Annotated in this window: 99 protein-coding genes and 1 pseudogene (1 of these 100 only partly in view); 55 read left to right on the forward strand and 45 right to left on the reverse strand. The window is 73.7% G+C overall.

Going from position 1 to position 112,243, the window contains the following annotated elements; translation table 11 throughout:
• The first annotated feature begins 748 nt into the window (after positions 1-748).
• On the forward strand, positions 749-1,342 hold the full coding sequence (gene idi, locus AB0G32_RS11955) for an isopentenyl-diphosphate Delta-isomerase (protein ID WP_361161690.1): 594 nt from the start codon (positions 749-751) through the stop codon (positions 1,340-1,342).
• Between the two features lie 24 nt (positions 1,343-1,366).
• Here idi and AB0G32_RS11960 read toward each other — a convergent pair whose 3' ends face one another.
• Together AB0G32_RS11960 and AB0G32_RS11965 are read right to left on the reverse strand one after the other, a co-directional pair.
• Positions 1,367-1,921, reverse strand: coding sequence for an ATP-binding protein (locus AB0G32_RS11960; protein WP_361161692.1), 555 nt, complete (start codon positions 1,919-1,921; stop codon positions 1,367-1,369).
• A gap of 165 nt (positions 1,922-2,086) precedes the next feature.
• Positions 2,087-2,659, reverse strand: coding sequence for a DUF308 domain-containing protein (locus AB0G32_RS11965; protein WP_361161694.1), 573 nt, complete (start codon positions 2,657-2,659; stop codon positions 2,087-2,089).
• Between the two features lie 98 nt (positions 2,660-2,757).
• On the opposite strand from AB0G32_RS11965, the gene AB0G32_RS11970 reads away from it, so the two are divergent.
• Entirely contained in the window at positions 2,758-3,513 is a 756-nt protein-coding gene (locus AB0G32_RS11970) for an enoyl-CoA hydratase/isomerase family protein (RefSeq protein WP_361161696.1), read from the forward strand.
• Here the strand turns inward: AB0G32_RS11970 and AB0G32_RS11975 are convergent.
• Together AB0G32_RS11975 and AB0G32_RS11980 are read right to left on the reverse strand one after the other, a co-directional pair.
• Positions 3,485-4,135 (reverse strand): DJ-1/PfpI family protein, encoded by a 651-nt coding sequence (locus AB0G32_RS11975; protein ID WP_361161698.1) that lies wholly within the window; start codon positions 4,133-4,135, stop codon positions 3,485-3,487. The genes AB0G32_RS11970 and AB0G32_RS11975 overlap by 29 nt on opposite strands.
• 22 nt (positions 4,136-4,157) lie before the next feature.
• Complete coding sequence (locus AB0G32_RS11980; RefSeq protein WP_361161699.1) at positions 4,158-5,117, reverse strand: GlxA family transcriptional regulator; 960 nt, start codon at positions 5,115-5,117, stop codon at positions 4,158-4,160.
• 113 nt (positions 5,118-5,230) lie between these two features.
• Here AB0G32_RS11980 and AB0G32_RS11985 point away from each other — a divergent pair, with 113 nt between their 5' ends.
• From AB0G32_RS11985 to AB0G32_RS11995, 3 genes are all read left to right on the forward strand, one after another.
• A complete protein-coding gene (locus tag AB0G32_RS11985; protein ID WP_361161701.1) occupies positions 5,231-6,100 on the forward strand; it encodes a hypothetical protein in 870 nt (289 codons plus the stop codon).
• Positions 6,101-6,176: 76 nt separating this feature from the next.
• Complete coding sequence (locus AB0G32_RS11990; protein WP_257027966.1) at positions 6,177-6,308, forward strand: LPFR motif small protein; 132 nt, start codon at positions 6,177-6,179, stop codon at positions 6,306-6,308.
• Positions 6,309-6,411: 103 nt separating this feature from the next.
• Positions 6,412-8,772 (forward strand): Tex family protein, encoded by a 2,361-nt coding sequence (locus tag AB0G32_RS11995; RefSeq protein WP_361161704.1) that lies wholly within the window; start codon positions 6,412-6,414, stop codon positions 8,770-8,772.
• A gap of 27 nt (positions 8,773-8,799) precedes the next feature.
• On the opposite strand, the gene AB0G32_RS12000 is transcribed toward AB0G32_RS11995, so the two are convergent.
• Together AB0G32_RS12000 and AB0G32_RS12005 are read right to left on the reverse strand one after the other, a co-directional pair.
• A complete protein-coding gene (locus tag AB0G32_RS12000; RefSeq protein WP_361161706.1) occupies positions 8,800-10,440 on the reverse strand; it encodes an ABC-F family ATP-binding cassette domain-containing protein in 1,641 nt (546 codons plus the stop codon).
• 36 nt (positions 10,441-10,476) lie between these two features.
• A complete protein-coding gene (locus AB0G32_RS12005; RefSeq protein WP_361161708.1) occupies positions 10,477-11,505 on the reverse strand; it encodes an oxidoreductase in 1,029 nt (342 codons plus the stop codon).
• A gap of 66 nt (positions 11,506-11,571) precedes the next feature.
• Between AB0G32_RS12005 and AB0G32_RS12010 the strand changes: the two genes are divergently transcribed.
• Positions 11,572-12,525, forward strand: coding sequence for an FAD-dependent oxidoreductase (locus tag AB0G32_RS12010; RefSeq protein ID WP_361161710.1), 954 nt, complete (start codon positions 11,572-11,574; stop codon positions 12,523-12,525).
• Between the two features lie 105 nt (positions 12,526-12,630).
• Here AB0G32_RS12010 and AB0G32_RS12015 read toward each other — a convergent pair whose 3' ends face one another.
• The 3 genes from AB0G32_RS12015 to AB0G32_RS12025 all read right to left on the reverse strand — a co-directional run bounded on the left by AB0G32_RS12015 (position 12,631) and on the right by AB0G32_RS12025 (position 16,233).
• Positions 12,631-14,310 (reverse strand): BCCT family transporter, encoded by a 1,680-nt coding sequence (locus AB0G32_RS12015; protein WP_361161984.1) that lies wholly within the window; start codon positions 14,308-14,310, stop codon positions 12,631-12,633.
• 158 nt (positions 14,311-14,468) lie between these two features.
• A complete protein-coding gene (locus tag AB0G32_RS12020) occupies positions 14,469-15,713 on the reverse strand; it encodes a M14 family metallocarboxypeptidase (protein WP_361161986.1) in 1,245 nt (414 codons plus the stop codon).
• Positions 15,714-15,834: 121 nt separating this feature from the next.
• Positions 15,835-16,233, reverse strand: a complete 399-nt coding sequence (locus tag AB0G32_RS12025; protein ID WP_361161988.1) for a VOC family protein — start codon at positions 16,231-16,233, stop codon at positions 15,835-15,837.
• Positions 16,234-16,391: 158 nt separating this feature from the next.
• Here AB0G32_RS12025 and AB0G32_RS12030 point away from each other — a divergent pair, with 158 nt between their 5' ends.
• A complete protein-coding gene (locus AB0G32_RS12030; RefSeq protein ID WP_361161712.1) occupies positions 16,392-17,393 on the forward strand; it encodes a WYL domain-containing protein in 1,002 nt (333 codons plus the stop codon).
• A 16-nt stretch (positions 17,394-17,409) separates the two neighbouring features.
• Here AB0G32_RS12030 and AB0G32_RS12035 read toward each other — a convergent pair whose 3' ends face one another.
• Positions 17,410-18,864, reverse strand: a complete 1,455-nt coding sequence (locus AB0G32_RS12035) for an amino acid permease (protein ID WP_361161714.1) — start codon at positions 18,862-18,864, stop codon at positions 17,410-17,412.
• 255 nt (positions 18,865-19,119) lie between these two features.
• Here AB0G32_RS12035 and AB0G32_RS12040 point away from each other — a divergent pair, with 255 nt between their 5' ends.
• Complete coding sequence (locus tag AB0G32_RS12040; RefSeq protein ID WP_361161715.1) at positions 19,120-19,878, forward strand: MerR family transcriptional regulator; 759 nt, start codon at positions 19,120-19,122, stop codon at positions 19,876-19,878.
• A gap of 78 nt (positions 19,879-19,956) precedes the next feature.
• Here the strand turns inward: AB0G32_RS12040 and AB0G32_RS12045 are convergent, their stop codons facing one another.
• Genes AB0G32_RS12045 through AB0G32_RS12055 form a run of 3 tightly spaced genes read right to left on the reverse strand, consistent with a single transcriptional unit; the run spans position 19,957 to position 24,691 of the window.
• Positions 19,957-22,155 (reverse strand): 3-hydroxyacyl-CoA dehydrogenase NAD-binding domain-containing protein, encoded by a 2,199-nt coding sequence (locus tag AB0G32_RS12045; RefSeq protein WP_361161717.1) that lies wholly within the window; start codon positions 22,153-22,155, stop codon positions 19,957-19,959.
• A gap of 35 nt (positions 22,156-22,190) precedes the next feature.
• Positions 22,191-23,405, reverse strand: a complete 1,215-nt coding sequence (locus tag AB0G32_RS12050) for an acetyl-CoA C-acetyltransferase (protein WP_361161719.1) — start codon at positions 23,403-23,405, stop codon at positions 22,191-22,193.
• Complete coding sequence (locus tag AB0G32_RS12055; protein WP_361161721.1) at positions 23,402-24,691, reverse strand: CaiB/BaiF CoA-transferase family protein; 1,290 nt, start codon at positions 24,689-24,691, stop codon at positions 23,402-23,404. The genes AB0G32_RS12050 and AB0G32_RS12055 overlap by 4 nt, the downstream gene beginning before the upstream one ends.
• Positions 24,692-24,886: 195 nt before the next feature.
• Here AB0G32_RS12055 and AB0G32_RS12060 point away from each other — a divergent pair, with 195 nt between their 5' ends.
• Positions 24,887-26,095, forward strand: coding sequence for a saccharopine dehydrogenase NADP-binding domain-containing protein (locus AB0G32_RS12060; protein ID WP_361161723.1), 1,209 nt, complete (start codon positions 24,887-24,889; stop codon positions 26,093-26,095).
• A 129-nt stretch (positions 26,096-26,224) separates the two neighbouring features.
• Here AB0G32_RS12060 and AB0G32_RS12065 read toward each other — a convergent pair whose 3' ends face one another.
• Together AB0G32_RS12065 and AB0G32_RS12070 are read right to left on the reverse strand one after the other, a co-directional pair.
• Complete coding sequence (locus tag AB0G32_RS12065) at positions 26,225-26,431, reverse strand: hypothetical protein (protein ID WP_361161724.1); 207 nt, start codon at positions 26,429-26,431, stop codon at positions 26,225-26,227.
• A gap of 84 nt (positions 26,432-26,515) precedes the next feature.
• Positions 26,516-27,202 carry an endonuclease V gene (locus tag AB0G32_RS12070; protein ID WP_361161990.1) on the reverse strand — a complete coding sequence of 229 codons (687 nt, stop codon included), beginning with the start codon at positions 27,200-27,202 and terminating at the stop codon, positions 26,516-26,518.
• A 340-nt stretch (positions 27,203-27,542) separates the two neighbouring features.
• Between AB0G32_RS12070 and AB0G32_RS12075 the strand changes: the two genes are divergently transcribed.
• Complete coding sequence (locus AB0G32_RS12075; RefSeq protein WP_361161726.1) at positions 27,543-27,959, forward strand: SsgA family sporulation/cell division regulator; 417 nt, start codon at positions 27,543-27,545, stop codon at positions 27,957-27,959.
• A 69-nt stretch (positions 27,960-28,028) separates the two neighbouring features.
• On the opposite strand, the gene AB0G32_RS12080 is transcribed toward AB0G32_RS12075, so the two are convergent.
• Positions 28,029-28,661: a GPP34 family phosphoprotein gene (locus AB0G32_RS12080; protein WP_361161728.1), complete on the reverse strand. Its 633-nt coding sequence runs from the start codon at positions 28,659-28,661 to the stop codon at positions 28,029-28,031.
• A 330-nt stretch (positions 28,662-28,991) separates the two neighbouring features.
• On the opposite strand from AB0G32_RS12080, the gene AB0G32_RS12085 reads away from it, so the two are divergent.
• Both AB0G32_RS12085 and AB0G32_RS12090 read left to right on the forward strand, forming a co-directional pair.
• Positions 28,992-30,644, forward strand: coding sequence for an ATP-binding cassette domain-containing protein (locus AB0G32_RS12085; RefSeq protein ID WP_361161730.1), 1,653 nt, complete (start codon positions 28,992-28,994; stop codon positions 30,642-30,644).
• 222 nt (positions 30,645-30,866) lie between these two features.
• Positions 30,867-31,841 (forward strand): acyl-ACP desaturase, encoded by a 975-nt coding sequence (locus AB0G32_RS12090; RefSeq protein WP_361161732.1) that lies wholly within the window; start codon positions 30,867-30,869, stop codon positions 31,839-31,841.
• A 229-nt stretch (positions 31,842-32,070) separates the two neighbouring features.
• Here AB0G32_RS12090 and AB0G32_RS12095 read toward each other — a convergent pair whose 3' ends face one another.
• Together AB0G32_RS12095 and AB0G32_RS12100 are read right to left on the reverse strand one after the other, a co-directional pair.
• Positions 32,071-32,292, reverse strand: coding sequence for a hypothetical protein (locus tag AB0G32_RS12095; protein ID WP_361161734.1), 222 nt, complete (start codon positions 32,290-32,292; stop codon positions 32,071-32,073).
• 358 nt (positions 32,293-32,650) lie between these two features.
• Positions 32,651-32,896 carry a WhiB family transcriptional regulator gene (locus AB0G32_RS12100; RefSeq protein ID WP_361161736.1) on the reverse strand — a complete coding sequence of 82 codons (246 nt, stop codon included), beginning with the start codon at positions 32,894-32,896 and terminating at the stop codon, positions 32,651-32,653.
• 196 nt (positions 32,897-33,092) lie between these two features.
• Between AB0G32_RS12100 and AB0G32_RS12105 the strand changes: the two genes are divergently transcribed.
• Entirely contained in the window at positions 33,093-33,872 is a 780-nt protein-coding gene (locus AB0G32_RS12105) for a VOC family protein (protein ID WP_361161738.1), read from the forward strand.
• 24 nt (positions 33,873-33,896) lie between these two features.
• On the opposite strand, the gene AB0G32_RS12110 is transcribed toward AB0G32_RS12105, so the two are convergent.
• Entirely contained in the window at positions 33,897-34,940 is a 1,044-nt protein-coding gene (locus AB0G32_RS12110; protein ID WP_361161740.1) for a LacI family DNA-binding transcriptional regulator, read from the reverse strand.
• Positions 34,941-35,282: 342 nt separating this feature from the next.
• On the opposite strand from AB0G32_RS12110, the gene AB0G32_RS12115 reads away from it, so the two are divergent.
• Together AB0G32_RS12115 and AB0G32_RS12120 are read left to right on the forward strand one after the other, a co-directional pair.
• Positions 35,283-36,491: an FAD-dependent oxidoreductase gene (locus AB0G32_RS12115; protein ID WP_361161741.1), complete on the forward strand. Its 1,209-nt coding sequence runs from the start codon at positions 35,283-35,285 to the stop codon at positions 36,489-36,491.
• Positions 36,488-37,408, forward strand: a complete 921-nt coding sequence (locus AB0G32_RS12120) for an RNA polymerase sigma-70 factor (RefSeq protein ID WP_361161743.1) — start codon at positions 36,488-36,490, stop codon at positions 37,406-37,408. Before AB0G32_RS12115 ends, AB0G32_RS12120 begins: the two co-directional genes overlap by 4 nt.
• Before the next feature lie 28 nt (positions 37,409-37,436).
• On the opposite strand, the gene ligD is transcribed toward AB0G32_RS12120, so the two are convergent.
• Complete coding sequence (ligD, locus tag AB0G32_RS12125) at positions 37,437-38,474, reverse strand: non-homologous end-joining DNA ligase (RefSeq protein WP_361161744.1); 1,038 nt, start codon at positions 38,472-38,474, stop codon at positions 37,437-37,439.
• A gap of 74 nt (positions 38,475-38,548) precedes the next feature.
• Here ligD and AB0G32_RS12130 point away from each other — a divergent pair, with 74 nt between their 5' ends.
• Both AB0G32_RS12130 and arr read left to right on the forward strand, forming a co-directional pair.
• Positions 38,549-39,619 (forward strand): ATP-dependent DNA ligase, encoded by a 1,071-nt coding sequence (locus AB0G32_RS12130; protein ID WP_361161745.1) that lies wholly within the window; start codon positions 38,549-38,551, stop codon positions 39,617-39,619.
• Positions 39,620-39,704: 85 nt separating this feature from the next.
• Entirely contained in the window at positions 39,705-40,133 is a 429-nt protein-coding gene (arr, locus tag AB0G32_RS12135) for an NAD(+)--rifampin ADP-ribosyltransferase (RefSeq protein WP_361161746.1), read from the forward strand.
• On the opposite strand, the gene AB0G32_RS12140 is transcribed toward arr, so the two are convergent.
• Entirely contained in the window at positions 40,134-41,324 is a 1,191-nt protein-coding gene (locus tag AB0G32_RS12140; protein ID WP_361161747.1) for a zinc-dependent alcohol dehydrogenase, read from the reverse strand. It abuts the gene before it with no gap.
• A gap of 201 nt (positions 41,325-41,525) precedes the next feature.
• Here AB0G32_RS12140 and AB0G32_RS12145 point away from each other — a divergent pair, with 201 nt between their 5' ends.
• Complete coding sequence (locus tag AB0G32_RS12145) at positions 41,526-42,554, forward strand: DUF3048 domain-containing protein (protein ID WP_361161749.1); 1,029 nt, start codon at positions 41,526-41,528, stop codon at positions 42,552-42,554.
• A gap of 5 nt (positions 42,555-42,559) precedes the next feature.
• Here AB0G32_RS12145 and AB0G32_RS12150 read toward each other — a convergent pair whose 3' ends face one another.
• Positions 42,560-43,018: a MarR family transcriptional regulator gene (locus AB0G32_RS12150; protein WP_361161992.1), complete on the reverse strand. Its 459-nt coding sequence runs from the start codon at positions 43,016-43,018 to the stop codon at positions 42,560-42,562.
• A gap of 196 nt (positions 43,019-43,214) precedes the next feature.
• Here AB0G32_RS12150 and pcaH point away from each other — a divergent pair, with 196 nt between their 5' ends.
• Genes pcaH through pcaD form a run of 4 tightly spaced genes read left to right on the forward strand, consistent with a single transcriptional unit; the run spans position 43,215 to position 47,040 of the window.
• Positions 43,215-43,988 (forward strand): protocatechuate 3,4-dioxygenase subunit beta, encoded by a 774-nt coding sequence (gene pcaH, locus AB0G32_RS12155; protein ID WP_361161751.1) that lies wholly within the window; start codon positions 43,215-43,217, stop codon positions 43,986-43,988.
• Positions 43,989-43,994: 6 nt separating this feature from the next.
• Entirely contained in the window at positions 43,995-44,600 is a 606-nt protein-coding gene (gene pcaG / locus AB0G32_RS12160) for a protocatechuate 3,4-dioxygenase subunit alpha (RefSeq protein ID WP_361161753.1), read from the forward strand.
• On the forward strand, positions 44,597-45,928 hold the full coding sequence (gene pcaB / locus AB0G32_RS12165; RefSeq protein WP_361161755.1) for a 3-carboxy-cis,cis-muconate cycloisomerase: 1,332 nt from the start codon (positions 44,597-44,599) through the stop codon (positions 45,926-45,928). Before pcaG ends, pcaB begins: the two co-directional genes overlap by 4 nt.
• Positions 45,925-47,040 carry a 3-oxoadipate enol-lactonase gene (pcaD, locus tag AB0G32_RS12170; protein WP_361161757.1) on the forward strand — a complete coding sequence of 372 codons (1,116 nt, stop codon included), beginning with the start codon at positions 45,925-45,927 and terminating at the stop codon, positions 47,038-47,040. The genes pcaB and pcaD overlap by 4 nt, the downstream gene beginning before the upstream one ends.
• Here the strand turns inward: pcaD and AB0G32_RS12175 are convergent.
• Complete coding sequence (locus tag AB0G32_RS12175) at positions 47,037-49,730, reverse strand: AAA family ATPase (RefSeq protein WP_361161759.1); 2,694 nt, start codon at positions 49,728-49,730, stop codon at positions 47,037-47,039. The two genes, pcaD and AB0G32_RS12175, sit on opposite strands and share 4 nt — an antisense overlap.
• A 296-nt stretch (positions 49,731-50,026) precedes the next feature.
• On the opposite strand from AB0G32_RS12175, the gene AB0G32_RS12180 reads away from it, so the two are divergent.
• Complete coding sequence (locus AB0G32_RS12180) at positions 50,027-51,262, forward strand: DUF2510 domain-containing protein (protein ID WP_361161761.1); 1,236 nt, start codon at positions 50,027-50,029, stop codon at positions 51,260-51,262.
• Between the two features lie 159 nt (positions 51,263-51,421).
• Here AB0G32_RS12180 and AB0G32_RS12185 read toward each other — a convergent pair whose 3' ends face one another.
• Positions 51,422-52,036, reverse strand: coding sequence for a TetR/AcrR family transcriptional regulator C-terminal ligand-binding domain-containing protein (locus tag AB0G32_RS12185; RefSeq protein WP_361161763.1), 615 nt, complete (start codon positions 52,034-52,036; stop codon positions 51,422-51,424).
• Positions 52,037-52,316: 280 nt separating this feature from the next.
• Between AB0G32_RS12185 and AB0G32_RS12190 the strand changes: the two genes are divergently transcribed.
• Both AB0G32_RS12190 and AB0G32_RS12195 read left to right on the forward strand, forming a co-directional pair.
• Positions 52,317-53,159, forward strand: a complete 843-nt coding sequence (locus AB0G32_RS12190; protein WP_361161765.1) for a phosphatase PAP2 family protein — start codon at positions 52,317-52,319, stop codon at positions 53,157-53,159.
• Entirely contained in the window at positions 53,156-54,253 is a 1,098-nt protein-coding gene (locus tag AB0G32_RS12195; RefSeq protein ID WP_361161767.1) for a hypothetical protein, read from the forward strand. The genes AB0G32_RS12190 and AB0G32_RS12195 overlap by 4 nt, the downstream gene beginning before the upstream one ends.
• A gap of 31 nt (positions 54,254-54,284) precedes the next feature.
• On the opposite strand, the gene AB0G32_RS12200 is transcribed toward AB0G32_RS12195, so the two are convergent.
• Positions 54,285-56,339: a phosphocholine-specific phospholipase C gene (locus AB0G32_RS12200; protein ID WP_361161769.1), complete on the reverse strand. Its 2,055-nt coding sequence runs from the start codon at positions 56,337-56,339 to the stop codon at positions 54,285-54,287.
• A 291-nt stretch (positions 56,340-56,630) separates the two neighbouring features.
• Between AB0G32_RS12200 and AB0G32_RS12205 the strand changes: the two genes are divergently transcribed.
• The 9 genes from AB0G32_RS12205 (at position 56,631) to AB0G32_RS12245 (ending at position 64,895) form a co-directional block, all read left to right on the forward strand.
• Entirely contained in the window at positions 56,631-58,232 is a 1,602-nt protein-coding gene (locus AB0G32_RS12205) for a SpoIIE family protein phosphatase (RefSeq protein WP_361161771.1), read from the forward strand.
• 8 nt (positions 58,233-58,240) lie between these two features.
• Positions 58,241-59,098: an alpha/beta hydrolase gene (locus tag AB0G32_RS12210; protein ID WP_361161773.1), complete on the forward strand. Its 858-nt coding sequence runs from the start codon at positions 58,241-58,243 to the stop codon at positions 59,096-59,098.
• Positions 59,099-59,243: 145 nt separating this feature from the next.
• On the forward strand, positions 59,244-60,314 hold the full coding sequence (locus AB0G32_RS12215; protein ID WP_361161775.1) for an aromatic ring-hydroxylating dioxygenase subunit alpha: 1,071 nt from the start codon (positions 59,244-59,246) through the stop codon (positions 60,312-60,314).
• Positions 60,311-60,478 carry a hypothetical protein gene (locus AB0G32_RS12220; RefSeq protein ID WP_361161777.1) on the forward strand — a complete coding sequence of 56 codons (168 nt, stop codon included), beginning with the start codon at positions 60,311-60,313 and terminating at the stop codon, positions 60,476-60,478. Before AB0G32_RS12215 ends, AB0G32_RS12220 begins: the two co-directional genes overlap by 4 nt.
• Positions 60,475-61,410: a PDR/VanB family oxidoreductase gene (locus AB0G32_RS12225; protein WP_361161779.1), complete on the forward strand. Its 936-nt coding sequence runs from the start codon at positions 60,475-60,477 to the stop codon at positions 61,408-61,410. Before AB0G32_RS12220 ends, AB0G32_RS12225 begins: the two co-directional genes overlap by 4 nt.
• A 139-nt stretch (positions 61,411-61,549) precedes the next feature.
• Positions 61,550-62,518: an ABC transporter substrate-binding protein gene (locus tag AB0G32_RS12230; protein WP_361161781.1), complete on the forward strand. Its 969-nt coding sequence runs from the start codon at positions 61,550-61,552 to the stop codon at positions 62,516-62,518.
• Positions 62,515-63,288, forward strand: coding sequence for an ABC transporter permease (locus tag AB0G32_RS12235; RefSeq protein WP_361161783.1), 774 nt, complete (start codon positions 62,515-62,517; stop codon positions 63,286-63,288). The genes AB0G32_RS12230 and AB0G32_RS12235 overlap by 4 nt, the downstream gene beginning before the upstream one ends.
• Positions 63,285-64,061: an ABC transporter permease subunit gene (locus AB0G32_RS12240; protein ID WP_361161785.1), complete on the forward strand. Its 777-nt coding sequence runs from the start codon at positions 63,285-63,287 to the stop codon at positions 64,059-64,061. The genes AB0G32_RS12235 and AB0G32_RS12240 overlap by 4 nt, the downstream gene beginning before the upstream one ends.
• Before the next feature lie 24 nt (positions 64,062-64,085).
• Positions 64,086-64,895 (forward strand): ABC transporter ATP-binding protein, encoded by an 810-nt coding sequence (locus AB0G32_RS12245; protein WP_361161787.1) that lies wholly within the window; start codon positions 64,086-64,088, stop codon positions 64,893-64,895.
• On the opposite strand, the gene AB0G32_RS12250 is transcribed toward AB0G32_RS12245, so the two are convergent.
• The 7 genes from AB0G32_RS12250 to AB0G32_RS12280 all read right to left on the reverse strand — a co-directional run bounded on the left by AB0G32_RS12250 (position 64,867) and on the right by AB0G32_RS12280 (position 73,750).
• A complete protein-coding gene (locus AB0G32_RS12250) occupies positions 64,867-67,020 on the reverse strand; it encodes a discoidin domain-containing protein (protein WP_361161789.1) in 2,154 nt (717 codons plus the stop codon). The two genes, AB0G32_RS12245 and AB0G32_RS12250, sit on opposite strands and share 29 nt — an antisense overlap.
• A gap of 83 nt (positions 67,021-67,103) precedes the next feature.
• Positions 67,104-68,687 (reverse strand): glycoside hydrolase family 13 protein, encoded by a 1,584-nt coding sequence (locus tag AB0G32_RS12255; RefSeq protein ID WP_361161791.1) that lies wholly within the window; start codon positions 68,685-68,687, stop codon positions 67,104-67,106.
• Positions 68,688-68,719: 32 nt separating this feature from the next.
• Positions 68,720-69,583, reverse strand: a complete 864-nt coding sequence (locus AB0G32_RS12260) for a carbohydrate ABC transporter permease (protein WP_361161793.1) — start codon at positions 69,581-69,583, stop codon at positions 68,720-68,722.
• Positions 69,580-70,533 (reverse strand): sugar ABC transporter permease, encoded by a 954-nt coding sequence (locus AB0G32_RS12265; RefSeq protein ID WP_361161795.1) that lies wholly within the window; start codon positions 70,531-70,533, stop codon positions 69,580-69,582. The genes AB0G32_RS12260 and AB0G32_RS12265 overlap by 4 nt, the downstream gene beginning before the upstream one ends.
• A 6-nt stretch (positions 70,534-70,539) precedes the next feature.
• On the reverse strand, positions 70,540-71,889 hold the full coding sequence (locus tag AB0G32_RS12270; protein ID WP_361161797.1) for a sugar ABC transporter substrate-binding protein: 1,350 nt from the start codon (positions 71,887-71,889) through the stop codon (positions 70,540-70,542).
• A gap of 130 nt (positions 71,890-72,019) precedes the next feature.
• Positions 72,020-73,015, reverse strand: a complete 996-nt coding sequence (locus AB0G32_RS12275; protein ID WP_361161799.1) for a LacI family DNA-binding transcriptional regulator — start codon at positions 73,013-73,015, stop codon at positions 72,020-72,022.
• A 75-nt stretch (positions 73,016-73,090) separates the two neighbouring features.
• Entirely contained in the window at positions 73,091-73,750 is a 660-nt protein-coding gene (locus AB0G32_RS12280) for a hypothetical protein (protein WP_361161801.1), read from the reverse strand.
• 234 nt (positions 73,751-73,984) lie between these two features.
• On the opposite strand from AB0G32_RS12280, the gene AB0G32_RS12285 reads away from it, so the two are divergent.
• From AB0G32_RS12285 to AB0G32_RS12295, 3 genes are all read left to right on the forward strand, one after another.
• Positions 73,985-74,641 carry a helix-turn-helix transcriptional regulator gene (locus AB0G32_RS12285; RefSeq protein WP_361161994.1) on the forward strand — a complete coding sequence of 219 codons (657 nt, stop codon included), beginning with the start codon at positions 73,985-73,987 and terminating at the stop codon, positions 74,639-74,641.
• 32 nt (positions 74,642-74,673) lie between these two features.
• Entirely contained in the window at positions 74,674-75,216 is a 543-nt protein-coding gene (locus tag AB0G32_RS12290; protein ID WP_361161996.1) for a toxin-antitoxin system, toxin component, read from the forward strand.
• A gap of 118 nt (positions 75,217-75,334) precedes the next feature.
• Complete coding sequence (locus AB0G32_RS12295; protein WP_361161803.1) at positions 75,335-75,571, forward strand: hypothetical protein; 237 nt, start codon at positions 75,335-75,337, stop codon at positions 75,569-75,571.
• A gap of 163 nt (positions 75,572-75,734) precedes the next feature.
• Here AB0G32_RS12295 and AB0G32_RS12300 read toward each other — a convergent pair whose 3' ends face one another.
• Both AB0G32_RS12300 and AB0G32_RS12305 read right to left on the reverse strand, forming a co-directional pair.
• Complete coding sequence (locus AB0G32_RS12300) at positions 75,735-76,421, reverse strand: 4'-phosphopantetheinyl transferase superfamily protein (protein ID WP_361161805.1); 687 nt, start codon at positions 76,419-76,421, stop codon at positions 75,735-75,737.
• Positions 76,418-77,305: a metallophosphoesterase gene (locus AB0G32_RS12305; protein ID WP_361161807.1), complete on the reverse strand. Its 888-nt coding sequence runs from the start codon at positions 77,303-77,305 to the stop codon at positions 76,418-76,420. The genes AB0G32_RS12300 and AB0G32_RS12305 overlap by 4 nt, the downstream gene beginning before the upstream one ends.
• Positions 77,306-77,597: 292 nt before the next feature.
• Between AB0G32_RS12305 and AB0G32_RS12310 the strand changes: the two genes are divergently transcribed.
• From AB0G32_RS12310 to AB0G32_RS12320, 3 genes are all read left to right on the forward strand, one after another.
• A complete protein-coding gene (locus AB0G32_RS12310; RefSeq protein WP_361161808.1) occupies positions 77,598-78,755 on the forward strand; it encodes an ATP-grasp domain-containing protein in 1,158 nt (385 codons plus the stop codon).
• Between the two features lie 93 nt (positions 78,756-78,848).
• Positions 78,849-79,847, forward strand: a complete 999-nt coding sequence (locus tag AB0G32_RS12315; protein ID WP_361161810.1) for an STM4015 family protein — start codon at positions 78,849-78,851, stop codon at positions 79,845-79,847.
• Between the two features lie 38 nt (positions 79,848-79,885).
• Positions 79,886-82,399, forward strand: coding sequence for a hypothetical protein (locus AB0G32_RS12320; protein WP_361161812.1), 2,514 nt, complete (start codon positions 79,886-79,888; stop codon positions 82,397-82,399).
• 1 nt (position 82,400) lies between these two features.
• Here the strand turns inward: AB0G32_RS12320 and AB0G32_RS12325 are convergent, their stop codons facing one another.
• Together AB0G32_RS12325 and AB0G32_RS12330 are read right to left on the reverse strand one after the other, a co-directional pair.
• Complete coding sequence (locus AB0G32_RS12325; protein ID WP_361161814.1) at positions 82,401-83,273, reverse strand: sulfotransferase; 873 nt, start codon at positions 83,271-83,273, stop codon at positions 82,401-82,403.
• A gap of 178 nt (positions 83,274-83,451) precedes the next feature.
• Positions 83,452-84,789 (reverse strand): 6-phospho-beta-glucosidase, encoded by a 1,338-nt coding sequence (locus tag AB0G32_RS12330; protein WP_361161816.1) that lies wholly within the window; start codon positions 84,787-84,789, stop codon positions 83,452-83,454.
• Positions 84,790-84,955: 166 nt separating this feature from the next.
• On the opposite strand from AB0G32_RS12330, the gene AB0G32_RS12335 reads away from it, so the two are divergent.
• From AB0G32_RS12335 to AB0G32_RS12345, 3 genes are all read left to right on the forward strand, one after another.
• Positions 84,956-85,708: an IclR family transcriptional regulator gene (locus AB0G32_RS12335; protein ID WP_361161818.1), complete on the forward strand. Its 753-nt coding sequence runs from the start codon at positions 84,956-84,958 to the stop codon at positions 85,706-85,708.
• A 147-nt stretch (positions 85,709-85,855) separates the two neighbouring features.
• Positions 85,856-86,833 carry a L,D-transpeptidase gene (locus AB0G32_RS12340; RefSeq protein ID WP_361161820.1) on the forward strand — a complete coding sequence of 326 codons (978 nt, stop codon included), beginning with the start codon at positions 85,856-85,858 and terminating at the stop codon, positions 86,831-86,833.
• Positions 86,834-87,009: 176 nt separating this feature from the next.
• Positions 87,010-88,410, forward strand: a complete 1,401-nt coding sequence (locus AB0G32_RS12345; protein ID WP_361161822.1) for a glycoside hydrolase family 16 protein — start codon at positions 87,010-87,012, stop codon at positions 88,408-88,410.
• A gap of 57 nt (positions 88,411-88,467) precedes the next feature.
• Here the strand turns inward: AB0G32_RS12345 and AB0G32_RS12350 are convergent, their stop codons facing one another.
• A complete protein-coding gene (locus tag AB0G32_RS12350) occupies positions 88,468-89,367 on the reverse strand; it encodes an AraC family transcriptional regulator (protein WP_361161824.1) in 900 nt (299 codons plus the stop codon).
• 157 nt (positions 89,368-89,524) lie between these two features.
• On the opposite strand from AB0G32_RS12350, the gene tkt reads away from it, so the two are divergent.
• Genes tkt through AB0G32_RS12390 form a run of 8 tightly spaced genes read left to right on the forward strand, consistent with a single transcriptional unit; the run spans position 89,525 to position 100,070 of the window.
• On the forward strand, positions 89,525-91,600 hold the full coding sequence (gene tkt / locus AB0G32_RS12355) for a transketolase (protein WP_361161826.1): 2,076 nt from the start codon (positions 89,525-89,527) through the stop codon (positions 91,598-91,600).
• Positions 91,601-91,641: 41 nt separating this feature from the next.
• The gene (gene tal, locus AB0G32_RS12360; RefSeq protein ID WP_361161828.1) at positions 91,642-92,787 is read left to right on the forward strand and encodes a transaldolase; all 1,146 of its coding nucleotides are present in this window, start codon (positions 91,642-91,644) and stop codon (positions 92,785-92,787) included.
• Positions 92,784-94,502: a glucose-6-phosphate dehydrogenase gene (gene zwf / locus AB0G32_RS12365; protein ID WP_361161830.1), complete on the forward strand. Its 1,719-nt coding sequence runs from the start codon at positions 92,784-92,786 to the stop codon at positions 94,500-94,502. The genes tal and zwf overlap by 4 nt, the downstream gene beginning before the upstream one ends.
• Positions 94,499-95,434 (forward strand): glucose-6-phosphate dehydrogenase assembly protein OpcA, encoded by a 936-nt coding sequence (gene opcA / locus AB0G32_RS12370; protein ID WP_361161833.1) that lies wholly within the window; start codon positions 94,499-94,501, stop codon positions 95,432-95,434. The genes zwf and opcA overlap by 4 nt, the downstream gene beginning before the upstream one ends.
• The gene (gene pgi / locus AB0G32_RS12375; protein WP_361161835.1) at positions 95,427-97,076 is read left to right on the forward strand and encodes a glucose-6-phosphate isomerase; all 1,650 of its coding nucleotides are present in this window, start codon (positions 95,427-95,429) and stop codon (positions 97,074-97,076) included. The genes opcA and pgi overlap by 8 nt, the downstream gene beginning before the upstream one ends.
• Before the next feature lies 1 nt (position 97,077).
• Positions 97,078-97,956, forward strand: a complete 879-nt coding sequence (gnd, locus tag AB0G32_RS12380) for a phosphogluconate dehydrogenase (NAD(+)-dependent, decarboxylating) (RefSeq protein WP_361161837.1) — start codon at positions 97,078-97,080, stop codon at positions 97,954-97,956.
• Positions 97,957-97,962: 6 nt separating this feature from the next.
• Positions 97,963-98,547: a histidine phosphatase family protein gene (locus tag AB0G32_RS12385; RefSeq protein WP_361161839.1), complete on the forward strand. Its 585-nt coding sequence runs from the start codon at positions 97,963-97,965 to the stop codon at positions 98,545-98,547.
• Positions 98,548-98,606: 59 nt separating this feature from the next.
• Positions 98,607-100,070: a membrane-associated oxidoreductase gene (locus tag AB0G32_RS12390; protein WP_361161841.1), complete on the forward strand. Its 1,464-nt coding sequence runs from the start codon at positions 98,607-98,609 to the stop codon at positions 100,068-100,070.
• Here the strand turns inward: AB0G32_RS12390 and AB0G32_RS12395 are convergent.
• Complete coding sequence (locus tag AB0G32_RS12395; protein ID WP_361161843.1) at positions 100,057-101,853, reverse strand: TIM barrel protein; 1,797 nt, start codon at positions 101,851-101,853, stop codon at positions 100,057-100,059. The genes AB0G32_RS12390 and AB0G32_RS12395 overlap by 14 nt on opposite strands.
• Before the next feature lie 24 nt (positions 101,854-101,877).
• On the reverse strand, positions 101,878-102,756 hold the full coding sequence (locus tag AB0G32_RS12400; RefSeq protein WP_361161845.1) for a shikimate dehydrogenase: 879 nt from the start codon (positions 102,754-102,756) through the stop codon (positions 101,878-101,880).
• A gap of 136 nt (positions 102,757-102,892) precedes the next feature.
• Between AB0G32_RS12400 and AB0G32_RS12405 the strand changes: the two genes are divergently transcribed.
• Both AB0G32_RS12405 and AB0G32_RS12410 read left to right on the forward strand, forming a co-directional pair.
• Entirely contained in the window at positions 102,893-103,558 is a 666-nt protein-coding gene (locus AB0G32_RS12405; protein ID WP_361161847.1) for a TetR/AcrR family transcriptional regulator, read from the forward strand.
• 111 nt (positions 103,559-103,669) lie between these two features.
• Positions 103,670-105,022 (forward strand): MFS transporter, encoded by a 1,353-nt coding sequence (locus AB0G32_RS12410; RefSeq protein WP_361161849.1) that lies wholly within the window; start codon positions 103,670-103,672, stop codon positions 105,020-105,022.
• Positions 105,023-105,278: 256 nt separating this feature from the next.
• Here the strand turns inward: AB0G32_RS12410 and AB0G32_RS12415 are convergent, their stop codons facing one another.
• The gene (locus tag AB0G32_RS12415) at positions 105,279-105,725 is read right to left on the reverse strand and encodes a PPOX class F420-dependent oxidoreductase (RefSeq protein ID WP_361161851.1); all 447 of its coding nucleotides are present in this window, start codon (positions 105,723-105,725) and stop codon (positions 105,279-105,281) included.
• 106 nt (positions 105,726-105,831) lie between these two features.
• Here AB0G32_RS12415 and AB0G32_RS12420 point away from each other — a divergent pair, with 106 nt between their 5' ends.
• Positions 105,832-107,058 (forward strand): serine hydrolase domain-containing protein, encoded by a 1,227-nt coding sequence (locus AB0G32_RS12420; RefSeq protein WP_361161853.1) that lies wholly within the window; start codon positions 105,832-105,834, stop codon positions 107,056-107,058.
• Here the strand turns inward: AB0G32_RS12420 and ribA are convergent.
• Entirely contained in the window at positions 107,048-107,716 is a 669-nt protein-coding gene (ribA, locus tag AB0G32_RS12425; protein ID WP_361161855.1) for a GTP cyclohydrolase II, read from the reverse strand. The genes AB0G32_RS12420 and ribA overlap by 11 nt on opposite strands.
• A gap of 68 nt (positions 107,717-107,784) precedes the next feature.
• Here ribA and AB0G32_RS12430 point away from each other — a divergent pair, with 68 nt between their 5' ends.
• Positions 107,785-108,579: a creatininase family protein gene (locus AB0G32_RS12430; RefSeq protein WP_361161857.1), complete on the forward strand. Its 795-nt coding sequence runs from the start codon at positions 107,785-107,787 to the stop codon at positions 108,577-108,579.
• 578 nt (positions 108,580-109,157) lie between these two features.
• On the opposite strand, the pseudogene AB0G32_RS12435 reads toward AB0G32_RS12430, so the two are convergent.
• The 4 genes and pseudogenes from AB0G32_RS12435 to AB0G32_RS12450 all read right to left on the reverse strand — a co-directional run.
• Positions 109,158-110,003, reverse strand: a pseudogene (locus AB0G32_RS12435) (lysylphosphatidylglycerol synthase transmembrane domain-containing protein); the annotation flags it as partial.
• Positions 110,000-110,917 (reverse strand): SAM-dependent methyltransferase, encoded by a 918-nt coding sequence (locus tag AB0G32_RS12440; protein ID WP_361161859.1) that lies wholly within the window; start codon positions 110,915-110,917, stop codon positions 110,000-110,002. The pseudogene AB0G32_RS12435 and the gene AB0G32_RS12440, both read right to left, overlap by 4 nt.
• Positions 110,914-112,098, reverse strand: a complete 1,185-nt coding sequence (locus AB0G32_RS12445; protein WP_361161861.1) for a glycosyltransferase family 4 protein — start codon at positions 112,096-112,098, stop codon at positions 110,914-110,916. Before AB0G32_RS12445 ends, AB0G32_RS12440 begins: the two co-directional genes overlap by 4 nt.
• A protein-coding gene (locus tag AB0G32_RS12450) for a 6-carboxytetrahydropterin synthase (RefSeq protein WP_361161863.1) crosses the window boundary here: on the reverse strand, positions 112,095-112,243 show its 3' portion. The gene runs 250 nt beyond the window's last position; only the last 149 of its 399 coding nucleotides appear in the window; the start codon falls outside the window, past its right edge; it ends in the stop codon at positions 112,095-112,097. The genes AB0G32_RS12445 and AB0G32_RS12450 overlap by 4 nt, the downstream gene beginning before the upstream one ends.

A 112,243-nucleotide genomic window follows, 5' to 3' on the forward strand; every position in this document is an offset into this window, starting at 1 on the left:
CTCGGAATAGCACGCGGGCCCCGGCAGGGAGAGCACGCCGGCCCCACCAAGACACGGGCCCCGGCAGAGCACGCGAGCCCCGGAGAACGCGGACCCCAAGAGAGCGCACGCGGGCCCCAAGAGAGCACACGCGGACGCCAGGGAAGTGCGCGCGGACGCCGGGAAAGCGCACGGCCCCAGGGAGAAGGCACCGGCCTCGGAATAGCACGCGGGCCCCGGCAGGGAGAGCACGCCGGCCCCACCAAGACACGGGCCCCGGCAGAGCACGCGAGCCCCGGAGAACGCGGACCCCGGGAGAGCGCACGCGGACCCCAAGAGAGCACACGCGGACCCCAAGAGAGCACACGCGGACCCCAGGAGAGCACACGCGGACGCCAGGGAGGTGCGCGTGAGCTCCCGGAGAGTGCACGCGAGTCCCGGGAGAGCGCGCGGGCCTCCGGCGAGCGCACGCGGGCCCCGAAAGGAGGCGTGGGGGGCGGGGTGGGGGCGCTTTTTTGAGGTCGCGCGCTGGGGAACGCAGCCGTCCGCCGGTCGGTGGGCGTCCTGAGTGGCGACAGGCCCGCCCCGGACGGTTCCGCGTCCGGGGCACCGGGCACGATCACCTATCGGGCCCCGCTCCGGCGTCCGGCCGGTCACGTCCGTTGCCCCCGCGCGGTGCCGCGGGACATGCGGGCGGGACGGGGAAGCGCCGGGAGCGCCGACCGGGTACGGCACACTTGGGGCGCGAGGACCGATGCGAAGGATGGGTATGCCGATCACTCCTGCCACCGCGACGCACAGTTCGTCGAACGGCACCGCGGACGCGATTCTGCTGGAACTCGTCGACGAGGACGGCGTCACGATCGGCACGGCGGAGAAGCTCGCCGCGCACCAGCCGCCCGGCCGGCTGCACCGCGCCTTCTCCGTGTTCCTGTTCGACGAGCGCGGCCGGCTGCTGCTCCAGCAGCGGGCGCTGGGCAAGTACCACTCCCCCGGCGTGTGGTCCAACACCTGCTGCGGCCACCCCTACCCCGGCGAGGCGCCGTTCGCGGCGGCGGCCCGGCGCACCTTCGAGGAGCTGGGCGTCTCCCCGTCGCTGCTCGCCGAGGCGGGCACGGTGCGCTACAACCACCCGGACCCGGCCTCGGGCCTGGTGGAGCAGGAGTACAACCACCTCTTCGTGGGCCTGGTGCAGGCGGCGCCGCGGCCCGATCCGGAGGAGGTCGCCGAGACCGTCTTCGTCACCCCGGCCGAGCTGGCCGAGCGGCACGCGCGGGACACCTTCTCGGCGTGGTTCATGACGGTGCTGGACGCGGCGCGGCCGGCCGTCCGGGAGCTGACGGGCCCGTCGGCCGGCTGGTGAGCCCCGGCCGGCGGCGGCCCGGAGCTACCGGAGAGCGTGTTCGAGCGGCAGGGCGACCCAGACCACCTTGCCGCCGCTCGCCGTGCGGGCGACGTCGCAGGCGCCGCCGGCCTCCCGGGTGATCTCCCGGACCAGCAGCAGGCCCCGGCCGCCGGTCCGGGCGTGGTCGGTCTCCAGGGCGGTCGGGCGGTAGGGGTGGTTGTCCTCGACGGACAGCCGGATCCAGTCGGAGCCGACGGCCACCTCCACGGCGAGCGTCGGCGAGAGCACCGCCGCGTGCCGGACGGCGTTGGTGACCAGTTCTGAGACGATCAGCAGCAGTCCGTCGGCCACGTCGGCCGAGACCGGTACGCCCTGGCGGCCCAGCAGGTCGCGCACGGCGTGCCGGGCATGGGGGACGGACGCCTCGACGCAGGGGGCGGTGAACCGCCAGACGCCCTCGTGGGGCAGGGGGTCCGTGGCGTCCGCGGGTTTGTCCGCCGCCGGATGCGGCTGGGGCCCCGGGTCCGGGGCCGCGCCGTCCTCCCGCCCGTGGTCGTCCATCGTCGGGTCGCCACCCTTGCGCTCGATTGTCACCACACCCCGAGTGTTGGTAACGAGTCGCTCCGCCCCGAGGTCCTGAACGCAAGTCAGCGCGTATCGAACGGTTTTGATCGTCGGCGTATGACACGGTCAGTTGTGGGACTGATCCTGTCCCGGCCGTACCGTCTCGGCGAACTATTCGGGTTGTACGGGTTTGGCGTCTCAGCGTTCGGACACCATGCCGACGATCCGGCGGCCGCCGAAGCCGGTGGCGATCAGGCCGAGGCCGTCGAAGAGCAGGGCCAGCGAGAAGAACGTACCGATGACGTACTTGCTGCTGCTCGGCCACGAGGCCAGCACGAGGACGCCGAGCAGCAGGTCGAAGACGCCGAGCAGCAGCGTCCAGCCGAACTGCGGGCCGCGTACGGCGACGCTGCCGACCAGCCGGAAGAGTCCGGCGGTGAGGAACAGCAGCGCGGCGAACATGGTCAGGGCGGCGGCGGCCGCGTGCGGCTTGGCGATGACCACCACCCCGGCGGCGATGTTCAGGGCGGCGACGATGACGCCGAGCCAGAGGAAGCTGCTGCCGCGGGACTGGACCGCGTGCAGCAGGCCGACGACCCCGCCGACCAGCAGCAGCCAGCCGAACAGCAGCATCGAGGTCAGGGTGGCGAACCCGGTGTAGACGAGCCCGACGAGACCGGCGATCAGCAGCAGTACGCCGAGCGCCGCGAGCAGGCCGAAGCTCCGGTTGAGCTTCGCCGCCCCGCGCGGGGAGGTGGTCGACGTGGTCATGGACGCCTCCTTGAGCCGGTGCCCAACAAGTCCCCTTTGTTGGCATTTGCCTAACACGCCGGGCGGGCGGTCCGGAACCGGCCGGTAACATCCGGCGCATGGAGCCTCAGCTGCCGCATCGCGTCTCGGACGCGGTGGCCACCGTCGTCATCGACCGCCCCGCCAAGCGCAACGCCATGACGGCCGCGATGTGGCGGGCGCTGCCCCCGCTGCTGGACGCCCTCGCCGCCGATCCGGCGGTCCGGGCGCTGGTGCTCACCGGCGCGGGCGGCACCTTCTGCGCCGGCGCGGACATCGCCACGCTGGCCGGCGGGGCCCAGCGGGCGCAGCGGCTGGCCGTGGACGCGGAGGAGGCGCTGGCGGCCTTCCCCAAACCGACGCTGGCGGCGGTCCGCGGGCACTGCGTGGGCGGCGGGGTGCAGCTGGCGGCCGCCTGTGATCTGCGGTTCGCCGAGGAGGGGGCGCTGTTCGGGGTGACCCCGGCCCGGCTGGGGGTGGTCTATCCGGCGTCCGCCACCCGGCGGCTGGCGTCGCTGGTGGGTCCGGCGACGGCGAAGTACCTGCTGTTCTCGGGCGAGCTGATCGGGACCGGGCGGGCGCTGCGCACGGGCCTGGTCGACGAGGTGCTGCCGGCCGGCGGGCTGGACGCGCGGGTCGCGGAGTTCGCCCGGGTGCTGGTGTCCCGGTCGGCGCTGACGCAGGCGGCGGCGAAGGAGTTCACGGACGGGCGGGCCGGCCGGGAGGCGTACTGGGTGGCGCAGGCGGAGACCGGCGGGGAGACCGCGGAAGGGGTCGCGGCGTTCCTGGAGCGCCGTCCGCCGCGCTTCACCTGGAGCGCTCCCGGGTCGGGCTGAACCGGCTCCCTTCGCGGAGCCTGGCCACCAGATGGGCGGGCGCCCTGTCGGGGGAACCGGCGTCGTAGGGCGGCTGGGGGTCGTACTCGGTCAGCAGCTGGACGGCGCGCGCGTGGTCGTCGCCGGCGATCCGGCCGAGCAGGGTCAGACCCATGTCGATGCCGGCGGAGACACCGGCCGCGGTGACGTACTTGCCGTCGGTGACCACCCGCTCGGCGGCCGGTTCGGCGCCGTGCCGCGACAGGGCGTCCAGGGCCAGCCAGTGCGAGGTGGCCCGGCGCCCGCGCAGCAGTCCGGCGGCGGCCAGCAGCAGCGAGCCGGTGCAGACCGAGGTGGTCCAGGTGCTGGTGGCGTCGGCGGTACGGAGCCAGTCGAGCAGGACCGTGTTGTCCATCTGGGCGCTCTGGCCGGGACCGCCGGGGACCACGACGAGGTCCGGGGCGGGCACGTCGGCCAGGGTCCGGTCGGCGACCAGCGCCAGGTTGCCGGTGTCGGTGCGTACCGGTCCGGTCTCCTCGGCGACGAAGACGGTGCCGGCGCCCGGCAGGCGGCCGAGGGTCTCGTACGGGCCGACGGCGTCGAGGGCGGTGAAGCGGTCGTAGAGGACGATGGCGATCTGCACGAAGGGTCCTTCCGGTGCGGGGTCAGCGGGTGGCGGTGGGGTGGAACCGGCGGCGGTACTCGGCCGGGGAGGTGCCCAGGGTCTTCACGAAGGCGCGGCGCATCGCCTCGGGGGTGCCGTAGCCGCAGGCGCGGGAGATCTCCTCGACGCCGGCCCGGGTGTCCGCCAGCAGGCGGCGGGCGTGTTCGACGCGGACCCGGTCGACGTAGCGGCCGGGGGTCGTGCCGGTCTCGGCGCGGAAGGCGCGGGCGAAGTGGCGGGGCGAGAGCCGGGCGCGGGCGGCGAGGGACTCCACCCCGAGGTCGGCGCCGGGATGTTCGCTGATGAACTGCTGGACGTCGCGCAGCGGCTCGCGGCGGGCGGTCTGGGCGGCGAGCTGGGCGCTGAACTGGGCCTGGTTGCCGGGCCGGCGCAGGAAGACCACGAGGTTGCGGGCGACGGTCAGGGCGGTGTCCCGGCCCAGGTCCTCCTCCACCAGGGCGAGGGCGAGGTCGATGCCCGCGGTGACGCCGGCGGAGGTGGCGACGTGGCCGTCGCGGACGTAGATCGGGTCGGGGTCGACGTGCACGGCCGGGTGGTCGCGGGCGAGCCGGTCGCAGTACGCCCAGTGGGTGGTGGCGCGGCGGCCGTCCAGCAGGCCGGCCTCGGCGAGCCGGATCGCGCCGGTGCAGACGGAGACCAGCCGGCCGGCGCGCGGGCCGTGCGCGCGCAGCCAGTCGGTCAGCGGCCGGTCGGGGCGGCGGGTGCCCGCGCCGCCGGGCACCAGCAGGATGTCCGGCGCGGGCGCCGCGGCGAGGGGCAGGTCGGGTACGAGGGTCAGTCCGCTGGAGGTGCGTACCGGGCCGTCGCCGAGGGCGGCCGTGCGGACCCGGTACGCGCCCGGGACCACCTTCGCCGCGCCGGTGAACACCTCCAGGGGGCCGGTGACGTCGAGGCTCTGCACCTCGTCGAAGAGGACGACGAGGACGGTTCGCTGCGTCATGCGCCGATTCTCCGGGCGGCCGGCGGGCGTCCGCAATGACGGGCTGCCCACCTTTCCGGCCATCGGCGGCACAGCCGTTCCGTACATACCTACCGGTTGGTAACGTGCCGTGCATGACGACTGCCGCCATCGACCGGCGCCCTGCCCGCCGCTGTCACAACGTGCTCAACTCACTGCACTCGACGCACTACTTCTCGCCCGACCTGGGGCGGGAGCTGGGTGCCCTCGGAGTCACCGACCCGCGGGCCGTCAACTTCGCCGCCCGGGCCGCCGCGCTGGGGCCGGTCGGCGCCGGCGCGGTCACCGCCGCGTTCTACAACTACAAGCACGACCTGGTCGCCCGGCACGTCCCGGCCGTCTGGTCGACGGTCGCCCCCGAGCAGGCCCTCGCGGCACGCGCGCGTGCCGTCGACGCCACCCTGCGCCGTCTGCTGGGCGACCGGGTCCTGGCGTCGGCGGAGATGGCGGAGGCCGCCGGGCTGGCGCTGCGGGCCGCCGAGGGCTGTACCCGGGCCGCCCGGCCGCTGTACTCCGCCCACGCCGACCTGCCGGTGCCGGGCGCGCCGCACCTGGCGTACTGGCACGCCGCGACGCTGCTGCGCGAGCACCGCGGCGACGGGCACCTGGCGGTGCTCATGGCCGCGGGGCTGGACGGCCTGGAGGCGCTGGTGACGCACACGGCGACCGGCAAGGGGCTGACCCCCAAGTGGGTGTTCGGCACCCGCGGCTGGACCCGGCAGGAGTGGGACGCCGCCGTCGCCCGGCTGCGGGAGCGCGGCCTGCTCGACGCCGCCGGGGAGCTGACCGAGGCGGGCGTGGCGCTCCGCGCGGAGATCGAACGGGAGACGGACCGCCTGGACGCCGGTCCCTACGAGCACCTCGGTGAGCCGGGTATCGCCCGCCTCACCGAACTGGGCACGGCGTTCGCCCGCACCGCCCTGGGCGCCGGCGCCTTCCCGGCGGACCTGCTCGGCAAGGGCTGACCGGCATATCGGGCCGCCGACGAGGTACCCGGTGTTCATCCGGCCGGACCGGCCGGGTGGACAAAGGGAGGCTTTCGTGTTCCGTGCCATCGCAGACGTGCTGCGCCAGATCGGCGGCGCCATCGCGACCGTCGTCACGCTGCCCTTCCGGGCCCTGGCCCGGCTGTTCGGCGGGGCGTCCAGCTCGACCCGCGGCCGGCGGGCCTGAGCGCGCCGCCGCCGACCTGCCCGGAGTCCCGCCCTGATCCCCGAGTGTCGGTGCGGCCTGCCACAATTGCCGCGCAACCTCAGTGAGAAGGCGGTACGGGATCGTGACGACACCCGAGTCGATCGACGTTGGGTCCATCGAAGGCAGGATCGCCGAGGAGCTCGGCGTACGGGAGCGGCAGGTGAAGGCCGCGGTGGAACTGCTCGACGGCGGCTCCACCGTGCCCTTCATCGCCCGCTACCGCAAGGAAGCGACCGAGATGCTCGACGACGCGCAGTTGCGCACGCTCGAGGAGCGGCTGCGCTATCTGCGGGAGCTGGAGGAACGGCGGGCCGCGATCCTCGACTCGGTACGGGAGCAGGGCAAGCTCACCGAGGAGCTGGCGAACCGGATCCGGGGTGCCGAGACCAAGGCCCGCCTGGAGGACATCTACCTGCCGTACAAGCCCAAGCGGCGCACCAAGGCGCAGATCGCCCGCGAGGCCGGTCTCCAGCCGCTGGCCGAGGGGCTGCTGAGCGACCCGGGCGTGGAGCCGCTCGCGGCGGCCGCCGCGTTCGTCGACGCCGCCAAGGGGGTGGCCGACCCGCAGGCCGCGCTGGACGGGGCGCGGGCCGTCCTCACCGAGAAGTTCTCCGAGGACGCCGACCTCATCGGCGAGCTGCGCGAGCGGATGTGGACGCGCGGGCGGCTGGCCGCCAAGGTGAAGGAGGGCAAGGAGGAGGCGGGCGCCAAGTTCGCCGACTACTTCGACTTCGCCGAGCCGTTCACCGAGCTGCCCTCGCACCGCGTCCTGGCGATGCTGCGCGGCGAGAAGGAGGACGTCCTCGACCTGGTGCTGGAGCCCGAGGAGCCCACCGACGGGCCGTCGTCGTACGAGGGGATCGTCGCGTCGCGGTTCGGGATCTCCGACCGCGGGCGGCCGGGTGACAAGTGGCTCAAGGACACGGTCCGCTGGGCCTGGCGCACCCGGGTCCTGGTCCACCTGGGCATCGACCTCAGGCTGCGGCTGCGCACGGCCGCCGAGGACGCGGCGGTGAACGTGTTCGCGGCCAACCTGCGCGACCTGCTGCTGGCCGCCCCGGCGGGCACCCGCGCCACGCTCGGCCTGGACCCCGGCTTCCGTACCGGCGTGAAGGTCGCCGTGGTCGACGCGACCGGGAAGGTGGTGGCGACCGATGTCATCCACCCGCATGTCCCGGCCAACCGGTGGGACGAGGCGATCGGCAAGCTGGCGCGGCTGGCGAAGGAGCACGCGGTCGAGCTGATCGCCATCGGCAACGGCACGGCGTCCCGCGAGACCGACAAGCTCGCCGGGGAACTGATCACCAGGCACCCCGAGCTGAAGCTGACGAAGGTGATGGTGTCCGAGGCGGGCGCGTCCGTGTACTCGGCCTCGGCGTTCGCCTCGCAGGAACTGCCCGACATGGACGTGTCGCTGCGCGGCGCGGTGTCCATCGCCCGCCGGCTCCAGGACCCGCTGGCCGAGCTGGTGAAGATCGACCCGAAGTCGATCGGCGTCGGCCAGTACCAGCACGACCTGTCCGAGGTGAAGCTGTCCCGCTCGCTGGACGCGGTGGTCGAGGACTGTGTGAACGGGGTCGGGGTGGACGTCAACACCGCCTCCGCGCCGCTGCTCGCCCGGGTCTCCGGCATCACCTCCGGGCTGGCGGAGAACATCGTGGCGCACCGCGACGCCAACGGTCCCTTCCAGGGCCGCGGCGAGCTGAAGAAGGTCGCGCGGCTCGGCCCGAAGGCGTACGAGCAGTGCGCGGGCTTCCTGCGGATCCGGGGCGGCCACGACCCGCTGGACGCCTCCAGCGTGCACCCGGAGGCGTATCCGGTGGTGCGCCGGATGGTGAAGACCGCCGGGCAGGAGGTGGCCTCGCTGATCGGGAACACCTCGGTGCTGCGGTCGCTGAGGCCGGCGCAGTTCGTGGACGAGACGTTCGGGCTGCCGACGGTGACGGACATCCTCAAGGAACTGGAGAAGCCGGGCCGCGACCCGCGTCCCGCCTTCCGGACGGCCACCTTCAAGGAGGGCGTGGAGAAGATCTCCGACCTGTCCTCGGGGATGGTCCTGGAGGGGGTCGTGACGAACGTGGCGGCCTTCGGGGCGTTCATCGACGTCGGGGTGCACCAGGACGGGCTCGCGCACGTCTCCGCGCTGTCCAGGACGTTCGTGAAGGACCCCCGGGACGTGGTCAAGCCCGGGGACATCGTCAAGGTGAAGGTGCTGGACGTCGACATCCCGCGCAAGCGGATCTCGCTGACCCTGCGGCTGGACGACGAGGCGGCGCCCAAGTCCGCGGGTGAGCAGCAGCCGCGTCAGCAGCGGGGCGGCGGACGGCCGCCGCAGCAGCGCCGGCAGCAGTCCGGCGGGGGCGCCAAGGGCAAGGGGCGCCCGGCGGCGCCGCCCGCCAACAGCGCGATGGCCGACGCCCTGAAGCGGGCGGGCCTGGCGTAGCCGTCGGGGTGAGGTGCCGGGGCGTGCCTAGCGTTCCGTCACCTTGCCGTCGGCCACCTCCAGGCGGCGGGTCACCCGCAGCGCGTCCAGCATCCGGCGGTCGTGGGTGACCAGGAGCAGGGTGCCCGCGTAGGAGTCGAGGGCCGACTCCAGCTGTTCGATGGCCGGCAGGTCGAGGTGGTTGGTGGGCTCGTCCAGGACCAGCAGGTTGACGCCCCGGCCCTGGAGCAGGGCGAGGGCGGCCCGGGTCCGCTCGCCCGGGGAGAGGGTGGCCGCCGGGCGCAGTACGTGGTCCGCCTTCAGGCCGAACTTGGCGAGCAGGGTGCGGACCTCGGCCGGTTCGGTGTCCGGGACCGCCGTCTGGAAGGCGTCGAGCAGCGGCTCGGGGCCGTGGAACAGGCCCCGGGCCTGGTCGACCTCGCCGAGCTGGACGCCCGAGCCGAGCGCGGCGTGCCCGGCGTCCAGCGGGACCCGGCCCAGCAGGGCGCCGAGCAGGGTGGACTTGCCCGCGCCGTTGGCGCCGGTGACCGCGACCCGGTCGGCCCAGTCGATCTGGAGGGTGACCGGACCGAGCGTGAAGCCGTCGCGCCGCACCTCGGCGTCGCGCAGGGTGGCCACGACCGCGCCGGAGCGCGGCGCGGAGGCGATCTCCATCCGCAGCTCCCACTCCTTGCGGGGCTCCTCGACGACGTCCAGCCGCTCGATCATGCGCTGGGTCTGCCGGGCCTTGGCGGCCTGCTTCTCGCTGGCCTCGCTGCGGAACTTGCGGCCGATCTTGTCGTTGTCGTTGGCCGCCTTGCGCCGGGCGTTCTTGACGCCCTTGTCCATCCAGGAGCGCTGCATCTGGGCCCGGTCCTGGAGGGCGGCCCGCTTGTCGGCGAACTCCTCGAACTCGTCCCGGGCGTGCCGGCGGGCCACCTCGCGTTCCTCCAGGTAGGCGTCGTAGCCGCCGCCGTAGAGGTTGATCTGCCGCTGGGCCAGGTCGAGTTCGAGGACCTTGGTGACGGTGCGGGCGAGGAACTCGCGGTCGTGGCTGACCACGACGGTGCCGGCCCGCAGACCGGTGACGAAGCGTTCCAGGCGTTCCAGGCCGTCCAGGTCGAGGTCGTTGGTCGGCTCGTCGAGGAGGAAGAGGTCGTAGCGGGACAGCAGGAGGGAGGCGAGGCCGGCGCGGGCGGCCTGGCCGCCGGAGAGGGACGTCATCGGCTGGTCGAGGCCGACGGCGAGGCCGAGCGTCGCGGCCACCTCCTCGGCGCGGTCGTCGAGGTCGGCGCCGCCGAGCGCCAGCCAGCGCTCCAGGCTGGTGGCGTACGCGTCGTCGGCGCCGGGCGCGCCGTCGACCAGCGCCTGGGTCGCCTCGTCCATGGTCCGCTGGGCCTCGTCGACGCCGGTGCGCCGGGCCAGGAAGGCACGCACCGTCTCCCCCGGCCGGCGCTCGGGCTCCTGCGGGAGGTGGCCGACGGTGGCGGTGGGCGGGGACAGGCGCAGCTCGCCCTGTTCCGGGGCGGTGAGGCCGGCCAGCATCCGCAGCAGCGTGGACTTGCCGGCGCCGTTGGGCCCGACCAGGCCGATCACGTCACCGGGGGCGACGACGAGGTCGAGCCCGGCGAACAGGGAGCGGTCGCCGTGGCCGGCGGCGAGGTTCTTGGCGACGAGGGTGGCAGTCATCAGGCCGCTGATTTTAGCCGCCGGGGCGCTGGCGGCTCAGCCGGGTTTTCCGTGCGTCACCAGCACACTCTCCGGCGCCCTGGCCACCAGGTAGGAGCGGCCCTTCACCGCCCCGGCGGCCAGCGCGAGTCGGTGCACGCCCGGTTCCAGGACGCCGTCGAAGACCTGGTGGGCGCGGGTGCGGTGCAGCCGGTCCAGCCGGTACGCGGTGAGGCGTATCCGGCAGGGCGAGGTGACCTCGACGCCGGCCGCCGCGCCGGTCACGGCCAGGGCGGTCAGCCGGCGCCGTTCGGCCGGGGTGCGGTCGAGGGCGTGTTCGATCTGGGCGACCAGGACCGGGACGATCGGGGCCGGCTCGTCGACGTAGGCGACGCCGGTGGCGCCGGCCGCGGTGAACGCGGCCCGGACGGCGGCGCGGGCCTCCTCCGGCACCGCGGGGCCGAAGGCGACGGCGCCGTACTGGCACAGTTCGTCGGCGGAGGCGTCGGCGAGGTCCGGGGCGATGTCGGCGCCGATGTCGATGGTGCGCAGCGCGGCGGCCACCCGGCCCAGGGCGGCGGCCCGGGCGCCGATCAGCAGGACCCGGCGGCGCGGTGCGCCGGGCCCCTGGGCGAGCAGGGGCGCGAGGGCCGCGCGGTACTCGGCGCCGGGGAACCGGAACGGGCCGATGCCGTGGTAGCCGTTGCGCGTCAGGTCGGCGTCCGGGGTGGTCTGCCAGGCGAAGTCCCGCCAGACGTAGTCGTCGCCGTCCCGCCGGATCACGGCGGTCACCGCGCCGCACGCCAGGTCCTCGCACTCGGGGCAGCCGTAGATGATGTACCGGCCGTCGGGCAGCGGCGGGCCGGCCTCCAGCAGCAGCCCGCGGACCTGTGCGGTGAAGATGGCGGGCGGCACGTCGGCGGCCAGCGGGGAGACGGCGTCCAGGTCGCTGAGGCGGAACAGCAGCGGCCGGCCGTCGACGATGAAGTCGAGGAAATCGCGGTGGACCTGGTACGCACCCCCGGCGAGGACTCCCCCGGTGCGGGCGGCCGGGGCCAGGCCGAAGGTCGTGTACTCGGCAGACATGCGGTGAGTATTCCCGCTGCCGGGGCGATGTGCGCACGACGGGACGGGTTCCGCTACCGTCCGCGTGTGGAAACCGAACTGGATGGCGAAGTCGGTGTGGTGGGCGGCGGCGTGATCGGGCTGACGACCGCCGTTGTGCTGGCCGAGCGCGGCAGCCGGGTGCGGGTGTGGAGCCGGGAGCCGGTGGAGCGGACCACCTCGGCGGTGGCGGGGGCGCTGTGGTGGCCGTACCGGATCGCGCCGGCCGCGGCGGCGCGCGCGTGGGCGCTGCGCTCCCTGGACGTGTACGAGGAGTTGGCGGCCCGCCCCGGACTGACCGGCGTACGTATGGTCGAAGGGGTACTGGGCGAGACGGAGCGGCACGAGGTCGACGGGTGGGCGGCCGCGCGGCTGCCGGGGCTGCGGGCGGCGACGGCCGAGGAGTACCGCGGGTCGGGGCTGTGGGCCCGGCTGCCGCTCATCGACATGTCGGTTCATCTGCCCTGGCTGTACCGGCGGTTGCTGGCGGCGGGCGGTTCGGTCGAGACGCGGGCGGTGGCCGGGCTCGGCGAGCCGGCCGCGCCGGTGGTGGTCAACTGCACGGGGCTCGGGGCCCGGACGCTGGTGCCGGACTCGTCGGTGCGGCCGGTGCGGGGGCAGTTGGTCGTGGTGGCGAACCCCGGCATCCGCACCTGGACGGTGTCCACGGACCCGGTCTCCGGGGAGATGGCGTACTTCTTCCCGCACGGGGACCGGCTGGTGCTGGGCGGTACGGCGGAGGACGACGCCTGGTCGGCGGAGCCGGACCCGGCGGTGGCGGCGGCGATCGTCCGCCGGTGCGCGGCGCTGCGGCCGGAGATCGCCGGGGCGCGGGTCCTGGCGCACCGGGTGGGGCTGCGGCCCGCGCGGGACGCGGTGCGGCTGGAGCGGGACGTCCTGCCGGACGGGCGGCTCCTGGTGCACAACTACGGCCACGGCGGCGCGGGCGTCACGGTGGCCTGGGGGTGTGCCGAGGAGGCGGCTCGGTTGGCGGGGCGGTGAGCTTCCTGTCTTCGGGGGTGCCGGTACGGCGCCACCGGGACGGCGGGCCCGCGGGAGGACCGGCGCCGGCGGTGCGGGGGCCGGGGGCGCCGGGCCCGCCCGGGGTCAGTCGTGGCCGCCGATCGGGTCGCCCTCGGTCTCCGGGCCGCGTCCCGGGCCGACCCTGATCTCGAACTCCCCGTCGTACCGGCGGTGTCCCTCGACGACGGCCATCTCCACCGCCTCCGAACCCATCTCACCGCGCACGATGAGCGGGTCCCGGCGCAGGTCGCGCATGAGGGCCACGCACATGAAGATCATCACGATGACGAACGGGGCGGCGGCGAGGATGGTGAGGTTCTGGAGTCCGGTCAGCGCGTCGCCCTGCCCGCTGCCGACCAGCAGCATGATGGCGGCCACCGCACCGGTGACCACACCCCAGAAGATGATCACCAGACGGCTCGGTTCGAGCGCGCCCCGCTGCGACAGGGTGCCCATCACGATCGACGCCGCGTCCGCGCCGGAGACGAAGAAGATGCCGACCAGGATCATCACCAGCAGGCTGGTGACGGTGGCGACGGGAAACTCCTGGAGCACGGCGAACAGCTGGCCCTCGGGCGTCGCCTCCTCCCCCAGCCGGCCCTGCTCCTGGAGCTTCATCGACGCGCCGCCGAAGATCGCGAACCAGATCAGGCTGACCGTGCTGGGCACCAGGATGACGCCGCCGACGAACTGCCTGATCGTCCGGCCCCGGCTGATCCGCGCGATGAACATGCCGACGAACGGGGTCCAGGAGATCCACCAGGCCCAGTAGAAGACGGTCCAGCTCGCCAGCCAGTCGGCGACGCCGTCGCCGCCGGACGCCTCGGTGCGGGCGGCGAGTTCGGGCAGGTCGCCGAGGTAGGAGAAGACCGAGGTGGGCAGCAGGTCCAGCACTATCACCGTGGGGCCCGCGACGAACACGAACAGGGCCAGCACCAGCGCCAGCACCATGTTGATGTTGGACAGCCACTGGATGCCCTTCTCCACGCCCGAGACGGCGGAGGCCACGAACGCCAGCGTGAGCACCGCGATGATGACGACCAGCAGCGTCGTGCTCACCTCGTCCAGCCAGTCCAGCTCCCGCACCCCGGAGCCGATCTGGAGCGCGCCGAGGCCGAGGGAGGCGGCGGAGCCGAAGACGGTCGCGACGATCGCGAGGATGTCGATGACCCGGCCCAGGCCGCCGTTGGCGTTCTTCTCGCCGATGAGCGGGGTGAACACGGCGCTGATGGTCTGCCGGCGGCGCCTGCGGAAGGTGCTGTAGGCGATGGCGAGCCCGACCACCGCGTAGATCGCCCAGGGGTGCAGCGTCCAGTGGAAGAGGGTGGTGGCCATGGCCGTCTCCATGCGTTCGCCGGAGTCGGCCGGGTCGGTGCCCGGCGGGGCCGTGCTGTAGTGCGAGAGCGGTTCGCTGACGCCGTAGAACATCAGACCGATGCCCATGCCCGCACTGAACATCATCGCGACCCAGGACACCGTGCGGAACTCGGGTGCCTCACCCTCGACGCCCAGGTGGATGCGTCCGTAGCGGCTGATGGCGAGCCAGAGGGCGAAGACGACGAAGCCCGAGGCCGCCAGCACGAACGCCCAGCCGCCGTTGTGCATCAGGCCGCCGAGCATGTCGCTGGAGACGTCCTCCAGGGAGTCCGTCGCGACGGCGCCCCAGACCACGAAGGCGAGCGTCAGCACCGCCGTGACACCGAAGACGACACGGTCGGTACGGGGCCGTTCCCGGCCGGGCAGGCCCGCTTCCGAACCCGGCAGCGCGCCCTTCGGACGGAGGTCCTGATCGTGGTGCGGGTCGTGGTGCGGTTCGTCGCCGTGCGGGTCATGCGTCACAAGCGGCACCTTTCGCCTAGCGGGTGAGGAAAGGGATGTTCCCCGAGTACGCTGCTACCACACTTGACGCGTCCCCCTCCCGCTCAGCAGTCCGTGTCGGGCTCGCCCACCGTCATGTGGTACGCGGCGCGCTCGTCGAACAGCAGCGGCACCAGGGCGCGCAGCGGCTGCCGCAGCGGCACCAGTACGCCGTCGCCGCCGTCCCGGCGTACTCGGACCCCGTGCAGCCGGAGTTCGTCCGCGAATTCGGCGTACTGGGCGGCGGTGAGGCGGTAGCCGCAGGGCGGGTCGGCGAGGGTCTCGGACGGCTCGGGCGGGTCGTTGTCGGCGCCGCCCGTGTACACCGGTCCGGTGTCGGCGCGGCCGGCGTGCCGGGCCGCGTCCGTGGCCGCCTCGACGCGTCCGCGCCGCGCGTCACTGAAGTCGAACAGGCCGTCGAGGGCGGCCAGCTGGGAGTCGACGCGGCGCCGGTTGTTGAGTGCCGGGTCCTGCCGCTCGGCCTCGGTGCCGGGGTCGACGCGGCTCTCGACGAGCAGGCCGACCGCGTGCTTGACGCCGGTCATGTTGCGCAGGATGCGCTCCTGGCCGTCGCCGGCGGTCTGCCGGATCGGCGCGCCGGTGGCGGGGTCGGTCCAGATTCCGTACGTACCGGTCGTGTACCCGGCCCGTCCGGCGGCGGGCCGGACGTACCCGGTGGACAGCGTCTCGGCCGCGTCGTGCACCGCCGCGCCGGTGTTGCGGTTGCGCGGCCACAGGTCGAACAGGTCCTTGTCGTAGTACGGGGGTGTGGCGCCGTACTCGTGCAGGTTGTAGACGATGTCGGGCCGGTGGTCGCGGACCACGGCGGCCAGGGCGCGGGCCTCGGCCGTCACCAGGGCGAGGTGGTCGCGGTTGATGTCGACGCCGTCGCTGTTGCCCCGGGTGCCGGCGGCCCGGCCGTCCGGGTTGGCGGTGGGCACGACCAGGACTGCCGTGCGGTCCAGGAAGCGCCGGGTGCGGGCGTCGCGGGCGTAGGCCAGGTCGCGGACGGTGGACAGGCATGCCTCGCGGCCGGACGGTTCGTCACCGTGCTGGCTGCACACGAGGAGCAGCCGGTGCGCGGCGGACGGCCTGCCGAGGGTGACGAGCTGGAGCGGGCGGCCCTGCTCCGTGCTGCCGACACGGTCCACGGCGGCCCGGCGGCCGGTCCGGTCGACGGCGGCGAGGAGGGCCTGTTCCTCGGGCTGGGTGGTCCAGCGGGCCCCGTCCGACGACTCGAAGCCGGTACGGGGCGGCCGGGGCGGGGAGCTGGTGGCGCCGGCCGCGGCGGGGGTGAGGAAGGTGGCCATGAGAGCGGCCGTGGCCGCCGCCGCCAGCGGTCTCCAGGCAGTGCCGCGGATGCGTTGTGGCATGCGCGGACGGTACAGCCGGAGTCCCGCGTGCAGAAGGGGGCGGGCGGCCGGGCCGGGCTCAGCGCCCGAACCGCGCCGCGGCGGCCGGCGTGACCGGGGTGAAGAAGTTGACCAGGTTGCCGTCGGGGTCGCGGAACAGCAGCGCGCGGTTGCCCCAGGGCATCGTGGTCGGTTCGTTGACGAAATCCTCCACGGTATCGGCGAGGTTCTCGTACACGGCGTCCACGTCGTCGACGAGGAATTCGAGGATCACGCTGCGGTTGGCGGCCGGGTGGGCGGAGCCGGGCGCGAACAGCGGGACGGTGCGGGTGCTGCCGACGGCGAGCGTGCCGGCGGCGGTGCGCAGCTCGGCGAAGTCCTCGGTCGCCCAGTCGGCCGCGATGCCGGTGGCCCGCTCGTAGAAGGCGACGAGGCGGGTGATGTCGTCGGTGATGACGCGGACGGAGACGAAGTTCATGGGGGTCGCGGGGGTCGCGGGGGTCGTCGGGGTCGTGGGGGCCATGGGGATCTCTCCTGGTGCTGCTGCTGGTGGTGGTCGTCGTGCGGCGTTTCCAGGACGCACGCTACGGCCGATACCGGGCGGAACCCGCCCGGTATGTGCGGGAGACTTGTCGCATGCCCCGGCCCCTCGCCCGTGTACTCGCCCTGCTGGAACTCCTCCAGTCGGGCGGTGTGCGCACCGTGGGCGAACTCGCCGGCCGGCTGGAGGTCGACGAGCGCACCGTGCGGCGCTACGTCGGTCACCTCCTCGACCTCGACGTGCCGGTGGAGTCGGTGCGGGGCCGCTACGGCGGCTACCGGCTGGCCCCCGGACACCGCCTGCCGCCGCTGATGCTGACCGACGAGGAGGCGCTGGCCGTACTGCTCGGTCTGGCCGCGGGCCGGCAGGCCGGTCTGACGGCGGCCACGGCCACGGCGAGCGAGACGGCGGCGGCCAAGATCCGGCGCGTGCTGCCCGAGCGGACCCGGCCGCGGCTCGACGCGCTGCTGGGCTCCCTCGCCTTCACCGCGCCGCCGGGCGAGGCGGCGGCGCCGGACGCCGCGGTGCTGCTCACGATCGCCGACGCGGTCGCCCACCACCGGCCGGTCGTGGTGCGGTACACCTCCGGGGCCGGCCGGCACGGCGAGCGCACGCTGCATCCGCACGGGCTCGTCGCCCACTCGGGCCGGCTGTACGTGACGGCCACGGAGCCCGCGACCGGCGCGGAGCGCACGTTCCGGCTGGACCGGATGAGCGGTGCCCGGGTGCTGCCCGGATCGTTCACGCCGCCGGCCGGTCGGCCCGATCCGGCGCGGCGCCTGCTCACCGCGCTCGCCACGGCGCCGTACCGGCACGAGGTGTCCCTGCGGATCCAGGGCACGGCGGAGCTGATCCGCACCCGGCTGCCGCCGGCCGTGGCGGTGGTGACGGAACTGCCGCCGGCGGCCGACGCGGATCCGGCGGCCGGGCCCTGGCACCGGGTCGCGCTGCGGGTGGAGCGACTCGACTGGCTGCCCGGCGTACTGGCCGCGCTGGACCTCCCGTTCGCCATCGAACACCCGGACGAGCTACGTGACCTGGTCGAGGCCCTCGCCCGCCGGCTCACGGACTCCGCGCACCGTAATGGTGACCACTGACAGTGGTCCCGACCTGCTACTTCTCCGTGGGCGTCGGGGTTTCGCCGACCCGGCGGCGGACGCCGAACCAGCCGGCCACCAGCAGCACCGCGATCACCGGGATGAGGAGCAGCGTGCGGCGGCCGACCTCCTCGTCGTTCCACATCATGCCCAGGCACGCCAGCAGGAAGACGATCGTGGCGATCTCCGTGACGGGGCTCCAGGGCAGCCGGAAGTGCGGCCGGGTGACACGGCCCTCCTTGGAGCGCCGGACGAAGACCAGGTGGCAGAGCATGATGATCACCCAGGTGCTGATGATGCCCAGGGAGGCCACGTTCAGCACGATCTCGAACGCCTGGGACGGCACCAGGAAGTTCAGGGCGACGCCGAGCACACAGACACCGCAGGTCAGCAGGATGCCGCCGTAGGGCACCTGGGTGCGGCTCATCACGCCGGTGAACTTCGGCGCGGAGCCGGCCATCGCCATCGAGCGCAGGATGCGGCCGGTGGAGTACAGGCCGGAGTTCAGGGACGACATCGCGGCGGTGAGGACGACGAGGTTCATCACGTCGCCGGCGGCCGGGACGCCGGCCTTGGACAGCACGGTGACGAACGGGCTCTCGGCGCCGGAGTAGAGCGAGCCGGGCAGCAGCAGGGCCAGCAGGACGACCGAGCCGACGTAGAACAGGGCGACCCGCCACATGATCGAGTTCACCGCGCGCGGGACGACCTTGTGCGGCTCGGCCGTCTCGCCGGCGGCGACGCCGACCAGTTCCAGGGCGGCGTACGCGAAGATCACGCCCTGCATGACCAGGACCACCGGCATCACCCCGTGCGGGAGCAGGCCGCCGTGGTCGGTGATCATCGCGAGGCCGGGGGTGTGGCCGCCCACGTCGTGCTGGGTGGCCAGCAGGAAGATGCCGATCAGCATGAACGCGACCAGGGTGGCGACCTTGACGATGGCGAACCAGAACTCCATCTCGCCGAAGATCTTCACCGAGATCAGGTTCACCGCCAGCACGACGGCGAGGGCGATCAGCGCCAGCACCCACTGCGGGATGCTGGTGAACGCGCTCCAGTAGTGCGTGTAGAGCGCGATCGCGGTGATGTCGGCGATGCCGGTGGTCGACCAGTTCAGGAAGTACATCCAGCCGGCGACGTAGGCGCCCTTCTCGCCGAGGAACTCGCGCGCGTACGACACGAACGAGCCGGACGAGGGCCGGTGCAGCACCAGCTCGCCGAGCGCCCGGACGACGAAGAACGCGAAGACGCCGCAGACCAGGTAGGCCAGGGCGAGCGCCGGTCCGGCGTCGTGCAGGCGCCCGCCGGCGCCGAGGAAGAGGCCGGTGCCGATCGCGCCGCCGATGGCGATCATGTTGATGTGGCGGGCCTTGAGGTCCTTGCTGTAACCGGCGTCGCCCGCGTCCGCGGGCGCCTGGGTCAGCTGGGGATGGCCGGCGGCCTGTGCCGTGTCCACGGCGTCCTTGCTCACGGGTGGTTCCACTCTCTGGTGCGCCCGGGTGGGGTGCGCCCGGGACCGTACGTGTCTCGGCCCGCGCCACCGTCCTTGTCGGGGTACAGACCAAGACGGCACCTTCCCACGTCACCGGGGTCCCATGCGGTGGCCAGTGTCACAGGAGGCGACTTCTCACATGATCCGCGCCGGGTGTCCACATCAGTGCCCGCGGCTCCGTACCCGGTGCGCGGGAGGTGTCACAGCACCGGTGAGACAGCGATACTGCTGCACATGACGACCGACACCGAAGAGCCGACCCTCACGGTCGACGAGCTGGCCGCGCGGGCGGGCGTGACGGTGCGCACGGTCCGGTTCTACGGCACCCGGGGGCTGCTGCCGCCGCCGGTGATCGGTCCCCGGCGGGTGGGGCGCTACGGCCGGGCGCACCTGGCGCGGCTGGAGCTGATCGAGGAGCTCCAGCAGCAGGGCATGACGCTGGCGGCCATCGAGCGCTACCTGGACCGGCTGCCGCCCGACGTCAGCGCGGGAGACCTCGCCATCCACCGGGCGGTGGTGGCCGCCTGGGCGCCGGACGCCGTGGCGACGGTCGGCCGCGAGGAACTGGCGCGGCGGGCCGGGCGGGCGCTGGACGACGACGACCTCGAGCGGCTCGCGGCGATGGGCGTCGTCCAGGCCGTCGGGGACGGAGGTGACGACGGCGACGGGGACGACTACCGCGTCGACCTCGCCCTGTTCCGGCTCGGGGTGCGGCTGCTGGACGTACCGCTGTCGCAGGAGTCGATCCTCAGCGCGCGCGGCATGCTGCTCGGGCACGCGCGGGCCGCCGCCCGCGAGTTGTCGGAGCTGCTGCGCGGCGAGACGGCGGACCGGGACGCGCGGGATGTGCGGTCCCTGTCCGCGCACATGCAGCCGCTGGTGGTGCAGGCGCTGCTGACGGCCTTCCAGCGGTCGCTGAAGGAGGAGCTGGCGGTGTGGCTCACGCAGTCGCCCCCTGCCGGGCAGCCGGACGGACCTGCCGGCCGTCCCTGAACCGCCCCCTCGCGGGACGCGTGGCGCTGCCCCCGGTCACCGTCGGACGGCGCCCGGGGGCCGGAGGCCGGGGCCGGTTCAGCGCGCGTCCGTGAAGACCTCCCCCTTCGCCGCCTTCTCGACCAGCAGCGCGGGCGGCGTGAAGCGGTCGCCGTAGCGGTCGGCCAGTTCGCGGGCGCGGGCCACGAAGCCGGGCAGGCCGGCACCCGCCCCGCCGTGGGCGTCGTAGCCGTTGATGTACTGGAGGACACCGCCGGTCCAGCCGGGGAAGCCGATGCCGAAGATCGAGCCGATGTTGGCGTCGGCGACGGAGGTGAGCACGCCTTCCTCGACGAGCCGGACGGTGTCCAGCGCCTCGGCGAACAGCATGCGCTCCTGCATGTCCCGGAACGGGATCCGGTACCCGGGCTTCGTGAAGTGCTCGCGCAGGCCGGGCCACAGGCCGGCCCGCCTGCCGTCCTCGTCGTACGCGTAGAAACCGGCGCCGCCGCTGCGGCCGGGGCGGCCGAACTCGTCCACCATGCGGTCGACGACCGTATCGGCGGGGTGCGGGGTCCAGGTGCCGCCCGCCTCCTCCACGGCCCGGCGCGTCTCCTGGCGGATCCGGCGGGGCAGGGTGAGTGTCAGCTCGTCCATCAGGGAGAGCACCTTGGCCGGGTAGCCGGCCTGCGCGGCGGCCTGTTCGACGGAGGCGGGCTCGATGCCCTCGCCGACCATGGCGACGCCCTCGTTGATGAAGTGGCCGATGACCCGGGAGGTGAAGAAGCCGCGGCTGTCGTTGACGACGATCGGGGTCTTCTTGATCTGCCGGACCAGGTCGAAGGCGCGGGCCAGGGCCGCGTCGCCGGTCCGGGCGCCCTTGATGATCTCCACCAGCGGCATCTTGTCGACGGGCGAGAAGAAGTGCAGTCCGATGAAGTCGGCCTGCCGCTCGACGCCCTCGGCGAGGGCGGTGATGGGGAGGGTGGAGGTGTTGGAGCAGAGCAGGGCGTCGGGCGCGACGACGTGCTCGATCTCCTGGAAGACCTTGTGCTTGAGCGAGGTGTCCTCGAACACCGCTTCGATCACCGCGTCGCAGCCCGCGAGGTCGGCGGCCTCGGCGGTCGGGGTGATCCGGGCCAGCAGCGCGTCGGCCTTCTCCTGGGTGGTACGGCCCCGGGAGACCGCCTTGGCGCACAGCTTCTCGGAGTAGCCCTTGCCCTTGAGCGCGGCTTCCAGCGACACGTCCTTCAGGACGACGTCGATCCCCGCGCGGGCGCACGAGTAGGCGATGCCGGCGCCCATCATCCCGGCACCGAGGACGGCCGCCCGGCGGACCTGGCGCGGCTCGACGTCCTTGGGGCGGTTGGCGCCGGAGTTGACGGCCTGGAGGTCGAAGAAGAACGCCTGGATCATGTTCTTCGCGGTCTGTCCGGTGGCCAGTTCCACGAAGTAGCGGGCCTCGATGAGCTGGGCGGTCTCGAAGTCGACCTGGGCGCCCTCGACGGCGGCGGCCATGATGTCGCGCGGCGCCGGGTAGGGCGCGCCGCCCGTCTGCTTGCGCAGGTTGGCCGGGAAGGCGGGCAGGTTGGCGGCGAACTTGGGGTGGCTCGGGGTGCCGCCGGGGATGCGGTAGCCCGGCCGGTCCCAGGGCTGGGCGGACTCGGGGTTGGCGTCGATGAAGGCACGGGCCCTGGCGAGCAGGTCGTCGGGGGTGTCGGCGACCTCGTGCACCAGGCCGTTGTCCGCCGCGCGGCGCGGGCTGTACTGGGTGCCCTGGAGCAGCACCTTCAGCAGCGCGTCGGTGATGCCGAGCAGCCGGACGGTACGCACCACACCGCCGCCGCCGGGCAGCAGGCCGAGGGTGACCTCGGGCAGGCCGATCTTGGATCCGGGGGCGTCCAGGGCGACCCGGTGGTGGCAGGCGAGGGCGATCTCGTAACCGCCGCCGAGGGCCGCGCCGTTGATCGCGGCGACGACCGGCTTGCCGAGGGTCTCGATGCGGCGCAGGTTCCGCTTGACCGCCATCCCCGCGTCGAACGCCTCCTGGGCGGTGTCGGGGGTGACCCGGATCAGGTCGCGCAGGTCGCCGCCGGCGAAGAAGGTCTTCTTGGCGGAGGTGATGATGACGCCCCGGACGGTGTCCCGCTCGGCCTCCAGGCGGTCGGTGACGGCGGCGAGGGACGCGCCGAACGCCCGGTTCATGGTGTTCGCGGACTGGTCCGGGTCGTCCAGGACGAGGGTGACGACGCCGCTGCGGTCCTGCTCCCAGCGGATGGTGGTGGACTCGGTGCTCATGGCGGGGATGCTCCTGGTGATCCGTCGGGAGGGGGTCAGACGCGCTCGACGATGGTGGCGATGCCCATGCCGCCGCCCACGCACAGGGTGGCGAGGCCGTACCGCTTGTCCTGGCGCTCCAGTTCGTCGACGAGGGTGCCGAGGATGATCGCGCCGGTGGCGCCGAGCGGGTGGCCGAGCGCGATCGCGCCGCCGTTGACGTTGACCTTGTCCAGGGACAGGCCCATGTCCTTCACGAACCGCAGCACGACCGCCGCGAACGCCTCGTTGATCTCGACCAGGTCGATGTCGTCGATGGTCAGCCCGGCCTTGGCCAGCGCCTTGCGGGTGGCGGGGGCGGGCCCGGTGAGCATGATGGTGGGCTCGGAGCCGGAGACGGCGGCGGAGACGATCCGGGCGCGCGGGGTGAGGCCGTGGCGCTCACCGACCTCCCGGGAGCCGATGGCGACCAGGGAGGCGCCGTCCACGATGCCGGAGGAGTTGCCCGCGTGGTGGACGTGGTCGATCTTCTCCACCCAGTGGTACTTCTGGAGCGCGACCGCGTCGAAACCGCCGAGTTCGCCGATGTCCGCGAAGGACGGCTTGAGTTTGGCGAGGGAGTCGGCGGTGGTGCCGGGCCGCAGGTGCTCGTCGTGGTCGAGGACGGTCAGGCCGCCGCGGTCCTTGACCGGCACGACGGACCGCTCGAAGCGGCCCTCCTTCCAGGCGGTCGCCGCCCGCTCCTGGGACAGCGCCGCGTACTCGTCCACGTCCCGGCGCGAGAAGCCCTCGATGGTGGCGATCAGGTCGGCGCCGATGCCCTGCGGCACGAAGTTGGTGTCGTAGTTGGTCATCGGGTCGTTGAACCAGGCGCCGCCGTCCGAGGCCATCGGCACCCGGGACATGGACTCCACGCCGCCCGCCAGGACCAGGTCCTCCCAGCCGGAACGCACCTTGGCGGCGGCCATGTTGACGGCCTCCAGGCCCGAGGCACAGAAGCGGTTCTCCTGCACGCCGGCCACCGTGTCCGGCAGTCCGGCGGCGACGGCGGCGATCCGGGCGATGTCGGAACCCTGGTCGCCGACCGGGCCGACCACGCCGAGCACGATGTCGTCGACGGCGGCCGGGTCCAGGCCGGGGAAGCGGGCGCGGATCTCGTGGATGAGCCCGACCACCAGGTCGACGGGCTTGGTGCCGTGCAGGGCGCCGCTTGCCTTGCCGCGCCCGCGCGGGGTGCGGATCGCGTCGTACACATACGCTTCGGGGGTCACTGGTCGGCCTTTCGGGGAGGGGGCTGGTCGGTTGTCGGGGGGTGGGGTGTTGTCGGGGGTTCGGGCTTCGGGGCGGGGGTCGGCGTCAGGGCGGGGCCGGGCGGCGTTGTCGCGGGGCCGGGCGTCGGCGCGGGGCCGGGCAGCGTCGCGGGGCCGGGCAGCGTCGTGAGCGTGGGCACGTCCCAGTCGCGGGCCACCGTCTCGGTGTCGGCGCCCGGGCGCGCGGGGCCGGTGCGGACGGTGGTCGGGGTGGCGGAGAAGCGGGGGGCGGGGGCCGGCTGGGTGAGGCCGCCGTGGTCGGTGAAGGTGGCGCGGGCGGCGAGATGCGGATGGTGCGGGGCCTCGCGCAGCGCGAGCACGGGCGCCACGCAGGCGTCGGAGTCCGCGAAGACGGCCGTCCACTCGTCCCGGGTGCGGGTGCGGAAGCGGGTCGCGATCGCCGCGCGCAGCTCGTCCCAGCGGGCGGGGTCGTCGCGGGCCGGGGCCTGTTCGGGGATGCCGAGCAGCGTCATGAACTCGTCGTAGAACCGCTGTTCCAGGGCGCCGACCGCCATGTACCGGCCGTCGGAGGTCTCGTAGGTGCCGTAGAACGGGCAGCCGCCGTCCAGCAGGTTGACGCCGCGCCGGTCCTGCCAGCCGCCGGCCGCGAGCATGCCGTGGATCATCGCGGTCAGATGCGCGGTGCCGTCGACGATGGCCGCGTCCACCACCTGTCCGGTGCCGGTCGCGCGCGCGTGGTGCAGCGCGGCCAGGACGCCGACGACCAGGTAGAGCGAGCCGCCCGCGTAGTCGCCGAGCAGGTTGGCGGGGGCGGCCGGGGGCGCGTCGGGGGCGCCGGTCAGGCCGAGGGCGCCGGTCAGGGCGATGTACCCGATGTCGTGGCCGGCCCGCCGGGCGAGCGGACCGGACTGGCCCCAGCCGGTCATCCGGCCGTAGACCAGGCGCGGGTTGCGGGCCCGACAGGGCTCGGGGCCGATGCCGAGGCGCTCGGCGACACCGGGGCGGTAGCCCTCGATCAGCACGTCGGCCCGGGCGGCGAGGTCGAGGACCCGGCCGGGTCCGTCGGGTGCCTTGAGGTCGACGAGCACCGAGCGCTTGTTGCGGAGGGTGACGTCGTGGGCCGGGTCGATACCGAGGCCGGGGCCGCCCGGTCGGTCCACCCGTACGACGTCGGCGCCGAGGTCGGCCAGCAGCATCGCGGCGAACGGGCCGGGGCCGATCCCGGCCAGCTCGACCACGCGCACGCCGGTGAGCGGACCGTGCGAGGGCGTCGTCGCCGTGGTCATCGGGTCCCCAGTCTGTGACACCAACGATGTAACACCAGTGATGTTAGAAACGTGTTGCGGTCCGCACAAGAGCGGGGACGAGCAAGCGCTTGGCCAAGCTTCGCCGCCGCGCACTTCTCACGCTAGCCTCGGCCACCGACAGCGGCGCGCGCTGCGCGACCGACGGTGCCCGGCGAGACGGAACGGACTGGTGTCATGAACCCGCGCGGCGGTACCACCGACCGGCCCGGCCGGTCGGACCAGTCCGACCGGCCGTACGACATCGTGCTCTTCGGGGCGACGGGCTTCGTCGGGCGGCTGACCGCGGCACATCTCGCCGCGCACGCGCCCGCCGGCCTGCGCTGGGCGGTGGCCGGCCGGGACGGGGACAAGCTGGGCCGGCTGCGCGACCGGCTGCCCGGCGTGCCGGGGCCGGATGTCCTGCGGGCCGACGTGTCCGACCCGGCCTCGCTGCGCGAACTCGCCCGGCACGCGCGCGTGCTGGCCACGACGGTCGGTCCCTATGTGCGCCACGGGGAGCCGCTCGTCGCCGCCTGCGCCGACGCCGGCACGGACTACCTGGACCTCACCGGTGAGCCGGAGTTCGTGGACCTGATGTACGTCCGGCACGACGCACGCGCGCGGGAGACGGGCGCGCGCCTGGTGCACGCCTGCGGTTTCGACTCCGTACCGCACGACCTCGGCGTGTACTTCACGGTCGGCCGGCTCCCCGAGGGCGTGCCGCTGACCGTGGACGGCTTCGTGACCGTGGACGCCGCGTTCTCCGGCGGTACGTTCGCCTCCGCGCTCGGCCAGCTCGCGCGCGGGCGGCAACTGCGGGCGGCGGCCCTGGAACGGCGACGGCGGGAACCGCGGCCGACGGGTCGCCGCGCGGTGGCGCCGACGGGGGCGCCGCGGTTCGCCGGGGAGGTGGGTGCCTGGGCGCTGCCGCTGCCGACCCTCGATCCGCGGGTCGTGCGCCGCTCGGCGGCGGCGCTGGAGCGCTACGGTCCCGACTTCCGCTACCGGCACTACGCGGCCGTCCGGCGGCTGCCCGTCGCGTTGGGCGGGGTGGCGGCGGTGGGCGCGCTGGCCGCGGCGGCGCAGGTACCGCCGGTCCGGCGCCGGCTGGCCGGCCGGCTGCGCCCCGGGGACGGGCCGAGCGCCGAGCGGCGGGCCAGGAGCTGGTTCTCGGTCCGTTTCGTGGGCGAGGGCGGCGGCCGGCGGGTGTTCACCGAGGTCTCGGGCGGTGATCCCGGGTACGACGAGACGGCGAAGATGTTCGCGCAGGCGGCACTGGCGCTGGCGCTGGACGACCTGCCGGAGACCGCCGGGCAGGTCACGACGGCGGTGGCGATGGGCGACGCGCTGACCGCCCGGCTACGGGCGGCGGGCCTGCGGTTCCGGGTGGCGGCGGAGCACTGACCGGCCTCCGCCGGGAGCCCGGACATCCATCCCCGGCGGGCACGGACCGCCCGGCCACCGGCTGACTCCTGCCGCCACGGCGGGTGCGGCAACGCCGCCCGGTCGGCGGCGAAGGTCCCGCGCGGTCCGTTACAGCGCCCACCCGGCGATGGTCCACACCATCCCGCCGGTCCAGGCCAGTCCCGCCGCCACGGCCAGCACCATCCCCACCCGCACGGACCGGCCGACCGGCCGCCCCTCGGCCCGCTCGCCGGGCCGGCCCACGGCTCGCTCGGTGGGCCGGCCGAAACGGTCGGGCCGGGCAAGGGACTTGTTGGCTCGCTGCGGGGTGGTCATACGGACCAGCCTGCCCGCAGCACCGGGCCCCGCACATCCGTACGGATACTCAGGTACCTACGCCTGCCGACGTCTACCAGGCACCTACGCCGGGGCCGGGCGGCCGGCCGCCCGTAGCGCCCGCCGGCACAGGGCGTCCGCCCTGCGGGTGGTCTCCGGCAGCCGGTAGGCGGGGGTGAGCGCCAGCGTGTGCGCGCAGGCGTTGTCCAGGGAGACCCGGTGCCCGGCCGAGACGTAGACCGGCTTCACGCCGTCCCGGGTGCGCAGGGCGCGGCCGACCTCCTCGTCGCCCGCGAGCAGCGCGGACGTACTGCCGCGCGGCGCGGCCGGGTCGTCGTGGGTGAAGGCGAACGGGTTCTTCGCGACGCCGATGGTGGGCAGTCCGGTGAGGACGCCCAGGTGGCAGGCGAGGCCGAAGCGGCGCGGGTGGGCGAGGCCGTAGCCGTCGCAGACCACCAGGCCGGGCGGGCCGGGCAGGGCGCCCAGCGCGGCGAGCACCGCCGGGAGTTCACGGAAGGCCAGCAGGCCGGGGACGTACGGGAACGAGATCCGGCCGACCGCCGTGGCCTCGGCGACGACGGTGAGGGTCGCCGCGTCCAGCACGACGGCCGCCGCCGCGACGACGTCGCGTGCGTCGTCGTAGGCCACATCGACGCCGGCGACGTGGCCCGTGCCGGGCGGCGGGCCGGGTTCGTCGAGCACCAGGCGGGCGCGCAGCCGCTCCTGGACCGCGCGGGCCCGCTCCTCGGTCGCGGGCCAGCCCTCGGGAATCGGTACGTCACGGTCGTCATGGTGACCACGAGCCTACGAGGGGCAGGGCACCCCGGCCCCACCGGGCCGCCGGGTCAGCTGCCCGGCGCGCGTCGCGGTTCGCCATCTCCCCTTGGCTTCTCGGTCGCTTCGGCTCCCGGGCCACTTCGCGGCGTGTGTCAGGAGGGGCTGAGCGAGAGTCATGTCACTCAGCATCACTTCTGGGAATGAAGGCGGTGACAGAGGTCACTCTCCCCATGTGCACGGAGCGGCTCGTTCCGTCGTCTCATTCAGTGCCCGCCCCATTCGCCCGCCCGCCGTCCAGCCGCCCGCCGTCCAGCCGTCCCGAGGGAGCAAGGCGTTGTCCATCGTCATCGAGCAGTCCGTCGAGGCGCGTCTCGTCGCCGCCGCGCCCCGTATGCCGAGCATTCCCGCGAAGCTCCGCTACGACCGTCGCGACCCGTTCGCCGTCCGCATGACCTTCCCCGCCCCGGCCACGCTGGAGGGCGTGGACGTCTGCTGGACCTTCTCCCGCGAACTGCTCCTCGCGGGCATGCGGGAGCCCGAGGGCCACGGCGACGTCCGGGTGCGGCCGTACGGCTACGACCGCACCGTCCTGGAGTTCCACGCCCCCGAGGGCACCGCCGTGATCCACGTCCGCTCGGGTGAACTGCGCCGCTTCCTGGAGGCGACCAGCGAACTGGTCCCCCTCGGCCTGGAGCACCTCCAACTCGACCTGGACCACGAACTGGCGGAGCTGATGCGCGGCACCTGCTGAGGGACCCGCGGCGGACTCGTCGCCGGACTCGTCGCCGGATTCGTCGCCGGGCTCGCGGCGGGGGCGGGCTCAGCCGGCCGTCGGGGCCGGCGCTCCGGCGGTCGCCGCGCCGACCGCCGCGCACAGCTCCCGCATGATCCGCCGGACGCCGGGCGCCCCCGCGCCCCGCGCGGACAGCGCCTCGCTCCGGACGCCGTCCGCCGGCGGACCCAGCCCCCGCAGCCGCGCCGCGGCGGCCAGGACGGCGACGGCCGCGTCCGGGACCGGCACCTCGGCGGCCGGCGCCGGACCGCGCAGGACCTGCCGGGTGCGGTCACGGAGCGCGTCCACGAGGGCCGGGCGGGCCAGGGCGTACGACACGGACGGGAAGACGCCGAGCACCCGTCGCTTCTCGGCGCGCAGACACCGCTCGGCGACCAGTTGCTCCCGAACGGCGTCCCAGGTGATCCGGGCCCGCAGCCGCACCCAGGTCCGCCAGTCGTGCGGCAGGGACTCGCGGACCAGGTCGAGCAGCCCGTCCAGGACCGGGTCGCCGGTGCGGGAGTCCAGGTCGACGGGGGTGGCGATGCCGTCGTCGTCGACGAGCAGGCCGCGCCGGGCCAGTTCGGCGAGGGCGCCGGCCCGCACCAGGCGGTGTGCCGGCGCGGTGTCCCCGGCCAGCAGGCACAGGCGGGCCGGCACTGAGAGCGGACCGTGGGGCACGGGGTCTCCTTCGGGACGATTCCTGCGGTGCGGTCCCGGCGTGGTAATCGGTTGACACCCCGCCCGGCCGCTTCCTACGGTGTACGAGTCCTGTTGTCGTCGATCGGAGTAGGACGTTGCTCGTCTGAGGTCCTGAGACACCGCGCCGCACCCATTCAGGTGTGTGCGCCGCGTGCGACCTCGGTGTGCGAGCCGTCCCGACGAGCAGGGCTTCTCTCCTCTCCAGGGACCTCCGGTCCTGCCTCGGCCTGCCGACGGCGGTCGCCGCCCCGCGGTGTCTCGATACGCGTTTGCCCCTGACCGCACCACGCAACCGCGGAGTCACCCCTCATGCATACTTCCCTCAGCTGTACGGCCCTCTCCTTCGCCTGGCCGGACGGCACCCCCGTCTTCCAGGACCTCGACGCCGCCTTCGGCCCCGGCCGCACCGGGCTGGTCGGCGTGAACGGGGCGGGCAAGTCGACCCTGCTCAAACTCGTCGCCGGACGGCTCACCCCGACCGGCGGCACCGTCCGGGTCACCGGCGAGGTCGGCTACCTCCCGCAGAACGTCACCCTCGACACCGCACTCCGCGTCGACGAGGTGCTCGGCATCGCCGCACGGCGGGCCGCGCTGCACGCCATCGAGGCGGGCGACGCGGCCGCGGCGCACTTCGAGACCCTCGGCGACGACTGGGACGTCGAGGAACGCGCCCGCGCCACCCTCGGCGAACTCGGCCTCGGCCACATCGGCCTGGACCGCACCGTCGGGGAGGTCTCCGGCGGCGAGTCGGTGCTGCTGCGGCTGGCCGCGCTGCTGCTGGGCCGGCCCGACGCGCTGCTCCTCGACGAGCCGACCAACAACCTCGACCTGTACGCGCGCCGGCGCCTCCGCGCCGCCGTCGCGTCCTGGCCCGGGGTGCTGGTCGTGGTCAGCCACGACCGCGAACTGCTCGATCTGGTCGACCAGATCGCCGACCTGCGCCGGACCGGCGGCCCGGCGCACCCGGGCGGCGCCGAGCTCGTCTGGTACGGCGGCAACTTCTCGGCGTACGAGGAGGCCCTCGCCGTCGAGCAGGAGGCGGCCGAGCGCATGGTGCGGGTCGCCGAGTCCGACTTCCGCAAGCAGAAACGCGAACTGTCCGACGCCCAGGTCAAGCTGGCCCGCCGCAAGCGGTACGGCCAGAAGATGTACGAGCAGAAGCGCGAGCCCAAGATCATCATGGGCGCGCGCAAGCGGGCCGCCCAGGAGTCCGCGGGCAAGCACCGCATCCTGCACGAGGAGAAGCTCGCCGAGGCCCGGGAGCGGCTGGACGACGCGGTGGAGGCGGTGCGGGACGACGACGAGATCCGCGTCGACCTGCCGTACACGGCCGTCCCGCCGGGCCGTTCGGTGCTCACCCTGCGGGAGCTGGAACTCGTGCACGGCGCCCGGGTGGAGAAGGGTTTCGACCTGCACGGACCCGAGCGGATCGCGCTGGTCGGACGGAACGGCGCGGGCAAGACCACACTGCTGAGGACCATCGCCGGGGAACTGGCCCCGGTGGCGGGCGAGGCGACGGCACACGTGCCGCTGCGGTTCCTGCCGCAACGGCTGGACGTGCTCGACGACGGTCTGACCGTCGCCGAGAACGTGGCCCGGTTCGCGCCGGACGCCACCGGCAACCGGATCCGGGCGCGGCTCGCCCGCTTCCTGTTCCGGGGCGCCCGGGCCGACCAGAGGGCGGCGACACTCTCCGGCGGCGAACGGTTCCGGGCGACGCTGGCCGCGCTGCTGCTGGCGGAGCCCGCGCCGCAGCTGCTGATGCTGGACGAGCCGACCAACAACCTGGACATGGCGAGCGTCCGGCAGCTCACCACTGCCCTGGAGTCGTACGAGGGAGCGCTGATCGTGGCCGGCCACGACCTGCCGTTCCTGGAGTCGCTCGGCATCACGCGCTGGCTGCTGCTGGCGGAAGGAGAACTGCGGGAGACGACGGCGGAAGCGGTCACGGAGACCACCTGACCGGCGTTACGGGGGCGGGAGTGCGGCGACCGCGGGCGGCGGAGCCGGTCACTCGGTTGTCCGGGTGAGGCGTGGCGCTGCGGGTGAGGCGGCTGAGCAGGGCCTTTACGCCGCATTTAACCTACGGTCTCGTAACCTACGGTGTCGTAGCCTACGATGCCGTAGGTTCCGGCACCGCTCGCCGGACCCATCGAACGGTCATCCGTCCCCCCTGGAGTATTCGTGACAGTCACTTCCGCCCAACTCGGCAGCTCCTCCGCCTGGACCGACGCGCGACTGCTGCTCGCACTGGAAGAAGTGGTCGAGCAGGAACTGAACCGGCATCTGCGGGTCACCAAGGACTGGATGCCGCACGAGTACGTGCCGTGGAGCGAGGGGCGCAACTTCCCCGGCTTCTTCGAGGACGGGGAGGCGTGGGAGAAGGGCCAGTCCAAGGTCACCGAGATCGGCCGCATCGCGCTGGTGGTGAACCTGCTCACCGAGGACAACCTGCCCAGCTACCACCACGAGATCGCCTCCCTCTTCGGCCGCGACGGCGCCTGGGGCACCTGGGTGCACCGCTGGACGGCGGAGGAGGGCCGGCACGGCATCGTGATGCGGGACTACCTGCTCGCCTCGCGCGCGGTCGACCCGGACAAGCTGGAGCAGTTCCGGATGGCGCACATGAGCGAGGGCTTCGAGTCGGACAACCGGCACTCGATGCTGCACTCGGTCGCCTACGTCGCCTTCCAGGAGCTGGCGACCCGCGTCTCGCACCGCAACACCGGCCACCAGTCCGGCGACCCGGTCTGCGACCGGATGCTGGCCCGCATCGCCACCGACGAGAACCTGCACATGGTGTTCTACCGGAACCTGCTGAAGGCGGCCTTCGAGCTGGCGCCCGACCTGACCATGCAGGCCGTGCGGGACGTGGTCGTGAACTTCCGGATGCCCGGCCACGGCATGCCCGGCTTCGAGCGGGCCGCCGCGCAGATGGCGATCGGTGAGGTGTACAACCTGCGCATCCACCACGACGACGTGATCCAGCCCGTGCTGCGCTACCTGAAGATCATGGAGATCGGCGGGCTGAGCCCGGAGGGGCTCAAGGCGCAGGAGGAACTGGGCCTGTTCATGGGCGGCCTGGACACGGAGGCCGCCAAGTTCGACGAGAAGCTGGCGGCACGCAAGGCCAGGATGGCGGCCCGGGCGGCCGGCTGACGGCCACTCACGCGCGGCCACTCACGCGCCGGCGCCCCGTGCAGGCGCGCTGTGCCGACGCCCCGTGCCGACGCGCTGTGCCTGGACGGCCTGCGCGGGCGCCCTGCCGTCGCTCCGCCGCCGTCGTCGCCGGGCCGGGGGCCGGTCCCGCGCGGGCGGCCCGCCGTCGCTCCCCAGCCGTCCCCTGCCGCCCTCGGCCAGCACCATGCCCCGTACGGCCGGCTGGGCGTCACTCCCCCGCCGTCGTCCGGTCCAGGGCCGCGTCCCGTACGCCCGCCGCGTCCGCCATGCGGTGCGCGCGCAGCCGGTCGCGCCGGCGGGTCGGCCAGTGGTCGCGTTGGCCCAGGGCGGTGGTGACGGCGCCGGCCGGCAGGCCCTGCACGGGTCCGCCGTGCGCGGCGAGCAGGCCGGTCCCGGGCCGGCAGGGTGCCGGGGTCGCCCGGCTGCTCACGGCGGCTCAGCCGGTCCCGCACCCGGCCGGCCGCGCAGCGCCGCCCGCCGCGCCGCCAGACCCCGTGGGGCACCGGCAGCGGTGACCAGGGCCTGCGCGGCGGCGGCCCAGCCGGTTCGGCCGGGGAGATGTGTGACCGCCGCGGCCAGCCCCGCGGGGCCGCGAGCCACGCGCTGTCGCCGGTGGCCGACGCGGCGACGGCGGCCGGGCGCCGGCCGCAGGTGCCGCGCCGCCACAGTCCGTCCACCGCGCCACGGGGTTCGGGCAACGCCCGGACGCGTACGACGAGTTCCGGGTCAGCCCGGCAGGTGCTTCAGCCGGGCTGACCCGGGCACCCTGTCAAAGCCCGGCACTCCCCTCAGGGCGCGGCCCGCCGCAAGGCCAGCCGTTCCTTCTCCGACAGGCCGCCCCAGACGCCGAAGCGCTCGTCGTTGCTGAGGGCGAACTCCAGGCAGGCCGGGCGGATCGGGCACAGGGCGCAGATCAGCTTCGCCTCGCGTACCGAGCTGCCGGGCTCGGGGAAGAAGAAGTCTCCCCCGGTCTGCGCGCACAACGCCTCCTCCTGCCAGGCGAGGTCGGGCGCCGTGATCGTGTCGTTGGGCATGGCCAGCAGCGTGCCGGACGGCGCAAAACGTTCGATCAACGCGGGATCAACGTCCCGCCCCGGGCCGTCGGCCCCCCGATGGTCACCCGTACGGCGCCGCGAGGCACGACGGCGCGCGGGACGGCGCGGGCGATTGTCAGTGGGCGGTGCGAGACTCGGCGGAGCAGGCAACGGGACCCTTCCGAGGAGGGCGAAGATGCTCACCGACCGCTACGTCACCGGCGCTCCGGACTGGATCGACGTCGCCGTGCCCGACATCGAAGGCGCCGCCTCCTTCTACGGCGGCCTGTTCGGCTGGCGGCTGCGGCCGGGGCCGGCCGGGGACCACGGCTGCTTCGAGCGGGACGGCGCCACGGTGGCCGGCTGCCTGGGGATCACCCCCGAGCACGGCCCGCCGTCCTGGACGGTGTACTTCCGGACACCGGACGCCGAGGCCGCCGCCCGGTCCGCCGAGCGGGCCCGGGGCCGGGTGCTGGTGCCGCCGACGCGCGTGCTGGCGGAGGGCGTGTCGGCGGTCCTCGCCGACCGGGCGGGGGCGCCGTACGGCGTCTGGCAGCCGGGGCAGCGCAAGGGGCTGGACCTGGTGGGCGCCCAGGGCGCGCTGTGCTGGGCCGAGCTGTACACACCGGACATCGCGGCGGCCGCGGCGCACTACCACGCGGTGCTCGGTCTGGAGACCTCCGCCCTGTCCTTCCCCGGCGGCGTCTACACCTGCGTCAATCCCGCGGGCGAGGGCGAGGCCGGCGTGTTCGGCGGCGTGGTCCCGCTCGCCGACGACCCGCTGGAGACAGCGGCGCACTGGCTGCCGTACATCGCGGTGGCCGACACGGACGCCGTGCTGACCCGGGCCCGGGAGCTGGGCGGCGAGATCCGGCTCCCCGCCACGGACGTCGAGGGCGTGGGCCGCCTGGCCCGGCTGGCCGATCCGTACGGGGCCCGGTTCGCGGTGCTCCAGCCCGCGCCTCGGGAGGGGTAGGGACGAGGGGTGGGAACGGGCGCGTCACGCCGACGCGCGCCGCACCAGTGTCGTCGGCAGGATCACGCCGGACGGCGTGGCGCCGGGGGCGAAGGCACGCGGCCCGGACTCGCCGTCCAGGCCGCGCAGCAGCAGCCGGGCCATCAGCCGGCCCATCTCCTCGATGTCCTGACGGACCGTGGTCAGCGCCGGCTCGGTCTGTTCGGCGACCTGCACCATGTCGTCGAAGCCGACCACGGCCACGTCGTCCGGGACCTGCCGCCCGTGTGCGCGCAGCACCCGCAGCGCGCCCGCCGCCATCAGGTCGTTGGCCGCGAACACGGCGTCCAGCGCGGGACACCGGTCCAGCAGGTCCCGCATGGCGCGCTCGCCGCCGCCCGCGGTGAAGTCGCCCCGGGCGACCAGCGCGGGATCGGCGCCGGTCACGACGTCGCGGTAGCCGGCCAGCCGGTCGGCGGCGGAGGTCTGGTCGAGCGGGCCGGTGATGTGCGCGATCCGGCTGCGGCCGAGGCCGGCGAGGTGGCGCACGGCGTCCCGGGCGCCGCCCCGGTTGTCGCTGTCGACGTACACCACGTCGTCGCGCCCCTCGCTCCAGCCGGGACGGCCGCCGAACACCGTCGGCACCCCGGCGCGCTGGATCAGGCCGGGCAGCGGGTCGTCCAGGTGCAGGGAGAAGACCAGCGCCCCGTCGACGTGTCCGCCCGCGAGGTAGCGGCCGACCCGGGCGTGGTCCTCGCGGCCCTCGGTGAGCAGCAGGACGAGCTGGTTGTCGTGGGCGGTCAGTTCCTTGCCGATGCCGCGCAGTTGGAGGGCGAAGAAGGGGTCGGCGAAGACCCGGGCCTCGGGTTCCGCGACGACCACGGCGACGGCGTCGTGCCGCCGGGTCACCAGGGAGCGGGCGGCCTGGTTGGGCACGTAGCCGAGTTCCTCGACCGCGCGGCGGACCCGGGCGGCGAGCGCCTCACGGACTCCCGCCGCTCCGTTCACCACCCGTGACACGGTGGCCCGGGAGACCCCGGCCCGCGCGGCCACCGCCTCCAGCGTGGGACGCGGCGCTGTGTCGGTCACGTGGGCTCCTCCTCGGCGGCTGCGGACCAGGATAGCCGCGGGCCGAGGGAGGATGAGAGCGCTCTCCGCGCGCAACCCGCCGGAAACCGCCCTGTCCAAGGGCACCTGGAACGACTACGGGCTCCCGGTGGTCGCCGCCGGTTCGCCGCCGGCCACCTCGGGCTCCAGGTGCACGGAACCACCGACGTGGTGTCGTACCGGGACGTGCGGATCATGGGGGTTGGGACTGGTGCGTGGGGGCCACCGAACAGACCGTGACGCGCGTCACATCATCCCCGTGTCACGGACGGGCCGGCTTCTTCCATCTGGTGGTCGTCAACAGCGAGCACGGGAGGCCGAGCGATGAACACACGGCACAACACCGGCGGGGCGACCGTCCACCACGTCCTGGTCCTGGGAGGCGGTTACGCGGGCCTGTCCGCGGCGATCCAGCTCGCGGCGCGGACCAGGCGGCGCGAGGAGATCCAGGTGACCCTGGTGAACGCGCGGGAGCGGTTCACCGAGCGCATGCGGCTGCACATGACGGCGACCGGGCAGCGGCTCGCCGACCTGAGCATCCCGGAACTGCTGGCGGGCACGGGCGCGCGGTTCGTGCGGGGCTGGGCGACGGCGGTGGACGCGGATGCGCGCACGGTGCGGATCGACGACGACCAAGTGCTGCACTACGACACGCTGGTGTACGGGCTGGGCGGCGTGGCCGACACCTCGGCGGTGCCGGGCGCCGAGGAGCACGCGTACGCCCTGAACGGCGCCCAGGACGCCGAGGTGCTGGCCGGCCGGCTGGCGCGGCTCGGCAGCGGCACCGTGCTGGTCGCCGGCAGCGGGCTGACCGGCGTCGAGTCGGCCGCGGAGATCGCCGAGCGGTACCCGGAGCTGGACGTGGTGCTGCTGGGCCGGACCGAGCCCGGCGCGGCCATGCGTCCGAAGGCCGGGGCGTATCTGCGGGCCGCGCTCGACCGGCTGGGGGTCCGGGTGCGCGGCGGGGCCGAGGTGGCGAAGGTGCTGCCCGGCGCGGTGGAGCTGACCGGCGGCGAGAGCGTCGCCGCCGATGTGGTCGTGTGGACCAGCGGTACCCGGGTGTCGCCGCTGGCGGCCGCCGCCGGGCTCACCGTCGACGAGCGCGGCCGGGTCGTCACCGACGCCGCCCTGCGGTCGGTGTCGCATCCGGAGGTGTTCGCGGTGGGCGACGCGGCCGCGATCCGCCAGGGCTACGGGGTTATGCACGGCACCTGCCAGGGCGGGATGCCGACCGGGGTGCACGCCGCGGTGTCGGTGCTGCGCGTGCTGAAGGGCAGGGAGCCCAGAGCGTTCCGGTTCGGCTACTACCACACGCCGGTGAGTCTGGGGCGGCACGACGCTGTGGTGCAGTTCACCCGCCCCGACGACAGTCCGCGCCGGATTCACCTGACCGGCCGGATGGCGGTCCGGTACAAGGAGACGGTGACTGCCTCGCCCTGGCCGACCTACGGCCGTATGAAGAAGATGCCCGCCTCGGGCGCGTTCTGGCCCCGTGGCGGCCGGTTCACCCGGGTCGTCCGGGGGGCGCGGTGACGCACCTGTCCGCCGATGCCGACCAGCAGGTGTTCCAGCGGTACCGGAACCTGCTGTTCTCGGTGGCGTACCGGGTCATGGGCAGCGCGGCCGACGCCGAGGACGTGGTCCAGGACGCCTGGATCAAGTGGTCGGCCGCCGACCGCTCGCAGGTGACCGACCCCAAGGCGTATCTGACGCGGATCGTGTCGAATCTGGCGCTGGAGCGGCTGCGTTCCACTCGGCACAAGCGTGAGACGTATGTGGGGCCGTGGCTGCCGGAGCCCATCCTCACCGGTGCGGACGGGGCCGCGGCCGTCGCGGACGCGGAGTCGGTGTCCATGGCGATGCTGGTGGTGCTGGAGACGCTGAGTCCGCTCGAGCGCGCGGTGTTCGTGCTGCGGGAGGTGTTCGGCTTCAGCCACGCCGAGATCGCCGCGGCGGTGGAGCGTTCCGAAGCGGCGGTGCGGCAGGCCGCGCACCGCGCCCGCGAGCATGTGCGGGCCCGGCGGCCGCGCTTCCCGGCCGACCGGTCGCGCCAGCGGCAGGTCACCGAGCGGTTCTTCGCCGCCGCGACCGGCGGCGACATCAACACCCTCATGGAGTTGCTGTCCCCGGACGTCACCCTGTGGACCGACGGCGGCGGCAAGGTGCGGCAGGCGCTGCGCCCGGTCGTCGGCGCGCGCACGGTGGCCTCCTGGTTCGCGGCCATCGGCACGGTCGCCTACCAGGGCGTCGAACCCGCCGACATGCGCGCCGAGCTGGTCGAGATCAACGGCGGGCCGGGCATCCTGTTCCGTGCTCCGGACCGGGTGATCGCCACGGTCACCCTCGACTTCGACGCCGAGGGCCGGGTCATCGCCCTGCACAACGTGGCCAACCCGGACAAGCTGCGGGCCGTCTCCGACGGTGCCCGGCGCGACATCGGGACGCGGTGAGAGCCGGGCCGCTCGCCGGCTGCCGCGGTCAGGACGCCTCCGGCTGCCCGTTCGCCGGTGGCCGGCGGGCCCTGCTCGGCTGTACCCGCTTGGGTTCGCCCGGCATCTTCGGATACTCCGGCGGGTACGGCAGGTCGCCCAGGCCGTGGTCGCGTTCGTCCTTCGCCGCCAGCTCCAGCAGGGCGTCCAGGGAGTAGGCGTGGTCGTCCATGTCGGCGTGCACGTCGCCGAGTTCGGCGAAGCGGGCCGGCATGGTGACGAGGTCGAAGTCGGCGGGGTGGGCGATGCCGACCTCCGCCCAGCGCAGCGGGGCCGAGACGGGGGCGTGCGGGCGGGGGCGTACCGAGTAGGCGGAGGCGATGGTGCGGTCCCGGGCGGTCTGGTTGTAGTCGACGAAGATGCGCCGCCCCCGCTCCTCCTTCCACCACTTGATGGTGACCCGGTCGGGCATCCGGCGTTCCAGTTCGCGTCCCACCGCGATGGCGGCCCGGCGTACCTGGGTGAAGGTCCAGCGCGGCTCGATCGGGACGAAGACGTGCAGGCCCCGGCCGCCGGAGGTCTTGGGCCAGCCGCGCAGGCCGCCGAACTCCTCCAGTACGGCCCGTAGTTCGTGGGCGGCGCGGACCGCGTCGTCGTAGTCGGTGCCGGGCTGCGGGTCGAGGTCGACGCGGAGTTCGTCGGGGTGGTCGACGTCGGCGCTCCGGACCGGCCAGGGGTGGAAGGTGAGGGTGCCGTACTGCGCGGCCCACACCACCGCGGCCTCCTCGGTGGGGCACATCTCCTCGGCGCTGCGTCCGCTGGGGAAGGCGATGTGGGCGGTGGGGATCCAGTCCGGCATGCCCTTGGGGGCGCGCTTCTGGTAGAACCACTCGCCGGTGACGCCGTCCGGGTAGCGCTCCAGGGTGGTGGGGCGCTCGCGCAGGGCGCGCAGGATGCCGGGGGCGACCGCCTGGTAGTAGCGGGCCAGGTCCAGCTTGGTGAAACCGCGCTCCGGGAAGAAGACCTTGTCCGGGCTGGTCAGCCGTACGGTCCGGCCGCCCGTCTCCAGTTCCACCGCTGCACCCATGTGAGCCACGGTAGGTCCGCCGGTCGCGCTTCGCACATCAGGCGACATGGGCGATGCCCGGCCAGAATCGGACCATGGATCTGCCCGTGATGCCGCCCGTGAAGCCGATGCTCGCCAAGTCCGTGGCGGCGATCCCGCCGGGCATGCAGTACGAGGCGAAGTGGGACGGGTTCCGCGCGATCGTGTTCCGGGACGGTGCCGAGGTGGAGTTCGGCAGCCGCACCGGCAAGCCGCTGACCAGGTACTTCCCGGAGCTGGTGGCGGCGGTGAAGGAACGGCTGCCCGAGCGGTGCGTGGTCGACGGGGAGATCGTCATCGCCCGGGCGGGGCGGCTGGACTTCGACGCGCTCACCGAGCGCATCCACCCGGCGGACTCGCGGGTGCGGATGCTGGCCGGGCGAACACCGTCGTCGTTGGTCGCCTTCGACCTGCTGGCGCTGGACGGCGAGTCGCTGATGGACGTGGCGCTGGCCGACCGGCGCGCGCTGCTGGTGCGGGCGCTGGCCGAGGTCACCGCGCCGGTGCACGTGGCGCCGGCGACCACCGACATCGAGGTGGCGCGCCGTTGGTTCGAACAGTACGAGGGGGCGGGTCTGGACGGGGTGGTGGCCAAGCCCTTGGATCTGCGCTACCGGCCGGACGAGCGGGCGATGTTCAAGGTCAAGCACGAGCGGACGGCGGACGTGGTGGTGGCCGGCTACCGCTTGCACAAGAGCGGCCCGGTGGTCGGCTCACTGCTGCTCGGCCTGTACGACGGCCGGGGCGCCCTCCAGCACGTCGGGGTGTGCGCGGCGTTCACCATGAAGCGGCGGGCGGAACTGGTGGCGGAGCTGGCACCGCTGCGGATGGACGACGTGTCCGGGCATCCGTGGGCGGCCTGGGCGGACGAGGCCGCGCACGAGTCGGCGCGGCTGCCGGGCGCGCCGAGCCGCTGGTCCGGCAAGAAGGATCTGTCCTGGGTGCCGCTCAGGCCCGAGCGGGTGGCCGAGGTGGCGTACGACCACATGGAGAACGGGGCCCGGTTCCGGCACACCGCGCGCTTTCGCCGCTGGCGCCCGGACCGCACCCCGGACAGCTGCACCTTCGCCCAGCTTCAGGAGCCGGTCCGCTTCGACCTGGCGGAGATCCTGGCCCCGCCGGCCTGAGCCGGACCGCGATCGCCGAGGCCGCCGTGCCGGCGGGCGGGCCGTGGTTTGCTGGGAGCCCGAGCCCGAGCCGTGAGGAGAGCGCATGACCGGCGCCCCTGTCCCCTTCCAGGTGTACGAGGCGGGAACCTACCTGCACGGCACCAAGGCGGATCTCGTTCCGGGAGATCTGCTGACCCCCGGCCGCGCGTCCAACTTCGAGCAGGGGCGTACCTCCCGGCACGTCTATGTCTCCGAGACCCTGGACGCCGCCGTCTGGGGCGCCGAGCTGGCGGCCGGCGGCGGGCCGGGCCGGATCTACGTGGTGCGGCCGGCCGGCGCGCTGGAGGACGACCCCAACGTCACCGACAAGAGGTTCCCGGGCAACCCGACCCGTTCCTACCGCACCCGCGAACCCGTCCAGGTCGTGTCGGAACTCACCGGCTGGACCGGTCACACCCCCAAGCAGATCCAGGCGATGCGGGACGCACTGGCCGGTCTGCGGCGCGGCGGCCGCGCCACGATCCTGGACTGATCAGGGCTTCATCAGCACCTTGACCGCGCCGTCCTGCTTCTTCTGGAACATCTCGTAGGCGTGCGGCGCGTCGGTGAGCGGCACCCGGTGGGTGGCGAAGTCCTGGACGCCGAGCGGGTCCTCGTCGGTGAGGTAGGTCAGGATGTCGTCGCTCCAGCGGCGCACGTTGGCCTGCCCCATCCGCATCTGGATCTGCTTGTCGAACAGGGTGAGCATCGGCATCGGGTCGGCCATGCCGCCGTACACGCCGACCAGCGAGATGGTGCCGCCGCGGCGCACCAGGTCGATGGCGGTGTACAGGGCGGCGAGGCGGTCCACGCTGAAGCGCTCCGCCAGCGGACCGCTCAGCTTGCGGGGCATGACCGCGGCGCCCTGCTGCACCAGCTTCGCGATCGCGCCGCCGTGCGCCTCGGTGCCCACCGCGTCGATCACCGCGTCCGGGCCGCGCCCGCCGGTCTCGTCCTGGATGGCGGCGACGAGTTCCTTCTCGCTGTCGAAGGCGCGCAGGTCGTACGTCTGCACGCCGCGCTCGCGCGCCCGGCGCAGCCGTTCGGGGACGAGGTCCACGCCGAACACCCGCCCGGCGCCCTTGACCTGCGCGACCCGGCAGGCCATGTCGCCGATCGGGCCGAGGCCGAGCACGGCGACCGTGCCGCCCTGCGGCACCCCGGCGTAGGCGACCGCCTGCCAGGCGGTGGGCAGCACGTCGGACAGGTAGACGAAACGGTCGTCCGGCGGCCCCTCGGGCACCTTGATCGGGCCGTAGTGGGCGTGCGGGACCCGCAGGTACTCCGCCTGGCCGCCCGGCACCGCGCCGTACAGGCGGGTGTAGCCGAACAGGGCGGCGCCCATGCCCTCGCCGGTGACCTGGGTGGTCTCGCACTGAGTGGGCAGGCCGGTGTCGCACATGTAGCAGTGGCCGCAGGCGATCTGGAACGGCACCACGACCCGGTCACCGGGCTTGAGGTTCGGCACCTCGGGACCGACCTCCTCCACGATGCCCATCGGCTCGTGTCCGAGGATGTCGCCCGGGGTCATGAACGGGGTGAGCACTTCGTACAGGTGCAGGTCGGAGCCGCACAGTCCGGAGGAGGTGACGCGGATGACCGCGTCGGTGGGTTCCTGGATCTTCGGATCCGGTACCTCCGCCACCCGCACGTCCCGCTTGCCCTGCCAGGTCACTGCCTTCATCGTCCCGCGCTCCCTCCGTCGTCCGGCCGCGTCGTTGTCACTCGTACGGTGGCGCCCGGGTACCCGGCGCCCCTCCCCCGAACCGCCACGCTGGTCCGATCAGCCGACCGAAAGCGCGCGATCAGAAGAAATCGGGTATGGCCGCATATGCGTAAAGAAGCGCACAATCGGTGACACAGGGAGAGCGGGCGGGTGGTCGGGATGCGACAAGGCGGACGCAGAGGTGCGCGCGGAGGCGCACGTAGAGGTGTACGTAGAGGTGTACGCGGAGGCGCGCGCACCGGGGTGACGGCGGCGGTGGCGGTGCTGCTGGCGGCGGGCTGCACGGCCGGACCGGGACCGGACGACGACGGACGCGGCCCCGCGCCGGTCCCGTCCCGCGCGCCGGCGACGGCCACGGAGCCGGAGGCCGCTGCCGCGTCCCCGCTGGCCGTCAAGATCGACAACGCCCCCGCCGCCCGCCCCCAGACGGGCCTGGAGGCGGCGGACGTCGTCTACGTGGAGCCGGTCGAGGGCGGGCTGAGCAGGCTGCTGGCCCTGTACGCGACCAGGCTGCCGGAGACCGTGGGCCCGGTGCGCAGCGCCCGCGCCTCCGATCTGGAGCTGCTGCGCCAGTTCGACCGGCCGACGCTCGCCTTCTCCGGCGCCCAGCGCAAGCTGCTGCCGGACATCGACAAGGCCCCGCTGCGGGCCGAGCAGCCGGACGGGGCCTCGGACGCCTTCGTCCGGGACAGCGCCCGGCCCGCCCCGCACAACCTCTATCTGCGCCCCGGCCGCCTGCTCTCCTCGGCGCCGGGTGCGGCGGCCCTGACCACCGGCTTCCAGTACGGTGCCGCGCCCGCCGGCGGCCGGGCCGAGCCCGCGCACACGGTGCGCTACCCGGCGGCCCGCTTCACCTTCACCTGGTCGAAGGAGCGCGCCGGCTGGCTGCTGTCGATGGACGGCACCCCGGCCGGCACCCCCGGCGGGAAACAGCCGGCGCCCGCCACCGTCGTCGTGCAGTACGTGCAGGTGCGCTCGTCGAAGCTGCACGACTCGCGGGGCAACCACTCGCCGTACGTCGAGACGGTCGGCGCCGGCCGGGCCCAGGTGCTGCGCGACGGACGCGCGCACGCCGCCACCTGGCGCCGGGACTCGGCCACGGACGGCACGGCGTTCACGGCGGCGGACGGTTCGCCGCTGCGGTTCGCCGAGGGCCAGGTGTGGGTGGTGTTCGCGCAGGCCGGCTGAGGAGGTCAGCGGGCGGCCGGCTCGGCCGGGTTGCGCAGCCCCTCGGCCGCGTCCGCGACCCGCTGGATGAGGTCGAAGAACAGGCCCTGCTCGGCGGCCGAGAGCGGGGCCAGGAACACCTGGTTCATCCGGGCCGTGCGCACGGTGAGCCTGCGGTGGGTGCGCGTGCCCTCGTCGGTCGGGCGGAGCAGGGCGCGGCGGCCGTCCTGCGGGTCGCGCACCTTGTCGATCAGCCCCCGGCGGCCGAGCCGGCTGATCACCTCGGCGATCGTGGACCGGTCGAGTCCGACCCGCTCGCCCACCGTGCGCTGGTCCAGGCCCGGCTCCGCGACCAGCGCGTTCAGGACCGCGAACTGCGGTGACGTGATCTCCTCGGAGACCATCGTGTTCCACAGCAGGTAGTGCGCCTGCTGGAGCCGCCGGGCCAGGTGCCCGGGATGGGTGGTCAGGTCCACCGCGGCCATGTGCGCTCCCGAGATCATATTCGTTGGTGTACTGAACAATACTCTCCGCACCGCACTCGGTACACATCACACAACAAGGCCGTGAACTGGGTCTTGACGACTCTCCCGGCCGATGGCAGCGTGTGGGAAACATCGCCGGAATACTCAGTGCCCTGACTAATTCATACGCTCGGGCCGCCTGACAGGGATGGGTTCCATGACTCTCACCCAGCACGACATAGACGCGGAGATGGCCGCCGAGCGCGCCGCGTACGAGAAGCGGCTCGCCGACGGCGGGCCGGCCGAGCACCACCCGCGCCGCGACTACGCCCCCTACCGGTCCTCGGTGCTGCGGCATCCGAAACAGCCGCCGGTCGCCATCGACGTCAGCAAGGACCCGGAGCTGGTGGAGCTGTCCTCGCCCGCCTTCGGCGAGCGCGACCTGACCGCGATCGACAACGACCTCACCATCCAGCACCCCGGTGAGCCGGTCGGCGAGCGGATCACCGTCTCCGGGCGGCTGCTGGACCGCGCCGGGCGTCCGGTGCGCGGCCAGCTGGTGGAGATCTGGCAGGCCAACTCGGCCGGCCGCTACGCCCACCAGCGCGAGCAGCACGACGCGCCGCTGGACCCGAACTTCACCGGCACCGGCCGCACGATCACCGACGACGACGGCAGCTACCGCTTCACCACCATCCAGCCCGGCCCCTACCCGTGGCGCAACCACGTCAACGCCTGGCGGCCCGCGCACATCCACTTCTCGCTCTTCGGGTCGGCGTTCACCCAGCGGCTGGTGACGCAGATGTACTTCCCGAACGACCCGCTGTTCCCGTACGACCCGATCCTCCAGTCCGTCACGGACGACGCGGCCCGGCAGCGGCTGATCGCGACGTACGACCACAGCCTGTCGGTGCCGGAGTTCTCGCTCGGCTACCACTGGGACATCGTGCTCGACGGCCCGACCGCCACCTGGATCGAAGAAGGGCGCTGAGCTGCCATGACGAAGATCGACACCAGCAGCCCGGAACAGGTGCTGCCCACCCCGTCGCACACGGTCGGCCCGTTCTACGGCTACTCGCTGCCGTTCCGCGGCGGGGAGGACATCGCCCCCGCCGGACACCCGGACACCGTCACCGTGCACGGACACGTGCTGGACGGCGAGGGCAACCCGCTGCCGGACGCGCTCGTCGAGGTCTGGGGCGCGGACCCCGAGGGCAATGTGCCGACCGCCGACGGCTCGATGCGCCGGGACCCGGCGACCGGCGGCTACCTCGGGCGCAACGGCGTGGAGTTCACCGGCTGGGGCCGCATCCAGACCGACGCCGACGGACACTGGTACGTACGGACGCTGCGGCCCGGCGCGCGCGGGCGAAACGCCCCGTACCTGAGCGTGTGCGTCTTCGCCCGCGGCCTGCTCGTGCACCTGTTCACCCGGATCTACCTGCCCGGCGACCCGGCCGCGCTGGCCGCCGACCCGCTGCTGGCCCAGGTGCCCGAGGGCCGTCGTGACACGCTGATCGCGGCCGAGGAGCGGCCGGGCACGTACCGTTTCGACATCCGCCTTCAGGGCGAGGGCGAGACGGTCTTCCTGGAGTACAAGTGACCTTTCCCGACGACGGAACCGGCCTGCTCGCCCCCGGGTGGGCGGGCTCCCCGGCCGCCGCGGCGACCGGCGACCGGGCGTATCTCGCGGCGCTGCTGGACGCGGAGGCCGCGCTGACCCGGGCCCAGGCCGCGCTGGGCCTGGCTCCGGACGAGGCGGCGACGGCGGTGACGGACGCCGCCGAGGCGGACCGCTTCGACCTGGCGTCGATCGCCGGGCGGGCGCGCGGCGGCGGCAACCCGGTCATCCCGCTGGTCGCCGATCTGACCAAGGCGGTCGGGGCGCAGTACGGGCCCTACGTCCACCGGGGCGCGACCAGCCAGGACATCCTGGACACGGCGGCGATGCTGGTCGCCGCCCGCACCCTGGACCTGATCCTCACCGAGCTGGCCCGCACCGAACGGGCGCTGGCGCGGCTCGCCGCCGAGCACCGGGAGACCGCGCTGCCGGGGCGGACGCTGACCCAGCACGCGGTGCCGACCACGTTCGGGCTGAAGGCGGCCGGGTGGCGGTCGCTGGTGCTGGACGCCCGGGACCGGATCACCGCGGTGCGCGCGGGGCTGCCGGCGCAGCTCGGCGGCGCCGCCGGGACACTCGCGGCCTTCGCGGCGTACGGCGCCGCCGACCCGCTCGCGCTGCCCGCCGCGTACGCCCGTGAACTGGGCCTGGCCGAGCCCGCGTTGCCCTGGCACACCCTGCGCACGCCGGTCGCCGATCTCGCCGGGTGCCTGGCGTCGGCCACCGGGGCGCTGGGCAAGCTCGCCGCGGATGTGCTGGTGCTCGGCCGGACCGAGACCGGTGAGGTGGCCGAGGGCAGCGGCGGCGGGTCCTCCGCGATGCCGCACAAGGCCAACCCGGTGCGGTCCACGCTGATCGCGGCGGCGGCCCGGCGCGCGCCACAGCTCGCGGCGACGCTGTACGGCTCGCTCGCCGCCGAGGACGAGCGGCCCGCCGGGGCCTGGCACGCCGAGTGGGAACCGCTGCGGGACCTGCTGCGGCTGACCGGCGGCGCCGCCCGGGACGCCGCCGAGCTGGCCGAGGGCCTCCGGGTGCGCCCGGCGGCCATGCGCGCCGACCTGGACCTGACCCACGGGCTGATCGTCTCGGAGCGGCTCTCCGCCGAACTGGCGCCGGTCCTCGGCCGCTCCCGGGCCAAGGAACTGCTGTCCGAGCTGGCCAAGCGCACGTACGCCGAGAACCGCCCGCTGGGCGAACTCCTCGCCGAGGTGGCGGAGTTGCGGGACCTCGACCTCGCCGCCCTGGCCGATCCCACCCAGTACACCGGCAGCGCCGCTGCCCTCACCGACCGCGCACTGGAGCGACGTTGACCCTGCTCAATCACCGTACGGAAGGCCCCGCCACCGCTCCCCCGCTGCTGCTCGGGCCCTCGCTCGGCACCTCGTACGCCCTGTGGGACCAGGTGGCGCCCGAGCTGTCCATCGCCCACCGGGTGATCCGCTGGGACCTGCCGGGGCACGGCGGTTCACCGGCGGAACTGATCTCCGCCGGGGCGACCGTGGCCGACCTGGCCGACCTGGTGCTGGCGCTCGCCGACTCGCTCGGAGTGCAGCGGTTCGGGTACGCGGGGGTGTCGCTGGGCGGCGCGGTCGGGCTGCACCTGGCCGTGCACCACCCCGAGCGGCTCACCTCGCTGGCCGCGATCTGCTCGTCGGCGCACTTCAACGGGGCCCGGCCGTGGCAGGAGCGGGCGGCGGCGGTCCGCCGGGAGGGGCTGGCGGAACTGGCCGCCGGCGCGGACGCGCGGTGGTTCACACCCGGGTTCACCGTCCCGGAGCTGGTACGGGATCACCGGGAGGCCGACCCGGCGGGGTACGCGGCCTGCTGCGACGCGCTGGCCGCCTTCGACCTGCGGGACCGGCTGGCGGACATCACCGTGCCCACGCTGCTGATCGCCGGCCGTGAGGACCCGGCGACCCCGCCGGCCCATCTCCGGGAGATCGCCGACGCGGTGCCGGGCGCGGCGCTGGTGGAGATCCCCGGCGCCTCGCACCTGGCGCCCGCCGAGCGTCCCGAGGCGGTGCTCACCGCGCTGCGCGGCCACTTCGGCGGGGATGCCAAGCGGGGCATGGCGGTGCGCCGCGAGGTGCTCGGGGACGCGCACGTGGACCGGGCGCAGTCCCGGCAGACGCCGTTCACGGCCCGGTTCCAGGACTTCATCTCGCGCTACGCCTGGGGTGAGATCTGGACCGACGAGACGCTGTCGCGCCGCGAGCGCAGCATGGTCACCATGACCGCGCTGATCGCGCACGGCCACTACGAGGAACTGGCCATGCATGTCCGGGCGGCGCGGCGCAACGGGCTCACGCCGGACGAGATCGGCGCCGTACTGCTCCAGACGGCCGTGTACTGCGGGGTGCCCGCGGCCAACTCGGCGTTCGCGACGGCGCAGCGGGTGCTGGCCGAGGAGGACGGCGCCTAGGACCTGGTGCCGGCGGGGCTGGTCAGGTCCGTCAGCGCGCGCTCCGCGCGTGCCGCCAGGCCGTCCGCGCCGCAGCGGCGGGCCAGGGCCAGGCCGCGGTCCAGTTCGGCCGCCGAGCGGGCCGCGATGCCGTACTCGACCTGGGCGGCGGCGTGTTCGTAGCGGCACGGCGAGGCCGCCAGGCGGGCGGCGGCCTGGGCGGCGAGGCCGACCGCGCGCCGCCCGGTCTCCAGGGCGGCGGCGCAGCGCAGGGCCTGGCCGACGGCCGTGTCGGTGCCGAACCGCTCGGCCTGCCGGCGGGCGTCGGCGGCCAGCCGGGCGGCGCGGCCGGGGTCCTCGGCGGCCAGCGCGCGAGCGAGGTCGACCGCCCAGGGGACCAGCACCGGGTTGAGGTGGCCGCGGGCCGCGGCGGCCTTCTCGGCGGCCTCCAGTTCGTTGATTCCGTCCTCGGTGCGGCCGACCGCGAGCAGCAGCCGGCCGCGCACCGAGCGCGGGTCGGGCAGCACGATCGTGGACGGGTACGGCGGCGCGAAGTCGTACTGCTCGGCGATCTCCCACGCCTTCTCGACATGGCCGCGGGCGAGCAGCGTGTCGACCAGGTTGCAGGTCGCCGACCAGTACAGCGGCAGGCCGCGGCCGACCCGCTCGGCCAGCCGCAGCGACTCGCGCAGCGACGCCTCCGCCTCCCGCAGCCGGCCCCGCCGGCGCTGCCCGAGACCGACGTAGGCGTGCGCGAGAGCCAGGTGGCCGCCGCTCCAGCCGGCCGTCTCGTAGGCGCGCAGGGCCTCGGCGAACAGGGCGTCGGCCCGGTCCAGGCGGTCGGTGTAGGCGTAGGCGCTGGCCAGCATCATCAGCAGCTCCAGGCCCCACTCGGTGTCGGTCCAGCCCAGGCCCGGTGCGAGGCGGCCGTCGACCAGTGCCCGGTCGCACAGCGCGGCGGTCTCCTCGGCGCTCTCGCCGCGGGTCATGGCGTCGAAGCCGCGCAGGATGAGCAGGGCGCGCTCGGCGTTGTCCCGGCCGGTGCAGGTGCGGGCCAGGTCGGCGAGCCGTTCGGAGCGGCCGGGGACGGTGGACTCGCCGGCGTGGATGCCCTCCCACATGTACTGGACGGCCTGGAGCCGCAGCCGGGCGGGACCGTCGGGGTGCCGGGCGGCCTCCGTCTCGACGGTGCGCACCGCCTCCTCCAACTGGTCGTTGTGGAGCAGTGCCTGGGAGAGGCGGACGACGGCGTCGACGCGTTCGTCGCCGTGCAGGCCGGGCATGCCGAGGGCCTCGCGGAGGTGGCCGACGGTGGTGGCGGGCGAGGTGAGCAGGGTGGCGCAGCCGAGTTCGTAGCGCACCCGCGCGTGGGTCCCGGGCGGCGGGGGCTCCGCCAGGGCGCGTTCCAGGCACTGGCGGGCGGCGTCGGGGGCGCCCACCGCGAGGTGCTCGCGGGCGGCCTCGCGGAGCTGCTCGACCAGTTCGGCGTCGTCGTCCGGGTGGACCTGGAGCAGGTGCCGGGAGGCGGCCGCCGCGCCCAGGCCCAGGTCGGTGACGAGCTGGGCGGCGATGCCGTGCATGGCCCGGCGCAGTCCGTCCGGGATGGACTCGTAGACGGCGGTGGCGATCAGCGGGTGGTCGAACTCCAGCTCCCCGTCGGCGCCGGGGTCGTCGTCACCGGCCGGGGTGAGGATACGGGCGTCCCGCAGGAGCCCGGCGCAGTGCGCGGCCTCGGCCGCCTTCATGGTGGTCAGCGCGGCGCACCGGGAGACGGTGATGCCGGTGCCGAGGATGGCGGCGGCCCAGGCGAACCGGGTGGCGTCGACGCCGAGTTCCTCCAGGCGGGCGACGAGGCCGACGCCGCGGCCGGCCTCGTTCAGGGCGCGCAGTTCGGCGGCGTTGGCGGCGACCGGGGCGAGGGCGCTGTCGCGGACCTTGGCGAGGAGTTCGACGGTGTCGTAGGGGTTGCCGCCGGTGACGGTCCACACCTCGTGGCAGAACGCGGCGTCGGCGCCGTCGCCGAGGGCGGCACGGGTGAGCCCGGCGGCGGCCTCGGCGGTGAGCAGGTTCAGGGTGGTGACGGGGGCGTGCGCGAGGGCGGCGACCGGGTCGAGTCGGCGGGCGTCGGCGCCGGTGGTGTCGTCGGCCCGGTAGGCGGTCACCACCAGCACGGGCAGTTCGCCCAGGTGTTCGGCGCACGCGGTGAGCCAGCGCAGGGTCTCCTGGTCGGCCCAGTGCAGGTCGTCGATGAGCAGGACCAGTGGCGGCTCCTGGCCGGCCAGCCGCCGTACCGCCTCGACCAGTCCGTCGCACACGCCGCGCGGGTCGGCCGGCCGCTCGCCCGGATCGGCGACGCCGAGGGCGGGGCCGACGATGTCGTACCAGTCGCCGAGCAGGTCGCGGGCCTGGTCGGGGTGCAGGGACAGCAGCGCCGGCTGGAGCAACTGCCGTACCACGTTGTACGGGACGGAGCGCAGCGTCTCGCCGCCGCGCGCGGAGTGGACGACGCAGCCGCGGGCCTCGGCGAGCCGGCGGGCGGTGGCGAGCAGGGCGGTCTTGCCGAGGCCGGCCTCGCCGCGGAACACCAGCAGGGTGCCGGCGGGCGAACGGTCCGCGCACAGGGTGTCGACCGCCCGGGCGACCGCGGCGACTTCCGCGTCGCGCTCCCACAGGGCGGCCGGGGCGGCTGCCGTGGGCCGTACCTCCGTCATCCCGCTGCCTCCCCGAGTCGCCCGAATGACGTACAGACTCTGAGCCTAGCCGCCCGGACCGCACCGCGCCGGGTGGTCGCTCCGGGTCTTGCCCTACCGGATGACATCGTGTAGTGAACGGGCCAGGCGATGAGTCCCGGACCGTCAGCCAACGCTGTACGCAGGGGTTTTGGGGCGGTACGGGCGGGGCGGCGCGGTGGGCGGCGCGGGCCGGGGCGGCGCGGGGAACGGGGAAGTGACGGGAAGGTACCCCGCCCTCTCATACGACTTTCACCGACGCCTCATACGGTGGGGACATGACGCAGGAGACTCCTCCCGGGTGGTATCCGGACCCCGGGCAGACAAGTGACGGTCCCGCCACCGAGCGCTGGTGGGACGGCAAGGCGTGGACGGACCGGATCCGCCCCGCAGGGGGTCCCCCGGAACAGCCGCCGACGGATGGCGCACGACAGGCGGCGGAGCCGGCGGGACCGGCCGAGCCGGCGGGGGACGGCGGGGCGGCCGGGCAGCCGACAGCCGCGGCCGCGGTCCCCGCTTCCGACCCCGCCCCCACGGGCACCCCCGACCCCGGACCGCCGCCCGTGGACGGCGCCGGGCCGGGGCAGCCGGCACCGGGCGGTCCGGCACCCGGGCAGCCCCCGGCCGACGCCCACTCCCCCGGCCCCGGCTATCCGGCGCCGCCGGCCTACGCGGCGTACCCCGCGCCCCCGGGATATCCCGGCTACCCGGCGCAGCCGCCGGCCCCGCGGCGGCGTGGGCTGCGGACGGGGATAGCCGTGGCCGTCGCGGTGGCCGTGCTGGCGGGCATCGGCGTCGGCGTGTACGCGCTGGCCGGCGACGGGGACAGCGCGAACGACGACCGGGCGGGCACCGCTCAGCAGAGCCCGGGCGGGCAGGGCGGCGAGGGCATGCCGGACAGCCCGTTCGGCGACTCGGGCGGCGGCACCGGCGGCGGGGACGGCGAGTCGCCCGCGCCACAGGAGTCCGAGGCGCCCCGGATCGAGAGCGGTTCGGTGCCGGACGCGGTCAGCGGGATCAGCCTGCCGGTCCCGGACGGCTGGTACGGGCAGGAACTGACGGTCGGCGCCCAGGTGTCGTCGAACGAGTCGTACAAGTGCCCCGGCAACGAGGCGTCCTCCTGCACCAAGGGCGGCGCCTACTCGGCCCCGGCGATGGTGCTGGGCACCGAGGGCTCCACCGCCGAGGAGGTCGCCAAGGCGGACATCTCGGCCAACGCGGAGGAGTCCTACGGCGGCGACAGCTACGGCTCGATCACCTCGCACGACGTGCTGTCCGCCAAGGCGGTCACGGTGGCCGGGCAGAAGGGCTACCAGGTGCGCTGGAAGGCCGTGACGAGCAAGGGCTCCGACGGCTACGTCCAGTCGCTGGCGTTCCCCTCGCCGGCCAACCCGCAGCAGATCGTCGTCGTGCGGTTCGGTGTCGACGTCAGTGAGCAGCAGTCGGTCATCGACGAGATCGTCAAGGGCATCAAGGTGTCGTCCGGCGGCACCGGCGACGGCCAGGACATCTGACCCGCCGTTCCACCCGGCCCCCGGACGCGGTCGGCCGGGTGGAACGCCCTTCCGCTCAAAGAGCGCCCCACCCGGCCGGGGGGTGCGCGCCGCCCCCGTCCCCACGGTGCGGCGCGAGCAGGCCACCGTCCAGTCATCCCACGGACGGTGACCTGGGTCTCAGGTCAGGCCGAGGGCGGGCAGCACCACGGCCTCCACATAGCGGACGAGGTAGTCGCCGTCGGCGTACTCCCCCTCCATCACCGGCCGGATGCGCAGCACGCCGAACATCTGAACCGGCACGAACTCCAGCGCCGGGTGGTCGGCGGCCACCTCGCCCCGGTCGATCCCGCGGCGCAGGATGTCCCGCAGCGCGGCGATCTCCGGTTCCACCAGCGCCTCGCGCAGCGCCAGCTTCAGCTCCGGGTCCTCCACCACGGCGTGCCCGAGCGCCTGCAGCAGCCGGGTGTCCTTGCCCGACCAGTCGCCGGCCGCCCGGGCCGCGAGCCGCAGGTCCTCGGCGAGCGACCCGGAGTCGATGCCCTCGAACCGCACCTGCCGGCGCGAGCGCAGGGCCGCCGCGACGAACTGCGGCTTGGTCTTCCACTGCCGGTAGAGCGTGGACTTGCTGCACCGGGTGCTGACGGCGATGCCCTCCATGGTCACCGCGTCGTAACCGCACTCCCTGACCTGGTCGAGGACGGTGTCGAGGAACTCCTGCTCACGCTCGGGCGTGAGTTTGGAGCGGCGCGAGGTGCCGGCTGTTTCCGGTCGCTCCGCGTCCTGCGACGTCATGGCTGCTGCTCCTCGCTCGTCTCCGGTGCCGGCGGTCAAGTCCGTACCTTCGTGGCCCACTTCGGCCGAAGGTCCATCGGTACGTCACTGTACCGATACGCCAGTGTACCGGTACCCACTCGTATCGGTACACTTTCGTATCGGTACATCGGCGTATCGGTACACTGGCGTATCGGAACGAAACCGTATCGATGACTCGCGCCCACCCGGTGCCGATGAGTCGGCGCGGTCCGCACCGTCAGCACACCGCACGCACCACCGTCAGCGAAGGGGCCGGGGGATGAACGCCCGCACCGAGCCTGCTCCAGCGGAGCCGGACGCACCGGCCAGGCCACCCCTGGTCCGGGAGCTCCTGCTCGTGACCGGGCTGTTCCTCGTCTACAAACTCGGCCGGCAGCTGGCGTCCGGCCACACCGGCGAGGCGTTCCGCAACGCGCACCACGTGTGGGACCTGGAGCGGTGGCTGCGGCTGCCCGGCGAGGGCGGCGTCCAGTCGCTGCTGCTGCACGGCGACGTGCTGGTGCACGTGGCGAACACCTACTACGCGACCGTGCACTTCCCGGCCACCGCCGCGTTCCTGGTCTGGCTCTATCTGCGGCGGCCCGGGCACTACGTGTGGGCCCGGCGGATACTGGCCGCCCTGACCGGCGCGGCGCTGGTGCTGCACCTCACGTTCCCGCTCGCGCCGCCGCGGATGCTGAGCGGCACCGGCCTCCTGGACACCGCCCGCGTGTACGGCCCGTCGGTCTACGGCCCGCCGCGCACGGACACGCTGTCGAACCAGTTCGCGGCGATGCCGTCGCTGCACTTCGGCTGGGCGCTGATGGTGGCGATCGGGCTGATCGCCGCCACCCGGTCCCACTGGCGGTGGCTGTGGCTGCTGCATCCGCTGCTGACGCTGCTGGTGATCGTGGGCACCGCGAACCACTACTGGCTGGACGTGATCGTGGCCACGGCGCTGCTCGGGCTGGCGCTCGCGGTGATCCGCCTGCCGCGGCGGGTCGCTCCGGCCGGGCCGTCACCGCGCTTCGGCCGGCCGGTCCGGGCGAGCGACGGCCGGCCCCGGCTCAGGCCCCGTCCGCAGCCGGTGGAACGGCGCCGGCCGGTGGGGGCGGGCCGATGAGCGCCGCCCTGGTCGCCGTCGTGCTGTCGCTGGTCTCCGCCGTCGCCTACGCGGCCGCGGCCGTGGCCCAGGAGCGGCTGGCCGCCCGCCGCCCGGGCACCGGCGTCCTGCGGCTGCTGCGCGGCGGGGCCTGGTGGTGGTCGGTGGCGCTGAACGCGTCGGCCGCGCTGCTGCACGTGGGGGCGTTGAAGTACGGCCCGCTGACCGTGGTCCAGCCGCTGGGCGCGCTCACCCTGGTCGCGGCGGTGCCGATGGGCGCCCGGCTGGCCGGACGGCGGGTCAGCGCGGTCGAGTGGCGGGGCACCGGGCTGACCCTGCTCGGGCTCGGCGCGCTGCTGGTCACGGCGTCCGGTCCGGCCCCCGACGACGTGCTGAGCGGGCCGGAGGCGGTGGCGGTGGCCGGCGTGACGGCGGTCCTGATCGGGGTGCTGGCCCGGCCCGGCGCCCGGCCCGGGCTGCGGCACGCGAGCGCGTCCGGGGTGGCCTCCGGGGTCGCCTCGGCGCTCACCCAGACGGTCACGGTCGCCGCCACGGATCGCACCGGACCGCTGCTCAGCGTCCAGGTGATCGGCGTGGCGGTGCTGGTGGCGGCCTTCGCCACCGGCGGCCTGCTGCTGTCCCAGACGGCGTACCGAGGCGGGCTGGGCGCCCCCCTCGCGATGGTCACGCTGGCCAACCCGGCGGCCGCCGCGGCGATCGGCGTCGCCCTGCTCGGCGAACGCCTGCGCGGCGGGGCGGCCGGCGTCCTGCTGGCCCTGACCGGAGCGGTACTGGCCGCCTGGGGCGTGCTCCTGCTGACCCGCGCGGCCCCGCCCGCCCCACTGCGGACACCGGTCACCGCACCGGGGCCGCTGACGGCACCCGGCCTCCCGGCGCCGGGCCCCGAGCCGGTCCCGGCCGTCGCGACCGCCGGTCCGGCGCCGCAAGCCGCCCCCGTGCCCGTCCCGCCCGCGCCCGCCCCGGGGACGGAGGGGGCCGTCGCCGGGTCCGGTCCGGGGCCCGCGCAGAGCCGGGCGGAGCCCCTCGCCGCCACCCTGCCCCGGCAGCCGCGGCCCCGGCGGCGGCCGGGTTCCGGGCGGCTCACGCCGCTGTAGCCGGCCCGGTCCGGTCGCCGCCGGTGGCGGGCTACTCGCCGGCGAGCGCCGGGTCGCTCACGCCCGGGCGGCCGTTCTCGACATGGCCGGCGAAGCGGCGCAGGAACGTCGGGTCGGCCTCGGAGGTGACCGTCAGGTCGTACCAGCGGTGGCTGCCGGCGAGGTCGACGGTGTGCCGGACGGTGGCGCCGGGGCGTACGGTCAGGGTCCGGGCGCGGCCGCCGTAGCCGTTGGCCAGCTTCAGGCGGACCGTCCCGGGGCCCCGGTTGGTGAGGGTCAGTTCGACGTCGTCGCGGACGTGGCGCGCGGTGACCTCGGGGCCGGCGGTTCCGGCCGGTCCGCGCAGGACCCGCAGGAAGCCGCCCGGGCCGTGCACGGTCAGGTCGTGGGTGCCGCCCGAGTACGCCGCGTCCCAGGTGTCGCGGACGCGCTTGCCGGCCTCGGTGGTGTACGTCCAGGGGCCGTCCGTGCGGTTGCCGGCGGTGACCAGGAAGGCGGCGCCCGCCTCCGGGCCGGAGGCGAAGGTGAGGGTGAGGGTGCCGGCCACCGGGTCGGCCGAGCCGTCCACCAGCGGCGCGTACCGCAGCGGCCGGGCCGGCCGCAGGCCGCGCTCCTGGCGGGGCATGCCGGGCTCCGCCGGGGGTGTCGGACTGTAGGTGGGGTGCCGGTCGCGGTCCTGCGGCTCATAGGCGTCGGTGGCCGGCAGCCGGGCGGGGCTGCTGTCCTTGCGGGAGAAGTCGAACGCCGAGGTCAGATCGCCGCAGATGGCCCGCCGCCACGGCGAGATCCCCGGCTCGCGGACGCCGAACCGGCGCTCCATGAAGCGCAGGATCGAGGTGTGGTCGAGGGTCTCGGAGCAGACGTAGCCGCCCTTGCTCCAGGGCGAGACGACCAGCATCGGAACGCGCGGGCCGAGCCCGTAGTGGCCCTCGGTGTACTTCGCGCTGCCCGGGAAGACGTCCAGCGACACGTCGACGGTGGACCGGCCCCGCGCTTCCGACCTGGGCGGCAGCGGCGGTACCAGGTGGTCGAAGAAGCCGTCGTTCTCGTCGTAGGTGATGAACAGCGCGGTCTTGGACCACACCTCGGGGTTGGCGGTGAGCGCGTCCAGGACCTGGGAGATGTACCAGGCGCCGTAGTTGGACGGCCAGTTGGAGTGCTCGGAGAAGGCTTCCGGGGCGGCGATCCAGGAGATCTGCGGGAGCCGGTCCGCCTGCACGTCGGCGCGCAGCAGGTCGAAGTAGCCGTCGCCGTTCGCCGCGTCGGTGCCGGTGCGGGCCTTGTCGTACCAGGGGTCGCCCGGCTTCGCGTTCCGGTACTTGTTGAAGTAGAGCAGGGAGTTGTCGCCGTAGTTGCCCCGGTAGGCGTCGGAGATCCAGCCCCAGGAGCCGGCCGCGTCCAGGCCGTCGCCGATGTCCTGGTAGATCTTCCAGGAGACGCCGGCCGCTTCGAGGCGCTCGGGGTACGTGGTCCAGTCGTAGCCCAGTTCGTCGTTGCCGAGGACCGGGCCGCCGCCCTTGCCGTCGTTGCCGGTGTGGCCCGACCACAGGTAGTAGCGGTTGGGGTCGGTGGAGCCGATGAACGAGCAGTGGTAGGCGTCGCAGATGGTGAACGTGTCGGCGAGGGCGTAGTGGAAGGGGATGTCCTCCCTGGTCAGGTACGCCATCGTGGTGGTCCCCTTGGCGGGCACCCAGCGGTCGTACTTGCCGTCCCGGTACGCCTGCTGGCCGTCCGGCCAGCTGTGCGGCAGGCCCTCCAGGAACTGCATGCCGAGGTCGTCGGCGTCCGGGTGGAAGGGCAGCACCTCGGTGCCGTCGGCCTTGGCCTGGTGCCACACCGACTTGCCGCTGTCGAGGGTGACGGGGTGCGGGTCGCCGAAGCCGCGGACGCCGCGCAGGCTGCCGAAGTAGTGGTCGAAGGAACGGTTCTCCTGCATCAGGACGACGATGTGCTCCACGTCCTCGATCGACCCGGTGCGATGGTTGGCCGGGAGCGCGGCGGCCCGCTGGATGCTCGCGGAGAGCGCGCTGAACGCCGTGGTGGCGCCCGCGATCTGGAGGAATCGACGCCGGTTGACTTCGGGCATGGGGGTGGTGAGCCTCTCGCCTCGGGGGTGGTGAGGCGGCCTGCTGGTGCCGGGCCGCGCGCGCAAGGAGTGTTCCAGGGGCACCGAACGGGAGGGAAGGGTCGGATGGCGTTCATGTGAAGGTCGCCGGTACGCGGGGGGCTGGAAGGAGTTGACGTGCCGACACCCGGCGGACAGATCCGGCACAGAAGGCGACCAATACCTTCCTCGTACTGACAAATAGCGACCAGACCGCTTCGGCCCGAGCCCTGGCGTGCTGCACTGTCCGGCATCGATCGGACGCGGCACGTCATGTCGGGGGATACGGTGCGGGGCACGACCAAGGCGGAACAGCTGTACCGGAAGCTGGTGGAGTCGTCCCAGGACGCCATCCTGATCAAGACCCTGGACGGCGAGATCACCTTCTGGAACCGTGCCGCCCAGCGTCTGTACGGCTACTCGCGGCAGGAGGCCCTCGGTCGGCACATCGGCATGCTCATCCCGGCCGGTCTCAAGGACGAGGAGGCCGGACTGCTGCGGCGGCTGGCCCGCGGGGAGCGCATCGATCACTACGAGACCCGGCGCACCACCCGGGACGGCCGCGTCCTCGACATCGACGTCACCCTCTGGCCGATCCGGTCCGCCGACGGCACCATCACCAGCGCCTGTTCCGTCGCCCGGGACATCACCGACCGCAGACGGACCGAGGCGGAGCTCGCCGGGCTGCTCGCCCAGCGGCGGCACATCGCCCTGGCGCTGCACCTGATGGGCACCTCCGAGCCGGTGCCGGGCGTGCTGGCCGCCACCCGCTATCTGCCCTCGCTGCTGGGGCAGGGGGTGGGCGGGGACTGGCTGGACGTGATCGACCTCGGGGCCGGCCGGGTCGGGGTGTTCGTCGGCGACGTGATGGGACGCGGGCTGGACGCGGCCGTGGTGATGGGGCAACTGCGGTCGGCGGCCCGGGCGCTGGCGCTGGCGGGGCTGCCGCCGGCCGAACTGATGAAGGCGCTGGACGTGTTCACCACCCAGACGCTGCCCGAGCAGTTCGTCACCTGCGTCTATCTGGAGGCCGACCCCGGCCGGGGCGAGATGGCCGTCTGTTCGGCCGGCCATCTGCCGGTACTGCTGGTGGGCGCCGACACGAACGTCGCCCCGCTCGCCGTCCCGGTCAACGTGCCGCTGGGAGTGGGCGGCTCGCCGCACCAGCAGGTCCGTCTCCCGCTGCCCGCCGGGTCCACGCTGGCCCTGTACACCGACGGGCTGGTGGAGACCGCCGCGAGCGACCTCGACCGGCAACTGGAGCTGCTGTCCGCGACCCTGCGCACCTCCTTCGCGGCCGGTGCCGACCTGGAGACCGCCGCCGACCGGGTCCTGCACGCGCTGCTGCCCTCCAGCACCACCTGCGCCGACGACGTCACGCTGCTGCTGATCGGCTTCCCCACCGTGCCGCTGGACAGCGCGGAGCTGACGCTGGACACCGCGCCGCGCTCGGTCCGCGCCGGACGCCACTTCGTCCACCGGCACCTGCGGTCCTGGCGGCTCGACGCGGTGGCCGACACCGCTCTGCTGGTCACCTCCGAGCTGCTGACCAACGCGGTGTGCCACGCGCGCGGCCCGCTCACCGTGCGGGTCTGGCACAGCGCCCGGCAACTGGGCGTGGAGGTCACCGACCGCAGCGCCCCCCGCCCGCAGGCCCGCCCGGCGGACCCCAGCGAGGAGAACGGACGCGGGCTGCTCCTCGTCGACACCCTCGCCGACGCGTGGGGCACCCGCCCCACCAGCACCGGCAAGACCGTGTGGTTCACCCTCCTGACCGCACGCGCGGACGCCGGGCCGCCGCCCCCGTTTCCCCGGCAGGCGTACGCCGCCCGGACGTACAGTGGGGCCGGCCCGCGCACCGACAGCAGAGAGTGAGCACACCCATGCCTCCGACGTTCGTACTGGTGCACGGCGCGTTCGCGAACTCCTTCTCGTTCGCGCCGCTCCAGGCGGAACTCGGGCTCCTCGGACATCGTTCGGTCGCCGTCGACCTCCCCGGCCACGGCTTCGCCGCCACCTTCCCGGCCGCCTACCAGGCACCGCAGGACCCGGCGGGCCTGGCCACCGCGCCCGGCGCGATCAAAGGGGTCACCCTCGCCGACAACGTCGCCCATCTGACCGGTGTCCTGGAGCGGGCCGCGGCCAACGGCCCGGTGATCCTCCTGTCGCACAGCCGCGGCGGCATCACGGCCACCGCCACCGCGAACGCCCGGCCGGACCTGATCGACCGCCTGGTCTACGTCGCCTCCTGGTGCCCGGTCGACCTGGACGCCAGCGCCTACTACGCCGAGCCGGAGATGGCCGCCGTCGACACCGCCTCACTGGGCCTGGCGGCGGCCGGGAATCCCGCCGAACTCGGACTGCTGCGGGTGAACTTCCGCACCGCCGACCCCGGCGCCCTCGCCGCGCTCAAGGCGGCCTTTCTCGCCGACGGCACCGACGACGAGTTCCTGGCCTTCCTGAACACCTTCCAGCCCGACGAGAACCTGGACACCGGCACCCCCGCCGACCGGGCCCGGGCCGCGGCCTGGGGCCGGGTCCCGAGGACGTTCGTACGGCTGACCGGCGACGCGAGCATGCCGCTCGCCCTTCAGGACCGGCTGATCCGCGAGGGCGACGCGCTGACCCCGGACAACCCGTGGGACGTCCGCACCCTGGAGAGCAGCCACCTGAGCTGGCTGGTCCGCCCGGCACCGGCGGCCCGACTCCTGGCCGACCTCGCCCCACCCGTCTCCCACTAGAACTGCCGGCAGCGCTCGCGTCAGCGCTTGTCCGTGCTTCCGTCCTGCGGAAGCCGCCTTGCGGCACCGCCCCGGCCGTCACCACGCTGAGTCCCGACCACGGCACGCGGGGCGACGAGGCCCCGCCGACAGGGACGGAATCGCCATGCCGCACACCACCGCCTTCGCCAGGAACCAGTGGTACGTCGCCGCGTACGCCCACGAGGTCGGGCGCGAGCTGCTCGGCCGGACCGTGCTCGGGGAGTCGCTCGTGCTCTACCGCACCGAGGAGGACGGCACCCCGGTCGCCCTGCACGACCGCTGTGTGCACCGCCGCTATCCGCTCTCCGAGGCCCCCACCCGCCTCGACGGCGACCGGATCGTGTGCGGCTACCACGGGTTCACCTACGACACCACCGGCACCTGTGTGTACGTGCCGGGGCAGAAACGGGTGCCGCGCACCGCCCGGGTCGCCTCCTACCCGGTGGCCGAACGGGACGCACTGGTGTGGGTGTGGATCGGCGACCCCGCGCTCGCCGACCCGGACACCGTGCCGCGCGCCCGGCACCTGGCGGCCCCCGGCTGGGTCACCGTCAGCGGCATGGAGCCGATCCACTGCGACTACGGGCTGCTGGTCGACAACCTCCTCGACCTGTCCCACGAGACGTATCTGCACGGCGGTTACATCGGCACCCCCGAGGTCGCCGAGACCCCCATCACCACGGAGGTCGACGAGGGCGCCGGCCTGGTCCGGGTCAGCCGGCACATGGACGACGCCGAGTGCCCGCCGTTCTACGCCAGGTCCACCGGCGTCCAGGGGCGGATCGACCGCTGGCAGGACATCGAGTACCACGCGCCCTGTCTGTACCTGCTGCACAGCCGGGTCGCGCCGACCGGTGTGGTGCCCGAGGCCGACGGCGGCGATCCGCACGCCTTCCACACCGAGATCACGTACGCCATCACCCCGTCCGGCGACGGCGAGGTGTACGACTTCTGGGCGGTCTCCCGGGACTGGGCGACGGACGACCCCGAGGTCACCGAGTATCTGCGCGCCAACAACCACACCGTCGTCATGCAGGACGTCGACGCGCTCAACGTGCTCCAGCGCGCGCTGAGCGCCGAGCGCGCCGGGTACCAGGAGCTGAGCATCAACATCGACACCGGCGGTCTCGCCGCCCGCCGCATCCTGGCCCGGCTGGCCGAGGAGGGCGACAAGCCGGCGGAGCGGGTCTCGTGAATACGGGTGAGGTCTACCGCGTCGACTGGCTGCCGGGCACCGACGTCCTGCACGGCACCTGTCACTGCGGTGCCGAGCACACCGCCGAGGACCCGGTCGCGATGTGGGCGTGGATGCTGGCCCACCCGCGCGGCCACGAAACAGCATCGGAGACCGCCGCATGACCGCGTTCGAAAGTGAACTCGTCGTAGAGACAGCCGAGTCGGCGGCCGACGGGGTGCTGGCGCTCACCCTGCGCCATCCACTCGGCGAACCGCTGCCCGACTGGCGGCCGGGCGCGCACGTCGACGTCCTGCTCGGCCCGGAGCTGGAGCGGCAGTACTCGCTGTGCGGCGATCCGGGCGACCGGGCGGTGTGGCGGATCGCCGTCCTGCGCGAGGCGGCGGGGCGCGGTGGCTCGGCGTATGTGCACGAGCAGCTGCGGCGGGGCGGCAAGGTGCGGGTGCGCGGGCCGCGCAACCACTTCCCGCTGGAGCCCGCCGCGCGCTACCGGTTCGTCGCCGGCGGCATCGGCATCACCCCGCTGCTGCCGATGCTGGCCGCCGCCGAGCGGGCGGGCGCCGACTGGACGCTGCTGTACGGCGGCCGCACCCGCGCCGCCATGGCGTTCACCGGCGAACTGGCCCGCTACGGCGACCGGGTCACCCTCGCCCCCGAGGACGAGACCGGGCTGCTCGACCTCGCCCCGGTGCTGGACGGCGTACCGGACGGCACCCTCGTCTACTGCTGCGGCCCCGGCCCGCTGCTGGACGCGGTCGAGGAGCGGTGCCCGGCGCGGCTGCTGCGGACGGAACGGTTCCAGCCGAAGGCGCAACTCGCGGTCGCGAACGGCGAATTCGAGGTCGTGCTCGCCCGCAGCGGCCGTACCGTCGCGGTCCCGCCGGACGTCTCCGTGCTCGACGCCGTGCGCGCGGCCGGCGTCGAGGTGCTGTACTCGTGCGCGGAGGGCACCTGCGGCACCTGCGAGACGGAGGTGCTGGAGGGCGTGCCCGACCACCGGGACTCGGTGCTCACCGAGGCGGAGCGGGCGGCCGGGGAGACGATGCTCGTCTGTGTCTCCCGGTGTCACGGGAAGCGGCTCGTACTGGATCTTTGACGAACTCTCCGACACGTACTGTCAACAACACTGTCAACACTTCGTGACTGCACGGGCATTGACCATGACTTCCCCTGGGCCCTACGTTCCCGGTCAGCACGTTCGTGCTGTTCGCGCACAAACTCTCACAGGGGGAGTCATGCGTCGTCTGTTCGTCGGCCTCACGGCCGTATCCGTCCTGTTCGTCGCGTCGGCCTGCGGCTCGTCCGACTCCGGGGGGTCGGACGGCGCCGACTCCTCCGGCTCCACCACCTCCGTCAAGGTGGGCCTCATCCCCATCGTCGACGTCGCCCCGCTCTACCTGGGCCAGAAGAAGGGCTTCTACGCGAAGCACGGGCTGAAACTGTCCCTGACCCTCGCACAGGGCGGTGCGGCGGTGGTGCCGGGGGTGACCAGCGGTCAGTTCCAGTTCGGCTTCTCCAACATGACCTCGCTGCTGATCGCCCAGTCCAACAACGTGCCGGTCAAGGCGGTCGCCAACGGCATCGCCTCGACCGGCGAGGAGGGCAAGGACTTCGGCGCGATCACCGTCAAGGGCGACAGCCCGATCAAGTCGGCGAAGCAGCTGGAGGGCAAGAAGGTCGCCATCAACACGCTGAAGAACATCAACGAGACCGCGGTGCGGGCCTCGGTCAGCAAGGCGGGCGGCGACCCGGACCAGGTGGACTTCGTCGAGCTGGCCTTCGACCAGATGCCGGCCGCGCTGGACAGCGGGCAGATCGACGCGGCGATGGTGGTGGAACCGGCGCTGGCCACCATCAAGAACCAGGGCGGCCGGGAGATCGCCTCCTCGATGGTGGACATCGCCCCGGACCTCACCGTCGCCATGTACTTCACCTCGACGCGGTACGCGCAGCAGAACCCGGCGACGGTGCAGAAGTTCCAGCAGGCCACCGCCGAGTCCCTCGCCTACGCGGACAGCCACCCCGACGAGGTGCGCGAGATCGTCACCACGTACACCAAGATCCCGGCCGATGTGCTGGCCGAGGTCACGCTGCCGAAGTGGCCGGCCGAGCCGAACCGCTCCTCCATCGAGGCGCTGGCGAAGCTGGGCGAGGAGGGCGGCCTGTTCAAGCAGGACCCCGACCTGGACGCGCTGCTGCCGTGAAGGGTGCGAACGCCGCGCTGGGCGCGGCCGGGCTCGCGGCCTTCCTCGCGCTGGGCGAGGCGGTGCCGCGGCTCGGTCTGGTCAAGGAGGCGTACTTCCCGCCGACCAGCGACATCGTCGGCGCGCTGGTCACCGAGGCCGGTGACGGCGCCTTCTGGTCGGCGCTCGGTGACACGCTGACCGGCTGGGCACTGGGGCTGGCGATCGCGGTCGGCGCCGGGATCGTCATCGGGGTGCTGCTCTCGGTGGTGCCGTATCTGCGCGAGGCCACCGCCTCCACCGTCGAGTTCCTGCGCCCGATCCCGTCCGTGGCGCTGATCCCGCTGGCCGTCCTGCTCTACGGCACCGAACTGCGCTCGGTGCTCCTGCTGGTCGTCTACGCCGCCTTCTGGCAGGTGCTGATCCAGACGCTGTACGGCGTCCAGGACGTCGACCCGGTGGCGGAGGAGACGGCCCGGTCGTACGGTCTGGGGGCGTGGGCGCGGGTGCGGCACGTGCTGTGGCCGACCGCGCTGCCGTATGTGATGACCGGGGTGCGGCTGGCGGCGGCCGTCGCCCTGATCCTCGCCATCACCGCCGAACTGGTCATCGGGGCACCGGGGCTGGGGGCGCGGATCGCGGTCGCGCAGACCTCGCAGGCGGTACCGGAGATGTACGCGCTGATCGCGGTCGCCGGTCTGCTGGGGCTGCTGATCAACGTGGGGGCCCGGTCGGTGGAGCGCCGGGCGCTGGCCTGGCACCAGTCGGTACGCGGGGAGGTGACGGTGTGAGGAACCTGGCGCTGCGGCTGCTGTTCACGCTGGCCCTGCCCGCGGTGCTGGTCGCCGTGTGGTGGGTGGCGTCGGACGGCAGCCAGGACGTGTACTGGCCGCCGCTGCGGACCATCGTCACCGCGTTCCCGGACGTGTGGACGGGTGAGCGGTGGCGCGGAGACGTGTGGCCGAGCCTGTACCGGCTGGCGGGCGGTTACGCGCTGGCGGCGGTGGCCGGGGTGGCGCTGGGCACGCTGATCGGCTCCTACCGGCGGGTGCGGGCGGTGTGCGAGCCGGTCCTGGAGTTCCTGCGGGCGGTGCCGCCGCCGGTGCTGGTGCCGGTGATCATGCTGTTCGCGGGGATCGGCGACACCATGAAGATCGTCGTGATCGCCACCGGTTCGGTGTGGCCGATTCTGCTCAACACGGTCGAGGGGGTGCGCGCGGTCGACCAGGTGATGAAGGAGACGGCCCGTTCGTACGGTGTGACGGGGTTCGCCCGGCTGCGTACCGTCGTGCTCCCGTCTGCGAGTCCGCAGATCTTCGCGGGGCTGCGGCAGGCCCTGTCGATCGGCATCATCCTGATGGTGATCAGCGAGATGTTCGCGGCGAGCAACGGGCTCGGGTTCACCGTCGTGCAGTTCCAGCGTTCGTTCGCGATCCCCGACATGTGGACCGGCATCCTGCTGCTCGGTCTGCTCGGTTTCGTGCTCTCGGTCCTCTTCCAGCTGGTCGAGCGGCGGGTGCTCGGCTGGTACCACGGTTCGCGCGCCGCCTCCCGGCGGTCCTGAGCCAAGCTCCTGAAAGGGCGGTCCATGCTCGACGTACGCGGCCTGCGCAAGGTGTACGAGGGATCCGGGCGCCGGATCGAGGCGGTGCGCGATCTGACGTTCACCGTGGAGGCCGGTGAACTGGTGTGTCTGGTCGGGCCCTCCGGGTGCGGCAAGACGACGCTGCTGAAGTGTGTCGGCGGGCTGCTCACCCCGACGGGCGGCGAGGTGTCACTGGCGGGGCGCGCGGTGCACGGGCCGCCGCCCGGGATGGCGTTCGTGTTCCAGGAGTACGGGCGCAGTCTCTTCCCGTGGCTGCGGGTCGGCGAGAACGTCGAACTCCCGCTGAAACAGAAGGACATGCCCAGGTCCCGGCGCCGCCAACTGGTCGCGGACGCGCTCGCCTCCGTCGACCTCGGGGACGCGGCGGGCGCCTATCCGTGGCAGCTGTCCGGCGGTATGCAGCAGCGGGTCGCCATCGCGCGGGCGCTGGCCTATGAGCCGGAGGTGCTGCTGATGGACGAGCCGTTCGCGGCGGTGGACGCGCAGACCCGGGCCGACCTGGAGGATCTGGTGCGCCGGCTGTGGCGGGAGCGCGGGATCACCATCCTCTTCGTCACCCACGACATCGACGAGGCGGTCTACCTGGGTGAGCGGGTCGTCGTCCTGTCCGCGTCCCCCACCGTCGTGCGGGAGCAGCTCAAGGTCGACCTGCCGCCCGAACGCGACCAGGTGCACACCCGCGCCGCCCCGCGCTTCACCGAGTTGCGGACCCATGTGTACGAGCAGATCCAGGCGGCGAAGCGCGGGGGGACTTACACGGAGGTCACGAGAGATACGCCTCCACCTCGCTGAACTGGGCCGCCGGCCAGCCGGTGTTGCCGGTGACGTGCAGCCGCAGATACCGCACGTCACCGGTGACCGGCACGGTGACGGTGTTGCCGGTGGCCGGGTCGAAGCGGTACCCCTGGGCGGCGACGAGTGTGCTGTACGTCGAACCGTCGGTGCTGCCCTGCACGGACAGGGTCTGGGTGCGGGCGCCCCACGCCGCGGCCGGCGGGAGCTTCAGCACCAGCCGGCGTACCGCCTGCCGGGCGCCGAGGTCGACGGTGAGGGACTGCGGGAAGGCGTTGTTCGCCGACTCCCAGTAGGTGTTCGCGTCGCCGTCGACCGCCTTGCCGGGCGTGTAGACGTCCTGTGCGCCGGTGGCGGTGGCGGGGCGCCCGGCGGCGAGGTTGCGGTCCGGGTCGGGGTCGGGGTTGCCCTGGCCGGGCCGGGGCCAGGTGGAGCAGTCCGCCCAGGTGGTGTCGAGGCCGGAGTTGCCGCCGCCGTCGGTGAGGGTGAAGGTGCCCGAGCCGGCCGGGTAGGGGCAGTTGTAGACCCCCGCGGAGCCGACGCCGGTGGCCGTGACGTTCCGGAAGGTGGCGGCGCCCGGGGTCTCGGCCTGGACGACGACCGTGCCCACCTTGTTGACGGTCGCCCCGTCGACGGTGGTGTTCTTGGCCGCGAACCCGCGCCCGCCGCCGGAGACGAACTCGAAGGCGCTGTAGGGACTGTCGGTGACGGTCGTGCCGGTGATCCGCACCTGGGCCTCGATGGCGCTGTCGTAGGAGTCGACGCGCAGGGCGCCCATCGGGTGGTTCCAGTTGGGGTTCATGGCGCCGGTGCGCACCAGGGTGTTGCCGTCGACGGTGATGGTGCCCGACAGCGGATGGAACGGGTCCAGGAACTTCTGGTTGGAGATCGCGATGCCGCTGCCGAGGGCGTTGGTGTCGGAGATCAGGTTGGCGCTGACCGTGATGTCGGTGCCGCCGTAGATCGCGATGCCGTTGGCCAGGTTGGGCTGGCTGATGGTGTTGTTGGTGAAGCTGCTGCCGACGTCCGGCTGGTTCAGTGACCACATGGCGAGCGCGTCGTCGCCCTGGTTGCGCAGGAAGTTGTTCCTGACCTTGACGCCTCGGGCGTTGCCGTTGAGGTTGAGGCCGTCGGCGGTGGTGTCGAGGACGCGGTTGTTCTCGACGACCAGGTTGTCGTTGGTGCCGGTGAGCCACAGCCCCACCTTGAGGTGCTGGAGCCACATCCCGGACACGGAACTGTTCGGCCCGAGCGAGCCGTTGACGAAGTTGTCCGGGGCGGAGTCGACCCGCTCGGTGACCTCGCCGATGACCGCGAAGTCCTTGAGGCGGACATTGCCGGAGCTGCTCTGCTGGTCGATGAACCGGGAGCCGCGCACCACCGAGTGCCAGGCCCCGGCACCCTGGATCGTGACGTTCTGCACGCCGCTGAGGGAGGAGGTGATCCGGTACTCCCCCGGCGGTATCCACACCGTGCCGCCCTGCGCGGCGGCGATGGCGTCCCGGAACGCCTGGGTGGCGTCGCCCTGGCCGGTGGGGTCGGCGCCCTTGTCGGTGACGGACACGGCACCGGCCGGTTTCGTGGCCGCCGCGGCGACCTGCTCGAAGTCGGCCACATCCACGGTGACCTGCGTGTTCGCCGCCTCGAAGGCGACCTTGTCGCCGGCCTGGAGGTCCTGGCCGAGCTGGAGGCGGGCGTTGTCGTAGAGGTGATGGGTCTTGGCGCCGGCGATCCACGGGGTGTCGACGTAGGAGTACTTGGAGGTGACGGCGAGCGTCCTGGCGAGCTTCTGCCCGTTCACGTAGACGTTCATCGTGCCGGACTGGCCGTCGGGCACGCTGTAGGCGACGTTGACGGCGTTGGCGGCCCGGGGCACGGTGAACTCGACCCGCTGCCCGGCACTCAGGCGTACCGCCTGCCGCCCGGACGCCTCGGAGGCGAGGGTGCCCTGGGTGTAGTCCGGGCCGATCCTGGTCCCGGTGCTGGTGGCGGCTTCGGCCTCGGCGGAGGTGAAGGGGAGGGTGGCGCCGGCGGCGGCCTGCGCGGTGCCGGTGGACAGGGTGACGAGGGCACCGGCGGCGAGCGCCACGACGATGCCGAGGTGAGCGGATCTGGTGAGATACATGTGCGGTTCCCTTCACGTGGGGGTTGGGAAGAAAGGGGGGCGAGGAACTGCGCGACCAGCCACGACGAACCGCGGAGAAACGGCTACCGCCGCAGCCACACCGCCGTGTCCGAGGGCAACCGCCCGTCCGCCTCAAGCGGTCCGCTGCCGAGCAGCAACCGGCTGTGCGGAGGAAGCTCGGCGGACGAGCCGGAGAGGTTGACCACAACGGTGACGTCGGCCCGGCTGAAGGCGAGCACCCCGTCCGCGGCGGGCAGCCACCGCAGCGGTCCCGCCCCGAAAACCCCCCGCAGCCGAATCGCCTCGCGGTACAGCGCGAGCATCGACCCGGCATCGCCGGCCTGCCGGTCAGCGGCGTACGCGGCCCACCCGGCCGGCTGCGGCAGCCACGGCTCCCCGCCGAACCCGGCATGCTCGGCGTCCGCCACCCACGGCAGCGGCACCCGGCACCCGTCCCGCCCCGGGTCCACCCCACCCGACCGCGCGTGCATGGGGTCCTCGATCCGGTCGAGCGGGATGTCCGCCTCCGGCAGCCCGAGTTCCTCACCCTGGTACACGTACACCGCACCGGGCAGGGCCATCGATAACAGAGCCGCGGCCCGCGCCCGCCGCGTACCGAGCACCAGATCCGTGGGCGTACCGAAGACCTTCGCCGCGAAGTCGAACCCGGTGTCGCCGGCCCGTCCGTACCGGGTGGCGGTACGGGTGACGTCGTGGTTGCACAGCACCCACGTGGCAGGCGCCCCGATGGGCGCGTGCTCGGCGAGCGTCGTGTCGATGGCGGCCCGCAGCCGCGCCGGGTCCCAGGGGCAGGTCATGAAGGAGAAGTTGAAGGCGGTGTGCAGCTCGTCGGGGCGCAGGTAGCGGGCGAACCGCTCGGTGTCCGGCAGCCACACCTCCCCGACGAACACCCCGCCGTACTCGTCGGCGACCGCCCGCCAGGAGCGGTACACGTCGTGGAGTTCGTCGCGGTCGACGTACGGGTGCGGATCGCGGCCCTCGGTGAAGTCCGGCAGCTCCGGGTCCTTGACCAGCAGCGCGGCGGAGTCGATGCGGACGCCGGCCACCCCGCGCTCGAACCAGAACCGCAGGATCTCCTCGTGTTCCTGGCGGACGGCGGGGTGCGCCCAGTTGAGGTCGGGCTGCTCGGGCGCGAACAGGTGGAGGTACCAGTCGCCGTCGGGCAGCCGGGTCCAGGCCGGGCCGCCGAACTCCGACTGCCAGTCGTTGGGCGGCAGTTCGCCTCCCTTGCCCCGGCCGGGACGGAAGTGGAACAGCTCGCGCTCGGGCCCGCCGTGCAGCGCCGCCCGGAACCACGGGTGCTGGTCGGAGACGTGGTTGGGCACGACGTCGACGATCGTGCGGATACCCAGCTCGCGGGCCTCGGCGATCAGCTTCTCCGCCTCCGCGAGGGTGCCGAAGGACGGGTCGATGGCCCGGTAGTCGGCGACGTCGTAGCCGCCGTCCTTCATCGGGGAGAGGTACCAGGGGGTGAACCACAGTGCGTCCACGCCGAGTTCGGCGAGGTAGGGCAGTTTCGCCCGGACGCCGGCCAGGTCGCCGGTGCCGTCGCCGTCGCCGTCCGCGAAGCTGCGGACGTACACCTGGTAGATGACACCGGAGCGCCACCAGTCGGCGGCGGAGCGGGCAGGGGTGGGCTGTCCCACGGTGCGTGCCTTTCTACGAGGGGGGTAGGGCGTCAGCCCTTGGTGCTGCCCGCGCTGATGCCGGCGATGATGTGCCGCTGGAAGACCAGGAACAGCGCGACCATCGGAATGCTGGCGATCACCATCGCGGCGATCAGCACGGTCAGCGGGATGTTCTGCGAGAGCTGCACGAGCGCCACGCTGATCGGCTGCTTGTCGGTGTCGGAGAAGACCATCAGCGGCCACAGGAAGTCCTGCCAGACCGCGACCAGCGCGAAGATGGACACCACGCCGAGCACCGGCCGGGACATGGGCAGCACGATCGACCACAGCACGCGCAGCTTGCCCGCGCCGTCGATCTCGGCGGCCTCCAGCACATCGCGCGGGATCTGGTCGAAGAAGCGTTTGAGCAGGTAGAGGTTGAAGGCGTTGGCGACGGCCGGCAGCCAGATGGCCAGCGGGTCGTTGAGCAGGCCGAGGTCGGCGACGGTCAGGTACTTCGGCACGACCAGGGCCTGGGTCGGCACCATCAGGGTGGCGAGGATGCCGCCGAGGATCACCTTGCCGAAGGCGGGCCGCAGCTTGGACAGGGCGTACGCGGCGGCCGTGCACAGCACGAGCTGGCAGATCCAGGCGCCGGCCGCCTGCACCACCGTGTTCCACAGATGGGTGGGCAGCTGCATCAGCTCCCAGGCGTCCGTGTAGCCGCTGACCTGCCATTTCTCCGGCACCAGGGTGGGCGGGGTGCGGGTCACCTCGTCCGGTGGCTTCAGCGCGCCGGTCACCATCCAGTAGACGGGGAAGAGGAAGGCGAGCGCGAAGAGCAGGACGACGCCGGTGAAGACGCTCCAGTAGGCGGCCCGGCCGCGCGGGCGGGCCAGCACGGCCGGCGAGACGAGGGTGCGGGTGGAGCTCATGCGTCCTCCCCCTCGGAGCGGGTCAGCCGGAGATAGCCGGCGGAGAACACCCCGAGCAGTGCCAGCAGCATGACGCTCAGCGCGCAGGCGCCGCCGAAGTCGTTGTAGAGGAAGGCGTACTTGTAGATGAGGTAGAGGACGGTGACGGTGGCGTTCTCCGGGCCGCCGCCGGTGATCACGAACGGTTCGGTGAAGACCTGCATCGTCGCGATGATCTGGAGCAGCATCAGCATCAGGATCACGAACCGGGTCTGTGGGACCGTGACGTGCCGGACGCGTTGCAGCAGGCTCGCGCCGTCCAGTTCGGCGGCCTCGTACAGCTCGCCGGGGATGGACTGGAGGGCGGCGAGGTAGATCAGGACGGTGCCGCCCATGTTGGCCCAGGTGGCGACGAGGACCAGGGAGATCAGGGCGGTGTCGGCGCCGTTGGACCAGTTCGAGGTGGGCAGGTGCCACCAGCGCAGGGCCTCGTTGGCGAGGCCGGCGCCCGGGTCGTAGAACCACTTCCACAGCAGGGCGCTGACCACCGGAGGGATCATCACCGGGAGGTAGACCACGACCCGGAAGAACGCCTTGGCGTGCCGCAGTTCGTTGAGGACCAGGGCGAGGACGAAGGGGATCGCGAAGCCGATGAGCAGGGCCAGCGCCGTGAAGGTGAGGGTGTTGCGCCAGGCGTCGGCGAACTCGGGGTCCTGGAAGACCCGGGTGAAGTTGCCGGTGCCGACCCACTCGGGGTCCGCGCCGGGGGTGTACTTCTGGAAGGCGATGACGACCGCGCGGATCGCCGGGTACCAGGAGAAGAGCGCGAAGCAGATCAGGCCGCCGAGCAGGAAGCCGTAGGCGCGGCCCTGTTCGGCGAGGCGGCGCCGCCTGCGGTCCCGCCGGGGCGGCGGCGCCTCGACCGGGCGGACCGGCACGGTCTGGGCCGGTCGTCGTTCAGCCGTCTTCATGTGCGGTCAGCTCCGGGCCAGGATGCTGTCGATCTTGCCGGCGGCGTCGGAGAGCAGGTCGTCGATGTCGGCGTCCTCCTTGGTGAGGACGGCGGAGACGACACCGTCGAGGACGGAGTAGATCTGCTGGGCGCTGGGCGGCTCGATCTTCATCTCCAGGCTCTGGTTGCCGTTCAGGAAGGACTGGTAGTTCTCCACCGGGACGTTGGCGTTGGCCTTCTTGACCCGCTGGTCCTCGGCGTCGGCGGCGCCGGTGAACAGCCGGGGCTCGGGCAGACCGACCGGGGCGTCCTTGGTCTTGGCCCGGGCGTAGTCGCCGAGGAAGCCGTCGCCGGGGGTGAGGAACATGTGGTCGAGCCACTTCAGTCCGGCGCGGATCTGCTCGGGGCTCGCCTTCTTGTTGAACATGTAGCCGTCGCCGCCGATCAGGGTGCCCTGCCCGCCGGGCATCGGCGCGAGGGCCAGGTCCTGGTAGTTGCCGCCCTTCTCCTTGACCAGGATCGGGATGTTGTCGGGGGCGGCGAGGTACATGCCGAGCTTGCCGGAGCCCATCATCTGCTGGGCGTCGTTGATGACCAGGAGCTGCTTGCTGCCCATCGAGTCGTCCTTCCAGCGCATGTCGTGCAGCGTCTGGAGGACCGCGTGGCCCGCGGGGGTGTCGACGGTGGCCTTCTTGCCGTCGGCGCTGACCACGTCGCCGCCCTGGGAGTACAGCTCGGCGGTGAAGTGCCAGCCGCCCTGGTTCTGGGCGCTGTAGTCGGCGTAGCCGACGGTGCCGTCGCCGAGGGCGGCGATCTTCTTGGCGGCGGCACGGACCTCGTCCCAGGTGGCCGGCGGCCGTTCCGGGTCGAGGCCGGCCTTCTCGAACAGGGCCCGGTTGTAGATCAGGCCCATCGAGTAGCCGGTGCGCGGAATGCCGTAGACCTTGCCGTCGACGGTGTAGATGTCGCGCAGCTGCTGCTGGACGGTGTCGTAGCTCTTCAGGTCCTTGAGGTACGGAGTGAGGTCGGCGGCCTGGTTGATGTCGACGACGTGCGCGGCGTCGGTGAAGTACGTGTAGAAGACGTCCTCCATCTGGCCGCCGGCCAGCTTGGCGTCGAACGTCTTGGGATCCTGGCAGGGGAACGCGTCGTGCGGTACGACGTCGATGTCCGGGTTGGCCTTCTCGAACTCGGCGATGTCCTCCTCGAAGAACTGCCGGTCGGTCCTGGCGCTCTTGGGCGGCATGCAGTTGACCGTGATGCGAGTCTTGCCGCCGGCTGAGCCGTCGTCGCCCGAACCGCAGGCGGAGACGGCGAGAGCGAGCGAACAGACGCTCAGCGCGGCGAAGGTACGGCGGAACCCGGTGCGTGACATCGGTGACCCCTCAGGACAGGAGCGGTGGGCGCCGCACACTCAAGCACCGGCAACAGCACGGCGCAAGATGTCACGCAGAATCTGTAATTATTTGACAGCGACCTGGATGTGGTCTGGATCTGCTTGGGTCTCAGTCGCGCAGCGCTTGCGCGGTGGAGCCGCGGACCACCAGCTCCGGTTCGAACAAGAGCTCCTCGGCGGCCACCGACTGGCCGTTGATCTGCGTGTTGAGCAGTTCCACGACCGCCCGGCCCATCGCCTCGATGGGCTGCCGGATGGTGGTCAGCGGGGGTTCGGTGCAGTTCATCAGCGCGGAGTCGTCGTAGCCGACGACCGAGATCCGGGCCGGCACGTCCAGCCCCTTGCGGCGGGCGGCGCGCACCACGCCGAGGGCGAGGATGTCGCTGGCGCAGATGAAGCCCGTGACACCCCGGTCGATGAGCCGGGAGGCCGCCGCGTGGCCGCCCTCGATGGAGAACATCGAGCGGGCCATGTAGGCGTCGTCGACCTCGCCGACGGCCCGGGCGGCGGCCAGTTTGCGGCCCGAGGGGATGTGGTCGGCGGGGCCGAGCACCAGCCCGATCCGCTCGTGGCCGAGCGAGGCCAGATGCCGCCAGGCCTGCTCCAGGGCGACCGCGTCGTCGCAGGAGACGCCCGGGAAACCGAGGTGCTCGATGGCCGCGTTGACCAGCACCACCGGGATCCTGCGGTCGGCGAGCCGCTCGTAGTGGCCGTGCGGCGCGTCCGCCTGGGCGTAGAGCCCGCCGGCGAAGACCACGCCGGAGACCTGCTGTTGCAGCAGCAGGTCCACGTAGTCCGCCTCGGAGACGCCGCCCTTGGTCTGCGTGCACAGCACCGGGGTCAGTCCGAGCTGGGCCAGCGCGCCGCCGATGACCTCGGCGAAGGCCGGGAAGATCGGGTTCTGCAGCTCGGGCAGCACCAGGCCGACCAGCCGGGCGCGCTCGCCGCGCAGCTGGGTGGGACGTTCGTAGCCGAGCACGTCCAGGGCGGACAGGACCGCCTGCCGGGTGGCCTGGGAGACCCCGGGTTTGCCGTTGAGCACCCGGCTGACCGTGGCCTCGCTGACCCCGACCTTCTTCGCCACCTCAGCAAGTCGTCGCGTCATGCCCGCAAGAATAGCGCAAGAAATGAAAGCGCTTTGCGTAATGCGGTGCCCCGGTCAGGAAGGGCGGCGGCCTGGTCAGTCGGCGGCCGGGACGACCCTGAGGTGGGCGGCGCCGGTGCGGGTGCGGCGCGGCCGGGACGGGGCCCGGCGGGCCTCGCGCAGCACCAGGGTCAGCCGCTGGTAGCCGAGCTCGGCGAGCGACCGGGAGGTCTCGACGACGACGCGGCACTCGGCGGTGGCCCGGCGAGCGTCGGGGTGGCGCAGCGGCCGCAGCGTGCCGTCGTGTTCGACGGCCGCTTCGCCGACCGCGCGGATCCAGTGCGGCAGGCCCTGCCGGTAGGCGGCTTCCATGATCGGGTCCTGGGCGATCTCGCGGCGGATCGCCTGGAGCACGTGGTCGTGGCCGTGGTGCTCGATGACGGAGGCGAAGTGCGCCAGCATCGGCAGGCACCAGCGCGACTCGTGCTCGCCGAGGACCTCGGGCGCGTCCGGGTGGAAGAGCACGTAGCGCAGGAAGTTGTCGCCGGGCATCGCGGTGGGGTGCGGTCCGGTCTCGCGGAAAAGTGTCCGGAAGGCACCGTTGGCCAGGACCACGTCCCAGCGGTGGTCGACGACGAACGAGGGATGCGGGACGGCGTCCAGGAGCGCGGCGTAGTCGTCGAGGTACGCCTGGGCCTCGGGGGTCGCGGGCGCGGGCCGCGGTGCCGACCGCTGCCCTCCTGCCTGAAATGCCATCGGGAGGTCACCCCTCTTGCCTATGCGGCCTTCACGCGGCGCCCCGATCCTGCTGCCCCGGCGCAAGGCATGTCAACTATCGTGGCATTTCATGACGGTTGACGGCTGAAATTGGCCACAGTTGTGGCGACGCCTGGATGTCAGTTCGAACGAGGGCTACTCTCCGGGAAGTTCACGGCGACCGCCGGTGAGCAGCAGCCTGTGGGTCCGGTGAGAGACGTGGGAGATCTGTCGGTGGCGGGTGGCTTCGAGGGTCCGGGCACCACGCAGACGGCAGCGCTGCCGTCCGTGCTCTCCCGCGTCGCCGCGCTCGCCGACCGGCTCGGCGTCCCGCCCGCCGAGGTCTTCGACACCGGCCGGCTGTCCGCCGCCTGCGGGGTGCCCGAGTCCGTGGTCAAGGCGCTGCTGGGCGGCCGGCCGGCCGGGGAGCCCGATGTGCAGGCGCGGTTCGTGCAGCGCCTCGACCTGCTGCGGCGCACCCGGCTCAAGCCGAACGGCCGCCGCTACACCCAGCAGGAGATCGCCGACGGCGCCGGGATGTCCCGGCAGCAGGCGGGCGCGCTGATCAACGGCGACCGGCGGCCCACCATGGAGCACTGCGACGCGCTCCAGCGCTTCTTCCGGGTGCACGCCGGATTCCTCACCGCCGAGGACCCGGAGGCGCTGGCCGGTGCCCTTCAGCGCACCGAGCAGGAGCTGTTGCAGCAGCTCGCCGACCGGGAGCGGGCGGCGGCCGAGGCGGCGGCCGACCCGCTGGAGCGGCTGTTGCAGGACCACGGCGTGCGCGGCATCGCCTGGCGGGCCGCGCAGTTGCCGACCGACCAGCACCGGGACAAGGTCGCCGAGTGGCTGGACATGCTCCTGGAGAGCGTCAAGCGGCCCGAGTCGTGAGCCCGGGGGTGCGCTGGGGCATCGGCAGGGAGATGCGCCAGCTGTGCGGCCGGCTGGTGGCGGAGCTGACGCTGCCGGTACCGGCGCCGCCCGCCGACCTGTACGGGCAGCTGTGCGGGGCGATGAGCCGGCGCCGGGGGCGTCCGGTGCTGTTCCGTACCGCCGCGTTCCCGCCCGGCACGGCCAGCGGGCTGTGGCTGGACCTGGCCGACCGCGACCTGGTCGTCGTGGAGGAACGCACCGCGCCCGAACACCAGTTGGTCATCCTGGGGCACGAGCTGTGGCACCTGACGGCCGGGCACCGGGGGCACGTCACCGGGGGTGCGGCGGCCGCCGCCCGGCTGCTGGCCGAGAACCCCGACGCCGACGCGCTGCGGGCCACCGTCCGCGCGGTCGCCGCCCGGTCCCGCTTCGACCTGGCCGACGAGCGCGAGGCGGAGAGCTTCGGCCTGCTGCTGGCCAGCAAGTGCCGCACCCGGCTGGCGGGTTCGTCGCTGCGCGAGCCGGTGCGGCGGGACCGGCTGGCGGGGCGGATCGAGGCGTCGTTGGGCTATCCCGGCGGGTGCGCGGGCTGACGCGGCGGCGGGGTCGCCGGGCGCCGCTCGTCCCGATTGTCAGTGGGGGGCGGCAAGCTGGTGGGGTGGCCGCCGTGCGGGGCGGCACGCCTGACGCCGATGTGGGGAGAGCCGACCGATGACCACCGCCGTGCCGACCGACCGGGAACGCGCCGCCGTCCAGGCCTATCTGCGCCTGCTGTACACCGTCCGGGCCGCCTTCGACAAGGCCGCGGGCGCGCCGGGCGCCCCGTTGCCGCCGCTGGTCGCGCCCGCCGTCCTCGCGGAGGCCGAGGCGGCACTGCGCGCGGCGGGGCTGGCCGGGAACGAGGACGAGTTCTTCCGACTGCTGGCGAGCTGGTGCCCAGAGCCCTGACGGCCCGACTCTTTCGGGTGGCCGGCGCCGGCGGCACGGTGACGGCTGTGACGAGCAGGCCCCCCGGGCGGCCCCCAAGGCCGTCCGCCGCCGGCCCACCCGCGACCCCGGCTGCCGACAAGCCCGCGCCCCGAGCCCCGACCGACCCGCCCGCGCCACTCGATCAGACGAGCGGCGGCGGCACCGTGACGGCCGTGACGAGCAGGCCGTCCCGGGCGGCCCAGCGGCCGTCGAAGCCGTCCAGGCGCTGCCGGCCCACCTGGGGACCGGGCACCAGCAGCGCGGCGCGGAACGTGCCGCGGCCGGTGCCGCCGGGGTCCTCGGTGAACTCGATGTCGGCCTCGGAGAAGTCCAGCCACTTGCCGGTGAGGGGGAACCACGCCTTGTAGACGGACTCCTTGGCGCTGAACAGCAGCCGGTCCCAGTGCACCTGGGGCCGGACCGCGGCCAGCCGGGCCAGCCGGGCCTGCTCCGCGGGCAGCGCCACGGCGGACAGCACGCCCTCCGGGAGCGGCGCGTCGGGTTCGGCGTCGATGCCGAGGGAGGCCAGGTCGGTGGCGCGGACCAGGGCGGCGGCGCAGTAGCCGTCGCAGTGCGTCATGCTGCCGACCAGGCCGGCCGGCCAGCGCGGCGCGCCGCGTTCGCCGTTCAGGATCGGCTGCGGTTCCACGCCGAGGCGCCGCATCGCCCGCCGGGCGCAGGAGCGTACGACGGTGAACTCACGGCGGCGCTTGGCCACCGCCCGGGCCACCAGCGGCTCCTCCTCGGGGTGCAGCGGCGTGTGCCCGGCGGTGTCGTGGCCGCGGGCCTCCTCGGCGGCCACCGTCCCGGGCAGCACCTCCTCGATCACCGGAACCCGCCCTGGCGCGATTCGGCGGCCGCCGCGCGGTCGTACGGCCGGATCAGCCGCAGCTGTCCGGGCGGCGCGGACCGTTTGCGCCACTCCCGGGGGTAGCCCACCGACACCTCCTCGAAGCGGACGCCCTCGTGCCAGGTGGTCCGGGGGATGTGGAGGTGGCCGTAGACCATGGTGTCGACGCGGAAGCGGCGGTGCCAGTCGGCGGTCAGCCGGGTGCCGCACCACATGGCGAACTCGGGGTGCCACAGGACCTCGGTGGGGTGCCGGTCCAGCGGGTAGTGGTTGACCGGGATGACGGGCAGGCCGTCCGGCACCGCGGCGAGCCGGGCCTCGGTGGCGGCGACCCGGGCCCGGCACCACGCCTCGCGGCTCGGGTAGGGGTCGGGGTGCAGCAGGACCTCGTCGGTGCAGACGATGCCGGTGCCGTGCGCGTAGGCCAGCCCCTCCTCCTTGGTGGCGCAGCCGGTCGGCAGGAAGGAGTAGTCGTAGAGGAGGAAGAGCGGGGCGATCACGGCGGGGCCGCCGGGGCCGTCCCAGACCGGGTAGGGGTCCTCGGGGGTGGTCACGCCCAGTTCGCGGCAGACGTCGACGAGATGGTCGTAGCGCGCGACGCCGCGCAGGGTGACGGCGTCCTTGGGGTGGGTCCACAGTTCGTGGTTGCCGGGGACCCAGACGACCCGGCGGAAGCGGCCGGCCAGGGTACCGAGCGCCCAGCGGATGTCGGCGACGGTCTCCGCCACGTCACCGGCCACCAGCAGCCAGTCGTCGTCACCGGCGGGGCGCATCGCCTCGACCAGAGCCCGGTTCTCCTTATATCCGATGTGCAGGTCGCTGACCGCCCACAGCTGTCCGGCGCCACCGGCCGTCGACGTCACCTCTCGCCCCCTCCGTACGCTCCGGCGCGGCGCGCCCTGACGGGCCCGGCCGGTCGCTCCCAAGAGATCACACGGCGGGCCGGGGCGACAAGAGCGGCCCGGAGCGCGGTCCGCGGGGCCGCCGCCGATCCGTAACACGCGCGTTGCACGGGGCCGCCCCGGAACCCCTATGATCGCCCCAACACCACCGCCCCTGACTCCCCCTTCACGCGGAGCGGTCCGGTGTCCCTTTTCTCCCTTGGCCGGGCACGGCCGGCTGTGCCCTGCCCGCTTACCGTGGAAGGCGGCCTGCATGGTCTCTCGCGTACGCGTCTGGCTCAACCGCACGTACGCGGAGAACGTGTTCTTCATGGATCAGCTGCGGAGAAATCCCGCCGACCGGGCCGTCGAGATCCATGCCACGCACGGTGACCCCGACTCCCCCGTGCTGGCCGCCGCCGACACCGCCGAACTGGAGCCGGAGGCACTGTCCCCGGCGGCGTACGTCGAGTACGCGCTGGACCTGTGCCGGCGGCGCGGCATCGACGTGTTCGTGCCGCGGCTGCACCAGACGGCGATCGTGGCGCACCGCGCCGAGTTCGAGGCGGCGGGCACGGCGCTGCTCGCCCCGCCGCCCGAGGCGGTGGCCGTCTTCCGGGACAAGGTGATCGGCTACGAGGCGGCCCAGGCGGTCGGTGTGCCGGTACCGCCGTGGTGGCGGGTGCGGACGGCGGACGAACTGGTCGCCGCGGTGGCGGAGCTGGAGGAGCAGGGGCACCGGGCGTGCTTCAAGCCGGCCTCCGGGGCGGGCGGGGTGGGCTTCCGGGTGGTCACCCGCACCCCGTTCTCGCTGACCCACCTGAACGGGTTCCCGTCCCCGTACGTGCCGCTGGACCTGGCCGTGGCGGCGCTGCTCGCGGCGGACGAGCCGGTCGACTGGCTGGTGATGCCGCGCCTGGAGGAGCCGGAGGTGTCGGTGGACTGCCTCACCGGCACCGACAACCGGGTGCGGATGGCGGTGGGCCGCACCAAGAACGGCCGCCGCCGCGGGTTCACCCTCGACGAGCGCTGGCTGGCGCCGGCCCGGCTGGTCGCGGAGGGGTTCGGGCTGCACCACCTGTCGAACATCCAGTTCCGCATGTACGGCGAGCGTCCGGTGCTGATGGACGTCAACACCCGGCCGGCCGGCGGGCTGCACCAGCTCTCGCTGTGCGGGATCAACGCCCCGTGGGCCGCGGTGCGGCTCGCGCTCGGCGACGACCCGGGCGAGATCGTGCCGCCGTTCCTCGGCCAGGACTACACGGTGGTGTCCGGTCCGCGGCCGCTGCGGCCGGTGCCGCTGCCGCCGCGGTACCCGGACCCGGCGCCGCTCACCCCGGCGGCCGCCGTACCGTCCCCGCCCCGTCCGGCGCAGCCGCTGGCGGCGCCGGGCGCCGGGCGGGTCACCGGGGTGTCCGGGCAGCCCGTTTAGGGCGGGTGCCGCGGCCCGAGGTGACGGGTTGTCAGTGGGCGCTGCTAGAACAGTGCGTGCCTTGACCGACCCATCACCTTCGAGGGAACCACCATGCAGCTCCCGGCCGACGTGCCCCTGCACCCGCGCAGCCCCGACCATCTGCGCCACTTCCACGGACTCCCGGTGTTCGACTTCCCGGAGGCCGGCGACGACCGGCCGCTGCCGGACGACCCGGGATCCGTGGCATGGCGCCTGCGGTGCGGCCAGCGGGCCGAGAACGAGGACGCCTACGACTACTGGAACCGGTTCTTCGCGACCGCCCCGCTGGACGGCATACGCGCGTTGCTCATCGGCAGCCCGTGGTACGGGTTCGACGGGGGCGGCCTGGACGACCGGATGCCGATGATGGCCGACCGGCTGACCAGCCTGGAGGCCCTGTTCCTCGGTGACGTGGACATGGAGGAGTCGGAGGTCTCCTGGATCGAGCAGTCCGACCTCACCCCGGTCCTCGACGCCTTCCCCGGCCTGCGCGAACTCGGCGTGCGGGGCGGCACCGACCTGGAGTTCCCCGTCGTCCGCCACGAGGGGCTGCGCACGCTGCGCTTCGAGAGCGGCGGACTGCCCCGCGAGGTGGTGCGCAACGTCGCCGCCAGTGACCTGCCCGCCCTGGAGTACCTGGAGATGTGGCTGGGCGTCGAGGACTACGGCGGCGACGCGACGGTGGCCGACCTGCGGCCGCTGCTGGACGGTGACCGGCTGCCCGCGCTGCGGCATCTGGGGTTGCAGAACAGCCTGTTCCAGGACGACATCGCCGCCGCGGTGGCCCAGGCGCCGGTCGTGGCCCGGCTGGACACCCTGCGGCTGTCCATGGGTTCGCTCAGCGACGAGGGCGCCGAGGCGCTGCTGCGCGGGCAGCCGCTGACCCATCTGCGCTACGTCGATCTGCACCACCACTACCTGAGCGACGCCATGATGCTGCGCGTGTGGGAGGCGCTGGAGCCGGCCGGGGTGCGGGTGGATCTGTCGGGCCAGATCGGGGACGACGACGAGGACGACTGGGACGAGGACGACGACGGCTCCCCCATCCGCTACACGGCCGTCGCCGAATGATGTCCGCAGTCCCCGCCCCGCCCCCCGGAAAGGCCGCCATGGCGAACATCCCGGTCCCCGACGACCACCAGACGCGGGTCATGGTCAGCCGTGAGCTGAACGGCCGGGACCCCTGGCTGGACCCCGCCGAGCCGGTGACCGCCCTCCATGTCGCGCGCGCGGCGGCGCATCACCTCGGCGGCACCGCCGACGTGGCCGAGCGGCTGGCCGGGCTGGGCTACCGGCTGCCGCCCGCCGAGGAGCTGGCCGCGATCACCGACGCCGACGTCAGGCTGCTCAGCCGGGACCTCGACGGCCGCGGGCCGTGGATCACCCCCGAGGACATTCCCGGGCTGCGCGTCCACGTGCTGCGCGCCGCCCTGCGACTGGACCGGCGCCCCGCCGAGCTGGCGGCGCGCTGCGCGGAGTTCGGCTTCCCGGTGCCCGGCCCCGACCGCTTCCCGCAGACGGTGGACCACGACGACCTGAAGCTGGTCAGCGGGTCGCTCGACGGGCAGCGGCCCGCCCTGCCGGACGACCCGCCCCGGCTGCGGGCCCACCTGGTGCGGGCCGCCGCCGAGTTCGGCCGGCCGGCCGCCGAACTCGCCGCCCGCTGCGCCGAACTGGGCTACCGGCCGCCGGCTCCCGGCACCCTGCCCGAGGCCGTCGAGGACGGCGACCAGCATCTGGTGCGGGACGCGTCCGGGGCGCTGCTGTCCGACACCGAGCCGGTGCCGCTGGGCCACGTCCTGCACGTACTGCACCTGGTCCGGCCCCGTGACCTGCCGCGGACCCCCGCGGAGACGGCCGACGCGGTGATCGCGCTGGGCGAGCGGTTCACCCGCCTCGGTTTCCGCACCAGTGCCGCCGTGCCGGAGGTGTCCGCCGACGACCTGGTGCTCGCCAGCGCGGGGCTGGACGGCCGCGCCCCCTGGCTGGACGCCGGGCAGCCGGTGCCGCTGCACCACGTCCTGCGCTTCGCGCACACCCACGGCCGGGACCCGAACGAGGTCGTCGCCCGGCTCGGCCGCCTCGGCCACCACCACCTGCCCGAGGGGCCGCTCGCCGGGTCCGTGGACGCCGCCGACCTCGACCTGACCGAACGGGACCGGGGCGGGCGCTTCGGCCGGCTGACACAGCGCGATCCCGAGTGGCTGCCGCACCTGCTGGCGGTCTGCGTCCGCACCGGACGGACCCCCGCCGAGGCAGCCGACCGGCTCCGGCGGCTCGGCTACCGCATCCCCGCCGAGGGCATACCGGCCGAGGCCCGGGAGCGCGACCTGCGGCTCCTCAGCCTGCCGGTGCCCACCGAGGACACGCTGTGGATCTCCCGTACCGGGCCGGTGCCGGTCGGGTACGCGCTGCGCGCCGCGCACGCCGAGGGCATGACCGCCGCGGCCGTGGCGGACCGGCTGCGCGAACTGGGCCACCGGGTGCCCGACCTGCCCGACCGGCCCGTCACCGAGGACGACCTCCGGCTGATCACCGAGCAGCGGGACGGCACCGCGGTCCCGCTGGCGGACACCGTGCCGTACGGCCGGATCGTCCAGGCCGCCGAGGAAGCGGGCGGCGGCGTCCGGGAAGCCGCCGAGCGGTACCGGGCGCTGGGCTACACCGACGTCGTACTGCCCGCCGATCCGCCGGCCGGGCCGATCGGCGCCGGCGCCACCGGCCTGGTCAGGTCCGGGACCGGCTGGCTGGACCCGCGGGCGGTCGTGGCGCCCGCGCACATCCTGCGGCGGGCGGACGCCGACGGCACCGGCCCGGCCGAGATCGGGCGGCGGCTGCGGGCCCTGGGCTACCGGCGGCTGTCCGACACGCTGCCGCCCACGACGCGCCCCGACGACCTGAAGCTCATCACCTTCAACGGGCACGGGGTGAAGTTCCTCGACCCCGCGGAGCCGGTGAGCGCGAACCATGTCCGGCACATCGCCTACGCGCTGAAGCGGAGCTCCTACGACGTCGCCGTCCGGCTGGCCGCCCTCGGCCACACCCTCGGTTTCGCCCCGGAGCCGGACGACGCCCTGATCCTCAGCCAGAACGTCGACGGCAGCGCTCCCTGGGTGCAGCTGATGGAGGACGCCGGTCTCGGCCATGTGCTGCGCGCCGCGCAGCTCCTCGGCCGCACCCCGGCCGAGATCGACGAGCGCCTCCGGGCGTTCGGCGACATCCAGCACACCCTGCCCGCGTTCGACGGCTACGACGACGTGGACATCCTGGTGCTCAGCCGGAATCTCGACGCCCGGGCGCCCTGGCTCGGCTGGCTGGGCAGACCGACGCTGGAGCACGTGCTGCGCGCGGCGCGGGCGACCGGCCACACCCCCGAGGCGATCGCGCGGCGGCTGACCCGGCTCGGCCACGAGATCCATGTGCCGGCCACCGCCGACCCCGCCGAGCTGCCGCTGGTCCGGGCGCTGCCCCCGGCCGACGGCCCGCTGCGGACGGAGGACCTGCTGACCGTCGTCGGCGAGCTGGGCCTCAGCCCCGCCGAGCTGGCCCGGCGGCTGACCGCCCTGGGCGTCGCGATACCCGACGTCACCTACCCGGACCGGCGCCCGGCGCCGGCCCCGTAGGTCAGTCCCGGTACCCCCAGGCCCGGGCCAGTTCGCGCAGCCGGGGCGGCAGGTCGGTGTCCGGGGCGGCGGGGCGGGCGGCGCGGATGCGGCCGGACTTGAGGGTGTCGGACCAGTCGCCGAGCTGGGGGCGGAAGTCGCCGTGGTCCTTGCTGCCGTAGTCGAGCATGCCGGACTCCCAGGGCACACCGAGGTAGTCGCAGATGCCCCGGGTGACCCGTTCCGGCTCGGCGGTGAGGTCCTCGTAGGTGATCACGTGGGCGGCGGGGTCGTGCCGCGCCTCCTCCAGCTTCTCGGCGTACCCGAGGACCTCGGCGCGGATGGCGGCGTGGTCCGGGTCGCTGCGGCGGGCGGTGAGGGAGGCCACCACCGCGCCCGGGTGGCGCAGCAGCACGATCCGGCGGGCCGCCGGCCAACATCGGTGCAGCCGGGGCCAGACGTGCACGTTGGCCGGGGTCTTGTCGACGATGAGGTCCTTGCCGCTGCGGACCAGTTCGAGGTGGAGCACCCGGTCCCACAGCACGTGCTCCAGCTCGTCCCGGTCGAGTTCCAGCGCCCGCATGGCCTTCGGGGTGAAGGACCGGGTGAGCTGGACCCGCAGGGTGCGCAGATGCATCTCGTGCGGGGCGCGGATGCGGCTGTGGCTGTTCAGCAGGACCCGCAGCAGGGTCGACCCGGAGCGCACCGAGGACAGGACGAACACCGGGGACTCCACCAGGCGCGGCGCGGGCGGGGCGGTGTACCCCTCGTCGGCCGGCGGGCGGGGCGCGGGCACCGCGTCGAGGGTTCTGCGCGGCGGGCTGACCGCCTGGGCCATCAGCCTCCCCCGGCGCTTCAGTCCCTTGCCGATCGCGGACAGTCGCGGGTCTCGCACCGTGCCACCTCTCTCTTGGTCGTGCTGGCCGCATCCCAGGGGTGGCAGGCGAACCGGAGGTGTACGGCAGGCGGCGCCGCGGGGTCGCACTTTCGCGTACAGCACGGTTGACCAGGCGCTTCGCCGCTTCCTTAATTCTTCATGGGAAGACGCTGGCCGGAGTACCGGCGGTCGGCGGTTACCGGAGGTAAGCGAGGCCGGGATGGACGGCGGTGTAGCCGTCGACGAGGCGGCGGGCCACGTTCACGGAGTCCACCAGCGGGTGCAGCGCGAAGGCCGTGACGGCCCGGGCCCGGGAGCCGGACTCGGCGGCCGCGAGGACCTCGCGTTCGACGGCCTTGACCGCGCAGACCAGGCCGGTGGCGTGGTCCGGCAGCGGACCGGCGGACAGCGGACGGGCGCCGCTGGCGTCGACCAGGCAGGGCACCTCGATGACGGCGTCGGCGTCCAGGGCGGCGAGCGTGCCGCCGCCCCGGACGTTGAGGATCAGCGTGGTGCGTTCGCCGCGGGCCAGGGCCCGCATCAGGTCCAGGGCCACCTGCTCGTAGCCGCCGGCCAGGTCCTCGGCCGCGCGGTCGCCGGCGCCGGCCGTCTCCCGGTTCTCGGCCATGTAGGTGGCCTCGCGCTCGGCGCGGGTGCGTTCCCACAGCTCCAGCGCCGAGCGGCCGGGGTCGCGGGCCTCGGCGTAGAACGCGGCCTGCTGGTCGCGCAGGAAGGCGCCGCGGGTGCGCTCGGCCGCCTGGTAGGCGCGTACGGTCTCCCGGTTGAAGTAGTAGTAGTGCAGGTACTCGTTGGGGATCGCGCCGAGGGCGCGCAGCCAGTCGGGGCCGAAGAGCCGGCCCTCCTCGAAGGAGCCGAGCAGGGCGGGGTCGGCGAGCAGTCGCGGCAGTTCGTCGCGGCCGGCCACCCGCAGGCCGCGCACCCAGCCGAGGTGGTTGAGGCCGACGTAGTCGACGAACGCCTCGCGCGGGTCGACGCCGAGCGTCCGGGCGATCCGGCGGCCGAGGCCGACCGGCGAGTCGCAGATGCCGATGACGCGGTCGCCGAGGTGCCGGGACATCGCCTCGGTGACCAGTCCGGCCGGGTTGGTGAAGTTGATGACCCAGGCGTCGGGGGCCAGCCGGGCCACCCGGCGGGCGATGTCGACGGCGACCGGGACGGTGCGCAGGCCGTAGGCGATGCCGCCGGCGCCGACCGTCTCCTGGCCGAGGACGCCTTCGGCCAGCGCCACCCGTTCGTCCTCGGCGCGGCCCGCCAGGCCGCCGACCCGGATCGCGGAGAACACGAAGTCGGCGCCGGTGAGCGCCGCGTCCAGGTCGGTCGTCGCGGTCACCCGGGGCGGGTCCGGGACCCCGGCGGCCTGCTCGGCCAGCACCCGGGCGACCGCGGTGAGCCGGTCGCCGTCGAGGTCGTGCAGGACGACCTCGGTCACCCGCCGCTCGCCCCGGTCCCCGAGCAGCGCCCCGTACACCAGCGGCACCCGGAATCCGCCGCCGCCCAGAATCGTCAGCCTCACGTCCGCGTCCTTCCCGCACCGGCCGGCCCGCCGCCGGCCTCCGCTGCCGCCGATCATGGCACGCGGGCCGGCCGGCGAGGACCGTACCGATCATTGACTGCCGGGCGTGCGGTGCCTACCTTCACCGGGACCGGCACCGGCCCGCTCCCGGAAAGACACCCGGCCCATGACCGCCTCCACCGCCCCCGACCGGCTGCTGTCGGTGCTGGCCGCCTTCGACCACGAGCACCCCGCGCTGTGCCTGACCGACATCAGCCGCCGGGCCGGGCTGAGTCTGACCACCGCGCACCGGCTGGTGGGCGCGCTCACCGCGTGGGGCGCGCTGGAGCGCGACGGGGCGGGGCGCTACCAGGTGGGGCTGCGGCTGTGGGAGATCGCCGCGCTCGCGCCGCGCGGCCTGGCGCTGCGGCAGACCGCGCTGCCCTATCTGGAGGACCTGTACGAGGCGACGCACGAGAACGTGCAGCTCGCGGTGCGCGACGGCGACGAGGTGGTGTACGTCGAGTGGCTGTCGGGGCGGTCGGCGGTCGGGGTGCACATCCGGGTCGGCGGCCGCTGGCCGCTGCACGCCACCGGGGTGGGGCTGGCGCTGCTGGCGCACGGCGCGCCGGAGTTCCAGGAGGCGTACTGCGCGGGTCCACTGGCCGCGTTCACCCCGTACACGGTCACCGACCCGGCCCGGCTGCGCCGCGCGCTGGCCGAGGTGCGGCGCACGGGCACGGCGGTCAGCGACCGGCAGGTCACCGAGGACGCCCTGTCGGTGGCGGCCCCGGTGCGCGGCGCGGACGGCACGGTGACCGCCGCCGTCTCGGTGGTCGTCCCGCACGACGCCGCGCGGGTACCGGTGCTGGTGCCGGCGGTGCGGCTGGCGGCCCGCGGGATGTCCCGGGCGCTGGGGTGGCGGCCCGGTCCCCGGTGAGGGGCGGGGAGGCGCGCTTACGGCTTATTCACTCCTGCCACATTTCTCACAGCTCTCCCAGGTGACGAACAGCTCCTCACAGGGCCGGCCCAGCTATAAGGTGCAGACTGCACCCAATCGCCGCCGAACCCCCGAAAGGCCCGACCCGTGATCACCCCCCGCATACCCGACCAGCAGGACGTCCAGCCGGGACGGTGGTCCCGGCGCGGGGTGCTCGCCGCGCTCGGTGCCGTGCCGGTGGCCGCGGCGCTGGCCGGCGCGGCGTCCGGCACCGCGCGGGCCGCCGAGGGGACCACCGGCGGGACCGCTGGGGGGACCACCGCGAAGACCCGTTCCCTGACCGCGACCGTGACCCCGGAGGCGGGCGGCACCTACGGGGTCGGCATGCCGGTGTCGATCACCTTCTCGCACGCGGTGACCCGCAAGGCGGCGGTGGAGTCGGCGATCACGGTGAGCGCCGACCCCGGTGTCGAGGTGGTCGGCCACTGGTTCGGCGACACCCGGCTCGACTTCCGGCCGAAGACGTACTGGGCCAAGGACACCACGGTCACCGTCGACCTGCGGCTGGCCGGCGTCCGCGCGGGCGAGGACCTCTACGGCACCCAGACGAAGAACTTCACCTTCCGCGTCGGCCGGTCGCAGATCAGCACCGTCGATCTGAAGAAGGAGACGATGACGGTCGTGACGGACGGCGCGAAGACCGCCGCCTATCCGGTCACCGGCGGCTCCTCCGACCACACCACCTGGGCCGGGATCATGGTGATCAGCGAGCGGCTGGCGGAGACCCGGATGCAGTCCTCGACGGTCGGACTCGGCGACGAGTACGACATCGCGGACGTGCCGCACGCCCAGCGGCTGACCACCTCCGGCACCTTCATCCACGGCAACTACTGGACCGCCGCCTCGGTCTTCGGCCACAGCAACGGCACGCACGGCTGCATCGGTCTGCACGACGCCAAGGGCGGGGCGGACCAGGAGACGGCCGGGTACGAGTTCTACGACGGTTCGCTGCTCGGGGACGTGGTGATCGTGAAGAACTCGGGCGAGGACACCGTCGACCCGGCCAACGGGCTCAACGGCTGGAACCTGTCCTGGAAGAAGTGGAAGGCGGGCAGCGCCCTGTAGGGCCGGTCGCGCTGTCCCATTCGCCCCCTTCAAGGGCTGAACTCGCCCTGAACACAAGGACTTTATCGGCTTCACCTCTTGACGACCGGGGACCCGGGGAGCACATTGGCCGCATTCTGAGAGCGCTCTCAGAGTCGCAGTGCCCCCGCATCCTCCCCGTACCGAGAGGCACCCCCATGCGCGAATCCTCCGGCCCCCCGCACAGACGCAGACCGCTGCGGCACGCGCTCGTCGCCGCCCTGGGCGCACTCGGCCTGGCGGTGGCCGGCGCCACCCTCGCCGCCCCGGACGCGGACGCCTCCGCGCCCACGCCGCCCTCCGGCTGGACCCAGCTCTTCCTGGACGACTTCAACGGCAGCGCCGGCTCCGGCGTCAGCACCGCCAACTGGCAGTACGCGACCGGCACTTCGTACCCGGGCGGCGCCGCCAACTGGGGCACCGGGGAGGTGGAGACGATGACCTCCGCCACCAACAACGTCTCCCTCGACGGCAGCGGCAACCTGCGCATCACCCCGCTGCGCGACGCGTCCGGCAACTGGACCTCGGGCCGGATCGAGACCAACCGCACCGACTTCCAGCCGCCGGCCGGCGGCAAGCTGAGCGTCGAGTCGCGCATCCAGATGCCGAACGTGACCGGCGCCGCCGCCAAGGGCTACTGGCCCGCGTTCTGGATGCTGGGCGCGCCGTTCCGGGGCAACTACTGGAACTGGCCGGGCGTGGGCGAGCTGGACATCATGGAGAACGTCCAGGGCCTCAACACCGTCTGGGCCACGATGCACTGCGGGACCAACCCGGGCGGCCCCTGCAACGAGACCACCGGCATCGGCGGCTCCACCGCCTGTCCCGGTTCCACCTGCCAGTCCGGCTTCCACACCTACCGGATGGAGTGGGACCGCTCCACCAGCGTCGAGCAGATCCGCTTCTACGTCGACGGCGTCAACTACCACACCGTGCGCGCCGACCAGATGGACGCGACGACCTGGGCCAACGCCACCAACCACGGCTTCTTCGTGATCCTCAACGTGGCGATGGGCGGCGGCTTCCCGGGCGCCTTCGGCGGCGGCCCGGACAGCGGCACCGTGCCCGGCCACCCGATGCTGGTCGACTACGTCCAGGTGCTGTCGGCCGGCTCGGGCGGCACCACCACCCCGCCGCCCACCGGGAACCGGGACGCGTACACCGCGATCCAGGCCGAGTCCTACGACGCCCAGTCCGGCACCCTCACCGAGACCACCACCGACTCCGGCGGCGGGCAGAACATCGGCGCCCTGGCCAACGGCGACTGGGCGCAGTTCAAGGGCGTGAAGTTCGGCTCCGGCGCGGCCACGCAGTTCAACGCCCGGGTGGCCAGCGGGGCGGCGACCGGCGTCAGCGGGCTGGTGGAGGTGCGCCTGGACAGCCGGACCGCCACGCCGGTCGGCAGTTTCGCGGTGGGCGGCACCGGCGGCTGGCAGTCGTGGCGGACGATCCCGGCGAACATCTCCTCGGTGACCGGCACCCACGACGTGTATCTGACCTTCACCAGCGGCCAGCCGGCCGACTTCGTGAACGTGAACTGGTTCAGCTTCGGGCACTGAGCACCCCGCCGGAACCGGGGGCCGCGCGGCAGCGCGGCCCCCTTCGCCGTGCCCGGCTCAGCTCAGCTCCGCCCGGAACGCCGCCGGCGTCAGGTCCGTGTGCTGGTGGAAGAACTTGGAGAAGTTCGCCGCGTCGGGGAAGCCGACCGCCGCGCCGACCCGGCCGATCGGCAGGTCGGTGTGGGCGAGCAGCCGCTTGGCCTCCAGGACGACGCGCTTGTCGATGAACGCCTTCGGGGTCTCGCCGGTGGCGGCGCGCACCGCGCGGACCAGGGTGCGGCGGGAGTAGCCGAGCGCGTCGGCGTAGGCGCTGACGCTGTGATTGGTGGCGAAGCCGCGCTCCACCGCGTCCCGGAACAGGGTGAACGTGGTGTCGGCCTGGTGGCTGCGGGCCGCCTCCGCCGAACTGGCCGCGAGGTGCGCGAGGCGCAGCAGGAACGCGGTGAGCGTGTGCCGCAGCACCGCCGTGTGCAGGCTCAGCGGCAGGGTGGTGGCGTCCTCGTACTCGCGTCGCAACTGGTCCAGGGCGGCGGTCAGGGCGTCGTACCGGGCCGGGTCGGGGCGCAGCAGCGGCGGCAGGTCGTAGCGGTACAGGCCGGTGGCCTCGACGGTGGCGCGGGGCAGGAAGCCGGGCTGCATGGTCAGCGCGGTTCCGCGGTACTCGCTGGTCTGCGAGAAGCGGTGGACCTGTCCGGGCCGGATCCACAGCACGTCGCCGGCGCTCGCCTCGTACTCGGCGAAGTCGACCATGTGCCGGACCGGGCCGCCGGTGAACAGCATGACGACGTGGAAGTCGATGCGGTGCACGCGGAGCATCGGGGCCTGGGCGTGCCAGGTGCGGCCGGCGCCCATCGGCCCGACCTGCACGCCGACGCCGAGGAGGCTGAGATCGACCGGGAAGGGGAACGTTCTGATCCCGTCGCCGCCGCCCGCGTTGTGAGGGTGTTCGTCCGCCATGTCCTTCTCGTACCGTCCGCTCGGGCACCCGGATGCCCGAGGCGTGTCCCAGTTTCACCACAGGCTGGCACACGATGACCTTCACTCCCAAAAGTCAGACTTTTAAGTTTGAACACGTCAGAGCAGCCACTTCGCTCCAATCGAGGATTTCTTGAAGATGAGCACGCATACCGCGGACCGCTTCGAATGGACCGAACTCGACCGGCGTGCCGTCGACACCGCCCGTGTTCTCGCGGCCGATGCGGTGCAGAAGGTCGGGAACGGGCACCCCGGGACGGCGATGGCCCTCGCCCCGGCCGCCTACACGATCTTTCAGAAGGTGATGCGTCACGATCCCGCCGATCCCGAGTGGACCGGCCGGGACCGTTTCGTGCTGTCCCCCGGACACACCTCGCTGACCCTCTACACGCAGCTCTACCTGGCCGGGTACGAGCTGGAGCTGGACGACCTGAAGGCGTTCCGGACGCACGGGTCGAAGACCCCCGGTCACCCCGAGTACGGGCACACGGCGGGCGTGGAGACCACCACGGGGCCGCTCGGGCAGGGCGTGGCCAACGCGGTGGGCATGGCGATGGCGGCCCGCTACGAGCGCGGTCTGTTCGATCCCGAGGCGCCGGCCGGCGAGTCCCCGTTCGACCACACCATCTGGGCGATCGTCTCGGACGGCGACCTCCAGGAGGGCGTCTCCGCCGAGGCGTCCTCGCTGGCCGGCCACCAGAAGCTCGGCAACCTGGTCTTCCTCTACGACGACAACCACATCTCCATCGAGGGCGACACCGCGACCGCCTTCTCCGAGGACGTGCTGAAGCGGTACGAGGCGTACGGCTGGCACGTCCAGCGCATCGAGCCCGCCGAGCACGGCGACGTGGACGTGCCCGCCCTGTACGCGGCCCTGAACGCCGCCAGGGCGGAGACCGGCCGTCCCTCGATCGTCGCGATGCGCACGATCATCGCCTGGCCCGCGCCGAACGCCCAGAACACCGAGGCGTCGCACGGCTCCGCGCTCGGCGCCGACGAGGTGGCCGCCACCAAGCGGGTCCTCGGCTTCGACCCGGAGCGGTCCTTCGAGGTCGCCGACGAGGTGCTCGCCCACACCCGGGAGGCACTGGACCGGGGCGCGGAGGCGCACGCCGCCTGGGACAAGCGGCTGGACAAGTGGCGCGGCGCGCAGCCCGCGCGGGCCGAGCTGTTCGACCGGGTGGTCGCGGGCCGGCTCCCCGCGGGCTGGCAGGACGCGCTGCCGGTGTTCGAGCCCGGCCAGTCGGTCGCCACCCGGGCCGCGTCCGGCAAGGTGCTCCAGGCACTCGGCCCGGTGCTGCCCGAGCTGTGGGGCGGCTCCGCCGACCTCGCGGGCTCGAACAACACCACGATCGACAAGACGTCGTCGTTCCTGCCCGCGGGCAACCCGCTGCCGGAGGCCGACCCGTACGGCCGTACCGTCCACTTCGGCATCCGCGAGTTCTCGATGGCCGCCGAGATGAACGGCATCGCGCTGCACGGCAACACCCGGATCTACGGCGGCACCTTCCTGACCTTCTCCGACTACATGCGCAACGCGGTGCGCATGTCGGCGCTGATGCAGCTGCCCGTGACGTACGTGTGGACGCACGACTCCATCGGCCTGGGGGAGGACGGTCCGACCCACCAGCCGGTCGAGCACCTCGCCGCGCTGCGCGCCATCCCGGGCCTGAACGTGATCCGCCCGGCCGACGCCAACGAGACCGTGGCCGCCTGGGCCGAGGTACTGCGGCGGCACGCCACCAATCCGGCGCCGCACGGCTTCGCCCTCAGCCGGCAGGGCCTGCCGACGTACCCGGCGAACCCGGACGCGGCGCGCGGCGGCTACGTCCTGGCGGACGCCGCCACCGGCACCCCGGAGGTGATCCTGATCGCCACCGGCTCCGAGGTGCAGGTCGCCGTCGCGGCGCGCGAGCTGCTCCAGGCGGCGGGCACCGCCACCCGGGTGGTGTCGATGCCGTCCGTGGAGTGGTTCGAGGAGCAGCCGCGGGAGTACCGGGAGAGCGTGCTGCCGCCCGCGGTGCGGGCCCGGGTGGCCGTCGAGGCCGGCATCGCGCTGACCTGGTACCGCTTCGTCGGTGACGCGGGACGCATCGTCTCGCTGGAGCACTACGGCGCCTCCGCCGACGCCAAGACCCTGTTCGCCGAGTACGGCTTCACCGCCGAGCACGTGGCCGCCGCGGCCCGGGAGTCCCTCGCCGCCGCCCGCGCCTGACCGTGCTCGCCCTGCTTGATCGCAACGCCAGAAAGAAGATGATGATCACTGTGACCGAAGCAACCGGGACCCCGGGAGCGCTCAAGCGCCTGGCCGACGAGGGTGTCTCCGTATGGCTGGACGACCTGTCCCGCACCCGGATCGAGTCCGGGGACCTGGCCCGGCTGGTCGAGACCGGCGGTGTCGTCGGCGTCACCACCAACCCGTCGATCTTCCAGGCGGCCATCGGCGCCGGCGCGGGCTACGAGGAGCAGCTCGCCGATCTCGCGGTGCGCGGCGTCACCGTGGAGGAGGCGGTGCGGATGATGACCACCGCCGACGTCCGCGCCGCCGCCGACGTACTGAAGCCGGTGTACGAGGCGAGCGGCGGCCGGGACGGCCGGGTCTCCATCGAGGTCGACCCGCGGCTCGCCCACGACACGGCGGCCACCATCGCCGAGGCCCGGCAGCTGTTCTGGCTGGTGGACCGGCCCAACGTCATGATCAAGATCCCGGCGACCAAGGCCGGGCTGCCGGCCATCACCGAGGTCGTCGGGGCGGGCATCAGCGTCAACGTGACGCTGATCTTCTCCCTGGAGCGCTACCGCGAGGTCATGGACGCCTACCTGGCCGGCCTGGAGAAGGCCCGGGCGGCCGGGCACGACCTGGCCGCCGTCCACTCGGTGGCCTCCTTCTTCGTCTCCCGGGTCGACAGCGAGATCGACAAGCGGCTGACCGTGCTGGGCACCGACGCGGCCCGCGCCCTGAAGGGCAAGGCGGCGCTGGCGAACGCGCGGCTGGCCTACGAGGCGTACGAGGAGGTCTTCGCGGGGAACCGTTTCACCGCCCTGGCGGGCACCGGTGCCAACCGGCAGCGCCCCCTGTGGGCGTCCACCGGGGTGAAGGATCCGGCATACCGGGACACCCTGTACGTGGAGGAGCTGGTCGCTCCCGGCACCGTGAACACCATGCCGGAGGCCACCTTGGCCGCCACCGCCGAGCACGGTGACGTCCAGGGGAACACGGTCACCGGCGGCTACGCCCAGGCGAGGGCCGACCTCGCCGCCGTGGAGCGGCTCGGCATCTCGTACGACGAGGTGGTGGAGCTGCTGGAGCGGGAGGGCGTGGCCAAGTTCGAGGCGGCCTGGCAGGACCTGCTCGACGCCGTGACGAAGTCCCTCGACAGCAAGGGAGTTGACGGGGAATGAGCAAGGAGCTTCCCGACCCGGACGCGGGCGAGACCAAGGGCACGAAGGAGGCCAAGGAGGTCCGGGACGCCCAGGAGGCGGCGGGGGTCGTGGCCGCCGACGCCCCCGCGCAGCCGAAGCCGGAGCCGGGGAAGGCCCGGCGCACCGGCGCGCGGGCCAAGAAGGACACCGCCCCCGCAGTCATCCCCACCGCCGAGTGGAGCAATCCGCTGCGCGACCCCCAGGACCGCCGGCTGCCCCGCATCGCGGGCCCGTCCGGCCTGGTCATCTTCGGCGTGACCGGTGACCTGTCCCGCAAGAAGCTGATGCCGGCCGTGTACGACCTGGCCAACCGGGGCCTGCTGCCGCCGGGCTTCTCGCTGGTCGGGTTCGCCCGCCGGGACTGGGCGGACCAGGACTTCGCCGAGGTCGTGCACCAGGCGGTCAAGGAGCACGCCCGGACCGAGTTCCGCGAGGAGGTCTGGCAGCAGCTCTCCGAGGGCATGCGGTTCATCCCCGGCGACTTCGACGACGACAGCGCCTTCGAGGAACTGCGCAAGGCGGTGGACGAGCTGGACGCCTCCCGGGGCACCAGCGGCAACTACGCCTTCTACCTCTCGGTACCGCCGAAGTTCTTCCCCAAGGTGGTCCAGCAGCTGAAGAAGCACGGCCTGGCGGACGCCCCGGAGGGCTCCTGGCGCCGCGCCGTCATCGAAAAGCCGTTCGGTCACGATCTGGAGAGCGCGCAGGAGCTGAACTCGCTCGTGCACGACGTCTTCGAACCGGACCAGGTCTTCCGCATCGACCACTACCTGGGCAAGGAGACCGTCCAGAACATCCTGGCGCTGCGCTTCGCCAACCAGATGTACGAGCCGATCTGGAACCGGTCCTACGTCGACCACGTGCAGATCACCATGGCCGAGGACATCGGCATCGGCGGCCGGGCCGGCTACTACGACGGCATCGGCGCCGCCCGCGACGTCATCCAGAACCACCTGCTCCAGCTGATGGCACTGACCGCGATGGAGGAGCCCGCCTCCTTCGACGCGGCCTCGCTGCTGACCGAGAAGCTGAAGGTGTTCCGGGCGGTGCGGCTGCCGGACGACCTGGGCGAGCACACCGTGCGCGGCCAGTACGCGGGCGGCTGGCAGGGCGGCGAGCAGGTCAGCGGCTACCTGGAGGAGGACGGCATCGACCCGGCCTCCAGCACCGACACCTACGCGGCGATCAAGCTGGCCGTCGACAACCGCCGCTGGGCGGGCGTCCCCTTCTATCTGCGCACCGGCAAGCGGCTCGGGCGCCGGGTCACCGAGATCGCGGTGGTCTTCCAGCGCGCCCCGCACTCCCCCTTCGACACCACCGCAACCGAGGAGCTCGGCGCCAACGCGATCGTCATCCGGGTCCAGCCGGACGAGGGCATGACGGTCCGGTTCGGCTCCAAGGTGCCGGGCACCTCGATGGAGATCCGGGACGTGTCGATGGACTTCGCCTACGGCGAGTCCTTCACCGAGTCCAGCCCCGAGGCGTACGAACGCCTGATCCTGGACGTCCTGCTCGGCGACGCGAACCTGTTCCCGCGTCACCAGGAGGTGGAAGAGTCCTGGCGGATCCTCGACCCGGTCGAGGAGTACTGGGCCACCCACGGCAAGCCGGCCCAGTACGCCTCCGGCGGCTGGGGCCCCGAGGAAGCCGACGAGATGCTCGCACGAGACGGACGGAGCTGGCGCAGGCCATGAGGATCGACCTGACCGACACCACGGCAAGCAAGGTCAACAAGGCGCTGGTCCAGGGCCGCCGGGCGATCGGCACCCCGGCCGTGGGCATGGTCCTGACGATGGTCATCGTCACGGACGAGGAGAACGCCTACGACGCGATCAAGGCGGCCGAGGAGGCCTCGCACGAGCACCCCTCGCGCACCCTGGTCGTCATCAAGCGGCACACCCGCAACCCGCGCGAGCGCACCAAGTCGCACCTGGACGCCGAGGTGCGGGTCGGCTCCGAGGCGGGCACCGGCGAGACGGTGGTGCTGCGCATGTACGGCGAGGTGTCGCGGCACGCCGACTCGGTGGTGCTGCCGCTGCTGCTGCCGGACGCGCCGGTCGTCGTGTGGTGGCCGGTGGACGCCCCCGACGACCCGGCCAAGGACCCGCTGGGCGCGCTCGCCCAGCGCCGGATCACCGACCTGTACGCGGTCGAGAACCCGATGCGGACGCTGGAGAATCGGGTCCGCACCTACGCGCCCGGCGACACCGACCTGGCCTGGACCCGGCTGACGCTGTGGCGCTCGATGCTGGCGGCGGCACTGGACCAGGCCCGGATGAAGGTGACGTCGGCGACGGTGGAGGCCGAGACGGACAACCCGGCCGCCGAACTGCTGGCCCGCTGGCTGGAGGCCCGGCTCGGCGTCGTGGCCGACCGGGTGGTCAGCGACGGCCCGGCCGTCACCACGGTCCGGCTGGGCACCGCGGCCGGCGAGATCGTCATCGACCGCCCCGAGGGGCCGGTGGCCACCCTGACCCTGCCGGACCAGCCGCCGCGCACGCTGGCGCTGAAGGTCCGCTCCACCGCAGAACTGATCGCCGAGGAGCTCAGGCGCCTCGACGCGGACGAGATGTACGCCATCGCCCTGCGCGGCGAGGGCACCGAGGAGACCCCTGTCCATGTCTGACACCCCCGAGCTCACCCGCCGTCCCGAGTGGACGGCCCTGGAGAACCACCGCGCCGAGGCGCTGCTCCGTCCGGAGCTGCGTGAGCTGTTCGCCGCCGATCCCTCGCGCGCCGAGCGCTATGTCGTGCGCGTCGGGGACCTGCGCATCGACTACTCGAAGCACCTGGTCACCGACGAGACCCTGGCGCTGCTGCGGGAGCTGGCCGCCGCGACCGACGTGTTCGGGCTGCGGGACGCCATGTTCGACGGCAAGAGGATCAACGTCACCGAGGACCGGGCGGTGCTGCACACCGCGCTGCGCGCCCCGGCCGACGCGGTGGTCGAGGTCGACGGCGAGAACGTGGTGCCGCGGGTGCGCGCCGTGCTGGACAAGATGGCCGGCTTCGCGGACCGGGTGCGGTCCGGCGCGTGGACCGGCCACACCGGCCGGCGCATCCGCAATGTCGTCAACATCGGCATCGGCGGCTCCGACCTGGGTCCGGCGATGGCGTACGAGGCGCTGCGCGCCTTCACCGACCGGGACCTGACGGTCCGCTTCGTCTCGAACGTGGACGGCGCCGACCTGCACGAGGCGACCCGCGACCTGGACCCGGCCGAGACGCTGTTCATCGTGGCGTCCAAGACGTTCACCACGATCGAGACGATCACCAACGCCACCTCGGCCCGGTCCTGGCTGCTTGCCGCGCTCAAGGACGACGACGCGGTCGCGAAGCACTTCGTCGCCCTGTCGACCAACGCCGGTAAGGTCGCGGACTTCGGCATCGACACGGCCAACATGTTCGAGTTCTGGGACTGGGTCGGCGGCCGCTACTCCTTCGACTCGGCGATCGGCCTGTCCCTGATGATCGCCGTCGGCCCGGACCGGTTCCGCGAGCTGCTCGACGGCTTCCGCATCGTCGACGACCACTTCCGCACCGCCCCGGCGGAGGCCAACGCCCCGCTGATCCTCGGGCTGCTGGGCGTCTGGTACGGCAACTTCATGGACGCCCAGTCGCACGCGGTGCTGCCCTACAGCCACTATCTGGCCAAGTTCACCGCCTACCTCCAGCAGCTGGACATGGAGTCCAACGGCAAGTCGGTCACCCGGGACGGGCGGCGGGTCAAGTGGCAGACGGGTCCGGTGGTGTGGGGCACGCCCGGCACCAACGGGCAGCACGCCTACTACCAGCTGATCCACCAGGGCACCAAGCTGATCCCGGCGGACTTCATCGGCTTCGCCCGCCCGGTCGCCGAGCTCGACGACCGGCTCAAGGCCCAGCACGACCTGCTGATGGCCAACTTCTTCGCCCAGACCCAGGCCCTCGCCTTCGGCAAGACCCCCGAGGAGGTGCGCGCCGAGGGCGTTCCGGAGGAACTGGTCGCCCACAAGACGTTCCAGGGCAACCACCCCACCACCACCGTCCTGGCCACCGAGCTGACCCCGTCGGTGCTCGGCCAGCTGATCGCGCTGTACGAGCACAAGGTGTTCGTGCAGGGCGCGGTGTGGAACATCGACTCCTTCGACCAGTGGGGTGTCGAACTCGGCAAGGTCCTCGCCAAGCGCGTCGAACCCGCCCTCAGCGAGGGCGCCCACGTCCCCGGCCTCGATCCCTCCACGGCCGCGCTGGTGGCCGCCTACCGCGAACTGAAGGAAGTGCACTGACATGCAGATCGGTCTCATCGGGCTCGGCAAGATGGGCGGCAACATGCGCGACCGCCTGCGCAACGCCGGCCACGACGTCGTCGGATACGACACCAACCCCGAACTCTCCGACGTGGACAGCCTCGTCGACCTCGTGGACCGCCTCGACGGACCCCGCGCGGTGTGGGTGATGGTCCCGGCCGGCGGCCCCACCCAGGCCGTCATCGACCAGCTCGGCTCCATCCTCAAGCCCCGCGACATCGTCGTCGACGGCGGCAACTCCCGCTGGACCGACGACGAGAAGCACGCCGAGGAACTCGCCAAGCGCGGCATCGGCTTCGTCGACGCCGGGGTCTCCGGCGGTGTGTGGGGCCTGAAGAACGGCTACGCGCTGATGGTCGGCGGCGAGAAGGAGTACGTCGACCGGCTCCAGCCGGTCTTCGAGGCGCTCAAGCCGGAGGGCCCCTACGGCTACGTGCACGCGGGCAAGGTCGGCGCCGGGCACTTCGCCAAGATGGTCCACAACGGCATCGAGTACGCCATGATGCAGGCGTATGCGGAGGGCTGGGAGCTGCTTGAGAAGGTCGACTCGGTGGACAACGTCCGCGAGGTCTTCCGGTCCTGGCAGGAGGGCACGGTCATCCGGTCCTGGCTGCTCGACCTCGCCGTCAACGCCCTGGACGACGACCCGCACCTGGAGAAGCTGCGCGGCCGGGCCGCCGACTCCGGCGAGGGCCGCTGGACCGTGGAGGCGGCCATCGACAACGCGGTGCCGCTGCCCGCGATCACCGCGTCGCTGTTCGCCCGGTTCTCCTCCCGGCAGGACGACTCGCCGCAGATGAAGATGATCGCCGCACTGCGCAACCAGTTCGGCGGCCACGCCGTCGAGTCCTCGAAGTAGTCCGCGGTGGGAGATCTGCTGCTGGTCCGCCACGGCGAGACCGAGTGGAGCCGGTCCGGACAGCACACCAGCCACACCGACCTGCCCCTCACCACCCGAGGTGAGGAGCAGGCCAAGTCGCTGGCCCCGCTGCTGTCCGGACGGCCCTTCGCCCGGGTGCTCACCAGCCCGCTGGGCCGGGCCGTGCGCACCGCCGAACTGGCGGGCCTGGTCGGCGCGGAGTCCGACGCCGACCTGCACGAGTGGGACTACGGCGGCTACGAGGGCGTCACCAGCGTCGACATCCACCGGGCCCGGCCCGGCTGGGACCTGTGGACGGACGGGGCACCGCCCGGCGACGAGAGCCCCGGCGAGTCGCCCGAGCAGGTCGGCCGGCGGGCCGACCGGCTGCTGGCCCGGGTCGAGCCGGCGCTCGCCGCCGGCGATGTGATCCTGGTGGCGCACGGCCACTTCCTGCGGGTGGTGACCGCCCGCCGGCTCGGGCTGCCGCCCGCCGAGGGCCGGCTGTTCCAGCTGGCGACCGGGACGCTGAGCCGGCTGTCCACGGAGCACGACCGTCCGGTGATCGCGGAGTGGAACGCGCGGCCGTGAACTCCCGGCGGCCGGGGCCTGATTGACAGGACCCGGCCGCCGCGTCAGAGTCCCCGTCGATGGAGATCAACGAGCTGACGCCGGCCGAGGCGCGGGTGTGGCGGGCCTTCGCCCGGGGCGAGTACGTCGACTTCCGCGCCGCGCCCGACGACGACCCCGCCGACGGGGGCACCTGGGGGGCGGAGCGGACCGTACGCGGCGAGGTGCTGCGCGCACTGCTGCTGCACGGGCCGCGGGAGGACGGCGAGGTCGCCGCGCTGGACGTCGCGGGCGCGCGGATCACCGGCGGCCTCGACCTCCAGTACGCGAGCGTCGACCACCCGGTGCGGCTGCGGCACTGCCACTTCGAGGAGACCCTCCGGTGCTACGCCGCCCGGCTGCGCGAGCTGAACCTCAGCGAGTCCGTGCTGCCCGGCCTGGTCTCGCACGCCGTGCGGGTGGACGGCATGCTGCGGATGACGCGGGCCCGGTGCCGCGGCACGGTACGGCTGAACGGGGCGGAGATCGGCCGCAGCCTGTACCTGGAGGGCGTGGCGATCGACGCGCCGGACGCCGAGGGGCCGGTGCTCCATCTGAACCAGACAGTCGTCGGCGCGGACCTGTGGGCGCCGGGACTGCGGACGCGGGGATCGGTCCGGCTCACCGGGGCGTCCGTCACCGGCATGGTCAACCTCAAGGACGCCGAACTGGACGCGGCCGACGGCACCGCCCTGGACGCGCAGCACCTCGTCGTCGGATCGAGTGTGACGGCCACCTGCCTGACCGCCCGGGGCACCCTCGACTTCCGGGGCGCCCGTGTGCCCGGCACCCTGGAACTGGCCCACGCCCGGCTGTCCCGGCCCGGCGGCACCGCGCTGCGGGCCACCAGCTGCGTCATCGGGGAGCTGTGGCTGTTCGGCGGCGGCCGGATCGAGGGCGCGCTGCGGCTGCGCCGGGCCCGGCTGGACAGCCTCAGCCTCGACCCCGCGATGGTGCCGGCCGAGGTGTACCTGAACGACCTCACCTACACCGCGCTGGTCCCGCACCACCCGGCCGCGCTGCGGCTGGCGATGCTGGAACGCGACGGCGACGGCTATGTCCCGCACTCCTACGAGCAGCTGACGGCCGCCTACCGGCGTATCGGCGACGACGACGCGGCCCGGCTGGTGCAACTGGCCAAGCTGCGCCGGCACCGCCGCACCCTGCGCTGGTACGCCCGCCTGTGGGGCCACCTCCAGGACCTCGCCGTCGGCTACGGCTTCCGTCCGCTGCGGGCCGGCGCCTGGCTGCTGTCGCTGCTGGCCGTCGGCTCCCTGGCCTACGGGCTGCACCACCCCGAGGCGCTGAAGCCGTCCGAGTCCCCGGAGTTCAACCCGGTCTTCTACACCCTCGACCTGCTGCTGCCGATCATCTCCTTCGGACAGGAGACGGCGTTCGCCCCGGGCGGCTGGTACCAGTGGCTGGCCTACGCCCTCGTCCTCATGGGCTGGATCCTCGCCTCGACGGTGGTGGCGGGCGTGACCCGGGCCGTCAGCCGCCAGTGAGCTCCCGGGCGGCGTGCTGCGCGGCCAGCCGGACGGCGGCGTTCGGGGCGCCGTAGCCCCGGTAGCCGTCGTCGCGCTGGAGGAGTTCGAAGAAGACCCGGCCCACCGTCCGGGTGTAGCAGTGCCGGAAGACGCCGTGCGCGTCGCGGTCGTAGAGGATGCCGAGTTCGCGGTACGTCTCCAGCTCGCCGGCGGCGAACTCGAAGCGGGCGGCCAGGTCGTCGTAGTAGTTGGCCGGGATGGGCAGCGGCCGGCCGCCGGCCGCGCGGAAGCGGCGGGCCGCCGCCACCACGTCGTCGGTGGCGAGCGCGATGTGCTGGGCGTGCACGGTGTCGTCGGTGGGTGCGGCGCCGACGCTCAGCACGATGCGGACGGCGCCGTCGTCGCTGGTGACGGCGCGGCTGCGGAGCAGCCCGTAGGGGTCGGCGACATCCACGCTCTGCTGCGGGCTGAGCCCCAGGACGCTGCGGTGGAAGAGGGCCGCCTCGTCGAAGTGGTGCCAGGGCTGGGTGAGGGCGAGATGGTCGATGCGGCACACCTCGGGCGGTTTTGGCGCGGGGGTGTCGGCGGCGAAGTCGGCCCGCCAGTCGGGGCCGTCCGCGCCGGGGGCGGCGCAGAAGAAGAGTTCCGTGCCGTCGGGCGCGGCGACCGCGTCGAGGAGCGCGTCCTCGGGGGCACGGCGGCGCGGCAGTACCGGCGCCAGCAGTGCCTCCGCGCGCCGGGCGGCGCCCGCCGGGTCCGCGGAGTTGAGGCCGATGGCGGCGAGCCGGGTGCCGTCGCGGCGTTCGGCCGGACCGGTGTTGACCAGCACCCTGGCCTCGCCCTGCTGCCACAGGTCGACGGGCTTGCCGCGGTGCCGGGCGACCCGGGTGAAGCCGAGGGCGCCGAGCAGCGCGGTGACCGGCTGGGCGTCCGGGGTGACCAGCTCGGCGAAGGCGACACCGGTGGGGACGGCCGGCGGGGGCGGGGCGGCGGTGCCGACCTCTTCCTGGAGCAGCCGCAGGGAGCGCTGGGCGTCGACGGCGGTCGGGCCGGCCTCGGACTGCCGGAAGACGTCGTTGAACACCTCCAGGGAGAGCGGCCCCGCGTAGCCGGTGCGCAGCACGTGCCGGACCAGTCCGGCGATGTCGAAGCCGCCCTGGCCGGGGAAGCAGCGGTAGTGGCGGCTCCACTGGAGGACGTCCATGGCGAGCCGGGGCGCGTCGGCGAGCTGGAGGAAGAAGATCTTCTCGCCGGGGATGTCCTCGATGCCCTTGGGGTCGCTGCCCCGGGACAGGATGTGGAAGCTGTCCAGACAGGTGCCGAGCGCGGGGTGCCCGGCCGCCTCGACGACCCGCCAGGCGTGGTCGTAGGTGCTGATGTGCCGGCCCCAGGCGAGCGCCTCGTAGGCGACGCGGACGCCGTGCTCCTGGGCGAGCGAGGCCAGCCGGGCGAGCTGTTCGGCGGCGAGCGCGTCGTCGTCGATGGCGTCCGGGGACACGCTGGAGCAGACCAGCACGGTGTCGGCGCCGAGCCGGCGCATCAGCTCGAACTTGTGCCGGGCCCGTCGCAGGCTCTGGACGAACCGCGCCTCGGGCAGTGCCTCGATGTCCCGCATCGGCTGGTAGAGGTCGACGGTGAGGCCGAGGTCGGCGCAGCGGGCGCGGATCTCCTCGGGGGTGAGCGGGCTGGCCAGCAGGTCGTTCTCGAAGATCTCCACGCCGTCGAACCCGGCCAGCGAGGCGGCGGTCAGCTTCTCGGTGAGGGAGCCGCTGAGGGAGACGGTGGCGATGGACGTACGCACGTCGGTACCTCGTTCCGGATCGGGTCAGCGGGGCGCGGTGACGGCGCCGGACAGCTCACGGAAGTCGGTGAGCATGGCGGCGGCGTCGGGTTCCAGCCCGGTGAACAGGCGGAAGGCGTCCACCGCCTGGAAGACGGCCATGCCGCCGCCGTCGAGGGTGGCGCAGCCGAGCGCGCGGGCGGTGCGCAGCAGCTCGGTCTCCAGCGGGCGGTAGACCACCTCGGCGACCCAGAGACCGGTGTGCAGCAGCGCGGCGGGCAGCGGCAGGCCGGGGTGGGCGGCCATGCCGGTGGGGGTGGCGTGCACGACGCCGTCGGCGTCCGCCAGCAGGCCGGGCAGCTGGTCGGGGGCGGCGGCGCCGGCCCGCTCCGGTCCGAAGTGCCGGTTCAGGGAGTCGGCGAGGGCGGCGGCCCGCTCGGGCAGCGGGTCCACCACGGTGACCCGGCCGGCGCCCAGGGTGAGCGTGGCGTGCGCGACGGCGGCGCCCGCCCCGCCCGCGCCGAGCTGCACGATCCGCTCCAGCGGTGCGTCGGGCAGGCCCCGGGCGAAGGAGGCGGCGAAGCCGGTGACGTCGGTGTTGTGGCCGACTGCCCGGCCGTCGGCCGCGAAGACCACGGTGTTGACCGCGCCGAGCGCCTCGGCCTGGGGGGAGAGCGCGTCGAGGTGCTCGATGACCAGCTGTTTGCAGGGGTGGGTGATGTTCAGTCCGTCGAAGCCGAGGTCGCGGGCGGCGCGCAGCAGGTCGCCCACCGCCTCCGGCGGGGTGCCGAGGACGTCGAGGTCGAGCAGCCGGTACAGGTAGCGCAGCCCCTGCCGGTCGGCCTCCCGCTCGTGCAGGGCGGGACTGAGCGACGGTCCGATGCCGGAACCGATCAGTCCGACGAGATACGAGTCCTTGGCCACCGGGACCTCCTGAGCGGCTGACGCCTGAGAGCTAATGTACGAACCAGTACGTTAGTCATAGCAGCAGAGCGCCGTTCGGGGGAAGCCCCGACCTTCTACAATCTCCGCACCGCACCCTCCCGGCCGAAGGAACCCGATGACGAGCGTCGACGAACCGGCACGATCCAACGGGCGCATCCGCGACGCCGCCCGCACCCGCGCCGAGATCCTCGACGTCGCCACCCGCGAGTTCGCCCGCGCCGGGTACGACGGGGCCCGGGTCGACGAGATCGCCGCCCGCACCCGCACCACCAAGCGGATGATCTACTACTACTTCGGCGGCAAGGAACAGCTGTTCACAGCCGTTCTGGAGCGGGCGTACGGCGTGATCCGGGAGGCCGAGCAGCAGCTCGACGTGGAGCATCTGGACCCGGTCGCCGCGATCCGCCGGCTGGCCGAGGTCACCTTCGACCACCACGAGCGGCACCCGGACTTCATCCGCCTGGTCAGCATCGAGAACATCCACGGCGCCGAGCACATCGCGGCCTCCGAGCGGCTGGGCAAGATCGGTTCGCCGGCGCTGGACGTGATCCGCCGCATCCTCGCGACGGGCCAGGAGTCGGGGCTGTTCACGGCGGACGTGGACGCGGTCGACCTGCACGCGATGATCAGCTCGTTCTGCTTCTTCCGGGTCGCCAACCGGGCCACCTTCGGCGCGCTGTTCGGCCGCGACCTGGTCGCGCCCGAACAGCGCGCGCGCTACCGGGCCATGCTCGGCGACATGGTGATCGCGTACCTGACGGCGGAGCGGGCGGCGGACTGATCCCGCTCCTCGGAACCTCTTGACACTCAGGACACGTGGGCGCAACATCCCAACCCAACCCCTACTAACTACCCAGTGGGTTAATTAGGCGACGAAGCCGAAGGAGCCGCCGTGTCCGTCCCCGCCCCCGTCCCCGAGGCCCCGCCGGGTCAGCCGAAGAAGGCCGCGACCGCCGCCTGGATCGGCAGTGCCCTGGAGTACTACGACTTCTTCATCTACGGCAGCGCCGCCGCGCTGATCTTCCCGGAGATCTTCTTCGACGAGTCGGATCCGGCGACGGCCACCCTGCTGTCGCTGGCCACCTTCGGTGTCGCGTACGCGGCCCGGCCGGTCGGCGCGTTCTTCCTCGGGCACGTCGGTGACCGTATGGGCCGCAAGAAGATCATGGTGTTCACGCTGCTGCTGATGGGGCTGTCGACCTTCCTCATCGGCTGTCTGCCCACCCGTGACCAGGTCGGCACGCTGGCGCCGGTGCTGCTGGTGCTGTGCCGGGTCCTCCAGGGCATCTCGGCCGCCGGTGAGCAGGCCAGTGCCAATTCGATGACGCTGGAACACGCGCCCGCCGGGCGGCGCGGTTTCTTCACCAGTTTCACGCTGAGCGGCACGCAGGGCGGTCAGCTCCTGGCCACCCTGGTCTTCATCCCGATCGCCGCGCTGCCCGAGGAGCAGTTGCTGTCCTGGGGCTGGCGGGTGCCGTTCTGGCTGAGCGTCGCGGTCGCGGTGGTCGGCTACTTCATCCGGCGCAACCTGGACGAGACCCCGGCCTTCGAGCGGCAGGCCGCCACCGAGGGCGTGGTCAAGCTGCCGCTGGTGGTGCTGATGCGCGAGCACTGGGCGGATGTGCTGCGGGTGGTCGGCGGCGCGCTGATCGCCTCGGTCAGCACCATCTTCACGGTGTGGGCGCTGGCGTACGCCACCAGTGACTCGGTCGGCATGTCCCGGACCGCCATGCTGTGGGTGGGCGCGCTGGCCAACGTGGTGGCGCTGGCCGCGATCCCGCTGTGGGCGACGCTGTCCGACCGGATCGGCCGGCGGCCGGTGTACCTGATCGGCGCGGCGGGCAGCGCGGTCATGATGTGCCTGTACCTGTGGGCGATCTCGACCGGTTCCTACCCGCTCACGTTCCTGACCGGCATCATCTGCTTCGGCGTCGTCTACAGCGCCGCGAACGGCGTGTGGCCGGCCTTCTACGGCGAGATGTTCACGACCCGGGTCCGGCTGTCCGGGGTGGCGATCGGTACCCAGATCGGATTCGCGGTGGCCGGGTTCGCGGTGACCTTCGCCGCCCGGATCGCCGGTCCGGACGGGGACGACTGGGCGGCGGTCGCCCTGTTCACGGCGGCGCTGTGCGTGCCGCCGGTGATCGCGGCGGTCACCGCCCGGGAAACCCACCGGATCCCGACGGAACGGCTCGGCGAGCGGACCCCCGAAAAGCCGGCCCGGTCGGAAACGGTGAGCGCCTGACCGGCCCGCCGTACCCTCGGCGGTGCGCCGCCCGCTCGCCCGGCACGGACCGGCGACCGGGCGGCGCACCGGCGTTACCGGGGCGGTCGGCCCGCCGCCCGGTCCCGGACGCGGCGCCCACGCTCGGGCGGCGCACCGGTCGCTCCCGAGAGCCGTCCTCGCGACCGGGCGGCCCGCCGGCCATCCCTGGAGCGGCGCCCACGACCGGCCGGCCCTCCGACCCGGGCCCGGCACCCGTGACCGGGCGGCGCGCCGGTCATTCCCGGGGCGGCATGCCGTAGACCCGGTCCACTCGCAGCCGTACCACCAGCCGCCGGTCGCGGATCATCGCGGCGCGGTAGTCGTCCCAGTCGGGGTGTTCGCCCAGCACGTCGCGGTAGAGGCGGACGAGTTCCTCGACCGTGTCGTCGTGCGGGTCGGCGGCGACCGGGGAGAGTTCGGCGGTGCCCTCGGCGACCGCGTAGGCCCAGCGGTCGCCGGTGGTCACGTGGTAGGAGGCGCGCGGGTCGCGGCGCAGGTTGCGCACCTTGGCCCGGTCGTCGGTGACCGACACGCGGATCGTGCGGCCGGCGGGGTCGTAGGCGTGGTTGACGTTCGACAGCTGCGGCCGTCCGTCCCGTTTGAGGGTGACCAGTACTCCGCTGTGTCCCTCGGCGAACAGCTTCAGCAGCGCCTCGCGCGTGGCGTCCTCGTCATCGGTCATGACCGGGTGAACGGCCTGGCGCGTCGGTGTGTTCCGCATCGCCCCGGCCGGGTAGACCGGACGGACGCACCTCGGCTCGCGGCGAGTCAGGGAGGAGAACGAGGCGATGACACGGCTGCGGCAGGAGATCGACCCGGGGGACGCCGGGCTGGACGGGAAGGCGCTGGACCGGCTGGACGGGCACCTCGCGCAGGAGGTGGACGCGGGCCGGCTGCCCGGCTTCCTGGTGGCCGTCGCCCGCGGCGGCCGCGTCGCCCACCTCACCGCGCACGGCCGGCGGGACGTCGCGGCGGGGCTGCCGGTGGCGGCCGACACCCTCTTCCGGTTCTACTCGATGACCAAACCGGTCACCTCGGTGGCCGCGCTGATGCTGGTGGAGGACGGCCGGCTGGCCCTGGACGACCCGGTGGCCCGCTACCTCCCGGCCTTCGCCGAGCCGCGCGTCTACACCGGCGGCGAGGCACCCGGCGTCACCACCCGCCCGGCCGCCGGACCGATCCGCGTCCGGCACCTGATGACCCACACCGCGGGCCTGACCTTCGCCTTCTACCACGCCCACCCGGTGGACGCCCTGTACCGGGCGGCGGGCCTGGAGTCGTCGGTGCGGCCCGGCGCCGACCTGGCCGAGACGGTCGACCTGTACGCGAGTCTGCCGTTGCAGTTCGAACCGGGCACCCAGTGGAACTACTCGGTCGCCAGCAATGTGCTGGGCCGGCTGATCGAGGTGGTGGACGGCCGGCCGCTCGACACGTACTGCGCCGAACGGATCTTCGGCCCGCTCGGCATGACCGACGCCGGCTTCGAGGTCAGCGACGAACAGGCGTCCCGGCTGGCCGAGTTGTACGGCGAGACGGACGCCGGCGGCATCGAACCGGTCCCCGGGCTGCCGCTGCGCGGCCGGCCGCGGTTCCTGTCCGGCAGCGGCGGCATGGTGGCCTCCGCGTACGACCAGCACCGTTTCATGGAACTGCTGCGGCGGCGCGGCGAACTCGACGGCGTCCGGCTGCTCCGGCCCGAAACCGTGGACCTGATGACCCGCGACCACCTGCCGGCCGGCACCGACCTGCGTTCCTTCGGCAGCCCGGCGCACGACCTCCCCGGCAACGCCGGCGTCGGCTTCGGCCTCGGGGTCTCGGTGGTGACCGACCCGGCCCGCGCCGAGGAGCCCTCGGGGCTCGGCACGTACGGCTGGACCGGGGCGGCGACGACGACGTTCTGGGTCGACCCGGGCGCCGGGCTGACGGTGCAGTTCCTGACCCAGGTGCGGCCGAAGACCTCGCAGACGGTCTTCCGGGACCTGAAACGGCTGGTGTACGAGGCGCTCACGGACTGACCGGCACCGGGACCGCCGCGTCCAGGTGGGGCAGGTGGTGGTCCAGCCGCTCCCGCTTGGTCCGCAGATAGCCGATGTTGCTCTCGCACGGGGGTATCAGCAGCGGCACCTGCTCGGCGACCCGGATGCCGTGCCGGACCAGCGCCTCCCGTTTGCGCGGGTTGTTGGACATCAGGCGGACCGAGCGGACGCCCAGGTCGGCGAGGATGCGGGCGGCGGCCCCGTAGTCCCGGGCGTCCACCGGTAGGCCGAGCGCGAGGTTGGCCTCCACCGTGTCCAGGCCCTCCGCCTGGAGCGCCATCGCGCGCAGCTTGGCGAGCAGGCCGATGCCCCGGCCCTCGTGTCCGCGCAGGTAGACGACGACCCCGGCGCCCTCGGCGGCCACCGCGCGCAGTGCGGCGGCGAGCTGGTCACCGCACTCGCAGTGCCGGGAGCCGAAGGCGTCGCCGGTCAGGCACTCCGAGTGCAGCCGGGTCAGCACGCCCTCGGCACCGGGATCGCCGTGGACCAGGGCCACCTGCTCGTCGCCGCGCTCGTGGTCGAGGTAGCCGACGGCCCGGAAGTCGCCGTACACCGTGGGCAGCGGGACGGACGTCACGCGTTCCACGTCCGTGCGCCGTGCGGTTTCCTCACCTGGTACGCCATGCGGTTCTGTCATCATTCCCGGGTTCCTCAACAGTTTCACGAGCTGAGACGAAGGGCCTTGCGGTGATGGGTGGTTCAGGGATGCCGGCGGACACCACGCAGGACGTACGGGCCCGGGGGGCCGGCCGCGCGCGGCAGGTGGCGGTGCTGCCGGTGGGCAGCTACGAGCAGCACGGGCGGTACCTGCCGCTGGCCACGGACACGCTGGTGGCCTGTGCCGTCGCCGGGGAACTGGCCGCCGCGTACCCGGTGCACCCGCTGCCCCCGGTGACGATCTCCTGCTCGCACGAGCACGCGGCGTGGCCCGGGACCGTCAGCATCTCCGCGCCGACCCTGCACGCGGTGGTGCGGGACATAGCGGCGTCGCTGCGCCGGTCGGGCGTGGACGCCCTGGTGGTGGTCAACGGGCACGGCGGGAACTACGTGCTGGGCAACGTCGTCCAGGAGGCCGCGGCGCGCGGTGAGCGGATGGCGCTGTTCCCGGCCCCGGAGGACTGGGAGGCGGCGCGGGTGCGGGCGGGCGTGACCACCTCGCTGCTCACCGACATGCACGCCGGGGAGATCGAGACGTCCGTGCTGCTGCACGCCCATCCGGAACAGGTCCGGCCCGGCTACGAGACCGCCGACTTCGTCGCGGACGACCGGCGTCATCTGCTCTCCCTCGGTATGGCCGCCTACACGGACTCCGGTGTCATCGGCCGCCCTTCGCTGGGTTCGGCGGAGAAGGGCAAGGCGCTGCTGGCGGGCCTCACGGAGTCCTTCGGGGCGTACTTCGCGCTGCTGACGGGGGCGGGGGGCGCCCCTGCCGGGGGGACGGGGGACGGCAGCCGGGCGGGCGGGGGTCCCGGGCCGGTCGGGGCGGAGGGCGACGCCTGACGCGGGCCGGGCGGGCGGGAAACCGCCGGCCGCCTCCGGACCGGCCGGGGCACCGCTGCCGGCTCGGCGCCGGGCGGCCGCGGGAGCAGCGGCCCCCGGGCCGGTACGGGACGACCTACGGCGTCGGGACGGGGCCCGGAGGGGCGGTGTCGGGCGGGGGTGAGCCGGGCGCCGGTTCGGGTGCGGGACCGGGAGGCGAGCCGCCCACGGGCGCCCAGGAGGGCCGCGTCGCGCAGCCTCGCCACCAGGCCCAGCACCTCGTACGCCCCGTACGCCCCGGTGTGCCCGGCAGACACCCGTCGGGGCCGGAGTTCCGGTCCCGGCCCTGGTCGTGGCCGGGAGGCCGGCTGCCCGTGGACCGCGAGCACCACCGCGCCCCGCGAACCCGCCATCGCACCCGACACCCCGCTCACCACGGCACGCCCCAGGGACACCGCCGCGGACCCGACACCCGACCGCACCCGCGCAGCCGCACCCGACACCCCGCCCACCACAGCACGCCCGGCGGACACCGCCCCGGACACCGCCCCGGACGCCGCACCCGGCCGCACCCGCGCGGCCGGCCGCGCCCGGACTGCCAGGACGGCCGCGCCCGGCAGGCTGGCCGCCAGGCTCAGTGCCCCGTAGACCACGGCGACGCCGAGGCCCTGGTCCGCGCCCAGGCCGGCCGCGCCGAACGACCAGGCGGTGACGCCCTCCCGGGGGCCCCAGCCACCGACGTTGAGCGGCAGGCTCATCGCCAGCAGCGCCAGGACGGCCAGCGGCATCAGCACGGCGACGGACGCGCCGCTGCCGGCGACCCGGGCCGCGAGCACGAACAGCGCCAGGTGGCCGGCCAGCACGACCGCCGACGACACCGCGACACCGGGCCAGTCACGCGGGACGACGGGGCGGCGGCGGGCCGGCGTCCGGCTCATCCGCAGCGCGGCGAGGACCGCGAGGGTGCCCAGCGCGGCCAGAGCGAGGAGCGGTGCCAGGTGCCGGGCCTCGGCCCGTACCGGCGAGTCCAGCGTCACCAGCACCACCGCGCCGGCGACGGCCAGCGCGGCCTGTCCGGCGGCGCGTTCGAGGACCACCGCCCGCACGCCCCGGCCCAGGTCACCGGCGCCGCGCCCGTGCCGTACCGCCCGGTGCACGTCGCCGGCCACACCGCCGGGCAGCGCGGCGTTCAGGAAGAGGGCCCGGTAGTAGGCGGCGACGGCGGGGCCGAGCGGCAGGGCGATCCGCAGCGCGCGGGCCACCAGCGTCCAGCGCCACGCGCTGCACACGGTGGTGACCAGCCCGAGGGCGAGCGCCGCGAGCAGCGCCGGTATGTCGATCCGGCGCAGCCCGGCCAGGAACGGGCCGCCGCCGGTCCGCCACAGCAGCACCGCGAGGACGGCGGCGCCGGCCAGGGAGCCGACGTGCCGGCGCACCGCGCTCACGTGTCACCGCCCGTCGGCCGGCCCAGCGCCAGCAGGTCGTCGTGGTGCACGACCACCGCCAACTCCCCGGCCCGGCAGGCCGCGAGGCGCTCGGTCAGGTACGGCCCGGCGGGCTCGCGCAGCGCGGGCCGCTGGGCCACGGCCGCACCGACCCAGCCGCGCAGCCACCGGTCGGTGAGCGCGGCCTCGGCGCGGCCCAGCCGCCAGGGACTCGGCCGTACCCGGACCGTCGCGCCGTGCGCGGTGAAGGCGTCCGCCGCCACCGGCACGGCGTCCGGGCCGAGCAGTCCGGTACGCCGCTGGTGGTCGTCGAAGGCCGCGCCGAGCTCGGCGTCCAGCGGGTGGCCGGGGGTCAGTTCGACGCGTCCGGCGACGGAGAGCGTCAGCAGCGCCGCGCAGCCGGCTCCGGCGCAGGCCGCGGCGAGCGCGGTGACCTCGTCCGCGGTGAGCACGTCGAGCAGCGCGGAGGCGGTGACCAGGGACGCGCCGCGCAGGGCGTCCGGGGTGAGGCGGCCGACGTCGGCGCGGCGCGTGCGGACCGTCACCGGGCTGCCGTCGGCGGCGGTGCGCGGGGCGTCGGCGGCGGCGAAGTGCAGCAGGTAGGGGTCGCGGTCGTGCAGGGTCCAGTGCTGGGGTCCGGGGAGCAGCGGGGCGAGCCAGCGGCCCATCGAGCCGGTGCCGCAGCCCACGTCGTGGACGGCGAGCGGACCGGCCGGGCGCGGCACGCGCAGACGTTCGAGCAGTGGTTCGAGCAGTGCGCGGGAGCGGGCGGCGGCGTCGGCGCCCTCGCGCAGCCGCAGCCACTCGGGGGCGTAGCGGACCTCCGCCGGGTCCGGCGCCGTCCCGCCCGCTGCCCCGAAGCCCGCCGGCTCGTCGACCGGCGTCGGGGTGCCGGTCCGGGCGGGCCGCCTCACGCCGTCCTCCCCGGTCCGGCCGGCAGCCGGCCCAGTACCGTCGCCAGCGCCTGGGCGGTCGACGCCCAGCCGGTCAGGGAGGTGCGGCGGGCCCGGGCGGCGGACCTGAGGCGGCGGCGTACGTCGGGCTCGCCGAACCAGCCGCGCAGCGCGGCGGTCAGGGCCGCCGGGTCCCCGGGCGGCACGAGGATGCCGGGCACCGAGCCGTCGGGCGCGCGGCCGACCGCTTCCGGCAGTCCGCCGACGTCCGTGGCCAGCACCGGCACACCGCGCGCGAGCGCCTCCGTCACCGCCATGCCGTAGGTCTCCGCGTGCGAGGTGAGCACCATGAGGTCGGCGGCGGCGTAGGCGGCGTCCAGGCCGGCGCCGCTCTTCGGTCCGGCCAGCTCCAGCCGGTCGCCGAGCCGGTGCGCGCCGATCCGCGCCCGCAGCCGGCCGACGTAGGCGGGGTCCTGGCCGAGCGCGCCGACGCATACGCAGGTCCAGGGCAGGTCGGCCACCTCGGCGAGGGCCGCCACCAGCCGGTGCTGGCCCTTGCGCGGGGTGACGGCGGCGACGCACAGCAGCCGGGAGACGCCGTCGGTGCCCGGCGCGAGGGGCGCGATGTCGGCGCCGGGGGCGGCGAGGTGGACCCGGTCGGGGGCGAGGCCGTGGTGGGCGACCAGGCGGCGGACCGCCCAGTCGCTGGTGGCGACGGTGGCCGACACCGCCCGCAGGACGGCGCCCTCCCGGGCGTCCAGGTCCGCGGCGACGGCCGGGTCCCGGCCGGTCTCGTCGCCGAGCGGGAGGTGCACGAGGACGGTCATCCGCAGCCGGCCGGCCTCGGGGACGACGATCTCCGGGACGCCGCAGGCGACCAGCCCGTCCAGCAGCACCACGGCGCCGTCCGGCAGCCGGCGAAGCGCGCGGGCGAGTTCGGCGCGGGCGTCCGGGCCGGGCCGGGGCCAGTCGCCGGCCACCGCGACCGGCCGCACCCGCCAGCCGAAGCCGGGCAGGTCCAGGCCGACCCGCCGGTCGTAGACGTTGCCGCCGCTGGGCGCGGCCGGGTCGGCGACGCCGCCGGGCAGCACGAAGTGCACCGAGCGCAGCGACATGGGGACGGTCTCCCCGCTCCTCGGGCCGGACGCCTGCGCGGGCACGTGCCCGAGCCGGGTGTTCCCGGCGGCGGTCGCGCCGGTCACAGCGCGCGCTCGTAACTCGCCCACGCCACATGCGACTCGCGCAGTGTGACGGTGAGGCCGGCCAGGCCCCGCGCGCCGGCGCCGAGCGCGCCCCGACGGACGCGGTCGGCGAGCCGGTCGGCGACGACCTTGGCCAGGAACTCCG

Source organism: Streptomyces sp. NPDC023723, from assembly GCF_040639815.1.
Lineage (GTDB): Bacteria > Actinomycetota > Actinomycetes > Streptomycetales > Streptomycetaceae > Streptomyces.

What these genes read in the sequence shown, in the direction of transcription:
- AB0G32_RS12230 (WP_361161781.1), top strand. Translation starts at nt 61,550, where the DNA reads ATGCGTCGTCTGTTCGTCGGCCTCACGGCCGTATCCGTCCTGTTCGTC.
- AB0G32_RS12030 (WP_361161712.1), top strand. Translation starts at nt 16,392, where the DNA reads ATGCCCCGGCCCCTCGCCCGTGTACTCGCCCTGCTGGAACTCCTCCAG.
- AB0G32_RS12100 (WP_361161736.1), bottom strand. Translation starts at nt 32,896, where the DNA reads ATGCCCAACGACACGATCACGGCGCCCGACCTCGCCTGGCAGGAGGAG.
- AB0G32_RS11980 (WP_361161699.1), bottom strand. Translation starts at nt 5,117, where the DNA reads ATGACGCAGCGAACCGTCCTCGTCGTCCTCTTCGACGAGGTGCAGAGC.
- AB0G32_RS12055 (WP_361161721.1), bottom strand. Translation starts at nt 24,691, where the DNA reads ATGACCACGGCGACGACGCCCTCGCACGGTCCGCTCACCGGCGTGCGC.
- AB0G32_RS12190 (WP_361161765.1), top strand. Translation starts at nt 52,317, where the DNA reads ATGAACGCCCGCACCGAGCCTGCTCCAGCGGAGCCGGACGCACCGGCC.
- AB0G32_RS12045 (WP_361161717.1), bottom strand. Translation starts at nt 22,155, where the DNA reads ATGAGCACCGAGTCCACCACCATCCGCTGGGAGCAGGACCGCAGCGGC.
- opcA (WP_361161833.1), top strand. Translation starts at nt 94,499, where the DNA reads ATGAGGATCGACCTGACCGACACCACGGCAAGCAAGGTCAACAAGGCG.
- AB0G32_RS12200 (WP_361161769.1), bottom strand. Translation starts at nt 56,339, where the DNA reads ATGCCCGAAGTCAACCGGCGTCGATTCCTCCAGATCGCGGGCGCCACC.
- AB0G32_RS12420 (WP_361161853.1), top strand. Translation starts at nt 105,832, where the DNA reads ATGACACGGCTGCGGCAGGAGATCGACCCGGGGGACGCCGGGCTGGAC.
- AB0G32_RS12250 (WP_361161789.1), bottom strand. Translation starts at nt 67,020, where the DNA reads ATGTATCTCACCAGATCCGCTCACCTCGGCATCGTCGTGGCGCTCGCC.
- arr (WP_361161746.1), top strand. Translation starts at nt 39,705, where the DNA reads ATGACCGGCGCCCCTGTCCCCTTCCAGGTGTACGAGGCGGGAACCTAC.
- AB0G32_RS12205 (WP_361161771.1), top strand. Translation starts at nt 56,631, where the DNA reads ATGTCGGGGGATACGGTGCGGGGCACGACCAAGGCGGAACAGCTGTAC.
- AB0G32_RS12390 (WP_361161841.1), top strand. Translation starts at nt 98,607, where the DNA reads ATGGAGATCAACGAGCTGACGCCGGCCGAGGCGCGGGTGTGGCGGGCC.
- AB0G32_RS12065 (WP_361161724.1), bottom strand. Translation starts at nt 26,431, where the DNA reads ATGACCACCCCGCAGCGAGCCAACAAGTCCCTTGCCCGGCCCGACCGT.
- AB0G32_RS12140 (WP_361161747.1), bottom strand. Translation starts at nt 41,324, where the DNA reads ATGAAGGCAGTGACCTGGCAGGGCAAGCGGGACGTGCGGGTGGCGGAG.
- AB0G32_RS12105 (WP_361161738.1), top strand. Translation starts at nt 33,093, where the DNA reads ATGCTCACCGACCGCTACGTCACCGGCGCTCCGGACTGGATCGACGTC.
- idi (WP_361161690.1), top strand. Translation starts at nt 749, where the DNA reads ATGCCGATCACTCCTGCCACCGCGACGCACAGTTCGTCGAACGGCACC.
- AB0G32_RS12415 (WP_361161851.1), bottom strand. Translation starts at nt 105,725, where the DNA reads ATGACCGATGACGAGGACGCCACGCGCGAGGCGCTGCTGAAGCTGTTC.
- AB0G32_RS12175 (WP_361161759.1), bottom strand. Translation starts at nt 49,730, where the DNA reads ATGACGGAGGTACGGCCCACGGCAGCCGCCCCGGCCGCCCTGTGGGAG.
- AB0G32_RS12275 (WP_361161799.1), bottom strand. Translation starts at nt 73,015, where the DNA reads ATGACGCGACGACTTGCTGAGGTGGCGAAGAAGGTCGGGGTCAGCGAG.
- AB0G32_RS12260 (WP_361161793.1), bottom strand. Translation starts at nt 69,583, where the DNA reads ATGAGCTCCACCCGCACCCTCGTCTCGCCGGCCGTGCTGGCCCGCCCG.
- AB0G32_RS12180 (WP_361161761.1), top strand. Translation starts at nt 50,027, where the DNA reads ATGACGCAGGAGACTCCTCCCGGGTGGTATCCGGACCCCGGGCAGACA.
- AB0G32_RS12295 (WP_361161803.1), top strand. Translation starts at nt 75,335, where the DNA reads ATGACCACCGCCGTGCCGACCGACCGGGAACGCGCCGCCGTCCAGGCC.
- AB0G32_RS12225 (WP_361161779.1), top strand. Translation starts at nt 60,475, where the DNA reads ATGACCGCGTTCGAAAGTGAACTCGTCGTAGAGACAGCCGAGTCGGCG.
- zwf (WP_361161830.1), top strand. Translation starts at nt 92,784, where the DNA reads ATGAGCAAGGAGCTTCCCGACCCGGACGCGGGCGAGACCAAGGGCACG.
- pcaH (WP_361161751.1), top strand. Translation starts at nt 43,215, where the DNA reads ATGACTCTCACCCAGCACGACATAGACGCGGAGATGGCCGCCGAGCGC.
- AB0G32_RS11970 (WP_361161696.1), top strand. Translation starts at nt 2,758, where the DNA reads ATGGAGCCTCAGCTGCCGCATCGCGTCTCGGACGCGGTGGCCACCGTC.
- AB0G32_RS11985 (WP_361161701.1), top strand. Translation starts at nt 5,231, where the DNA reads ATGACGACTGCCGCCATCGACCGGCGCCCTGCCCGCCGCTGTCACAAC.
- AB0G32_RS12320 (WP_361161812.1), top strand. Translation starts at nt 79,886, where the DNA reads ATGGCGAACATCCCGGTCCCCGACGACCACCAGACGCGGGTCATGGTC.
- AB0G32_RS12270 (WP_361161797.1), bottom strand. Translation starts at nt 71,889, where the DNA reads ATGTCACGCACCGGGTTCCGCCGTACCTTCGCCGCGCTGAGCGTCTGT.
- AB0G32_RS12430 (WP_361161857.1), top strand. Translation starts at nt 107,785, where the DNA reads ATGCCGGCGGACACCACGCAGGACGTACGGGCCCGGGGGGCCGGCCGC.
- AB0G32_RS12210 (WP_361161773.1), top strand. Translation starts at nt 58,241, where the DNA reads ATGCCTCCGACGTTCGTACTGGTGCACGGCGCGTTCGCGAACTCCTTC.
- AB0G32_RS12350 (WP_361161824.1), bottom strand. Translation starts at nt 89,367, where the DNA reads ATGGCGGACGAACACCCTCACAACGCGGGCGGCGGCGACGGGATCAGA.
- AB0G32_RS12315 (WP_361161810.1), top strand. Translation starts at nt 78,849, where the DNA reads ATGCAGCTCCCGGCCGACGTGCCCCTGCACCCGCGCAGCCCCGACCAT.
- AB0G32_RS12085 (WP_361161730.1), top strand. Translation starts at nt 28,992, where the DNA reads ATGCATACTTCCCTCAGCTGTACGGCCCTCTCCTTCGCCTGGCCGGAC.
- AB0G32_RS12130 (WP_361161745.1), top strand. Translation starts at nt 38,549, where the DNA reads ATGGATCTGCCCGTGATGCCGCCCGTGAAGCCGATGCTCGCCAAGTCC.
- AB0G32_RS12005 (WP_361161708.1), bottom strand. Translation starts at nt 11,505, where the DNA reads ATGTCTGCCGAGTACACGACCTTCGGCCTGGCCCCGGCCGCCCGCACC.
- ligD (WP_361161744.1), bottom strand. Translation starts at nt 38,474, where the DNA reads ATGGGTGCAGCGGTGGAACTGGAGACGGGCGGCCGGACCGTACGGCTG.
- AB0G32_RS12025 (WP_361161988.1), bottom strand. Translation starts at nt 16,233, where the DNA reads ATGAACTTCGTCTCCGTCCGCGTCATCACCGACGACATCACCCGCCTC.
- AB0G32_RS12195 (WP_361161767.1), top strand. Translation starts at nt 53,156, where the DNA reads ATGAGCGCCGCCCTGGTCGCCGTCGTGCTGTCGCTGGTCTCCGCCGTC.
- AB0G32_RS12310 (WP_361161808.1), top strand. Translation starts at nt 77,598, where the DNA reads ATGGTCTCTCGCGTACGCGTCTGGCTCAACCGCACGTACGCGGAGAAC.
- ribA (WP_361161855.1), bottom strand. Translation starts at nt 107,716, where the DNA reads ATGACAGAACCGCATGGCGTACCAGGTGAGGAAACCGCACGGCGCACG.
- AB0G32_RS12040 (WP_361161715.1), top strand. Translation starts at nt 19,120, where the DNA reads ATGACGACCGACACCGAAGAGCCGACCCTCACGGTCGACGAGCTGGCC.
- AB0G32_RS11965 (WP_361161694.1), bottom strand. Translation starts at nt 2,659, where the DNA reads ATGACCACGTCGACCACCTCCCCGCGCGGGGCGGCGAAGCTCAACCGG.
- AB0G32_RS12020 (WP_361161986.1), bottom strand. Translation starts at nt 15,713, where the DNA reads ATGGCCACCTTCCTCACCCCCGCCGCGGCCGGCGCCACCAGCTCCCCG.
- pcaG (WP_361161753.1), top strand. Translation starts at nt 43,995, where the DNA reads ATGACGAAGATCGACACCAGCAGCCCGGAACAGGTGCTGCCCACCCCG.
- AB0G32_RS12265 (WP_361161795.1), bottom strand. Translation starts at nt 70,533, where the DNA reads ATGAAGACGGCTGAACGACGACCGGCCCAGACCGTGCCGGTCCGCCCG.
- tkt (WP_361161826.1), top strand. Translation starts at nt 89,525, where the DNA reads ATGAGCACGCATACCGCGGACCGCTTCGAATGGACCGAACTCGACCGG.
- AB0G32_RS12405 (WP_361161847.1), top strand. Translation starts at nt 102,893, where the DNA reads ATGACGAGCGTCGACGAACCGGCACGATCCAACGGGCGCATCCGCGAC.
- AB0G32_RS12245 (WP_361161787.1), top strand. Translation starts at nt 64,086, where the DNA reads ATGCTCGACGTACGCGGCCTGCGCAAGGTGTACGAGGGATCCGGGCGC.
- gnd (WP_361161837.1), top strand. Translation starts at nt 97,078, where the DNA reads ATGCAGATCGGTCTCATCGGGCTCGGCAAGATGGGCGGCAACATGCGC.
- pgi (WP_361161835.1), top strand. Translation starts at nt 95,427, where the DNA reads ATGTCTGACACCCCCGAGCTCACCCGCCGTCCCGAGTGGACGGCCCTG.
- AB0G32_RS12215 (WP_361161775.1), top strand. Translation starts at nt 59,244, where the DNA reads ATGCCGCACACCACCGCCTTCGCCAGGAACCAGTGGTACGTCGCCGCG.
- AB0G32_RS12345 (WP_361161822.1), top strand. Translation starts at nt 87,010, where the DNA reads ATGCGCGAATCCTCCGGCCCCCCGCACAGACGCAGACCGCTGCGGCAC.
- AB0G32_RS12060 (WP_361161723.1), top strand. Translation starts at nt 24,887, where the DNA reads ATGAACCCGCGCGGCGGTACCACCGACCGGCCCGGCCGGTCGGACCAG.
- AB0G32_RS12290 (WP_361161996.1), top strand. Translation starts at nt 74,674, where the DNA reads ATGCGCCAGCTGTGCGGCCGGCTGGTGGCGGAGCTGACGCTGCCGGTA.
- AB0G32_RS12150 (WP_361161992.1), bottom strand. Translation starts at nt 43,018, where the DNA reads ATGGCCGCGGTGGACCTGACCACCCATCCCGGGCACCTGGCCCGGCGG.
- AB0G32_RS12115 (WP_361161741.1), top strand. Translation starts at nt 35,283, where the DNA reads ATGAACACACGGCACAACACCGGCGGGGCGACCGTCCACCACGTCCTG.
- AB0G32_RS12185 (WP_361161763.1), bottom strand. Translation starts at nt 52,036, where the DNA reads ATGACGTCGCAGGACGCGGAGCGACCGGAAACAGCCGGCACCTCGCGC.
- AB0G32_RS12145 (WP_361161749.1), top strand. Translation starts at nt 41,526, where the DNA reads ATGCGACAAGGCGGACGCAGAGGTGCGCGCGGAGGCGCACGTAGAGGT.
- AB0G32_RS12000 (WP_361161706.1), bottom strand. Translation starts at nt 10,440, where the DNA reads ATGACTGCCACCCTCGTCGCCAAGAACCTCGCCGCCGGCCACGGCGAC.
- AB0G32_RS12280 (WP_361161801.1), bottom strand. Translation starts at nt 73,750, where the DNA reads ATGGCATTTCAGGCAGGAGGGCAGCGGTCGGCACCGCGGCCCGCGCCC.
- tal (WP_361161828.1), top strand. Translation starts at nt 91,642, where the DNA reads ATGATCACTGTGACCGAAGCAACCGGGACCCCGGGAGCGCTCAAGCGC.
- AB0G32_RS12335 (WP_361161818.1), top strand. Translation starts at nt 84,956, where the DNA reads ATGACCGCCTCCACCGCCCCCGACCGGCTGCTGTCGGTGCTGGCCGCC.